Below are 115,343 nucleotides of genomic sequence, written 5' to 3'. Positions count from 1 at the left end.
CGTGCTCGGCTCGGTGAGCGGCTTCCAGGCCAAGCTGCAGAACGCCATCAGCGAGGTCACCCGCTCCCTCATCTACGCCCAGCGCGCCGAGGAGATCTACGACCTGGTCGGCGAGAGCACCATGGGCATGCTGGACAACCTCAACCAGCAGTTCCTGCCCGCCGTACGGCTCACCGACGTCAACATCACGCACGCGGAGCCGTCCAGCCAGGAGTACCGGATGGACCTGGCCGCCCCCGAGATGATCAGGGTCGCCAAGGAGGCGTACACCTACGAGTACGAGCTCCAGCTGCGCAAGGAGCAGAACGAGGGTGACCTGATCAAGGAGCTGGCCGGGCTGCAGGAGCAGCTGTCGGCCATCCACGCCGAGATCGCCGGGCACCAGGCCAGGATCGACACCGCGCTGGAGCGCGCCTCCCACCAGGCCAAGGCCGCCGGCGGCCAGCGGCTGGTGGAGGCGGAGTCCACCGCGAAGGCCAACGCGGCGCTGCTGGAGGCCCAGGCCCTGGACATCCGCTCGCTGAGCGCCGCCGAGGCGCCGGAGATCCTCGACTACCGCTTCCAGCAGGACCTGCTCGACAAGCTGGAGTCCGTCGCCTCGCACCTGCCCCGGCTGGTGCAGGTCGGCGACGCCGTCGACATCGACCTGCTCGCCCTGGCCAGGCAGCTGGTCGGCAACCCCGAGGCCCAGCTGTTCTCCCAGACGGACATGGCCGCGATCAGGGCGCGGATGAGCGAGATCGGCGGCCGCGTCGAGGAGCGCGGGGCGGAGATCAGCGCCCTGCTCAACGCCCCCGCCGACACCGTCGTCCCCGTGTCCGTCGCGGGGCAGGAAGTCCAGGAAGAGGTCCGATGAGCGGCAGAGAGTTCTCCAAGATCAAGGAATCCCTGGCCTCCTGGTCGGAGATCCGCCAGCTGCTGCGCGGCGGCGAGTCGGGCCAGCTGGTCCCGGTGGTGATTCCCAAGGACCGCCGCGGCTTCGCCTGGGTGGCACTGCTCCTCTTCTCCCTCTACCTGGCCGGCACCGCGGTGTTCGCCGGCGGGGCGCTCTCCTTCCTGGCCGCGGTCGGAGCGGTGTTCTCCCTGATCGCGGCGCTGGTGTGGCTGTGGCGCCGGGCGATCATCGAGATCGAGGAGGGCACCACGGGCGTGCGCAGCCGGTGGGGCGCCATCGTCGGCACGCTGCCCCCGGGACGCCACTACCTGTGGCTGCCGTGGGACCGGGTGGACGCGGTCGTCGACACCTCCACCGAGATCCCCTACTCCGCACCGATCGTGGCCTGCCCGACGGCGGAGAACGTCCCGCTCAAGTCGATCGAGTTCTTCCTGAAGTTCCGCATCGTCGACCCGGTGGCCTTCGTCCGTACGATCGGCGCCGGTAACTTCGACCTGGTGCTCAGCAGTGCCGTACAGGACGCCATCCGCCAGCGCAGCCGCCTGGTGCACACCGAGCGCGCCTACGACCTGCGCGGATCCGACGTCGGCGACATGCAGGAGCTCCTCACCCGCCAGCTCGGCCGGTACGGCGTGCGCATCACCGGCGCCAACATCCCCGACGTGCAGCTGCCCGACCAGTACCAGCAGCACCTGGCCACCCGCGAGAAGGTCGCCAAGGAGCTGTCGGCCTTCGAGCGCGAGTGGGAGCTCACCCGCAAGCGCAGGATCGACACTCTGCTGATGGAGATCGAACGTTCCAAAAAGACACGTGACGCGCGTATCGTCGAGGTGAGAGCCGCCGCCAACACCGCCCGTAAGGACGTCGCCCGCATGCTGGAGGAGCACGAGACCGAGGCGCAGCGGGTGCGCTGGGAGATCGAGGCGAAGGGTCGCGCCGAGCTCACCTCCGCGGAGAACGAGGCGAAGGGGCTGCGCAGGCTCGCCGACTCCTACCGCGACAACCGCGCCGTGCTCCAGTACGAGCTGGCCCGCCGCAGGCTCGACGTGGGCGCCAGGCTCGCCGAGAGCGCCCCGCGTCCCGTCGTCGTCCGCACCTCCGGCGCCTCCGGCGACACCTCCGCCCTGTCCACCCTGCTGATGGCCCAGATCCTGCCCCAGCTGAACGGCGGCGGCAACGGCCAGGCCAAGCCACACGACCAAGTCCCCTGATGAGAACAATCTCCAACCCCTGGGAGTCCTAGATGGTGTTCCGTAAGTTGATGGCCGCGTTCGGCGCCGGTGTCGAGGTCGACACCGTGCTGCAGAACTCGCAGGTGCGGCCCGGCGAGGTCCTGCGCGGGCAGGTCAACTTCCGCGGCGGCGGCTCCGACTACAAGGTGGAGGGCATCTTCATCGACTTCACCGCCGTCGTCGAGGTCGAGAGCGGCGACAACGAGTACAAGTCGACGTACAGCTTCCTGCGCCAGCAGATCACCGGCCCCTTCCACCTCGCCGCGGGCGCCCCGCAGTCGGCCCCCTTCGAGATCCAGGTCCCCTGGGAGACCCCGATCAGCGCCATCGGCGGCCACCCGCTGCGCGGCATGCAGCTCGGCGTCTCCACCGAGCTCGCCCTCGCGGGCGCGCTCGACAAGGGCGACCTCGACCCGCTGTTCGTCAACCCGCTGCCCGCCCAGGACCACGTGCTCGGCGCGCTGGACAACCTGGGTTTCCGCTTCAAGAAGGCCGACCTGGAGCGGGGCACCCTGCACGGCTCGCGGATGCCGTTCTTCCAGGAGATCGAGTACTACGCGGGCAACGACTACCGCCGCCACTTCAACGAGCTGGAGCTCACCTTCATCGCCGGCCCCCAGGCGATGGACATCATCCTGGAGGCCGACAAGCGCGGCAGCTTCGGCTCCAGCCACGACACCTACAGCCGCTTCACCGTCCACTACAACGACCACCCTGGCCAGGTGGAGCAGTCGCTGCGCGGCGGCCTGCAGTCGATGGCCCAGAAGCGCGGCTGGTTCTAGCCTTCCTCGCTTCCTTGTGAGAAACGGGTGTGCCCTGGTCGCCGGGGCACACCCGTTTCGCCGTTCACGTGGCTTTCGCTGCCCGTACGGTGCGTGAGGAGCGCTGATCCGCGCCTCCGTCGCACCTGTCGTAGGGTTCCCGGCAAAGAGCGGCCGATGGCCGCGGTACGGGCGGGGGCTGTGAGTGGGCGCGGACGACGTCGACGGGGTGGTGGACGCCGCGCGGGCGGGCGACGAGCCCGCGTTCGCGGCGCTCGTCGAGCGCTATCGGGGTGAGCTGCGGGTGCACTGCTACCGGATGCTGGGCTCGTTCGACGAGGCCGAGGACCTGGTGCAGGAGACGTTCCTGCGCGCCTGGAAGGGCATCGGCGGTTTCGAGGGGCGCTCGACGTTCCGGGCCTGGCTGTACCGGATCGCGACGAACGCCTGCCTCGACGCCCTCGACGGCCGGGCGCACCGGCTGCTCCCCCACCAGCTGTCAGGGCCGTGGGATCCGAGTGCCGCGCTGCCACCTCCTAGCGACATCGCCTGGTTGCAGCCGTTCCCCGACCGGCTGTGGGAGCCGGCCGCGCCGAGCGAGACCGAGCCGGACTCCGTGGCCGTCACCAGGGAGACGATCGAGCTGGCGTTCCTGGCCGCGCTCCAGTACCTGCCGCCCCGGCAGCGGGCGGCGCTGATCCTGAGTGACGTGCTCGGCTGGCCCGCCAAGCAGACCGCGACGCTGCTGGAGGGCAGCGTGGCGTCGGTGAACAGCGCGCTGCAGCGGGCCCGGGCGACGCTGAGGGAGCACCTGCCCGAACGCCGCCTCGACTGGGCACCGTCGGCGGAGCCCACCGAGCGGGAGCGTGCGGTGCTGCGGCGCTACATGGAGGCGATGGAACGCGCCGACTTCGCCGCCGTCGCCGACCTGCTGGCCGAGGACGTACGGGCGGAGATGCCGCCGTGGCCCATGTGGTTCCGGGGCCGCGACGCGGTCGTGGCGGCGCTGGCGGAGAGCTGGGACACCGGATCGCCCGGCTACGTGGGCCGGTTCCGGATGCTGCCCGTCCGGGCCAACCGGCAACCGGCCGTGGCGGCCTACGTACGGCGCCTCGGCGAGCCCGCCCACCACGCCTTCGCGATCTCCGTGCTGCGGATCGAGGGCGACCTGATCGTGGAGGCCACCGCCTTCCACGACCTCGGCCTGTTCCCGGCGTTCGCCCTGCCCATGAGGTTGTCTCCCGAAGACCGATGAGTTCTCACGCGATCCGCCGTCTCAGAACAGGTCAGCCAAAACTGATCCTGACGGAGGTAGCTCATGGGCAAGACGCTGTATTCGGTCACCATGTCACTGGACGGCTTCATCGCCGGTCCCGGCGGTGACATGTCCTGGCTGGCCGAGCACCTCGGCCCCAACCCGACGGTCGACAAGCTCATCGGCGAGATCGGCGCGCTGCTCGTCGGCAACCGCACCTTCCGCGGCGACGACCCTCACCGGGACACGGACGGCGAGGGCAAGGCGTTCGGCGGAGGGTGGAGCGGGCCGCAGTTCGTGCTCACCCACCACATCCCGGACACACCGGTGCCGGGTGTCACCTTCGTCGACGATCTCGGCAGCGGCGTCGCTGCGGCCAAGGCCGCCGCGGGCGAGAAGTACGTCAACATCCTCGGCGCCGACACCGCCCGGCAGTGCCTTGAGGCGGGTGTCCTCGACGAGATCCTCGTGTTCATCGCGCCCGTCATGCTCGGCGACGGCGTCCGGCTGTTCGACCACCCGGGCGGGACCAACGTCAAGCTGGAACGCGTCGGCCTCACCCACGTGCCGCACGCGACGAGCATCTGGTTCCGCGTCGTCGGCTGAGCCGTCCCCGGTGGCGGTTGAGCGTTCCGCCGCCACCACCGGGAATCTCACAGGTCCAATTGGTACTGGAAGGTCCTGTGGGTGGGCCGGTAACCGAGCGAGTCGTTGACGGCCCGCATGTGGGTGTTGCTGTCGGCCGTGTCGGCCAGCAGCCCGCCCAGGTCCGGGTAGCGCTCGCGGGCCTGCCGGATCGCCTCGGCCTTCATCCACCTCGCCAGGCCGTGGCCGCGGTGTTCCGGCAGGACTCCCGTGCCGTAGTGCTGGCCGTCGCCCCTGCCGTCACCGGGGACGACCAGCTCGGTGAACCCGGCGATCGAGCCGTCGGACTCGTCGACGGCGACGACCGTGTGGAGCGACTCGCCCCGGTCCTCGATGGCCTTGGCGGCGGCCCTGACCCGCTCGACGTCCCAGACGACGACCCCGTAGTCGGTGTCGTCCATCGGCATGTCGTCCATCGCCCGGCGGGAGGCCGCGAAGGTGTCGGCCAGCTCGTCCGGCACCGTCCCGTCCCACGAACGCAGCCGGTACCCGGCGGGCGGGCTGCCTGTGATCGTGTCCGCGGTGGCGTGGGCCGACGCGGCGATGTCCGCACTGGCATGGGCCGACGTGGCGTTATTCACGGTGGCGTGGGCCAGCGCGAGCCTGGCGTACGTCAGGGTGAGCACCTTCCTGAACCCCCTCGCCGCCAGGAACAGGTCGCCCGGCGTACCGGCGTCGGCCTGGGCGAGCACGCAGCGCCGCCCCTCCCCCTCGGCGCCCGCCACCGCCCGCGCCAGCAGCTCGGAGCCGACGCCCGCGCGCCGCTCCGCCGGGTGCACGTTCAGCTCCAGCTCAGCCAGGTGGTCCTGGCCCTCACGGTCGAACAGGCGCAGGAACGCCGACCCCACCGGAGCCCCATCGCTACCGGAGGCCAGCCACACCAGCCGGTGACTGGACGCGCTCGGGTGAGGATCGGCCAGCGGGACAATATGAATCGACAAGTCGTCTCCATCGGGGCGACGGTGTCGTCGCGAGTAGAACAGTGATCGTCAACCGGGATCAGGATGCCTTACGGGCGAGGGTGAGCATGTGGCCGCTCACGCCCAGCAGGGAGGGGACCGACTCCAGGCGACGCTGGGCGTCGAGCATGAGAGCGCGGCGTTCGGGGTCGTCGAGCCAGTCGTCGACGTCGCCGTACAGCCAGAAGGCTCCCTCCAGACCGTAGCGGGTGACCTCCGGGAGCCCCGCGTCGGCGAACTCGGCCGGGACGTCGTCGGGGTCGTGCAGGTAGGCGGTGAATCCATCGCCCGGACCGAAAAGGACCCCGTCCGTCAGGGCCGCCTGTGCCGCCTCCCGCGGGCCTTCCCGCAGGTACGACCCCTGGTAGACCATGTCGTGCACGGCCGCGTAGCGGTTGATGGTCGCGGCGGCGACCAGGCCGCCGGGCCGTACCACCCGTACCGCCTCGGCGACCGCGCGGACCCGGTCGGCGCGGTCGGCGAGGTGGTAGAGAGGGCCGAGGAGCAGCACAGCGTCCACGCTCTCGTCGGGCAGCGGCAGCTGCCTGGCGTCACCCTGTCGCGCGGTGACCCCGGCCAGCCGCGCCGCCCGCTCCACGTGCAGCGGCATGGGATCGATCAGCTCGACCCGATGCCCGTCCGCTGCCAGCCACTCCGCGTGCACCCCGGTGCCGCCGCCGACGTCCAGCACCCTGGCCGGAGCCGGAGGCAGCGCCCTGCGCAGCACGTCCTGCGTCCGCCAGAACTCCAGCCGCCCACGCCCCGCGCGGAGCCTGCCGTCTTCCCTGTCCTGCTCGTAGTAGGCGAGCAGTTCCGGTGTCATCGCCATGCTCGATCATGTCTTCGCCCCCGGTCCGCGGGCAAACGAATTAGACGACCGGACGAACAGCAGACATATGCCCTAATGTCCATGACCATGAAAACCCGCGTGATCATGGCGACGGCCGCCGCCTCCGTCCTGCTCTTCCCCGGTACGGCCACCGCCCTCGCGTATCCGGTCGAGGACGCCCCGCTCCTGACCGGCAACGCCCTCTACGCCGCCGGCAAGCTCCCCGCCGCGGGGTGCGCCGACAAACCCGCCAAGGGCAAGACCCTCGCCTCGGTCAAGAAGCACATCAACGCGCTCATCACCTGCATGAACGACACCTGGGGTCCCTACTTGAAGCAGGCCGACCTGTCGTTCGTGGCGCCCAAGGTGGAGATGTACGGGACCACCCTGGAGAAGAAGTACGAGCGCTACTGCTTCGGGGCCAAGAGGAATCCCGCCAAGTCGGAGGTGGTCCACTGCTTCGGGACCTTCCTCTCCGTGCACATCCGTCCCGACTGGATCAAATCTTCCGACGACGTCCCGATCTTCGCGGAGCTGAGTTCCGCCTACGCCGAGCACGTGCTGAGCCTGGTCGACATCACCGAGGGCTACAACGCCCTGCACGCCGACGACGGCGACGAGATCCTGGAGCAGCTCCGCCGCTTCAACCTGCAGGCGAAGTGCCTGGGTGGGATGACCGCGAAGAGCCTGTGGGCCGCCCTCGGCTACCCCGCCAAGGACACCGGGCGCCTGCTGGACCTGGCCAAGGCAGAGGCCGACTCCAAGGGCGAGTTCCGTTACTTCGGCAAGGGCGCCAACCTCGTCTACTGGACCAAGCGGGGTTACTCCACCTCCGATCCTCGCTCCTGCAAGACCTGGAACGCTCCCTCCGCCAAGGTCTCGTAACCCGCTCCGTCCACCGGCTTGGTTCCCGCTCACCGGGACCCGGGCCGGTCTTTTGTTTTTCCGGCGAACGGATTGAATCCGTCGGACGCAACCGGCGCATTCGGAAATTTCATCGGGCATTCGAACGGTCGAGGACCACAATTCGGCTCGCCTGCCGCGCCATCCGTACGCGAAGAACCGCGACCGAACTCGAAAAGAGCTTTTCTGCCCCCTCCCCGATCACCGTCCCTCACGCTCATTCTCGGCCGCCAGGCGGCGCGCCATTTCCCCGAGGGTGACGGCGCACATCACATTGGACAGGTTCCTCCTGTCGAGAACCTCCTCGGACAGGCTTTGCCGGCGTACGGCGTAGTAGCCGCCCCCGACCGCCTCGGAGATGAGCCAGTGCCTGCCGTACCGGGCGACGAGGATGGCTATCGTCCCGGGTCTCGCGTCATCCGGTGTGCCGGTCATCGCCGGGCCAGCTGGAACCAGACGACACGCTTGCGCCCTGCCGCGCCCTCGTACCAGCCCCATGACAGGGCCACCTCGCTGACCAGCCAGAGCCCACGACCGCCCTCGGACTCTTCGTCAGGTTCGGACGGAATCACAGGCACGCAGGTGGATGCCCCCTCGTCGATCACCGCCACCCGGATGACGTCGCCGAGGTTCGCCACCACGACCGTCACCCGGCCTCCGGCGCGTCCCGACTCCGAGTGCCTGACCGCGTTCGAGACCAGCTCACTGACCAGAAGCTCGGCGTCGTACGTATCCGGCTGCCCCGAGTCCTCCAACACTCTTCGCACGTATCGCCGGGCCGTGGAAACCGACCCGGCCACCCCGGGCAGATCCACCCGGCCCAGCAGACCGAGCGCGGGAACCGTTTCGGCACCCATCGGATCACCGCCATTCCTGTGAGAGCGCAGGCGGCGAGAATTCACCTGCCCCAATGACTCCATTAACCAGGCGAATTGTCCATTTAGTTCCTCTGCATCGCCCGGATAAAGTCTTGGCCTATAGAGTGCACACAGTTATGCTGCCGATGCAGAACAGATCGGCCGACGAATTGACGACGAAAAGCCACACGAGCTGTAGGCGTTTGTCGTTCATTTGACGGCCGACGTCATCGCGACGATTGGGAGGCGAACATGGGAAACGATCTCGACCCACGCCTGACACCGGCTCAACGCTTCGGCCGAGAGCTGGGGCGGGCCCGCAGGGAGGCGGGTCTGTCACAGGCCCGGCTGGGGAGTCACCTGGGCGTCTCGTCGTCGTTCATCGGGCACATCGAGACCGGCAACCGGAGGCCCGGCACCAAGCTGGCGACCGACTGCGACAGGTTCTTCAAGACGGACGACCTCTTCACTCACCTCTGCCGCAACATCACCGCCCCCACCGGGCCGGCCTGGTTCCTCAGATGGTCCGACGAGATCGAGCCCCGGGCCCGCGTGCTGCGAAGCTGGGACCCGCTCCTGGTCTCCGGCCTGCTCCAGACGGAGAACTACGCGCGAGCCGTTGTCCGTGGCGGCCTGGCGAGCTCGGAGGAAGAGGTCGAAGACCAGGTCGGCGCCCGCATGCGACGACAGCTGATCCTCAAGAAGGACAGCCCGCCCGTCCTGTGGGCGCTTCTCGACGAATGGGTGCTCCGCCGCCTCGTCGGGGGTCCGGAGGTCATGTGCGAGCAGCTCGACCACCTCATGACCATCGCCGGTCGCCAGAACGTGACGGTGCAGATCGTCCCGCACGACACCTCCTGCACGAGCGGCCTGATGTCCGGATTCGTGCTCGCCCAGCTGGCAGACGCGCCGACCGCCGTCTCCGTGGAGTCCGCGGGTGAAGGCGAAGTCTCGGCGGAACACAAACTGGTAGGCGTCGTCTGGGATCGATATGACAAGATCCGAGCAGAGGCGCATCGTCCCGGCCAGTCGCTAGAGATGATCAAAGAAGCGAGGGACCAATGGAAGCAGCAGACCTGACCGGCCCTGACCTCTCCGGGGCCATCTGGAAGAAGAGCTCCCTCAGCGGCGAGAGCGGCGGAAACTGCGTCGAGGTCGCCGGAAACCTCCCGGGGGCCGTCGCCGTCCGCGACAGCAAGAACCCCACCGGCCCGGCCCTCGTCTTCACGCCGGGCGAGTGGAGTGCTTTCCTCACCGTGGTGAAGTCAGGCCACTTCGACTAACGGCGAAAGGGCGGCTTGTCACGCTCGGCTCATGGGTCATGGGGATTCCACGAATGCGAAGAGAAAAAGCTTGGCGTCCATCGTGAGACTGGCCGGTCGATTGCGGCTTGATCATCGTCGCGTCGGTTACCGGTTCGGTGTGCACCCAATCGGCGGCAGCCTCGGTCTCCCTCACTGAACTGGGCGTTTTAAACGCACTCATCACTCAAGATGCGTGCCGCCACTCAAAAGCGGCGGTGAGTTCCATCCGTGGTCACCGTTATGCCATTCTAGTCTTATGAACGAGCCCCATGCCTCACCCAACGAGCAAAGCCCCGAACTCAGCGGCACCGAATCAATCGTTCGGGCACTGGGAGCCATCGCCCCGCCCAGCAAGACTCGCAATAACGCCTACGTGGTTCGTGGATTCAGTAGCGCACTGATCATCCTCGCCGGAGTTATCGGTTTTCTCTCCGCACTGAACGGAAACGAGAGCTTTGCACCCCTGGCCGTCGTGTTTGCGATCATCGGAATCGGCGGCCGGATCGAAGCAGCGATACGGCTACGGCCCTGAAACAGAGGCCCTAACTTCCCTGCTTTCAGACAGGGGGATCCCGACAACCAGCCCCTGACGGCAGGGTACAGGATAGAGCCATCGCTTCAAATTCGAAAAGCCAGGAAGCCTGCAGGCGCGAGAAGACATGCACAAATGACAGATGCCCCACTTTCCTCCCGCGAGGCGAGGGATCCAGTGGGACATCCGTCATTTAACGAGATGACAGATTGCTAAATCATGATTCCTCTGCCATCCATAACACTTATACCTGATGGGGCCCCCAAGGATCTCCAGGCAGCTGCCATCCACTGTCACACTTAATCCCTATTCGACGATTCTTCCTATTGGGATCCTTGTACGGCAGGAGCAGTTCCGCCTCGAACCCGAACTTGAATGTCCCGATGTGACAAAAGCCGAGTCCTCCACTGCACTCGAACCGGGCGGAGTCGTCCGCCTCATCGGGGTAGTTCAGCAATCGCTTTTTTGGTTCTTCCTGGACTTGCTTGTTGTAACACTCCTTGCCGGCCGTGGCCCCGAATCCCGGAGGGTGGGAGAGTGACAGTGAGCCCACGGTGATGCGAGCGCACAGGTCGAGCGACAGGGACAACTGCATCTTCTCGACCGGCGTGTACTTTCCGTATTTCTTAAGGAATGCCGGTGTCATATATACGCGAGACCATACTCGATGTTTCGCGATATTGAACTTGCTCACCGTGATCGCATTATTTGGCTTCCAGGCCACGACCCCCGAGGCCTCATAAATCATGCCCTTATAAGGGTAAGCCGGACGTGCCGCGAAATTCATGCATGCATTTCCGGATTTTTTGATTGACGTACAGACATGCTCGTTCATGTACTTGGGCCAGCAGGATTCATCCGCTGCGGCGGACGAATACTCCGCGCTGACAGAAGCCGCCGAAACAGTTCGCCCTCCACTCCCGTCGACCTGCCCGTCACCTCCACAATCAGATTCGCCGGAAAGGTCGGTCGGGTCCCTCTCGACCTCCAACGGAACGTCGATAATGGAAAGCCCACCGCAGCGATCGAATACGAAAACTGAGATCGTTGGATCGCTTGGCTCGACGCGCCTGGACGTATTGTTGGCATCCGCCATGGTGACGCTCTGCTCGTCTGCGACCGTTTCATCCCAGGCGCGTTTGACTGCTGCAGTCACATGAACTCTTCCATCACCTGATTCGCGAGGAACAGCGTATTCGATGGTGACGGTGGAGTTGGTACGCGTGACACCCGCCTTACCCATTCCCTCCTTCACGCTCAAGAGCGAGGAATTAAGAAGGGAAAGCTTGGCGGCGGTCGGCTCCTCGGGAGTCACGCCAGGCGCCTGCCACACTGTCTCCGCGCGTCCCTCGAGGACCGCGTCCTGCGCTTCGTAGTAGTCCTTGATGCGATCTGCGTAATCCTGGACGGACGACGTTGCCCGCGTGACAGTGGCCTGCATCGGTACGTCGAGATTTGGGTTACACGTCTGCGATGACCAGCTTGAGGGCGGAGGCGGCGGGGGTGCTTCCTTCGGAGTGACAGTCGCAGATTCCCATTCGCTGGCCCCGAAGTGGGTTCTGGCTCGGACCCTGACGGTATAGGTGACACCGTTGACCAAGCCAGAGATGGCCGCACTTGGATCGACTACCGCGACTGCACGGGCATCACTGCCGTCACGGGATATCTCCACATCGTAGCCCTCCAGGGCCGCCACACTGCCATTTCTTTCTGGCACCCCCCAACTGACGACCGCGCCGCTGTCACCAGGCGAGGCGATCAGGTTGATGACCTGACTGGGAGGCCCCGCGGGGAGGTAGGTCAAGTCAACCGCCAACTGTTCCGCCGCTCCGGACTTTCCAAAAGTGACGCTTTCCTCCTTGTTGGAAGTCAGCATCAGCCACTGATACTCGCTACCGGCGATATCAGCTTGCGGTGTGGCGATGGGGAAGGTGTGGGTGGCATCGGAGTCGATGTCCGCCGCCAAGTCGGACCCCTTGGTCTCGGCCGTCACCTCACTCTTCAGCGGTACCGCGGTGACCACGGTATCGGCCGGGCACGATCCGGCGGGACAGGCCGGTGTTCCAAGTCTGAGGATCGCCTCGGAAACCCCCGCACCATTGGGTAATTCGTTGAGATTGACACCGACGACGCTTGCGACCTTGTCCACCCCAGCCCCACCCAGCTGGATGGTGGAGGAATCCGTGAGCGTACAGGGCGAACCCCCACAGGCCGTCGGGTCGACCTTGGCGGTCTTGATGACGAAGTTGTCCTTGAGCAGGGTCAGATGGTTGACGGTCTCGGTAGGCGGCTCCGGCGGGGTGCCAGGAATGGTGAAACCGACCGGGGCCGTCTTGGCCGTGCAGACTTCCAGCGCACACGCCTGCATCTGCCAGGTGTAGGTCCCGCCGAGTTGGACGGTTTTCTCAGGAACCTGGAAAGACACACGCTCCCCGCCGTTGACCGCGCGTACGCCGAGCGGTGCCGTGCCGACCGGCGCGCCAGTGCTGTCGTACAGGTAGTACTTGGCGGTGACCGGTCCGCCCGAGGGGCGGTTGACCATGCCTGACAGGATCGGCCTGGTGGGGTCGGCCATGCCGGTCTCGGCGTCCGTGGGGACGTACGGCGCGTCGGTGGTGATGCGGTAGTACGGGCTCTCGCTGCAGGTGATGGGGGTTGCCCCGTTGATGCAGGCCCTGACAGAGATCTTGAAGCTGTCGACGTTGCTGACGTCGTAGGTGATGGACGCGGCCTGGCCGGAGGGCAGGTTGGCGTTGGTGGGCGGGGTGAGGTTGAGCATCCACTGGATCTCGGTGGGGCTCAGGGCGCGGTCGTAGGCGCGGATCTCGTCGTAGCCGGCCTTGACCCAGGGGTAGCTGTAGCCGCCGCGGCTGCCGGCGCCGAGCCAGAAAAGCCGGTCGGCCTGCCAGGGGGTGACGGTGTGGTCGGCCTCCGCGGACTGGACGCCGTTGACGTACAGGCGGATCTTCTTGGCGGCGGCGTCGTAGACACCGGTGAGGTGGGTCCAGACACCGATCTGCGCCGCGGCGGAGGACTTGATCTCCGTCGCCGCGCTGGTGGCGGTGTCGGTGTGGTGCATCAGCATGTTCCACTTACGGCTGGCGGAGTCGTACCCCACGACGAAGGCGCTGTTGACCGAGCCGCCCTGGCTGATCAGCGCGGCGGATTCGGTCCCGGAGTCCAGGCGGACCCAACCGGCCACCGAGAAGCTCCTGTCGGTGCGCAGCACCGGCCTTTGAGTGGCGGCGAAGGAGGGGGTGGCGGTGACTCCGTTGAGGAAGAGCGCCTTGCCGTCCTTTCCGTCGATCATCGAGTAGCGACCGCTGACGAAGCTCAGCGGATTGTTCTTGCCGCTGGAGTCCGTGCCCTCCGTGCCCTCGGTGAAGCTCCACTTGCCGACCTCGCCACCACCGGTCGTCCAGGAGGGAAGCGGCGCGGTGGACTCGACCACGGAGACGTAGTAGTCGATGTTCCTTCCATCGACCGAGGTGGACTTGTAGCCGACCTTGGCCGAGCTCTTACGCACGATGGCGTGGTCGCCGTCCATCGAGTCGACCGACTCGGCGGTGACCGTGGGGATCTCGGGCGGCAGGAGGTACTGGGTGATCAGCTTGGGCGGGGTGGCGCCGGTGCCGGTCGTCTCCGCCGAGTGGAAGACCGCGGAGTAGGCGTTGTAGCGGTCGACGCTCTCGGTGGGCCCGCTGAGCTCGACACCGTAGTTGGGCTGGCCTCCGGCCCAGGCCTTGACCCAGTTGGTGATGGGCCAGGTCATCACGCCGGGGGTGAGAACACCCGTGGTCGGGCAGGGGGTGCTCACGAAGTCGGTGGTACCCGAGGGCTTGTTGGACCAGGTCATCCAGCCCGGGGTCCAGTCGGCGCCGAGGCGGGTGGCGTAGATCTTGCCGTTGCCGCGCAGGTGACAGGAGGGCGACTCGGTGCGCCACAGCTGCATGGTGGAGGAGACGATGGGTTTGCCCGCCAGACCGGCGACGTCGAACTTCAGGTATGAACGCCAGTAGTTCATCGCGTCCACCCCCCTGCAGCTGTAGTACGCCGCGCCGATCTTCAGCAGCGTCGCCCCCGGCTGGTCGTAGGTATTGCAGTCGGCGCCGCTGGAGAGCAGCGTGTCGGTCTTGACGGTGAGGGTGGAGGTGGGGTCGACGACGACGGGGAAGGTGGTGGCGGGGTCGGCCAGCCACCCGGCGTCCGGCTTGAGGACCAGCGTCCGTTCGCCTCCGTCCTCGACGACGGAGGTGGCGATCGGCGCGCTGCGCGGTGCGGCGGTGGTCTTGGGGTCTCGCGCGTCGGCGCCGGTGCTGTCCCACATCACCGGCTTCGGCGCCCGGGCGACGACCTTGTCCTTGGCGTCGGTGAGCTCCAGGCCACCCCGCTTGGACACGGCGAGGGTCAGTTCGTGGGAATCCACCGGGATGCGGATCTCCAGCGGCCCCGTGGGGCGCTCCCGCAGCACCACGTCGTGCCGGAAACCGGTGGGCAGGGCCGTGACGACCAGGTCGGCCGCGGGCCCGGCGGCATCCGGGTAGGTGGCGACGTTGCCCTTCACCACCGGACGCGGCAGCCTCCCGTCCCACGACAGGCTGAGACTCTGCTCCGCCTCCCGCTTCATCACGGCGAACGGAGCGTCGTCCCCGCCGAGGGAGAAGGCGAGGTCGGCCTTGGCCACCTTGGGCCTGAGGACGCCGTCCTTCTCCACCAGCGTGGTGTCGATCCACGCCCACGAACCGTCCTGCCGCTTGACCTGGGCGGGGCCCGAGTACGACTCCGTCTTCAGGCTGCCGTCCGGAAAGGCCCAGGTGCGCGAGGTCTCGGTGAAGGCTCCGATGGCCTCGACCGGTTTGTTCTGCTTCCTGGCCTCCGCGACCGCCGCGCGCAGCGCAGCGTCAGGGTCCTCCGGACGGGGGAACGGCGTCTGGACGGGTGCCGTGGGGGCGGCCGTGGGAGTGGGGGCCACCTGTGCTTCGGCGCCGCCCGACACCAGGAGCGACGCAGCCAGGGCCAGGACGGTCACGACCGTGGTCGCGCCCCGTCTGTTCGGTCCGCGCCGTGAAGGCGGCGCGAAAGGACGGTTCGGTAAGGGAATCCCCACCGGTTCCTCCATTAGGAAAGGGAGACTGACGGCCGGGCATGGGAATGGGAGGGCCCGGCCGGAGATGATCACGTCAAGCATCCAGGACAATGCTGTTGATCTTGTCGTATGGAGTGTCCTAACCTTGTCCTCTGTCCGCACTTCGCGTATTCACGGGAACGAGGGGCGTATGAGGCAGTCCGGGACAGGAAATACGCACCGGCCGAACGCGCACCGCCTCGCCCGGCGATGAACGAGAAGAAATCCGGAACACGGCTTCGTGTCCTCGGCCCGGTCGACATATGGCGTGACGAGCACTCGGTCAGCGTCCTGGGCCCCAAGCAGCGGACACTCCTCGCCCTTCTCGTCGTACGGGCGAATCGGGTGGTCCCCCACGACCGGCTGCTGACGGCCCTGTGGGCGGGGAAGCCTCCGGCGACCAGCAGGCGGCTGCTCCACAACTACCTGTGGTCCGTACGGCGGCTGCTCGGCGACGCGAACGCGCTGGTGGGAACGCCTACCGGCTACACCCTGCGGTTGCGCCCCGGTGACTCCGACCTCGACGTCTTCCTCTCCGAGACGGCGGCGGGCCGCTCCGCCATGGCCGCGGGAGATCCAGCGAAAGCCTCCGAGCGGCTCGGCTCGGCGCTGGCGCTGTGGCGCGGTCCCGCGCTCGACGGCACACAACCCGATTTCCAGGCCGTCGAAGGGGCCGCGCTCGAGGAATTACGTGTCACCGCGCTTCTCGATCGCATTGACGCGGACCTCGTTCTGGGCCGCCACGCGGAATTGATCGGGGAATTGCGGCTGCTGGTGGCGGAACATCCCCTGAACGAGGGTTTTCGCGGCCAGCTGATGCGCGCGTTTCACCGAATCGGCCGTACGGCGGAGGCGCTGGAGGAATTCAGGGCCGCCCGGCGGCACTTCCGCGAGGAGCTCGGGCTGGATCCGGGAGAGGAACTCGTCCGGCTGCACCAGTCGATTCTCGCGGGAGAACCCGTCACCGGGAGCATCCCGGCGGAACGTGCCCGCATTTCGTCGACCGCGGTCGTACCCCGGCAACTGCCGGCCGACATCGCCCGCTTCACCGGCCGTGAGGAGAGCCTGCGCCGCCTGGACCTCCTGCTGTCCGGGGAGCCGGGCGGCGCGTCGGCCGTGGTGATCACCGCCATCACCGGCACCCCGGGCATCGGCAAGACCGCGCTCGCCACGCGGTGGGGACACCGCGTGACGGACCGGTTTCCCGACGGGCAGCTGTACGTGAACCTCCACGGCTACTCACGGGGACAGCCGGTCACCGGCGCGCAGGCGCTCTACCAGCTCCTGAGAGGGCTCGGGGTCGCCACCGACGAGATTCCCCACGAGGTCGACGAGCGGGCGTCGATGTACCGGTCACTCCTGGCCGGCAGGCGGATGCTCGTGGTGCTCGACAACGCGGCGAAAGCGGAGCAGGTACGTCCCCTGCTGCCCGGCTCGTCGCTGTGCAAGGTGGTCATCACCAGCCGGGACTCCCTGCGAGGACTCTCGGTGACGCACGACGTCCACTCCCTCACCCTCGACCTGCTCTCACCCGGCGAGGCGAGGACGCTGCTCGGCGCCGTCCTGGGTGAGGATCGGATCCGCGACGAGCCCGGGGCCGTGCTCGAACTCGCCCGCCTCTGCGGTCACCTCCCGCTCGCGCTGCGGCTGGCGGCCGCGCACCTGAGCAGCCGGCCCACGCTGTCCGTCGCCGACTTCGTGACCAGGCTTCTCCGGGAGAACCGGCTGACGGCGCTGGACATCGAGGAGGACCCGCACATAGGCGTACGGGCCGCCTTCGAGACGTCCTACCGGAGTCTTCCCGAGCCCGCTCGGCGAACCTTCAGGTTGCTGGGCCTTCATCCCGGCCCGGACATCGGCGTCGACGAGGTCGTCGCCCTGGCTCACTCGTCCGTCGACGACGTCCGCGCGGCCCTCGACACGCTCATCGGCGCCCACCTCGTCCAGCACGGCATCGCTGGGCGTTTCGTCGTGCACGACCTGGTGAGCCTGTTCGCCCGCGAACGCGCCGAGGCCGACGACAGCGAACCGGTTCGCCGTGGCGCGCTGACCCAGCTGTTCGACTGGTATCTGCACACGACCAAGGCGGCCATGGAACACGTGAACACCGACTACAGCGGGATCACGCTCGTCTCCGAGCCTCCGTCGCACGGGATCCCGGTCTTCGACGATCATGATTCCGCCACGAGATGGCTCGACGCGGAGTATCCGGCACTCATATCGGCCGTCAACCACGCCGCCGAACACGAATGGTTCGGCTACGCGTGGCAGATCGCGTACACGCTGGACTACTTCTTCTATCTCAGGGACCGCATCGACGACTGGGTGACGGTCCACCAGACCGCCCTCTCCGCTGTGCGCCAGGCCGGTGACCGGCATGGGGAGGGGCGGGTGCTGAACGCGCTGGGCACGGCGAACATGTTCTCCGGGAAAATCGAGAGGTGTCTTGACTACCAGCGGCAGGCCCTGGACCTCAGCCGGACGGCCGGGGACCGGAAGGAGGAGGCCTACGCCCTGGGCCGGCTCGGATACAGCCTGCTGTGGGCCGGGGACTTCCGGCAGGCGATACAGAACTGCGTGCGGGCGATCGAACTGTTCAGCCGGCTCGGCGACGAACACGGCGAGGCGACGGTGACCTTCACCCTGGGAATCGCCCATCTCAGGCTGGGGCATTCGCTGGACGCGCTCCGCTGCGTCGAACGCTGCCTGGCCTTCGAGCGCAAGGCGGGCAACCGCAACGACGAGGCGTACACACTCAAAGTCCTGGGCGACGTCCACGAGAGCCTGGGGGATCTGACGACCGCCCTGGACCTGTATCAGCAGTCCATCCAGCTGAACAGGGAGGTGGGCAACCGCCGATTCGAGGCGAACTCCGTCAACGGCATCGGAAGGATACGCCGACGGCAGGGACGTCACGCCGAAGCCCTCGAACACCACCGGAACGCCCTCGCCTGGGCGAGGGAGGGAGGAGACCAGTACACCGAATGCGAGATCCTGCTGGACCTGGGAACGACCCTGCTGGAAACCGGAGACGGACGGGCCGCGCTGGAGAACCAGCAGGCCGCCCTGGACGCGGCTCTCACCGTCAAGGATCCGTACCTGCTGGGGCTCGCCCACGACCACCTCGCCCACGCGCTGCACGCGCTCGGCAGGACCGACGAGGCCAGGTCCCGTTGGAAGTCGGCTCTCGACATCCTCTCCCCCATGGGTGTCCCAGAGGCCGGGAAGATCGCCGAGCGGATGCGCGAGACGACGGCCCGCGCGATGTGATCACCACGACGGAACCCGCCGCCTCCAGAAGCGTGACCACGACGCCCGTGACCCCGCGCGTCAGGACACCGTACGCCTGCCTCCGGCCGCAGCTCAGGCCGTGAGCAGCAGCGCCGCCACCGTGGCGGTGACCCCCACCACGACCAGCACGGTCCCCGTCAGGACGAACGTGAGCATCGGCACCCGCACTCCCCTGCGGCGGCACCACTCGAACCACAGCAAGGTGGCGAGGGAGGCCCACGGGGTGATCACCGGGCCGACGTTGGTGCCGATGAGCAGGGCGAGCAGCAGGTCCCGGCTCCCCGGCGGGATGGCGTGCTCCACCACCGTGTAGGCGGGCAGGTTGTTGATCAGGTTGGCCAGCACCGCGCCGACGGCCGCCACACGGTAGGCCCCGTCGCCCCCCGGGCCCCCGGAGGTCCCGACGAGAGAGCTCATCACCGAGGCCAGGCCGTACCGGCTCAGGGTGGGCACCACCAGGAACAGGCCGACGACGAAGACGAGCAACTGCCAGGGAAACAACGCGAAGGTGAGCTTCGAGCGGTCACGCCAGGCGAAGGCGGCGACCATCAGCGCCGCCCCGCCCAGGGCCGCGAACTGGATCGGCAACTCCAGCAGGATCGCCGCGACGAACAACACGCACGCCGAGACCGCGATCCCGAACAGCACCGGATCGGCGACCGGGCCAGGGATCGGCGGTTCGTAGCGGGCGGTCCCGCGCCGGCCACGGCGCCAGAAGAACAGCCACAGGAAGACCATGGTGACCGCGATGGAGACGAGCTGGGGCAACCAGAGCCGTCCGGCGAACTCGCGGGCGGACATGCCGAGCCGTTCCACGGCCAGCAGGTTCGTCAGGTTCGACACCGGCAGGAGCAGGGCGGCGGTGTTGGCCAGCCAGAGGGTCGTCATGGCCAGCGGCAGCGCGGCGATTCCCGTCCTGGCCGCGAGGGCGAGCATGACGGGCGTCAGCAGCACCACCGTGGTGTCCAGGTTCAGGAAGATGGTGACCAGCGAGGCGAAGGCCGTGCACAGCAGGAACAGCGCGACGTGGTTCCCCCGCCCCACCACCGCCAGCCGGGTCGCGATCACGTCGAAGAGCTGGGCCTCCTTGACGAGGTCCGCCAGGATGATCACGGCTGCGAGGAACAGCAGGATGGGCGCGATCCGCTCCATCTCGCTCCAGGCCTCCTTGAGGGGGAGCAGGCCGGTCGCGACGAACAGGAGGCCGAGGCCGAGCAGTCCGAAGCGGATCCGATCCAGAACGCTCAATCGCCGCAGCACGTCGGACATGCTCGCATGCCTCAACTGCGCTAACAGGGCCGGGGGTACCTCGCTCAAGCGCCGGCTCGGGCCGCCGGGATGATCCCATGGGGACGTGGCTCAAACGAACGCCGAGATCCCCGGACGAGCCCTCCCGCTCAGGTGGTGGCGCGGGAGGTGAGATCGGCCCAGATGTCGTCCATCCGGGCCTCCAGCTCCTCCAGGGTCCCCTCGTTCGGGACGACGATGTCGGCGATCTCCAGCCGCTCCTCGCGGGTCGCCTGGGCGGCGAGCCTGGCCCTGGCGTCCTTCTCGCTCATGCCGCGCAGCTCGATCAGCCGGGCGACGCGCACCTCGTCGGCGGCGTCGACGACGATCACCACCTCGTACATGGGGGCGAGCTTGTTCTCGGCCAGCAGCGGCACGTCGTAGATCACGATGCTGCCGGGAGCCGCCTGTTCCTGCAGCTCGGCGACCCTCGCGCCGACGAGGGGGTGGACGATCGCGTTGAGGGAGGCGAGTTTCTCGGAGTCGGCGAAGACGATCGAGCCGAGCTTCTCCCGGTCGAGCGAACCGTCCTCGCGCAGGACACCCGTGCCGAAGACGCCGGTCACGCGTGCCAGCCCGGGGGTTCCCGGCTCGACCACCTCTCTGGCGATCTTGTCGGCGTCGATGACCACCGCGCCACGGGCGCCCAGCCGCTGGGAGACCTCGCTCTTGCCGGACCCGATGCCGCCGGTAAGCCCCACCTTCAACATGATCCGCAGCATACGCCGTACGGACCGCGCTCCGGCTCGGTCGGCGACGGGGTCTTCACCTCGGGTCGCCGGGCCGGGAGCGCCCGAGGTCGCCGTTCACCCCGTCGTACGAGGTGGCCGCCCCTTCGGCAGGGGGCGCAAGCACCGCTCCGGCGGGGGCCGGAAGCACCCCTCAGGACCCACCGGTTGGCGGCCTCGGGGCCGACGCCCTGCGGCGCACCCCGGCGAGCAGGCAGGAACCGCCCATCTCGGCGCCGGAGGTCGCGCCTGCCGCCCTTCGGGCCGCGACGCTCACCGGACACCGACCGGGGTACGGGAACGCCTCTGGAGCGCTCACGGCTCCCTGCGCATGTGCACCAGCGTCAGGTGGTCGCTCATCGGCTCCCTGCGGGTCTCGCGGTAGCCGTGGCGGCGGTAGAGGCGCAGGTTGCCCTCCGACAGGTGGCCGGTGAACAGGTCGAAGGCGAGGGCAGTGGCGGCCTCGTCGTGCAGGGCCGTCAGCAGGGATCCGCCGATGCCCGCGCCCTGCCGGTCGGGGGCGACCACCAGGCGGCCGACCAGGCAGGTCGTGCCGGACATCCGGCCGCGGACCGCCCCCACGATCCTCGCCCCGTCGCGGGCGACGAGCACGGTGGCCGTCTCGACGGCCTTGCGGACCTGGGCGGCCGACTCCACGAGCGGCGGGATGAACGGGTCGCCGTAGAGCTGGGCCTCACCCACGTAGGCGGCGCGCTGCACGGTCAGGATCTCGCCCGCGTCCTCGGGCTCCGCCACCTCGATCACGATCACGGCGTCACCCTAGCGGCCGGGCGGGAGACCGGGCGAGGCCGGACGGCCGTCGCCGGGGGCCATCTCGAAAACACCTCGACAACGCGGAAAGGGCCCCGCCGGAGCGGGGCCCTTCCTTCGATCTTCTACCGCGTTGTCAGCTCGGCGCCGTGGGCACCGTCAGTTCTGGCCGCCCGCGAGCTTCTCGCGCAGAGCCGCGAGAGCCTCGTCGGAGGCCAGGGCGCCCGCCGCCGGAGCGGAGGAGCCACTGCTGCTGGAGGCGCCGGTGGAACCCGAGGACGGGGTCTCGCCGGAGTAGGACGTGGGGGCCGCCTCGCCCGCCTCGGCCTCGGCCTTGCGGGCCTCCTCGACCTGCTTCTTGTGAGCCTCGAAGCGGGTCTGAGCCTCGGCGTACTGCCGCTCCCACTCCTCGCGCTGCTTGTCGAAGCCTTCGAGCCACTCGCCGGTCTCGGAGTCGAAACCCTCGGGGTAGATGTAGTTGCCCGAGTCGTCGTAGGTCGCCGCCATGCCGTACAGCGTGGGGTCGAACTCGACGTCGGCGCCGATCGCGCCCTCGTTCGCCTGCTTGAGCGACAGCGAGATCCGGCGGCGCTCCAGGTCGATGTCGATGATCTTCACGAAGATCTCGTCGCCGACCTGGACGACCTGCTCGGGGATCTCGACGTGGCGCTCGGCCAGCTCGGAGATGTGGACCAGGCCCTCGATGCCCTCCTCGACGCGGACGAACGCACCGAACGGCACCAGCTTGGTGACGCGGCCCGGGACGACCTGACCGATCTGGTGGGTGCGGGCGAACTGCTGCCAGGGGTCTTCCTGCGTCGCCTTGAGCGACAGGGAGACGCGCTCGCGCTCCATGTCGACGTCGAGCACCTCGACGGTGACCTCCTGGCCGACCTCGACGACCTCGGAGGGGTGGTCGATGTGCTTCCAGGAGAGCTCGGAGACGTGGACCAGACCGTCGACGCCGCCGAGGTCGACGAACGCACCGAAGTTGACGATCGAGGAGACGACGCCCTTGCGGACCTGACCCTTCTGCAGGGTGTTGAGGAACGTCTGGCGAACCTCGGACTGGGTCTGCTCGAGCCAGGCGCGGCGGGACAGAACCACGTTGTTGCGGTTCTTGTCGAGCTCGATGATCTTCGCTTCGAGCTCGCGGCCCACGTACGGCTGGAGGTCGCGGACGCGCCGCATCTCGACCAGGGACGCCGGCAGGAAGCCGCGCAGGCCGATGTCGAGGATGAGTCCACCCTTGACGACCTCGATGACCGTGCCGGTGACGATGCCGTCCTCGTCCTTGATCTTCTCGATCGTGCCCCAGGCCCGCTCGTACTGAGCGCGCTTCTTGGACAGGATCAGGCGGCCTTCCTTGTCCTCCTTCTGGAGGACGAGGGCCTCGACGTGCTCGCCAACCTCGACGACATCCGCCGGGTCGACATCGTGCTTGATCGAGAGCTCGCGCGAGGGGATGACACCCTCGGTCTTGTAGCCGATGTCGAGCAAAACTTCGTCTCGATCGACCTTGACGACGGTGCCCTCGACGATGTCGCCGTCGTTGAAGTACTTGATGGTCAGGTCGATCGCTGCGAGGAACTCTTCCTCGGAGCCGATGTCGTTGACCGCTACCTGCGGGGTGCTCGAGGTGGCCTCAGTGCTGCTCGTCATGTGTGGAGTTGCTCCGAACGCGGACAGATGTCGATGTGGCGAACGCGCGGCAGGCCTCTTACCGTCAACCGAAGAAAACATCGGTGTGATCGAGCGCGAGCCCACTCCGTCCGAGACACGCGCGAGCCCACAACGCAGCGATCAGCATATGAGACCAGACGGGTATGGTCAATCCGACGACTCTACGCGCCCGCGTGCCGAAAGGATAACGATCTCGCCTAATAGGCGTTGATCTTCTGCCTCCGGTCCGCCCTGATATTACCGCGAAGCCCGCGTGGGATGGAGATCCGGTCGGGGTCGCCGTCGGCCGTATAGCGCTCGCGAGGATGCTTGTCCAGCCACCCGAGCCAGTACTCCGAACACCACTTGCGGCACTCCCCCTTCCTGCCGTTGCTCTGGATCCGCTGGATCGCGCGCCAGTCGTAGTTCTCGACGAACGGCGAGACCGACGGTTCGGCGCCGGCGAGGAAGACGCCCTTGAACTGATAGGAAACGCCGTCCCATTTTCCCTTCTGCACGGTAGATCTTTTGCGGGGCATCGCGCCGAACGGCAGCGCCAGCGTCTCGGAGGGGGGAACGCCGAGCCTCTTCAGCAGCCTCTCGACCTTGGCCACCTGCTCGGTGACCTTCTTCTTGGGCAGGCGCGGCAGGTGGGGGTGGCTCCAGGTGTGGTTGGCCACCTCGAAGCCCCGCGAGGCCAGCCAGCGCACCGCCCGCTCCTGGTCCTCGCGCTCGCGCAGCCCGAACGGGTACCGGTTGACCCAGAAGGTGGCCACCGGCCGGAACCCGGGGTACTTCACGGCGACCTGGTAGATGATGCCGACCGCGGTGTCCTTGGCCGGGGTGCCGTCCGCGTCGAGGGCGAAGTGGCTGGGGTGGCCGTCGTCGAAGGTGAGCACGACCGGGTGCTTGCCCGCCGGGATGTCCATCCTCCCGGTGGCGAACTCCCGCGCGGTGACCGGCACGTAGCCGCCCCTGGCGAGCTTCTCCAGCTCCTTGCGCACCTGGGCGGGGGTGCGGTCGATGGAGGCCAGCCTCTTGCGGGTGATCCGGTGGTACATCAGGATCGGGACCACCCCGGCCTCGTTCGCCTTCACCTGCCGGGCGAACTCCTCCGAGGCGGTGATCGGCGGCGGCAGCTCGGCCGAGGGCAGGTCGGGCGCCGGCGAGGGGGGCGCGGACGGCGGCGGTGACGGCGAGCCACTGCCGGTCGTGCCCGGCCGGGTCGCGCCGGGTGGCGCGGAGGCCGGCGGGAGCACCAGGAGCACCACCACCGCCACCACGACGACCAGCACGTTGGCCAGTAGGATGATCTTCGTCAGGGGGATTGGACTCCGCACAGAACTCCCGTGCCCGTCGAGCTTCTCGGCTTGGATCACCAGCCTAGAACAGACTCGGACAGGCCCGGCCAATCAGCGAAGTCCGGCATCCGGCGATCGGTCTCCTCCCCCGGGAGACGCCCGGGGAGACGCTTCGGGGAGCGTTTCGCGGGGAGCTACCGCCGGTTCACCCTGGGACCGCCGATCCCCCGGAGGCGCTCCGGGGAGCACCTCCCGCGGGCGGCCGTCAGTGCCCGGCGTCCTCCCAGGTGCGGCCGACGCCCACCGAGACGGCGAGCGGGACGCGCAGGGAGTACGCGGCGTTCATCCGGTCGGTGACCAGCTCCCGCAGGGTCTCCAGCTCGCCGGGGGCCACCTCGAACACGAGCTCGTCGTGGACCTGCAGCAGCATCCGGGAGCCGAGGGCCGCCTCCTTCAGCGCGCCCTGCACGTTGAGCATGGCGACCTTGATGATGTCGGCCGCCGATCCCTGGATGGGCGCGTTGAGCGCCATCCGCTCGGCGATCTCGCGGCGCTGGCGGTTGTCGCTGTTGAGGTCGGGCAGGTAGCGGCGGCGGCCGAGGATGGTCTCGGTGTATCCGTCGTTCCTCGCCTGGGCGACGATCGCGTTGAGGAAGTCGCGGACGCCGCCGAACTCCTCGAAGTATTCCTCCTTGAGCGCCCGCGCCTCGGAGACCGGGATGTTGAGCTGCTCCGACAGCCCGAAGTCGGACAGGCCGTAGGCGAGGCCGTAGTTCATCGCCTTGATCTTGGCCCGCATCTCCCCGGTGACCTTCCCCGGCTCGACGTCGAAGACCCGGGCCGCGGTGGCCATGTGGAAGTCGTGCCCGGACTCGAACGACGCGATGAGCGCCTCGTCCCCGGACAGGTGGGCCATGACGCGCAGCTCGATCTGGCTGTAGTCGGCGGTGAGCAGGGTCTCGAAGCCCTTGCCGACCACGAAGCCCTGCCGGATGCGGCGGCCCTCGGCGGTGCGGATCGGGATGTTCTGCAGGTTGGGCTTCTCCGAGCTGAGCCGCCCGGTGACCGCGATGATCTGGTTGAACGTGGTGTGGATGCGGCCGTCGTCGGCGATCTCCTTGATCAGGCCCTCGACCGTGACCTTCAGCTTGGCCTGGTCGCGGTGGCGCAGCATGATCGTCGGCAGCTCGTGCTCGGTCTGCGCGGCGAGCCAGGCCAGCGCGGAGGCGTCGGTGGTGTAGCCCGTCTTGGTCTTCTTCGTCTTGGGCAGGTTGAGCTTGACGAACAGGATCTCCTGGAGCTGCTTGGGCGAGCCCAGGTTGAACTGCTCGCCGCCCACGGAGGCGTGGGCGGCCTCGACGGCCTGCTTCACCGCGGCGCCGAACTCGGCCTCCAGACCGCTGAGATACTCCCGGTCGGCGGCGATGCCGGCCCGCTCCAGCTCGGCCAGCACGGTGACGAGCGGCAGCTCCACGTCGCGCATGAGGTGGGTGCCCCCCAGCGGCTCCAGGAACGCCTCCAGCGCGTCGGCGAGCTCGCCGACCGCCAGCGCCCGCAGGGCGAGGTCGCGGGCGCCGTCGTCGTCCTCGGCGTCGAAGAGACTGGCCTGGCCGCCGTTGTCGGCCTCGCTGCGCAGCTCGCGCCGCAGGTAGACCCGCACGAGGTCCTCCAGCGGGAACGAGCGCTGCCCCGGCATCGCCAGGTAGGCGGCGAGCGCCGTGTCGCAGGTGAGGCCGCGCAGCTCCATGCCCTGCGCCCACAGCGCGAGCATCGGGCCCTTGGCGTCGTGCACGGCCTTGGGCTTCGAGGCGTCGGCCAGCCACTCGCGCAGGGCCGCCTCGTCGGCCTCGGTGAGCCTGGTCGGGTCGATGAACGCCGCGCCGGACCCGCCCTTCGCCGCCCGCCCCGCCTCCGCGCCCGCCCCGGCCGCCGCGATGGCGATGCTGTCGACGCGGCCGGTGCCGCTGCCGTACGTGCCCTTGAAGGCGAGGCCCGCGCGGCCCTCGGGGAGCGCGCGCAGCCACGGGCCCACCTCGTCGGGGCCCAGGGTGACGACCTCGACCTCGAAGCCCTCCTCGGCCTCGGTCTCGGCCGAGCCGATCGTCTTGAACAGCCGGTCGCGGATCTCGCCGCGGAACTCCAGCGTGTCGAGGATCTTGTTGATCTCCTCGCGGTCGGGCGCGCCGATCTCCAGGGCGGTGACCTCGTGCTCCAGCGGCACGTCGCGGATGAGCTGGGTGAGCCGCCGGTTCATCAGCACCTGGTCTAGGTGGTCGCGGAGCTTGTCGCCGACCTTGCCCTTGACCTCGTCGACGCGGTTGACCAGCTCCTCCAGCGAGCCGAACTCGCGGATCCACTTGGCCGCGGTCTTCTCGCCCACGCCGGGGATGTTCTTCAGGTTGTCGCTGGAGTCGCCGCGGATGGCCGCGAAGTCCGGATACTGGGCCGGGGTGAGCTCGTACTTCTCCAGCACGGCCTCGGGGGTGAACCGGGTCATGTTGCTGATGCCGATGCGGGTCATCAGCACGGTGATCCGCTCGTCGACGAGCTGCAGCGCGTCACGGTCGCCGGTGACGACCAGCACGTTCATGTCCTGCTCGGCGGCGCGGGTGGCGAGGGTGGCTATCAGGTCGTCGGCCTCGTATCCGGCCAGCGACAGGTGCGGCACGCGCAACGCGTCGAGCACCTCGTGGATCAGGCTCATCTGGCTGCGGAAACTGTCGGGGCTCGCGCTCCGGTTCGCCTTGTAGTCGGCGTACTCCTCGTGGCGGAACGTGGGCTCGGAGCGGTCGAAGCAGACCGCCACGTGGGTCGGCCGCTCGTCGCGGAGCACGTTGACCAGCATCGAGGTGAAACCGTAGACCGCGTTGGTCGTCTGGCCCGTGGTGGTGGAGAAATTCTCCTCCGGCAGGGCATAGAACGCCCGATAGGCCAGTGAATGCCCATCCAGCAGCAGGAGACACGGACGAGTGGGGGTCGCTTCGCTCTTCGGCACACCGAAAGCCTAGTCTCCTGGTGCGACAGAAAACCTGGCCTCGTACGACAGGAGACGCCCCCTTGACCGTGACAGACCACGACGAAGCCGCCCGGCGCGTCGAAGAGGCGCTCGGCGCATCGTACAAGAACACGCTGGTGGATCGGATGGACATCCAGATCACCGAGGCCACCGCGGAACGCGTGGTCGGCACGATGCCGGTCGAGGGCAACATCCAACCCTACGGCCTGCTGCACGGCGGTGCCTCGTGCGTGCTGGCGGAGACCCTGGGCTCGACGGGCGCGGCGATCCACGCGGGCCCCGGGCGGATCGCCATGGGCGTCGAGATCAACGCCACCCACCACCGCGCGGCCACGTCCGGGCTGGTCACCGGGGTGGCCACCCGGATCCACGGCGGCCGTACGCTCGCGACCTACGACATCGAGATCGTCGACGAGCAGGGCCGCCGGGTGTGCACCTCGCGTCTCACCTGCATGCTGCGGGACGCCTGACCACCCCGGGCGCCCCCGATCACGTTCGCCGATCGTCCGATCACATCTCGTCCTCGATCATATTCGGACCGCCTTTTTGCCCTCCCGGTGCGACGAGTCCGCTACCGTGGGTGACGGCGATGCCTGTGGGGAGGCCGAGTAGAAAACGTACGGGGTCGGGGAAGCTCCGTACGGCACCAAAGGCCTCCCCCGGGCTCGCCGCGTTCGACACCGCATTCGGCACCGGGTCCGACGCCGGGCCCCGCGGGCGTTGCCGTGTCCGGTGCCGGGCCCTACGCCGGGTCCGGCAACGCCCGCGGGACCCGCGGGCCGGCCGGGATCCGTTCCCGCTTCCCGCCCCTCACCACCCTTCACCGCCCTTTCCGCCTTCCGGGCTCCGGCTCCGGCTCCGGCTCCGCGAAACGCATACGGCCCGCGCCGGGCGGGCGCGGGCCGTACGTGGCGAAACTCAGAAGCTCGAAAACTCGGAAGCTCAGATGTCGGTGTGCGTCGGGTCGAGCACGCGGCGCAGGAAGGTCTTGGTCCGCTCGTGCTGCGGAGCGCTGATCACCTGCTCCGGGGCGCCGTCCTCCACGATCACGCCGCCGTCCATGAACACGACCCGGTCGGCCACGTCGCGGGCGAACGCCATCTCGTGGGTGACCACGAGCATGGTCATCCCCTCCTCGGCGAGCTTGCGCATGACCGTGAGCACGTCGCCGACGAGTTCGGGGTCGAGCGCCGAGGTGGGCTCGTCGAAGAGCATCAGCGCCGGGCTCATCGCCAGTGCCCTGGCGATGGCCACGCGCTGCTGCTGGCCGCCGGAGAGCTGGGCGGGGAAGGCGTCGCACTTCTCGCCGATGCCGACCTTGTCCAGGTTCTCCCTCGCGATCCGCTCGGCCTCCGCCTTGCTCCGCTTCAGCACCCGGCGCTGCGAGATCATCACGTTCTGCAGGACGGTCATGTGCGGGAAGAGGTTGAACTGCTGGAAGACCATGCCGACGCCGCGGCGGGCGGCGTCGATGTCGACGTCGCGGTGGGTCAGCTCCACGCCGTTGACGACGACCTTGCCCGACGTGGGCTGCTCCAGCAGGTTCACGCAGCGCAGCAGCGTGGACTTGCCCGACCCCGAGGGGCCGATGACGCAGACCACCTGGCCGGGGTCGACGGCGAAGTCGATGCCCCGGAGGACCTCGTTCTTCCCGAAGTACTTGTGCAGGTCACGGATCTCGACCGCGTGGTTCGCGGGGGCCGCCGGAGCGTCCGGGGACGCCGGGTCCGCTGGGTTCGCCGGGTTCGCCGGATTCACTGTCACCGTCCCCTCACCTGTCGCCGCTCCAGCCGGGACGCGAGGTAACCCAGCGGGATGGTGACCAGTAGGTATGTCACGCCCACGACCAGGATGGGAGTGGCGTTGGCAAAGGTCGAGGCCGTGTCGTTGCCGAACTTCGTGAGCTCGACGTAGTCACCGGAGACGCCGAGGAACAGCACCAGCGAGGAGTCCTTGAGCAGGGACACGAACTGGTTGGTCGTCGGCGGGATGACGATGCGCAGGGCCTGCGGGATGACGATGGTGACCATGGCCCGCGTGTACGACATGCCCAGCGAGCGCGCCGCCTCCATCTGTCCCTTGGGCACCGCCTGGAGCCCGGCGCGGAGCGTCTCGGCCATGTAGGCCGAGCCGACGATCGCCAGGCCCAGGATGCCCTGCCCGTACGTGCCGCCCGGCACCTCGAAGCCCGAAAGGGCCAGGGGCAGGAACAGGATGAGCAGGAAGATCAGCAGCGCGGGCAGGCCGCGGAAGATCTCGATGTAGGCGACCGCGATCCACCGGTAGGGCCGCACGGACGACATCCGCATCAGCGCGAAGAGCAGACCGAACAGGAAGGCGAAGACGAAGCCGCCGACCGAGTAGATGATCGTGTTCTTCAGCGCGACCGTGAACAGCTCGGGAAGCATCTGCTCGGCGATGTCGACCCTGGTGAAGTTCTTCCCGAGATCGACCCAGTTGATGTTCAGGGCCAGGAAGACGACCACGGCGACCAGGACGACGTACTGGATGCCGCGACTGATCTGCTGTTTCTTGCGGGGACTGAGTCCACTCCCGGCGGGGATGCCCCCGCCGGGAGTGGACTCGGCCGTCGTTGGCTGGTCGGTCATCGATTAGCCGAGCTCGCCGGGCTTCTTACCGAACCACTTGACGAAGATCTGCTCGTAGGTGCCGTCCGACTTGGCGGTGGAGATCGCCTCGTTGATCGCCTTGAGCAGGATCGGGTCGGCGCCCTTCTTGAGGCCGATGCCGTACTGCTCGCCGGTGTCGAGGCTGGCGACCAGCTCGAACTTTTCGGCGATCTCGGGCTTCTTCAGCCAGGTCAGGACGACCGGGAGGTCCTGGACGATCACGTCGACCTGGCCGGACTGCAGGCCCAGCAGCTCCTTGGGAGAGTCGGCGAACTCCTTGGGGTCGAGCCCCTTCCCCTTGACGTAGTCGAGGCCCGTGGTGGAGGCCTGGGCGCCGAGCTTGAGGCCCTTCGCCTTCACCTCGTCGAGGGTCTTGACGCCGATCCCCTTCTTGGCCAGCAGAGCCTGCGTGGCGTCGAAGTAGGGCTCGGAGAAGTCGATGTTGGCCTTGCGCTCCTCGGTGATCGTCATACCGGCGGCGGCGACGTCACACTTGTTGGTGGCCATCGCGGCGCCGCTCTTGATGATGGCGAAGTCGATGTCGACGATCTCCTGCGTCAGGCCGAGCTTCTTGGCGGCCAGGTCGACGATGTCCACGTCGAAGCCGACGACCTTGTCGCCCTCCTTGAACTGGAAGGGCTCGTACGGGAGGTTGGTGCAGGTGGTCAGCTTGCCGGGAGTGACGAGCTTGGGGCCACCCGCGGCCGCGGGGGCGCTTGCCGAGGCACCATCGCTCGGGCTGGCGGAGGTGGACTGGCCACCACCGCAGGCCGAAAGGCCGAGCGCACCGGCGACGACCATGGCGCCCACCGCCATCGCACGACGGGAAACAAAACTCAGGCCCACGAAGGCCTCCTTACGGTCAATGTCGCTTCTTGTATGGATACCTCAGTGCAGGTCATGCTTCATCACCTGCATAATCATGCAGATCACCAGTACGACACAATTCGGACAACAACCGCGTCCGGAGTTTTCTGTTCAATACCCTGCCGCCACGCGGATCCGGGCGCCGGAACTTGCCGGATCGGCGACCGCCTTCGGGGACAGCCGTTGAACTTCAGGATCTACCTCGGTTACGTTGCTGGGTGTGCGTGATCCCCTGATCCTGCTCACCGGTGCCGCCCTCACCGTCACCGTCCTGTCCGGCTGCTCCGGAGCGGCCCCGGCGGGTTCCGCCTCTCCCCCGGTCACGCCCACCCCGACCTACGAGCTCCCGCCGCGCCCGGTACGGCCGGGCGAGGGCCCCGTCAAGGCCGCGCCGGTCACCGACGGCGACACCCGGTTCCAGGTGATCGGCCTGCAGAAGGGCCTGAGCGGCTTCTTCGGCAGCCACGCCGAGTGGCAGGCCAAGGGGCAGTACGTGGTCGTGCGGATCCTCGTGGAGAACCCCGGCCGCACCAACGCCCGCTTCGACGCCAAACGGCAGAGGCTCATCACCTCCGACGGCACCACGTACGCGATCGACAGGTTCGCGCAGGCGACCAAGCGGCAGCCCGACGAGCTCCCGCTCGGCGCCGGGGTCAGGATCGAGCTGGACCTCTGGTACGACATCCCCAAGGAGGCGAAGGTCTCGGCGATCCGGCTGTTCGGCGACCCGCCCCTCGGCGTGACCGGCAGCACCGAGGGTGTGCAGGTGCCGCTGCCCTGAGCCGTTCCCGGCACCGCCTGTCCCTGCGCTGTCTGTCCCGGGCGGCCCGCCCGGTGCCGTGCCCGTGCCGTGCGGAGCGGGCTCGGGGCTCGCGAAGGCTTCCGGCGTACGTCGTCCCGGCGGGAGACTCCCGCACCGGGCACCCTCCCGTACCTCGCGCCCCTGCCGCACCGGCACGGACCGGGCCCGCCGCGCGGGTGCGCGACGGGCCCGTCACCTGCCGTCGGGCCCGTCACCTGCCGTCGGGCCCGTGCGGGCCGTGGGACTCACGGGATCAGGAAAGCTCTTCCTTCTCCGTGGGGTCTCGCTTCTCCGGCGGAGCCGGGGCCGCCGGAGCGGGTCCGGCCTGCGCCGCCTCCGCCTCCAGGTCGAGCTCCGCGCCGCCGCCCAGGTAGGCGGCCTGCACGGCGGGGTCGTTGAGCAGCTCGTCCGCGGGCGCGCTCTTGACCACCTTCCCGGTCTCCAGGACGTAGGCGCGGTGGGCCAGCTTCAGCGCCTGCTGGGCGTTCTGCTCCACCAGCAGCACCGTGGTGCCGCGGCGGTTGATCTCCTCGATGATCTCGAAGATCTGCTGCACCAGCAGCGGCGCCAGGCCCATCGACGGCTCGTCCAGCAGCAGCACCTTGGGCTTGGCCATCAGCGCGCGGCCGATGGCGAGCATCTGCTGCTCGCCGCCGGACATCGTGCCGCCCATCTGGGTCCTGCGCTCCGCCAGGCGGGGGAACAGCTCGTAGACCTCGGCCAGGTCCGCGCTGAAGTCACCCGAGCGGGTGTACGCGCCCATGAGCAGGTTGTCGTGCACCGTCATGCCGGGGAACACGCCCCGGCCCTCGGGCGCCTGCCCCAGGCCCGCGAGGACCCGCTTGTGGCCGGGCATCTTGCTGATGTCCTGACCGTCGAAGGTGATGCTCCCCGACGACAGGCCGCGCAGGCCCGAGATCGTCTTCAGGGTCGTGGTCTTGCCCGCCCCGTTCGCCCCGATGAGCGTGACGATCTCGCCCTCGTTCACCTCGACCGAGATGCCCTTGAGAGCCTCGATCTTGCCGTAGTGGACACGGATGTCCTTGACCTCAAGAAGCATCGGCGGGAGCTCCCAAATACGCCTCGACGACCCGGGGGTCGGTCCGCACCTCGTCCGGCAGGCCATCGGCGATCTTCTGGCCGAAGTCCAGCACCGCGATGCGGTCACTGATGCCCATGATGAGGCTCATGTCGTGCTCGATGATCAGAATCGTCCGGCCCGCGTCGCGGATGTCCCGGATCAGCTGCTGCAGCGCCACCTTCTCCGCCGGGTTCATACCGGCGGCGGGCTCGTCCAGCAGCAGCAGCTTCGGGTTGGTCGCCAGCGCGCGGGCGATCTCCAGACGGCGCTGGTCACCGTAGGGCAGGTTCTTGGCGTGCTCGTTGGCGCGGTGCGAGATGCCGACGAAGTCGAGCAGCTCCATCGCGAGCTTACGCCCGTCCTTCTCGGCCCGGCGGTGCCAGGGAAGCCCCAGCGCCACGCTGACCATGCCCGCCCTGTGGTGCGCGTCCGCGCCCACCATGACGTTCTCGATGGCCGTCATGTTGTGGAACAGCCGGATGTTCTGGAAGGTGCGGGCGATGCCACGCTTGGTGATCTTGAAGCGCTTGACGCCGCTGATCTTCTCGTCCAGGAAGCGGACCTCGCCCTCGGTCGGCTGGTAGACGCCGGTCACCACGTTGAAGACCGTGGTCTTTCCGGCGCCGTTCGGGCCGATGAGAGCGAAGATCTCTCCCTCGTTGATGGTCAGGTTGACGTCACGCAGTGCCGTGACGCCACCGAACCGCATGACGAGGCTCTTCAGCTCCAGCATGGCGCGACCTGCGCGGTCGGCCCGCACGGCCTTCGGGCTCGTCTCCGCCGGACTCGCTTCGGCCGGGTTCACTTCGGCGCTCACTTGGAGGCCACCTCCTCACCGTGCGACTCGGGCCCGGGGACCTCGGCTCCGAGCGTACCCATCCCGCCTGACCCCTCTTTCAGCTCCGCCTTGCGTTGACGCGATGGCAGCAGACCCTCCGGACGGAAGATCATCAGTGCCACGAGCACCGCGCCGAAGATCAGCATGCGGTACTCCTGCAGGCCGCGGAACCGCTCGGGCAGCCAGGCCACCACGAAGGCGCCCAGCATGACGCCCGGCAGGTTGCCCGCGCCGCCCATGACCACCGCGGCCAGGATCGTCGCCGACAGCAGGAACTGGAAGTCGTTCGGGTTGATCGAGATGGCCTTCGCCGCCCACAGCACGCCCATCGCGCCACCGATGGAGGCACCGATGGCGAAGGCGAGCATCTTGAAGCGGAACGTCGGCACGCCCATGACCTCGGCCGCGTCCTCGTCCTCGCGGATCGCCGCCCAGGCACGCCCGACCCGGCTCTTCTCCCAGCGCTTCACCAGGATGATCACGATGACGGCCAGCGCGACCAGCAGGTAGTAGTAGGGCCGCGGGTCCAGCACGCCGTACTTGAACGGATCGACCCCGAACACGTCGGGGATGCTGATGCCGAACAGGTGCAGGTCCTCGTAGCTCGGCGGGTGCGGGATGCCGCGGATGCCGTTCGGGCCGCCGATCTCGTCGGTGTTGCGGGCGGTGATGCGGATGATCTCACCGAAGCCCAGGGTGACGATCGCCAGATAGTCACCGCGCAACCGCAGCGTCGGAGCGCCCAGCGTGATGCCCGACAGGGCGCAGATCCCGATGCCGACCAGCAGGATGAGCCAGAAGTTCCAGCCCAGCCGGGTGCCGATCAGCGCCATCGCGTAGCCGCCGACCGCGTAGAACGCGACGAAGCCCAGGTCGAGCAGGCCGGCCTGGCCGACCACCACGTTCAGGCCGATCGCCAGGACGACGTACGTCCCGATCGGGAAGAACAGGATGCTCGCCCAGTCGGTGTAGGGCGACATGAAGGGGGCGAGGCTCTCCGACGGCAGCAGCAGCGCCGCGACGATCAGGACCACATAGAGGATCCAGCGCTGCCAGCCGGGAGTGTCCTGCCAGCGGTCGTGCATGACGTCACCGAAGCGGCCGAGGCCGTTGCGGAAGCCTGCCAGGGGATTCTTCTGGTTCATGCGCGCGCCTGCTGGAGTGATTCACCGAGGATGCCGGTGGGGCGGAACATCAGGACCAAGACGAGGATGGTGAAGGAGATCACGTGCTTCCAGTCGGAGCCGAAGAAGATGGCTCCGTAGTTCTCCACCAGCCCGAGCGTGATTCCGCCGACCAGGGCGCCGCGCAGGTTACCGATGCCACCCAGGACCGCCGCGGTGAACGCCTTGATACCGAAGAGGAATCCGATGTAGTAGTTCGTGTTCTCGTACGAGATCAGGTAGAGGGCCCCCGCCACGCCGGCCATGCTGCCGCCGATGAGGAAGGTCATCCGGACGATCCTGTTGATGTCGACGCCCATCAGGACGGCCGCCTCGGGGTTCTGCGCGGTGGCGCGAATACCCCGGCCGATCTTCGTCCGGTTCACCAGGGCGTCAAGCGCGATCATCATCCCGATCGCGGCGACGATGACGAAGATCTGGTCGACCCGGACCGAGTGGCCGAAGATCGAGAAAAGCTCGGTCCGCTCCATGATGCGGGGCAGACCCATCTGGATCCTGCCCTGCTCGGGACGGTTGAAGACGTTCGGGATCACCAGGAGCGCGAACAGCTCCTGCAGGAAGATCGAGGCACCGATCGCCGAGATCAGCGCCGCCAGCCGGGACGCGCCGCGCTTGCGCAGCGGCCGGTAGGCGATTCGCTCCAGCGCCACCGCGGTGCCCGCCGAGGCGAGCATGCCGGCCAGGATCATCGCCAGGATGAGGCCGACGAGCGCGATGCCCGTGAGGGGCGAGTTGATGCCGAACACGAACGGTACGAACATCGCACCGAAGGTGCCGATCATGAAAACTTCGGAATGCGCGAAGTTGATCAGCCGCAGCACGCCGTACACCATCGTGTAACCGAGCGCGATCAGGGCGTAGATCGAGCCGAAGGCCAGGCCGTCGATCGTCGCCGGCCAGAACTGATTGATGAAGTCATTGAGCACTAGGGATTACCACTTCTAGCGGGGGTCGCCTGCACGTCCGGGTAGCACACCGCCTCCAGCAGAACCTCGTGGACTCTCTGGAAGTACGCGAGGAGCGGGAACGCATTCGCGGCGTTCCCGCTCCCCGCGCGTCGACTACCTAATCTCCTTCAGCGCCGGACTAACCCAGCTTGGCCTCGGTGGCCTTGCCCAGCAGGCCGATCGCGCCATCCTTGACCTGGTAGATGTAGATGTCCTTCGCCGAGACCTCACCGTTGGCCTCGAACTTGACCTGCTTCGAGACACCCGCGAGGTCCACCGTGGCGATGAACTCGTTGATCTTGTCAGGGGTGGTGTTGCCCGCCTTGATGGCGTCGACGAAGACCGTCGCGGCGTCGTAGCCCTCGGCCGCGTAGATGGCCGGGTCGGCGCTGTAGGCGGCCTTGTAGGCGTCGGCGAAGGCCTTCACCTTGGCGTCGGTGACGTCCGGGGTGGCGATGTAGCAGGGGCAGCCGACCAGGGCGCCCTCGGCGTTGTCGGCACCGGCGCCGTCGATCAGGCCCTTGTCCAGCGAACCGTCGCCGGACAGGAACTTCGCGGTCACGCCCTTGTCGCGGAGCTGCTTGAGCAGGTTGCCGCCGGCGGCGTAGTAACCACCGAAGAAGATCGCGTCGGGCTTGGCCGCCGCGACCTTGTTCACCACGGAGGAGAAGTCGCTCTCGGCCGGGTCGAGCGAGTCGGTCGTCGGCTTGACGCCCTTGGTCTCGAGCTGGGCCTTGACGGCGTCGGCCAGCGGCTTGCCGTACTCGGACTTGTCGTCGATGACGAAGACGTTCTTCGCGCCGACACCGGTCGCGATGAAGTCACCGATGCCGGGGCCCTGGATGCTGTCGCTGGGCAGCACGCGGTGCCAATACTTCCAGCCGTTCGTCGCCAGTGCGGCGTTGGTGGCGGACGCCGAGATGCTCGGCAGCTTCGCCTCCTCCAGCACCGGCGCCACCTGGGCGGACTCACCGGAGAACGCGGGGCCGATCAGGCCGACGATCTTGTCGGTCTTGATGGCCTGCTGAGCCAGGGCGACCGCCTTTGACGGGTCCGCCTGGCTGTCGTACTCGACAAGCTCGATCTTCACGGCCGGGTTGGTCTTGTTGTACTCGTCGACGACGAGCTTCGCACCGTTCCGGGGGGGAATGACGATGCCGGCGTTGGCGCCGGTCAGGTCTCCCATGAAGCCAAGCTTGACGGTGCTGGGGGCGGCAGCACTTGAGCCACCCTCAGCCGGCGTGGCCTCCGTACCACCGCTGCTGCAGGCAGCGAGACCGAGGGTGAGCGCCACACCGGCGGCAAGCACTCCACCGAGGCGTGCAGTCTTAGGCCGCAAGGTTGCCTTCCTTTCGCCCGGTCCCTCGTCAGGACCGAGTTCACAGATGCCCTTCCCTGGCGGGTGGCCAGGGGTTGTGTCGGTTAGTACAACTAGCGGATGTCACGGGTCGATACAGGACGGCCCACCGTTGCCGCTTCGTTATAACACCGATCCTTTTCGGCTATCAGATGCAAAAGCCGTGGTCACTGGCAACCTTACGGTCTCCACGGTGATCGCTCCGACCGCCCGGAGGCCCGCGTCACGCCCCTGGAACGCGCTCTGCGGGCGCCTGGCGGGCACAGCCCCCGAAAGGGACGAAAGCCCCGGTCAGCCCTCCGGGGCCTCCACATCGGGCTCCGCCCCGTCCGCCACCACGATCTGCGCCACCTGCCGCATGCTCAGCCGGCGGTCCATCGAGGCCTTCTGGATCCACCGGAACGCCTGCGGCTCGCTCCACCCGTGCCGCTCCATCAGCAGGCCCTTGGCCCGCTCCACCAGCTTGCGCGTCTCCAGCCGCTCCGAGAGCGTGCCGACCTCCCGCTCCAGCGCGGCGATCTCCTGGTGCCTGCTGACCGCCATCTCGATCGCCGGGACCAGGTCCGACTTCGTGAACGGCTTCACCAGGTACGCCATCGCGCCGGCGTCCCTCGCCCGCTCGACCAGGTCGCGCTGCGAGAAGGCCGTGAGGATGAGACACGGCGCGATCCGCTGCGACACGATCTGCTCGGCCGCCGAGATCCCGTCCAGGATGGGCATCTTCACATCCAGGATCACCAGATCCGGTCGCTGCTCCATCGCCAGCTTGACCGCGGACTCACCGTCCCCGGCCTCCGCGACGACCGCATACCCCTCCTCCTCCAGCATCTCCTTGAGGTCGAGGCGGATCAGCGCCTCGTCTTCCGCGATCACCACTCGCCGCTGCGTACTCACGAGCAAGAGAGTACCGACGTCCGCTAGATTGGGACCACGCCGGTGCCCGAGAGTGATCTACTTCTAGGTAAGCTCTTACCTGGCGCGCAAGATGCCGAACAAATGACGAAAAATGCCCCGATAGACCAACGGCAGAGTCGATGGATTCAAAATCCATTCAGTGTGGGTTCGAATCCCACTCGGGGCACCATCCTTCGAGCCGATCGCCCGGAGATCGTCTGATTCAGACATCCCCCGCCCGGTCCGTACACGACCGGTGGCGTTCGGCGCGTCGGCTCCGCGACTCCCGCGCCTCTTCGCGCGTTCCCGCGAGACCTTCGGCGTGCTCTCCCCGTCTCCCCTGCCCGGCCTCGTGGGCCGGTCGGCGGCCGAACCCTGTGGCGACTTCGGATGCCAAGGGACGAATGGTCGCCCCACGGGCGGAGTAGGTTGCTCGCAAGTGGCGTGAAGTGGCGTAACGGGAGGTGGCGGCGTGGGAGCTGCGGGCGACGGCCGGACGGAGCGGGGCGATCTCGGTGTCGGGCGGGTGTGCCTTCCCGAGCGGGTGCGGCTGAGCGGGCACGGGGTGGTGCTGCGCGAATGGGAGGACGACGACCTGGCGGCCATGGTGGAGCTGTTCGACGACCCCGAGGTCGCGTACTGGACGCCGCTGGCCTCGCCGTTCGACCCGGAGGCGGCGCGGGTCTACCTGGAGCGGGCCCGGCGGCGGCGGGCGGCCGGGGAGCGGGTGCAGCTCGCGATCACCGTGGACGGGGGCGAGCCAGCGGGTGAGGTGCTGCTGATGCTGAGCGGGCTGGGCCTGGACGTCGCGGAGATCGGTTACGGGCTGGGAGCCGCCTACCGGGGGCGGGGGCTGGCCTCGGGGGCGGTGCGGGTGATGACGGAGTTCGCCAGGAAGACGGTGGGGGTGTCCCGGCTGCTGCTGGAGATCGAGGCCGGCAACGCGGCGAGCGTGGCGGTGGCCCGCGCCGCGGGATACCGCCTGACGGACGCGCCGCCCGTCCCCTCGGAGGAGAAGGGGCGGTCGCTGGTGTTGCGGACATGGGAGTACGAGGAGGCCGATCCTCGCGGGTGATCGAGAGTACGTTGTTGATCTCGACTCAGTCAGACATATATGTATGAATGTCATTAATCATAAGGAAAGGTAAGCGGTCCAGGAGAGACCTGGCGCGCTCCCCGGCCGCGGAGCGCGTCTCAGCCCCCCTGCCGAAAGTGAGACACGTGTGACGTCCTCGCCTGGCCAGTCCCTAAGCAGCACACAGCTTTCCGACGCCAAGCGAGCACTGCTGGAGAAACGGTTACGCCGTCGCGTGCCGGACCCGGTGTTCACGATCCCCCGGCGACCGCCGGGACAGGACGCGCCGCTGTCGTTCGGGCAGGAGCGGCTGTGGTTCATGGACCAGTTCGCTCCCGGCACCGCCGCCTACACGATCCCGATGACGTTGCGGCTGACGGGGCCGCTGGACGTCGCGGCGCTGGAGCGGGCGATCGGGACGGTGGTGGCCAGGCACGAGAGCCTGCGGACCCGTTTCCCCGCCGACGAGGACGGGCGCCCGACGGCGGTGGTGGAGGAGCGGGTCGAGGTTCCGCTGGAGCGGGCGGAGGCGGACGGCGAGCGGTCGGCGGTACGGCTGGTGAGCGACGCGGCGGCGCTGCCGTTCGACCTGGCGCGGGGACCGCTGCTGCGGACGCTGCTGGTACGGGTGGGCGGCGGGAACACCCAGGACGCCGGGGACGTCAAGGACACCGGGAACGCCGGGGACGCCGACGTTCGGGGCACCGGGGACACCGGGGACACCGGGAGCGCCGAGGATCACGTGCTGCTGGTGGCGCTGCACCACATCTGCGGTGACGGCTGGTCCACCGACATCCTCGCCGAGGAGCTGGGGGCCTGTTACGCGGGGACGGAGCTTCCCGAGCCGCCGGTGCAGTACGGCGACTACGCGCTGTGGCAGCGGGATCGGCCCGTCTCCGAGGCCGGCCTGTCGTACTGGCGGTCGCGGCTGGCCGGGGTGGTTCCGCTGGAGCTCCCCCTGGACGGGCGGCGGCGGGGCGAGCAGACGTTCGCGGGGGCCTCGCACGGTTTCGAGATGGGACGGGATCTGCTGGAGGGGCTGACGCGGCTGGCGCGTGAGTCCGGCACGACCCTGTACATGGTGCTGCTGGCGGCGTACCAGGTGCTGCTGGGCCGGTACGCGCGCCAGGACGACTTCGCGGTCGGCTCCCCGGTGGGCGGTCGTCCCCGGCGGGAGCTGGAGAGCGCGATCGGCATGTTCGTGAACGTGCTGGCGATGCGCGCGGACCTGTCGGGCGACCCGGGGTTCCTTGAGCTGCTGGAGCGGGTCAGGCGGACCACGACGGAGGCGTACGAGCACCAGGAGTTGCCGTTCGAGCAGCTGGTCGGCGAGCTGGGCATCGAGCGGGACGTGAGCAGGTCGCCGGTGTTCCAGGCGGTGTTCGCGCTGCAGAGTTACGGGCGCAGGGAGGGGACGCGCTGGCCCGGACTGTCGGTGGAGCCGTTCGATTTCGAGGCCAGGGCGACGCGTTTCGACCTGGAGCTGTTCCTGACCGAGCAGCCGGACGGGATGGGCGGGCTGTTCGTCTACAACCGCGACCTGTTCGACGCGGCCACGGTCGAGGGGATGGCCGCGCAGCTGGAGACGCTGCTGAGGGCGGTGGTCGCGGCTCCGGCCGCGCGGATCTCGGAGCTGGAGGTCCTTCCCGCCGAGGAGCGGGAGCGGGTGCTGGCGTGCGCGGCGGGTCCCGGCGAGCCGTACGCGGACGGGGCGACGCTGGGCGGGATGTTCGAGGCGCAGGTGGCCAGGACGCCCGGGGCCGTGGCGGTGGAGTTCGAGGACGAGCGCCTGACGTACGCGGAGCTGGAGGCGCGGGCCAACCGGCTGGCGCACCGGTTGCGGGAGCTGGGGGTGGGACCGGGCGCCCTGGTGGCGGTGTGCGCGGAGCGGTCGGTCGAGCTGGTGGTGGCGTTGCTGGGGGTGGTGAAGGCCGGGGGGGCGTACGTGCCGCTGGACCCGGAGTACCCGGCGGAGCGGCTCGCGTTCATGCTGGCCGACGCGGCGGTGCCGGTGCTGCTGGCGCAGCGGGCGGTGCTCGGCGTGCTCCCCGAGGACCTGCGGGGCACGGTTCCGGGCGTGGTTCCGGGCAGGGTTCCGGGTGCGGCCTCCGGTGTGCCGGACACGGTTCCCGGCGGCGCGGTGGACGCGCTCGCGGGCGCGTCGGGGGAGGCGCCCCGGGGTGGCGGGGTGGTGACGGTCGTCCTGGACGATCCGCCGGACGGGCCGGACACGCCGGTGGAGCCGTCGGCGACGTCGGCGGACGCGGCGTACATGATCTACACCTCGGGGTCGACGGGACGGCCCAAGGGGGTGCCCAACACGCACGGGGGCATCCGCAACCGGCTGGGCTGGATGCAGGACGTCTACGGGCTGACCGGCGACGACGTGGTGGTGCAGAAGACCCCGGCCGGTTTCGACGTGTCGGTGTGGGAGTTCTTCTGGCCGCTGGTGACGGGCGCGCGGCTGGTGCTGGCCCGCCCCGGCGGGCACCGGGACGCGGCGTACCTGCGGGACCTGATCGTGGACCGGGGGGTGACGACCGCGCACTTCGTCCCGTCGATGCTGGCGGCGTTCCTGGAGGAGGAGGGCGTCGAGGCGTGCGGGTCGCTGCGCCGGGTGGTGTGCAGCGGCGAGGAGCTGACCGCGCACGTGGCCGAGCGGTTCTTCGGGCGGCTGCCGGGGACGGGGCTGTACAACCTCTACGGGCCGACGGAGGCGGCGATCGACGTGAGCCTGTGGCGGTGCCGCCCGGGTGACGTGAGGGTGCCGATCGGGCACCCGGTGCGGAACACCTCGCTGTACGTGCTGGACCGGCACCTGCGGCCGGTGCCCTTCGGGGTCCCCGGTGAGCTGCACATCGGCGGGGCGCAGGTGGCGACGGGCTACCACGCCCGGCCGGGCCTGACGGCGGAGCGGTTCGTGCCCGACCCGTTCGGGACGGCCGGGGCGCGCCTGTACCGCACGGGTGACCTGGTACGGCTCCGCCGCGACGGCGCGATCGAGTTCCTGGGACGGATCGACCACCAGGTGAAGATCCGGGGACAGCGGATCGAGCTGGGCGAGATCGAGGCGGTGCTGCGCGGGCTCGCGGGGGTGCGCGAGGCGGTGGTGACGGTGCGGGAGGACGGCGCGCCGGGCGACAGGCGGCTGGTCGCGTACGTGGTGCCCACGGACACGAGCACGGACGCGGACACAGGCACGGACGCGGGCACGGACGCGGGCACGGACGCGGGCACGGACGCGAGCGGGAACGGGGCCGAGCTCGACGGGGCGGAGCTGCGGCGGGCGTCGAAGGTGACGCTGCCCGACCACATGGTGCCGTCGGCGTTCGTGGTGCTGGACGCGCTGCCGCTGAGCCCGAACGGCAAGCTGGACCGCGCGGCGCTGCCCGCGCCGGAGCGGCGGGGCGCCGAGGCGGCCGGGCCTGGGGCCGAGCCGCGGACGCCGGTGGAGCGGGCGATCGCCGACATCTGGCGGGAGCTGCTGGAGGTGGAGTCGGTCGGCGCCGACGGTGACTTCTTCGAGCTGGGCGGTCACTCGCTGGTCGCGATCCAGGCGGTGGCGCGGATGCGCAAGGCGCTGCCGGTGGTCGGGGGGCGCGCGGTCGGGGTGATGGACCTGTTCAAGCACCCCACGGTGCGCGAGCTGGCGGCCCTGGTGGAGCGGCCCGCGGGTCCCGCGGGGCCGCGGAGCCTGCTGTACGAGCTGACCAGGCCGGGACCCGCGCTGATGACGTACGTGTGCGTCCCGTACGGCGGGGGCAGCCCGCTCATCTTCCAGCCTCTGGCCGACGCGCTCCCCGACGGGTGCTCGCTGCACGCTCTCGCCTTCCCCGGGCACGACCCCGGGTTGCCGGACGAGGAGACCAGGCCGATCGACGAGGTCGCGGACCTGTGCGTGACCGAGATCCTGGAGAACGTCGAGGGTCCCCTCGCCCTGTACGGGCACTGCGGCATCGGCGGCGCGCTGGTGGTGGAGGTGGCGCGGCGGCTGGAGGAGCGGGGCCGCGCGCTGGAGGCGGTGTACATCGGGGCGATCTTCCCGTTCGCCAGGCCCCGGGGCCGGATCGCCGGGCCGCTGGCGCGGCTGACGCGCTACGACCGGCTGCGCGGCGACCGGGTGTACGAGAACCGGATGAAGTCGATGGGCACCGACATCTCGGGGCTGGACGACGAGCAGGTCCGGTTCATGGTGCGCAACCAGCGGCGCGACACCCTGATCGCGGAGGAGATCTTCACGCGGGTGCTGGCCGAGCGCGTGGAGCGGCTGCGGGCGCCGGTCATCTCGGTGGTGGGCGAGCAGGACCCGACGACCGACTACTACCAGGAGCGCTACCGGGAGTGGCACTTCCTGAGTGACACGACGGCGCTGGTGATCCTGGACGAAGCGGGCCACTATTTCCTGAAATATCGGGCGGCTGAGCTGTCGGAGATCCTCACCAACACGCACATCGCGATGGGGTACGGCGCGGCGGGCACGCTCGACCGGTCCTCGCGGGGCCCCGGCGCGGGCTGGTGGGTCGAGGAGGTCTCCGTCGTCTCCCCCGCCCCGGACCTCGCGGAGGAAGCCCCCTCCCCCGCCCCGGACCTCCCGGAGGAGGCCCCCGCTCCCGGGCGGCCCGCCGTACGGAACAGGCCGGTCGGGACCGGGGCGGAGGGCAGGGCGAGAGGCAGGGTTAGGGGCAGGGCCGGGGTCAAGGCGCCGCCGCCCAGCCTGCGGCGGTTCCTGGTGGTGGCGGCGTTCCAGCTGGTGTCGATGGTGGGCACCGCGATCACGGACTTCGCGATCCCGGTGTGGATCTACCTGACCACCGGGTCGCTGGTGGACTTCGCCCTGTTCGTGGCGTTGTCGATCATGCCGGGGGTGGTGATCGCGCCGCTGGCCGGGGCGATCGTGGACCGGTCGAGCCGCCGTTCGATGATGATCCTCGGCAACTGCATGGCCGGTGGCACGCAGCTCGTCCTGGGAGTCCTGTTCTGGACGGACACCCTGCAGATCTGGCACATCTACCCGCTGACCGCGTGCCTGTCGATCGCGCTGATCTTCCAGCGGCTGGGCTTCACCACCGCGCTCCCCCAGCTCGTCCCGAAGGAGTACATGGGACACGCGGCCGGGGTGGTGCAGATGGTGATCGGCACCGCGCAGTTCGCGGCGCCCCTGGTGGCCGTCGCGCTGCTCTCCACGATCGGCCTGGGCGGCATCCTCGTGGTCGACGTGGCGAGCTTCGCGCTGGTGCTGGGCGCGCTGCTGCTGATCCGCTTCCCGGACACGATGGCGCACTCGCCCAGGGAGCCCCTGGCGAAGGAGATCAGGCAGGGGCTGCGGATGTCGATCGGCAACCGGCACCTGCGGGCGGCGATGATCTACTTCGCGACGCTCAACGTGATGCTCGCGGCGCTGCTGCTCTCGATAACCCCGCTGGTGCTGTCGTTCTCCACGCTGACCGTCGCCGGGCAGATCTCCTTCGTCGGCGGCCTGGGCGGGGCGCTGGGCGGCATGGTGATCGCGCTGTGGGGCGGGCCGAGGCGGCGGCGGATGCGCGGGGTGATGCTGGCGACGCTGGGACTGGCGGTGTTCGCGGTGATCACCGGGTTGCGGCCCACGGCGTGGGTGGTGGGGATCGGGGCCTTCGGCCTGTGGGGCTGCCTGTCGATCGTGAACGGCACCTTCCTGACGATCATCCACACGAAGGTGCCGCAGCGCTTCCACGGCCGCGTGCAGTCGCTCAACCAGATGGTGTCGTGGTCGACGCTGCCGATCGGCATGGCGGTGGTGGCGCCGCTCGGCGAGCGGCTGCTCAACCCGCTGCTGGTGCCCGGCGGCGCGCTGGCGCCGACGGTGGGCTCGGTGATCGGTGTCGGCGAGGGCCGGGGCGTGGCGTTCATGTACGTCGTGCTGGGCCTGGGCATCGCGGTGCACGTGCTGATCTCGATGCGCACGCGGGTGCTGTCGCGGTTCGACGACGAGATGCCGGACGCCCCCGCGGACGACCTGGTCGGGGCGCAGATCCTGCGGGAGCGGGCGGGCAACCGGGTGAGCGTGTCCTGGACCGCCCCGGCGTTCGCCAAGGCGATCACGATGCCGCTGCCGCCGGAGCGCGCGAAGGCGGTGCTGCGCACCCCGTACCCGGACGCGGAGGTGCGGGAGGTGGTGCTGCGGACCGGCGGGGAGATCAGCGCGGTGTACGAGGTGAGGTGCGCCGACCGCGAGCTCATCGTGAAGATCTACCCGGACGTGCTGGCGGCGCGGCTGCACAAGGAGGCGCGCGTCTACGAGCTGCTGCGCGGCAGCGGCGCCTCCTGTCCCGAGATGGTGCACTGGGACGTCTCGCGGCGCGACCTGCCGCACGCGTACGCGGTGATGACGAAGGTGCCCGGCCGCCCGCTGTCGGAGGTCTCCGGCGGCCTCTCGGCCGAGGAGGTCGCGAGCCTGTACCGGGAGATGGGCCGGACGCTGCGGGCGGTGCACGGGGTGCGGGTGGAGGGGTTCGGGCCGATCGACGGGCCGCGGGAGAGCTCCAACGAGGCGTACGTGTGCGGGCAGCTGGACCTGAGGCTGGCGCAGTTCACCGAGTTCGGCGGGGACGCGGAGCTGCACGCGGAGCTGTCCGCGTACGTCGCGCGCCACCGCCACCTGCCGGCGCGCTGCGACTCCCCCGTGCTGTGCCACAACGACTTCCACGAGCGCAACGTCATGGTCGCCGGGGAGGGCGGGCCTGGCAGCCCGCTGCGGATGACGGGGGTCATCGACATGGAGAACGCGCTGGGCGGCGACCCGCTGATGGACCTGGCGCGGACCGACTACTTCGCGGTCAGGGGTGACGCGGAGCGGCGGCGGTACCTGCTGGAGGGCTACGGCGACCTGCCGGACGACTGGCGGGAGCGCCTGGCCTTCTACCGGCTCTGCCACGCCCTGGAGCAGTGGCACTGGCTGGCCACCCTGGGCGAGACGGCCGCCCTGCCCGTGATCGCGGAACAGCTTCGCGAGTGCCTGAAGGAGAAAGTCTGATGGACGTCTTTCCCGCCTCGTTCGCCCAGGAGCGGATCTGGTTCCTGCACGAGCTCCTGCCCGACCTGGCCGTCTACAACATCCCCGTCCGCTCGGAGGCGACCGGTCTGCGGCCGGTGGACCCCGAGCTGCTGGAGCGGGCGATGGGGGTGCTCGCGGGCAGGCACGAGTCGATGCGGACGGCGTTCGAGCTGCGCGACGAGCGGGTGGTGCAGACGATCGCGGACCGGGTGCCGGTCTCGGTGGCCAGGACCGACCTCTCCGGGCTGCCTCCCGAGGCGGCGGAGAAGGAGTTCGAGCGGGTCGCGGCCGAGGAGGCGCGCGCGCCGTTCCGGCTGGAGCGCGCCCCGCTCTGGCGGGTGCGGCTGGTGACGCTGGGCGGCGGGGAGGAGCGGCTGCTGCTCGTCCTGCACCACACGGTCTTCGACGCCTGGTCGGCCGGCATCCTGTGGCGGGAGCTGACCGAGGTCTACCGGGCGCTGCGCGAGGGCCGCGAGCCCGCGCTGCCCGAGCTCGCGATCCAGTACGCCGACTACGCGGTCTGGCAGCGCGACCGGCTGGGCGGCGGCGAGCTGGACGGCGACCTGGCCTACTGGCGGGAGCGGCTGCGCGGGAGCGTCCCGCTGGAGCTGCCGTCCGACCGGCCGCGCCCGGCGGAGATGAGCTACCTGGGCTCGGTGCTGGACTTCGCGGTGCCCGAGGAGCTGACCGAGCGGGTGGGCGCGCTGGCGAGGCGGCGGGGCACCACGCCGTTCACGGTGCTGCTCACGGCGTTCTCGGTGCTGCTGGCGCGCTGGAGCGGGCGGACCGACGTCGTGGTGGGCTCCCCCGTCGCCGGGCGGGAGCTGCCGGAGCTGGACGCGCTGATCGGCATGTTCGTCAACACCCTGCCGCTCCGTACCGACCTGGGCGGCGACCCCGCGTTCGGCGAGGCGCTGGACCGGGTCCGCACGACCGTGCTGGAGGCGTTCGACCACCAGAACGTGCCGTTCGCGAAGCTGGTGGAGGTGCTGAGCCCGCCCCGCGACCCCGGCAGGACGCCGCTGTTCCAGGTGGGGTTCAACCAGATCACGGTGGACGGGCGCGGCCGGTACGGCAACGGCACCTCCAAGGCCGATCTCACCATGGAGCTGCACAACCCGGACGGCAGGATGGAGGGCTGGGTCGAGTACAGCACGGACCTGTTCGACGAGGACACGATCCGCCGCCTGGTGTCGGCGTTCCTGACGCTGCTCGGCGCGGCCGTCGACGACCCGGAGACGCCGATCTCCCGGCTGCCGCTGATGGACGGGCGGGAGCGGGCCCGGCTGCTCGCCTCCTGGCACGGCCCCGAGGCCTCCTACCCCGAACGCTGCCTGCACGAGCTGATCGCCGAGCGGGCGGAACGGGCGCCGGACGCCCCGGCGGTCGTCTCCGCCGAGGGGACGCTCACCTACGGGCGGCTGGAGGAGCGGGCGGGCGCGCTGGCCCGGCGGCTGCGCGAGCGCGGGGTGGGGGCGGAGACGCCGGTGGCGGTGTGCCTGCCCAGGAGCGCCGAGCTGATCGTCGCGCTGCTGGCGGTGCTGAAGACGGGCGGCTGCTACGTGCCGCTGGATCCGGAGTACCCGGCGGAGCGGCTGGGGTTCATGCTGGCCGACTCGGGCAGCCCGCTGCTGCTGACCCGCTCGACGCTGGTGGAGCGGCTGCCGTCGAACCACCCCCCGGCGATCCTGCTGGACGCGCTGCCGATGAACGCGGCGTCCGATTTCGTCCCCGGCCCGGTCTCTCCCGACGCCCCGGCGTACGTGATCTACACCTCCGGGTCGACCGGAGTGCCCAAGGGCGTGGTGGTACCGCACCGCGGGGTGGTGAACCTCGTCACCGGGCTCGGGTTCACCGAGCGGGAGCGGATGCTGCTGCTCACCTCGCTGTCGTTCGACATCGCGGCGCTGGAGATCTTCGGCCCGCTCACGGCGGGCGGCGCGGTGGTGCTGGCTCCCCCGTACGGCAACGGCGGGCTGGGCGAGCTGGTGGCGTCGGCGGGGGTGACGACGGTGCAGGCGCCGCCGTCGGTGCTGGAGGAGATCCTGGAGCGGCTGCCCGCGGGGCTGCCGCGCGTGTTCAGCGGCGGGGAGCCGCTACCGGTCTCGCTGGCCGGGCGGATCCAGCGGGTCGCCGGTGAGCTGTGGAACCTCTACGGGCCGACGGAGACGACGATCTGGTCGCTCGCGCACCGGGTCCCTGAGGGCGCGGAGTCGATGTCGATCGGCATGCCGGTCGCGGGCACCACCGCGTACGTGCTGGACGAGGCGATGGAGCCGGTGCCGGTCGGTGTCGCCGGGGAGCTGTTCCTGGGCGGTGACGGGGTCGCCCGCGGCTACCGGGGACGGCCGGGGCTGACCGCCGAGCGGTTCGTCCCCGACCCGTTCGGCCGGGGCGGTCGCCTCTACCGGACGGGCGACCTGGTCCGGCGGCTGCCGGACGGGACCCTGGAGTTCCTCGGGCGCGCGGACGACCAGGTGAAGGTGCGGGGGGTGCGGATCGAGCTGGGCGAGGTGGAGGCGGCGCTGGCGGCGCACCCGGGCGTGCGGCGGGCGGTCGCCGCGGTCAGGGAGGACGCCCCCGGCGGCCGGGCACTGGTCGCGTACGTGGACACGGGTGCGGGCGCGGGCGTGGAAACCGGCGCGAGCGTGGGTGCGGGCGCGGGCGCCGGCGCGAACCTGGGCGCCGGAACGGGCTCGGGCTCGGTGGCCGGGGAGGAAGGGGAGGTGACGGCCGGGGAGCTCCGGGCGTTCCTGGCGTCGCGGCTGCCCGCCACGATGGTGCCGAGCCTCTTCGTGCCGGTACGGGACTTCCCCCGGCTGCCCAACGGCAAGCTCGACCGCGCCTCGCTGCCCTCCCCCGCCGCGGAGGAGGCGCAGGGGGCGCCCGCCGGGCCGGTCACGGCGAGTGAGGAGCTGGTGCACGAGATCTGGTGCGAGGTGCTGGGCAGGAGCGGCATCGGGATCGACGACGACTTCTTCGACGTCGGCGGGCACTCGCTGCTCGGCACCAAGGTCGTCGCCAGGATCTGCTCGGCGGTGGGGATCGACCTGCCGCTCAACGCCCTGTTCACCACGCGTTCGGTCCGCGGGCTGGCGCTTGTGGTGGAGGAGTGCCTGGCCGCGGAGATCGACCGGCTCACGGACGAGGAGGCCGAGCGGATCGCCGAGGAGTACGACCGAAATGACAGCTCGGTGAACTAAGGCCGAAATTGGCATTTTGGACACTTGCTCTTGGTAGCCTCCGGCCACATTCAGTGTCCACAGAGTGAGACGGCTCGCGACGCAGGGAAGCGGCAGGTCACCTTCCGCTCACGATATCGCCGTGAACTGCGGCGATGTCGGAGCGTGAGAACGACCAACGATCTTCGTGTGCGGCCGAAACCGGCATTCCGACACATGTTTAACTTTCAACCCTTGACTGCCCGATGACGCAAATAATAGGAATGATCTGGCTTATTGCTTGTGAATACTTGACAGGGCATAAACCCTGTTTAGGGCTATGGGGGGTGAATGCTCGAAGCGATGCGGGGGGACTCGTCGTCCGCCTCGTTGCACGGTCCGTCGTCCACTCCACCGGTGCCGCCGACGGCTCCCGCTCCCGCCGCCTGGACGGCCGGACCGTCCCACATCGCCCCGGCCGCGCGGCTGTGCGACCTCGTCGCCGCCCAGGCGGCGCGGACGCCCTCAGCACCGGCGATCCGCCAGTGGGAGACCAGCCTCACCTACCGCGAGCTGATCGGCGCCGCCACCGCCCTTGCGCTGCGGCTACGTGCTCTCGGGGTGGGTCCGGAGGACCGGGTCGGGCTCTGTGCCAGGCGCACCCCGCTGATGACCGTCGCCGTCCTCGGCATCATGATGGCGGGCGGCGCGTACGTCCCCCTCGACCCCGCGCACCCGCGCAGGCGGCTCGACGAGGTGCTCGACGACGCGAGCGTCGCGGTCGTCGTGGCCGACGGCCACGGCCGCATGCTGCTGGACGGGTGCGGGCGTCCCCTGGTCGAGCCGGAAACGAGCGCCGCGACCGGAACCGTGTCCGAAACCTACGCCGGAACCGTCGCCGGGATCTCGGCCGCGAGCCTGACCGAAATCACGGCGGAGCGCGCCGGCGGGCTCGCCGCCGAGATCACCGACATCACCGACATCACCGGCGCCGGCCCGGCGCTGCCCGGGAACGCCGCCTACGTTCTGTACACGTCCGGATCGACCGGGCGGCCCAAGGGCGTGGTCGTGAGCCACGCGTCCGCGGTCGCGTTCGCCTCGGCCGCGACGGCCCATTTCGGTCTGGACGGCACCTGCCGGTCGATCGCGTTCTCCGCGCTCGGGTTCGACGTCTCGGTGCTCGACATGCTCGCCCCGCTCACCGTGGGCGGTTGCGTGCAGCTGGTGCCGGACGAGGACAGGACCGACCCGGCCCGGCTGCAGCGCTTCCTGGAGGCGCACGACGTCACCTGGGGGTTCGTCCCGCCCGCCCTGCTGCCGCTGGTCGACCCGGCCGGGCTGCCGCACCTGCGCGACCTGATCACGGCCGGTGAGCCGCCGGGTCCCGAGCAGGTGGCCCGCTGGTCGGCGCACACCCGCTTCCACAACTGGTACGGCCCCACCGAGACCACCGTCTGCGTGGTCGGCACCGAGCTGTCGGGGACCTGGGAGCGGTCGCTGCCGATCGGGTACCCCCTGCGCGGCTGCCACGCGCACGTCCTGGACGAGGACATGCGCGAGTGTCCCGTCGGCGTCCCCGGCGAGCTGTACATCGGCGGGCCCCAGGTGAGCCGCGGCTACCTGGGCCTGCCCGGCATGACGGCCGAGAGGTTCGTGCCCGACCCGTTCGGCGACGTGCCCGGGGCGCGCCTCTACCGCACCGGCGACCACGTCGCCTGGCAGGAGGACGGCCGGATCGCCTTCATGGGACGGCTGGACCGGCAGGTGAAGATCCAGGGACAGCGGGTCGAGATCGGCGAGGTCGAGTCGGTGGTGCGGGCTCACCCCGAGGTGGCGCAGGCGGTGGTCGACGCCCCCGGCGAGCTGGTCGCCTACGTCGCGCCGCTGGACGCGCCGGGGCTGGCGGCCCTGCGGGTGCACTGCGCCGGGCGGCTGCCGGTCTACATGCTGCCCACCCGCGTGGTGCGCGTCCCCTTCCTGCCGCTGAACGCCTCCGGCAAGGTGGACCTCGCCGCCCTGCGCGCCCTCCCCAGGGACGCCTCCGGGACTCCCGGGGACACGAACGGGGACACGAACGGGACCGCGAACGGTGGCGCCGCCGGAAACGGGGGCACGGCCGGGACCCCGGGACTGGCGGGGATCTGGGCGCGGGTGCTCGACGCCCCCGTCCCCGGCCCCGACGACGACTTCTTCGAGCGCGGCGGGCACTCGCTGCGGGCGATGCGCCTGGTGTCGGCCATCAGGGCGGAGCTCGGCCGGGACATCTCGGTCGAGGACGTCTACGCGGCCCGCACCTACGGCGCCCTCTCCTCCGGTGTCGAGAACGCCCCCCCGCGGGACGCCGAGGGGTCCGCCCCCTCGTCGGGCGAACCCCCGTCGCTGTCGCCCGCGCAGCGGCGCATGTGGTTCGTGGAGCGGCTCGCCCCCGACACCCCCGCGCACAACATCGCGATGGCCGAACGCGTGCGCGGCCCGCTGGACCACGGCGCGCTGCGCGGCGCCCTGGAGTCCGTGGTGGCCCGGCACGAGACGCTGCGCTGGCGGATCGCCTCCCGCGACGGCGTGCCCCACGTCACGGTCGTCCCGCCCGGCGAGGTGCCGCTCCCGCTCGACGACCTCTCGGCGCTCCCCCACTCCGAGACCGCGCTGGAAAAGGCGCTGGAGACGGTGCTGGAGACGGAGGCGCGGACGCGGTTCGACCTGGCGCGCGACCCGCTGCTGCGGGCCAGGCTGATCCGGCTGGCCGAGGACGACCACGTGCTCGCGGTGACCGCGCACCACATCGTCTTCGACGGCTGGTCCCAGGACGTCTTCTACCGGGACCTGAGCGCCGCCTACCGTGGCGACCTGCGGGGCCCGGCGGGCGCGTCGTTCGCCGACTACGCGCGCTGGTCGAGGGAGCGCACGGACGGCGACGGGGTCGACTGGTGGCGCGAGCACCTGAGGGACGCCCCCATGGTGCTCGACCTGCCCAGGGACACCCCCCGCCCACCTGTGCAAACTTTTTTTGGAGCGCTCCGAACAGCGGAGATTGACGGCGAGACCGGAGAGCGTGTCAGGAGACTCGCGGTCCGGCTGGGGGTCACCCCGTACCCGGTGCTGCTGGCCGCGTTCGCTCAGCTGCTCGCCAGGCTGTCCGGGCAGCGGGACCTGCTCGTCGGCACCCCGTACGCCGACCGGGGGCACGTCGCGTTCGAGTCGCTGATCGGCATGTGCGTGCGGATGCTGCCGCTGCGGCTGCGCCAGGACCCCGAGGTCTCGTTCGAGGAGCACGTGATTCGCTGCCGCGACGAGCTCGCCGAGGTCGTCTCGCACGGCGACGTGCCGCTGGAGCGCGTCGTGGAGGCGCTGCGCGTCCCGCGCGACCTGGGGCGCAACCCGGTGACGCAGGTGCTGTTCAACATGTACAACTTCGCCGAGGCCAAGCTGGACCTGCCGGGCTGCGTGACCGAGCCGCTGCCCGCCGGGCTGCCGGGCGCGCTGTTCGACCTGACGATGTACGTCAGCGAGCGCGGCGACGGCGACGACGGATACGCCCTGCAGCTCGTCTACAACCCCGACCTGTTCTCCGCCGCCAGGATGGACGCCCTGCTGGCCGGCTACACGCACCTGCTGGGCGACCTGCTCGCCGACCCGGCGGGGGCGGCGCGCGAGGCCCGGCTGGCCCCGCGGGAACCGCCCGCCGCGCTGCCGGTCTGGGACGGTCCCGGGCCGCTGGACACCCTGCACGGCGACGTCGTGGTGGAGGGCGCGGGGCGGGTCCTCGGGCACGCGGAGCTCGTCGCGCTGCGCCACCGCACGGCCTCGGCGCTGCGCGCGGCCGGGGTGGAGCCCGGCCAGGCGGTCGCGGTGCTCGCCGCGCGGGTCCCCGAGCTTCCCGGGCTGCTGCTGGGGGTGCTCGCCACCGGGGCCCGCTGGGTGATCCTCGACCCGGCGCACCCGGCGCCGGTGCTGGCCCGTCAGGCCGCCGCCGCCGGAGCCGTGGCGGCGCTGCGCTGTCCGGGCGCGCCGCCACCGGCGGGCCTCCCGGAGATCACGCTCCCGGAGACCGGGCCGCCGGAGACCGTTCCTTCCGGGAGCGGGCCGTCCGGGAGCGGGCCGTCCGGGAGCGGGCCGTCCGGGAGCGGGCCGTCCCCGGCCGGCGGGTCCCCGCGGGAGCCGCACCCGGTGCGGGGCTACCTGTCGCTCACCTCGGGGACAACCGGCGACCCCAAGCCGGTGGTGACCGGTGAGGGACCGCTCGCGCACTTCGTCGCCTGGTACGCGGCGACCTTCGCGGTGACCCCGGCCGACCGCTTCGCCCTGCTGTCGGGCCTGGCGCACGACCCCGCGCTGCGCGACGTGTTCGTGCCGCTCGCCACCGGCGCCCGGCTGTGCGTGCCGGAACGGGAACTGCTCCGCGACCCCGTCCGGCTCGTCGCGTGGCTGCGCGAGCACCGCGTCTCCGTGCTGCACCTGACCCCGCAGCTGGCCAGGATGCTCTGCGGGACCGGCGCGGTGCTGCCCGGGGTCCGGCTGGTCGCGACCGGCGGCGACCGGCTCACCCACGCCGACGCCGCGCGGCTGCGCCGCCTGGTCCCGGCCGCCCGCCTGGTGGCCTTCTACGGCACCACCGAGACGCCGCAGGCCCACGCCTGGCACGAGATCCCCGCCGGGCTGCGCGAGAGCGCGGAACCCGTCCCCGCCGGGCGTGGCATCGAGGGCAGCGAGCTGGTCGTGGTCGGCGAGCACGGCGACCGGGCCGGGGTGGGCGAGCTGGGCGAGGTGGTCGTGCGCAGCGCCAACCTGGCGACCGGCTATCTCGACGACGGGCTCACCCGGCTCCGCTTCACCGGGGACGCCTTCGCCACCGGCGACCTCGGCCGCCTCAACCCCGACGGGACGGTGACGATCGCCGGGCGGCGCGACGACCAGGTGAAGATCCGCGGCTTCCGGGTGGAGCTCGGGGAGGTGGAGGCGGCGCTGTCCGCCCACCCCGAGGTCCGCGCCGCCGCCGCGGTGGCCCACCGGGACGAGCGGCGCGAGACGGTGCTGCACGCCTACGCGGTACCCCGCAGACCCGGGCTGGCCGCGCCGCGGCTGCTCGACCACCTGCGCGCGGTGCTGCCCGAGCACGCGGTGCCCGCCGAGGTGGTCGTGGTCCCCGCGCTGCCGCTCACCCCCAACGGCAAGGTCGACCGCGCCGCGCTGCGCCCGCCCGTGTCCCGGCCGGGAGGCGAGACGGGCGGCGAGGTGTCCGGCCCGACCGAGCGGGCCGTGGCCGAGGTGTGGCGGGCCGTGCTCGGCGTGCCGCGAGTGGGCGCGGCCGACAACTTCTTCGAGATCGGCGGCCACTCGCTGGCGATCGCCGCCGTCCAGGCCCGCCTGGGCTCGGCCCTCGGCCGGGAGATCCCGATCGTGGACCTGTTCCGCCATCCGACCATCCGCGCGCTGGCCGCGCACCTCGACGGTGGAGGCCCGACTCCCGGCCTCGACCGCGCCGCACGGCGGCTCGCCGTGCGGCGAGACCGCCTCAAGGACCGCTCAAGGAAGCCGAGCTGACGACCGCACGATCACCCGCACCCGAATCCGAGCCCAGGCTCGGCCCCACCCCCGAACCCGTATCCGAACCAGCGTCCGAACCCGCGTCCGAACCCGCGCCCGAGACCGGACCCGGCCCCGCAGCCGAATCCGAGCCGGACCCCGCACCCGGACCCGAGACCGAACCCGGACCCGAGACCGGACCCGGCTCCGCGGCCGAATCCGAGCCGGGTCCCGCACCCGAACCCGTACCCGAACCGACATCCGAACCGACGTCCGTCCCCCCTCCGGCCCCCGCGGCCGGACCGGCCCCCGCCCACCCCCTCGCGTCCGAGACCGAACCGGCGACCGCACGACCTTCCGGAGCGCGAACCCGGCCGGTGACCCACCCGACAGCCGAGCCGGCGATCGAGTCGCCACCCACACGACCATCCGCACCGGAAACCGAGCCGACCTCCGTACACCCCCCCGCACCGGCGCCGACCGCGCCCCGCATGGAAGAAAGGGACCCCCGCATGGCCGAGGAGCCCACCGTCGAACCGATCGCGATCATCGGCCTCTCCTGCCGGGTGCCCGGTGCCGGGGACGCCAGACAGTTCTGGCGCAACCTCGCCGACGGAGTCGAGTCGCTGACGCACTTCACCCGCGAGGAACAGCGGGCGCTCGGCGTGCCCGACCACATCCTCGACGACCCGGACTTCGTCCCGGCCGCGATGATGCTCGACGACCACCAGGGGTTCGACGCCGCGTTCTTCGGCATGTCGATCAGGGAGGCGGAGATCCGGGACCCGCAGCACCGGCTCTTCCTCGAACTGTCGCACACGGCCCTGGAGGACGCGGGCTACGACCCGTTCAGGTATCCGGGCGAGATCGGTGTCTACGCCGGTTCCGGCTCGGACTTCTACCAGTGGATCAACATCAGGAGCAACGCGCAGGCCCACGCGAACGCGGGCTGGCTCGCCGTCATGGTCGGCAACCACGTCGACTACTGCGCCACGCTGTCGTCGTACAAGCTGGACCTGCGCGGCCCGAGCTACACCCTGCACACCGCGTGCTCGACCTCGCTGGTCGCGATCCACGTCGCCGCCGAGGCCCTGCGCAACGGCGAGTGCGACATGGCCCTGGCGGGCAGCGCGATGCTCGACCTGCCCCAGGGGCAGGGCTACGTGTACGACGAGGACGGCATCGTCTCCCCCGACGGCCACTGCCGGGCCTTCGACGCCAAGGCGGCCGGGACGATCTGGGGCAGCGGCGGCGGCGTGATCGTGCTGAAGCGGCTCTCGGAGGCGATCGAGGACGGCGACAACGTCCGGGCGGTCATCCTGGGCAACGCGATCAACAACGACGGCGCGAGCAAGGTCGGGTTCTCCGCGCCGAGCATGGACGGCCAGGCCGCGGTGATCGCCCAGGCGCTCGGGGTGGGCGGGATCGACCCGCGCACGATCACCTACGTCGAGGCGCACGGCACGGGCACCGCGCTGGGCGACCCGATCGAGGTCGCGGCGCTGAGCAACGTGTTCCTCCAGGACACCGACGACACCCAGTGGTGCGGCATCGGCTCGGTCAAGAGCAACATCGGCCACCTGGGCCAGTCGGCGGGCATCGCGAGCATCATCAAGGCGGTGCTGGCCCTGGAGAACGGGCTCATCCCGCCCACGCTGCACTACGAGAGCCCCAACCCGAAGATCGACTTCGCCCGGAGCCCGTTCTACGTGACGGGGACGCCCACCAAGTGGGAGCGCAACGGCTTCCCCCGGCGGGCGGGCGTCAGCTCGTTCGGCATCGGCGGCACCAACGCGCACATCGTGCTGGAGGAGGCTCCGGTGCCGTCCCGCCAGGAACGCGAGGGGCGCGAGCCCCGCCCGGCGCACCTGCTGCGGCTGTCGGGCAGGACCGACACCGCGCTGGCCGCCGCCGCCGAGCGCCTGGCCGCGCACCTGGAGGCCCACCCCGACGCCGACCTGGCCGACGTCGCCCACACGCTGCGCGTGGGGCGCAGGGAGCTGTCGCGCAGGAGCGCGGTGGTGGCCTCCGGCGTCGCCGACGCGATCGCCGCGCTCCGCGACCCCAAGCGGACGATCTCCGGTGCCGCCTCCCGACGCACCCCGCGGACGGCCTTCCTGTTCTCCGGGCAGGGCTCGCAGTACGCGGGCATGGGTGCCGAGCTGTACCGCGCCGAGGCGGTCTTCAGGGACGCGGTCGACGAGTGCGCCGAGATCCTGCGGCCGGTGCTGGGCGAGGACCTGCGCGAGCTGATCTTCGCCACCGGCGAGGAGGCCGGCGAGCGGCTGCGGCAGACGGCGCTGACCCAGCCCGCCCTGTTCACCGTGGAGTACGCCCTGGCCGCGCTCTGGCGCTCGCTGGGCGTCGAGCCCGCCGGGATGATCGGCCACAGCATCGGCGAGTACGTCGCGGCGACCGTGGCCGGGGTCTTCACCCTGCCGGACGCGCTGCGGCTGGTGGCCGCGAGGGGCCGCCTGATCCAGGGCATGCCCGCCGGGGCGATGCTCGCCGTGCAGCTCGCGCCGGACGAGGTCGGGCCGCTGCTGCCCGACGGCGTGTCGGTGGCGACCGTCAACGGACCCGGCACGTGCGTGGTGGCCGGTCCCCCGGCCTCGATCGCCGAGCTGTCGGCCCTGCTGGAGGAGGAGGGCGTCGGCAGGATGGAGCTGCGCACCTCGCACGCCTTCCACTCCTCGATGCTCGACCCGATCCTGGGCGAGTTCCACGCGCTGGTCGCCGGTGTCGAGCGGTCGGCGCCGAGCCTGCCGTTCCTGTCGAACGTGACCGGCACCTGGATCACCGCGGACGAGGCGACGGACCCGTCGTACTGGGCCCGGCACATGCGTGAGCCGGTGCTGTTCGGCGACTGCGTGGCGACCCTGCTCGCCGACGGCGACTGGATCATGATCGAGTGCGGTCCCGGCAAGCAGCTCGCCGGGCTGGCCAGGGCGCAGACCCCGCCGGGCGCGGTCGCGCCGCTGCCCTCCCTGCCCGGCCCCAAGGACGCCGGTGGCGACACCGGAGACACTGCCGTGTTCTCCGCGGCGTACGGCACCCTGTGGGTGAACGGCGTCGCGCTGGAGGCGTTCGGCGAGGAGGGGCACCGGGTCTCGCTGCCGACCTACCCGTGGGAGCGCCAGCGCGCCTGGATCGACCCCGACCCGCGGGGCGCGTTCGTCGGCGGCGTGGCCAACCCCGCGCCGGTCGAGGACGACCTGCCGCTGGACCGCTGGTTCAGCGTGCCGGTGTGGCGGCAGGTCCCGCCGGGGCCGGCGCCGCTGGCTCCGGTCACCCGGGCCCTGGTGTTCGCCGACGACGGCTCGGCCGGGCTGGTGGACGCGCTGCGCGCGACGGGGGCCGAGGTGATCGAGGTGCGGCCCGGCGACGGGTTCTCCTCGGGGAGCCCCGACGGCGTCCACACCGTCCGTCCCGCCGAGCGCGCCGACTACGACGCGCTGCTGGCGGCCGTGGGCGAGGTGCCGGGGCGGGTGGTCCACGCGTGGACCGTCGGCGGTGAGCCCGCCGCCGGGACCGAGGGGACCTGGAAGGCCCAGGACCGCGGCTTCTTCAGCGTGCTGGCCCTGGTGCAGGCGCTGAGCGCGGCGCAGCCCGCCGACGCCGCCGACGGGGTGGAGCTGACGCTGCTCACCTCGGGGGCCCAGGACGTCACCGGCGGCGACCTGCTCCGCCCGGAGCACGCGACCCTCGCCGGGTTCCCCCGGGTGGTGCCGCTGGAGACACCGTGGCTGCGGGTGCGCCACGTCGACGTCGAGGGACGCGACTGGATCAGGCACGCCGCCGCGGAACTGGGCCGCAGGCCCGAGCCGGACGAGGCGGGACTGCTGCCCACCGTGAGCATCAGGGGCGGCCGCCGCTGGCTGCAGCACTACGAGCAGCTGGAGGTGCCCGCCGCCGGGACGGCTTCCGCGGAGACGGCCGAGACCGTCGGCGGGCAGGCCGGTCCCCGGGACGGGCAGGTCTACCTGATCACCGGCGGCCTGGGCGGCATCGGCGTCTCCCTTGCCGCGGACCTGGCCGCGCGGGCCAGGGTGCGGCTCGTCCTGCTGTCCAGGACCGGGCTGCCCGACCGGGCGGAGTGGGACGCGCACGAGGCCGGCCGCGCGGGCCGGGCGATCGCCGCGATCCGCAGGATGGAGGAGGCCGGGGCCGAGGTCCTGGTGCTCGCCGCCGACGTCACCTCCCCCGCCGACATGCGCCGGGTACGGGAGGAGACGATCGCCGGGTTCGGCCGGGTGGACGTGATCGTGCACGCCGCGGGACTGCCCGGCGGCGGCATGGCCGAGATCAAGGAGCGAGCCGCCGCCGAGGAGGTGCTGGCGCCCAAGGTGGTCGGCACGCTCGCGCTGCGCGAGGCCTTCGGCGACCTCGACCTGGAGGCCGTGGTGCTCTGCTCGTCGATCACCGCGGTCGCGGGCGGCTTCGGCCAGGTCGACTACTGCGCGGCCAACAACTTCCTCGACGCGCACGCCAGGGGCGAGCACGGCTGGGGCGCGGCCACGGTCGTCTCCGCCAACTGGGGCAAGTGGCTGGAGGTCGGCATGGCGGCCGAGGTCGCCGCGCCCGCCGGGTTCGTGGCGCTGCAGCGCGGCGACCGGATCAGGGCCGTCGACCACCCGGTGCTGTCGGCCTGGCACGAGGCCGACGGTGAGGGACTCGGCTGGGCCGGGGGCGGTCTCTCCCCCGACACCCACTGGGCGCTCGACGGGCACCGCATCTCCGGGGTGCCGGTGCTGCCTGGCACCGGCCACCTGGAGCTGGCCCGCTGCGCCACCGAGGTGGTCCTGCCCGGCCCCGGCGCCGTCGAGCTGCGCGACGTGGTGTTCGTCGAGCCGCTGTCGGTGGCCGACGGCGCCTCCGCGGAGGTGCGGGTGACGTTCAGCACCGAGGCGGACGGCGCGGACTTCCAGGTGCGCAGCGTCATCGGCGGCGAGCAGCGCACCCACGCGCGCGGCACCGCGGCCAAGGTCGACGCCGGACCCGCCGGGCGGGCCGACGTGGCGGCGATCATCGAGCGCTGCACCCCGGCGTCCGACGAGCAGGGCGGCGTGCCGCTGTCCGGGCTGCTCACGCTCGGCCCCCACTGGGGCCACATGAGCAAGTGGTACATCGGCCAGAACGAGGCCCTGGGCCTGTTCGAGCTGCCCGAGGAGCTGTCGCAGGACCTGGACGGCTGGGGCCTGCACCCGGCGCTGCTGGACAGCGCCACCTCCTTCACCTGGATCGACGTCGTCGGCCACTACCTGCCGCTCGGCTACGGCCGCATCACCGTCAGGGACCGGCTGCCCGGCAGGTTCTGGAGCCACATGCGCTTCCGCGACAGCGGCACCGACGAGGTGCTGGCGGTCGACGTGACGCTCATCGACTCCGACGGCGTGATCGTCACCGAGATCTCCGACTACGTGCTGCGCCGCATCAACACCGACGCCGTGGTGGCCGGGGTGACGGCCGACGCCGGGGCCCAGCGGGCGGGCACGGTCACCGTCCCCGACCAGGGCGGCCAGGTCGCGACGACCGCCGGAGGCCCCGACGCGGTCGGCATCCGCCCCGCCGAGGGCGCCGAGGCGTTCCACCGGCTGCTGGCCACCCCGCTCGGCGCGCAGGTGGTGATCGCCGCGACCCCGGTCGCCGCCTACCTGGCCGGTGTCGGGTCGGTCACCCAGGAGACGGTCGAGACGGAGCTGGACCCGGCCGCCGTGTCGGACCGTCCCCGTCCCGGCGGCGCGGTGGCCGACGACTACGTGGCGCCGCGCGGCGACGTCGAGACCGCCATCGCCCGGCTGTGGAGCGAGGTGCTCGGCGGCGAGCGCATCGGCGTCGACGACGACTTCTTCGAGCTCGGCGGCAACTCGCTGATCGCCGTGCAGCTCATCGCCCTGATCCGCAAGGAGCTGGGCGTGCGGCTGCCGATGCGCAGCCTCTTCGAGGAGCCCACGGTGGCCGGGGTCACCGCGCTGATCGAGCAGGCGCGCGCCGCCACGCCGGCGGCGGCGGAGACCGCCCCGGCCGCGAGCCAGACCATGATCCCCCGTCTCCCCCGCAGGAGTGAGCAGCAGTGACCGAACCCGTTCCCGACACCAAGGTCGTCCTCAACGACGAGGAGCAGTACTCCATCTGGCCCTCGGGCCGCGACAACCCGGACGGCTGGCACGACGCGGGCTTCACCGGCACCAAGGACGAGTGCCTGGCCCACATCGAGCAGGTCTGGACCGACATGCGTCCGCGCAGCCTGCGCGAGGCGATGAAAGCGGGAGACGCGGGATGACCGACCAGGTGGTGGACGTCTTCCCGTCCTCCTCCGGGCAGGAGCGGATGTGGTTCCTCGCCCGCTTCGAGCCCGAGCTCGCCGTCTACAACATCGGCATGCTCATGCCGATGAGCGCCCGCCAGCCGGTCGACCCTCGCCGGCTGGAGGCCGCCGTCTCCCAGGTGGTACGCCGCCACGAGGTGCTGCGCACCGTCTTCGAGTTCAGGGACGGCCAGGTGATGCAGATCGTCAGCGGCGCCGTCCCCCCGGTGCGGCTCACCGAGACCGACCTCACCCACCTGCCCGCCGGCGAGCGCGAGACCGAGCTCGCCCGGCTGGCCAAGTCGGACGCGGTCACGCCGTTCGTGCTGGACCAGGCGCCGCTGTGGCGGCTGCGGCAGGTGCGGATGGCCGACGACGACCTGCGGCTGATCTGCGTGTTCGACCACACCGTGTTCGACGGGGTCTCCAGCCACGTCTTCGTCAACGAGCTGGAGGAGTGCTACGACGCCATCGGCGAGGGACGCGAGCCCAAGCTGGCGGAGCTGCCCATCCAGTTCGCCGACTTCGCCGTCTGGCAGCGGGGCAGGCTGACCGGCCCGTTCGTCGAGGACGAGCTGGCGCACTGGCGGGAGCGGCTGGCCGGGATCCCGGCCGACCTCGCCCTGCCCGCCGACCGGCCGCGCCCGCGCAGCCGCTCCTACCGGGGCGAGATGCGGCTGGGCGCGTTCTCCCCGGAGGCGTCGTCCGGGATCCAGCGCCTGGCCAGGGACCTGAACTCGACGCTGTTCACGGTCATGCTCACCGCGTTCGCGACCGTGCTGGCCCGCTGGTCGGGCCAGTACGACGTCGTGGTGGGCACCCCCATCGCGGGGCGGCTGCTGCCGGAGACCGAACCCGTCATCGGCATGTTCGTCAACGCCGTGGCGCTCCGCGCCGACCTGACCGGCGACCCGACGTTCGCCGAGGCGGCCGGGCGGGTGCGGACCACGGTCGCCGAGGCCCTGGACCACCAGGAGCTGCCGTTCGAGCGGCTGGTGGAGGCGTTGCAGCCGACCAGGGACCTGAGCGTGCCGCCGATCTACCAGGTGATGTTCAACCTGGCCGCCGACACCAACGAGGGCCAGATCGCCAACGGCACCGCCAAGGTGGACCTGCAGCTGGACCTCAACATGCGTGAGGGGCGGCTGCACACCCGCCTGGAGTACAGCACCGACCTGTTCGACCGGTCCACGATCGAGCGGTTCGCCGCCTGCCTGGAGACGCTGGTCGAGGCCGCGGTCGCCGCCCCGGGGACGCCGATCTCCCGGCTGCCGCTGCTCACCCCCGCGCAGCGGGACCACGTCCTCGCGCTCGGCACCGGCGAGGACCCCGGTCGTGTCGTGAACGTCCTGACGGGCACGGCGGGCACGGCGGGCACGGCGGGCGTGACGGGCGTGGCGGGGGCGACCGGTCCGGCCGGCGCGCTGGACACCGGCGGCGCCGACGGCGCCGCCGAGGCCGGTACGGCGCCGGCCTCTTCGACCTGGCCGACCTCGCCGGCCTCGCTGACCGCGCTCGTCGAGGCCCAGGTGGCGAGGACGCCGGACGCCCCGGCCGTGGTCACCGGCGACACCACGCTGACGTACGCGGAGCTGGACGAGCGCGCCACCGCGCTGGCCCGCTGGCTGCGCGGGATCGGGGTGAGGCGGGGCAGCCCGGTGGCGGTGTGCGCCGAGCGGTCGGCGGAGCTGGTCGTCGGCCTGCTCGCGGTGCTCAAGGCGGGCGGGGCGTACGTCCCCCTCGACCCGGAGTACCCGCCGTCGCGGCTCGCGTTCATGCTGGCCGACAGCGGGGCCCGGGTGATGCTGACCCAGCGTCACCTGCGCGACCTGCTCCCCGAGGGCGCCGTCAAACCGGTGCTGCTGGACGCGCCCGACACCTGGGGACCGCAGCCCCCGGGAACCGCGCTTCCGGTGACGGGTCCCGGCGACGCCGCGTACGTGATCTACACCTCGGGTTCGACCGGACGGCCCAAGGGCGTCGTCAACACCCACGGGGCCATCGTCAACCGGCTCGCCTGGATGCAGGACCGGTTCGGCCTCACCCCGGACGAGGCGGTCCTACAGAAGACCCCGACGAGCTTCGACGTGTCGGTCTGGGAGTTCTTCTGGCCGCTGGTCACCGGGGCCTCCCTGGTGCCGGTCCGGCCGGGCGGGCACCGCGACCCCAACCACCAGCGCGACCTGATCAAGGCGCACTCGGTGAGCACCGCGCACTTCGTCCCCTCGATGCTGGCCCTGTTCCTGGAGGAGACCGGCATCGAGTCGTGCCGCTCACTGCGGCGGGTGATCTGCAGCGGTGAGGAGCTGCCGCCGCGCCTGGCCGCCCGCTTCTTCGAGCGGCTGCCCGGGGTGGAGCTGCACAACCTGTACGGGCCGACGGAGGCGGCGGTCGACGTGACCGCCTGGCGGGTGGAGCCCGAGGGGGTGGACGCGCGGCACACGCTGCCCATCGGCCCGCCGATGCCGGGCAACCGCCTGCACGTCCTGGACGACCTGCTCCGGCCGCTGCCGGTCGGCGTACCCGGGCACCTGCACATCGGCGGGGTACAGGTGGCGCGCGGCTACGCGGGCCGTCCCGGCCTGACGGCCGAGCGGTTCGTGCCCGACCCGTACGGGCCGCCCGGCTCGCGGCTGTACGCGACCGGCGACCTGGCCAGGGTCCGCGCCGACGGGGACATCGAGTTCCTGGGGCGGCTGGACGACCAGGTGAAGGTGCACGGCTGGCGGGTCGAGCTCGGCGAGATCGAGGCCGTGATCGCCGAGCACCCCCGGGTGCGCCAGGCGGTCGTGGCACTGCGCGACGACGCCCCGGGCGGGCGCGGCCTGGTCGGCTACGTCGACTGGTCGGGAGAGCCCTCGGCGCTCACCGGGGAGCTGCGCAGGGCGCTCGCCAAGAAACTGCCCGCCGCGCTCATCCCGCAGGCGTTCGTCGGGATCGACACCGTCCCGCTCGGCCCGAGCGGCAAGCTCGACCGGGGGGCGCTGCCCGCGCCGACCGGTTCCGGCCGGGGCGACCTCGGCACGCCGTACACGGAGCCGCGCACCCCGCTGGAGACCGAGCTGTGCGCCCTGTGGAGCGAACTGCTCGGCCGGGAGCGCATCGGCGTCGAGGACGACTTCTTCCAGCTCGGCGGCCACTCGCTGCTGGCGGTGCTGCTCGTCACCCGCTACCGGGAGACGTACGGCGTGGAGATGCCGCTGCGGCGGTGCTTCGAGATCACCACGGTGACCGAGCACGCCCTCGCCGTGCTGGAGCTACAGCTCGGGGACGACGACGAGGAGCTGGCGGCGCTGCTCGCCACGCTGGAGGACCCCGCGGATGAGTGATCTGAGGGCGAAAGAGGCACTGGCGGCTCTGCTCACGGCGCTGGAGGACCCCGCGGATGAGTGATCTGAGGGCGAAGCTGGCGCGGCTCAGCCCGGAACAGCGGGCCGCGCTGGAGGAGAGGCTGCGGCGGCAACCGCCGCCGCGGCGGCCGTCGGGCATCCCCCGGCGCGCGGACGGCGGGCCGCCTCCCCTGTCGTTCGGCCAGGAGCGCCTGTGGTTCCTGCAGCAGCTGGACCCGTCCGACGCCTCGTACAACATGTTCATGGTGCAGCGGCTGCGCGGGCGCGTCTCGATCGGGGCGCTCACGTACGCGCTCGGCCGGCTGGTGGAGCGGCACGCGACCCTGCGCGCCCGGTTCACCTCGCACGAGGGCAGCCCGGTGCAGGAGATCGGGCCGCCCCTGCCGGTCGAGCCCGACCTGATCGACCTCACCGGACTGCCCGCCTCCGAACGGGAGGACCGCGCGACCGAGCTGGTCGCCGACCTCACCAACCGCCCGTTCGACCTGGCGGCCGGGCCGCTGCTGCGGGTCCACCTGATCACCATGTCGCAGACCGACCACGTGCTGTGCGTGGTGCTGCACCACATCGTGGCCGACGGCTGGTCGCTGAAGGTCCTGCTGGGCGAGCTCGCCGCCTGCTACGGCGCGCACCTGGAGGGACGCGAGGCGGACCTGCCGGAGCCGGTGCTGGAGTACGCCGACTACGCGGCCTGGCAGCGCGCCCTGCTGGACGAGGAGGGGGTGCGCCGCCAGCTCGGCTACTGGAGCGGGCAACTGGCCGGGGTGCCCGCGCTGGACGTCCCCGCCGACCGGCCCAGGCCGCCGGTGAGGTCGTCCAACGGCGACTACGCGGCGCGGCGGTTCGGGCGGGAGCTCACCGCCCGGCTGGACCGGCTGGCCAGGGACGAGCGGTGCACCCAGTTCATGGTGCTGCTCGCCGCCTTCCAGGCGCTGCTCGGCGCCCACTCCGGGCAGGACGACGTGTGCGTGGGGTCGGTGATCGCCGGGCGGGAACGCCCCGAGCTGGAGCAGGTCGTCGGGTTCTTCCCCAACACGCTCGCGCTGCGCGGCGACCTGTCGGGCGATCCCGGCTTCAGGGAGCTGCTGGGCCGTGTCCGGGCGACGGTGCTCGACGCCTTCGCCCACCAGGACATCCCGTTCGAGCGGCTGCTCAACGAGCTGCGCGTCGAGCGCGACCTGAGCACCACGCCGCTGTTCCAGGCGATGTTCGTGATGCAGGACAAGGAGGCGTCCGAGCTGGTCATGCCCGGCATCGAGACCGACGTGTTCGATCCGGGGGCGCGGCAGGCCAAGTTCGACCTGATGCTCGACGTCACGCCTCGCTCGGACTCGCTGTACGCGCTGCTGTCCTACAACGCCGACCTGTTCGAGCCGGACACGGTGGCCAGGATGCTGCGCAGGTACGAGCGCGTCCTGGAGGCCGTGGCCGGCGACCCCGACATCCCGCTGTCGCGGCTGCGGGCCGCGATGCTGCTCCCCGAGGACCGCCTGCCCGCCGTCACCGCGTCCCTGTCCACCGCCCTCCCCGCGTCCGCCGGGGTCGCGGGGGCGGCAGGACTCATGGACGGTGCGTCCCCCGGGCTCGCCGGTTCCACCGGTCCTTCCGGTCCTTCCGGTCCGGCCGGGGTGGTCGAGCTGTTCGAGGAGCGGGCGCGGCTCGCGCCGGACGCGGTCGCCGTCAGCCACGGCGACCGGCGGCTCGGCTACGCCGAGCTGCGTGAGCGCGCCGCGAGCCTGGCGGAGCGGCTCACCTCGGCGGGGGCCGGCCCCGAGACCGTGGTCGCGGTGTGCGCCCGGCGCGGTCCCGAGCTGGTCGTGGCGCTGCTGGCCACGGCGATGGCGGGAGGCGCCTACCTCCCGCTCGACCCCGCCTACCCGGCCGAGCGCCTGCGCTGGATGCTGCGCGACAGCGGGGCCGCGCTGCTGCTGTCCCAGGACGGCCTGCTGGAGTGCGACCTGCCGACGATCCCGCTCGACGGCGTCGCGGACGGCTCCGTCACCGTCACCGTCACCGGAGGGGATTCACCCACCGGGGACGGCCGGGTGACGACGCGGCCCGGCGGGCCGGGGAACCTGGCGTACGTGATCTACACCTCCGGTTCGACCGGCACCCCCAAGGGCGTGCAGGTCGAGCGGCGGGCGCTGGACGCGCGGGTGGCGTGGATGCGCGCCGAGTACGGCATCCGGCCGGACGACCGGGTGCTGCAGTTCGCCTCCGTGGGCTTCGACACCCACGCCGAGGAGATCTACCCGGCGCTCACCTCGGGGGCCGAGCTGGTGCTCGCCCCCGACGAGCCGCTTCCCGACTTCCTGCGGACCCCCCGGGGCGCGTCGCTGACGGTGATGGACCTGCCCACCTCCTACTGGCAGGAGCTGGTCGCCGCCCGCACCTCCTGGCCGCCCGCGCTGCGCCTGCTGATCCTGGGCGCCGACCCGCTGCCGGGACCGGCGCTCGCCGCCTGGTACGAGGCCCACGGCGAGCGCGTCACCCTGGTCAACAGCTACGGGCCGACCGAGACGACGATCATCGCCACCGCCGGGGAACTCGACCCGGCCGAGGCGTCCAGGCGGCCCACCGTGGGGCACCCGCTGTCGGCCACCCGCGTCCACGTGCTGGACGAGCACGGCGCGTGGGTGCCCGTCGGCGTGCCCGGCGAGCTGTGCGTGGGCGGCGACGGGCTCTCCCGCGGTTACCTGGGGGCGCCCGCCCTGACGGCGGAGCGCTTCGTGCCCGACCCGTACGGCCCGGCCGGTTCACGCCTGTACCGCACCGGCGACCGGGCCAGGTTCCGGCCCGACGGGCGCCTGGAGATCCTCGGCCGCCTCGACCGCCAGGTGAAGATCCGGGGCTACCGGGTGGAGCCCGGCGAGATCGAGTCCCGCCTGCTGTCCCACCCGTGGGTGGGACAGGCGACCGTGACGGTCAGGGAGGACACCCCCGGCGACCGCCGCCTGGTCGCCTACGTCGTACGCCACGACCGGACGGCCGCCGGGCAGGCCGCCGACGCCGGGGAACTGCGGGAGTACCTCGCGGCCGAGCTGCCGCCGCACCTGGTGCCGAGTGCCGTGGTGGAGGTCGGGCACATCCCGCTCACCCCGAGCGGGAAGGTCGACCAGGGCGCGCTGCCCGCCCCCGAGCACCGCTCGGGCGAGGGGTACCTGCCCCCGGAGAACGCCACGCAGGAGCTGGTGTGCTCGGTGTGGGCCGAGGTGCTGGGAGTGGAACGGGTGGGGGCACTCGACGACTTCTTCCAGCTCGGCGGCCACTCGCTGCTCGCGACCAGGACGATCGCCAGGCTCTCCGCGGCGACCGGGCTGGACGTGCCGCTGAAGCTCGCCTTCGGCCACCCGTCCGTACGGAGTCTGGCGCGGGCGCTGGACGCGCTCGCGGAGGCCGGGTCCGGCGCGGGTCCCGAGACGGGACCGGGACCGGTACGGCGCCCGGAGGGCACGGCGCCGCCGCTGTCGTTCGCGCAGGAACGGCTCTGGTTCATGGAGCAGTTCAGCCCGGGGACCGGCGCGTACGTACTGCCCGCCGCGGCACGGCTGCGCGGGCCGCTGGACCTCGCGGCGCTGGACGCGCGGCTGGACGCCGCCGTGACGCGGCACGAGAGCCTGCGGATGCGCTTCCCCGCCTCCTCCGACGGGAGGCCCGAGGTCCGGGTCGTCCCAGCCGGGGACCCGGAGGCACGGATCGCGGTCCGCGTCGTCGAGACGCACACGAAGGCAACGGATGAGGCGGAGGCGGAGGCGGAGGCGCGGCGGATCGTCAGCGCCGACGCGGCGCGTCCCTTCGACCTCGACGGCGGCCCGCTGCTCCGGGTGACCCTGGTCAGGCTCGCCCCCGAGGACCACGTGGTGCTGGTCGCCGTCCACCACATCGTGGCCGACGGCTGGTCCGCGGAGCTCCTGCTGGACGAGCTGCTCCCCGAACGCGACGACCGCGACGGCCACGACGACCGTGACGACCGCACCGGACACTCTGGGCATCCCGGACGTGCGGAGCGCGCGGGACGGCCGGAACCGCGTATCGGGTACGGCGACTACGCGCTCTGGCAGCGCGAGCGCCTGACCGGGCCGCGCCTGGAACGGCACCTGGAGTTCTGGCGGGAGGAGCTGGCCGCGCTGCCCCCGCTCGACCTCCCCCTCGACCGGCCCAGGCCGGCCCGGCAGGGGCACCGGGGCGCCTGGCACGACCTGCGACTGGACGCCGGGCTCACAGGGGTGCTCGGCGAACTGGCGCGGGACCGCGGCGCGACCCTCTACATGGCGCTGCTGTCCGGGTTCCAGGCCGTGCTCTCCCGCTGGTCGGGACAGCACGACTTCGCGGTGGGCTCACCGGTCGCCGGCCGGGACCGGGCGGAGTTCGAGGACGTGGTCGGGTTGTTCGTGAACCTGCTGCCGCTCCGGGCCCGCCTGGAGGGCGATCCCACGTTCACCGAGCTGCTCGGCCGCACCCGCGACGCGGCTCTGGAGGTCTACGGCCACCAGGAGCTGCCGTTCGAGAAGCTGGTCGCCGAACTGGACCTGGCCAGGGACGCCACCCGCCCGCCCGTGGTGCAGGTGCTCTTCGCCCTGCAGAGCTACCTGGGCGGCACGGTCCCGGCGGGGCGTTCCGCACCGTTGGCCGAGCCGTTCGCGCCGGACACCACCTCGACCCGGTTCGACCTGGAGCTGTACGTCTCGGAGACCGGTGACGGCCTCGCGGCGAGGTTCGTCTACAACCGCGACCTGTTCCTTCCGGAGACCGTCGAGCGTCTCGCCGCGTCCTTCGCGACGTTCCTGCGCGCGGCCGTCGCCGCCCCGTGGACCCGCGTGGGCGACCTGGAACTGCTCTCCCCCGGGGAGCGGGACCTGGTGCTGACCGGCTGGAACGCCACCGAGACCGCGTACCCGCCGGAGGAGACGCTGCACGGGCTCGTCGAGGCCCAGGCCGCGCGGACCCCCGGCGCTCCGGCCGTGGTCTTCGAGGGCGAGACGCTGACCTACGCCGAACTGAACGACCGCGCCGACCTGCTGGCCGCGCGGCTGCGCGCCTCCACCGCCGGGAAGGTCTCCGCTGAGGACGACGACGCCGGGAACGACGGCGGTGCGGGCGTCGGCACGGGTGCGGAGCGGGTGTTCGCCGTGCGGGCGGAACGCTCGCTCGACCTGCCCGTACGGCTGCTCGCCGTGCTCAAGGCCGGGGGCGCCTACCTCCCCCTCGATCCGGGGCTGCCCGAACGCCGAATCGAGGCCATGCTCGCCGACGCCGGGGCCGTGGAACTCACCGCCGCCCTGGACGCCTCGGCGGGGTCCGGGAACGTGCGTCCCCCCGGGAAAGACCTGCCGGACTCCCTCGCGTACGTGATCTTCACCTCGGGGTCCACGGGAAGGCCCAAGGGCGTCGGGGTGCCGCACCGGGCGATCGTGAACCGGCTGCGCTGGATGCAGGAGACGTACGGCCTGGACACGGGCGACGCCGTGCTCCAGAAGACCCCCGCCGGGTTCGACGTGTCGGTGTGGGAGTTCTTCTGGCCGCTGATCAGCGGGGCCCGCCTGGTGCTCGCCCGGCCCGACGGCCACCGGGACACCGCCTACCTGCGCGACCTCGTCACCGAGCGGGGAATCACCACCGTCCACTTCGTCCCCTCGATGCTCGCCGCCTTCACCACGGAGGAGCGGATCGAGGAGTGCCGCTCGCTGCGCCGGGTGATCTGCAGTGGCGAGGAGCTGACGGCGGGGGCGGCGGAGCGGCTGACCGAACGGCTCCCCGGGGTGGAGCTGCACAACCTCTACGGCCCGACCGAGGCCGCGGTGGACGTCTCCTGGCACCGGTACACACCGGGCGAGAAGGTCGTGCCGATCGGCCGTCCGGTGGCCAACACCCGCCTGTACGTGCTGGACGGGGCGTTGCGCCCGGTACCGGCCGGGACGCCGGGCGAGCTGTTCATCGGCGGGGTCCAGCTGGCCAGGGGCTATCTCGGCCGGCCGGCCCTCACCGCCGAACGCTTCGTCCCCGACCCCCACGGCCCGCCCGGCTCCCGCCTGTACGCCACCGGAGACCGCGCCCGATGGCGACCCGACGGCGAGCTCGAATACCTCGGCCGCCTCGACACCCAGGTCAAGATCCGCGGCATGCGCGTCGAACCCGGCGAGATCGAGGCCGTACTCGGCGGGCATCCGGACCTGAGCGCGGTCGCGGTCGGCGTGTGGCACGACGGCGCCGGAGCCCGGCTGGTCGGGTACGGGGTGCGGCGCGAAGGGGCGCGGGGCACCGCGGACACCGCGGACACCGCGGACACCGCGGACACCGCGGACACTGCGGACACTGCGGACACCGTAGGCGCTGTGGACGCCGATCCTCGCGAGTGGCTCAGGGGCGAGCTGCCCGACCACATGATCCCCACCGCCTGGGTGACGCTGGACTCCCTCCCGCTCACCCCCAACGGCAAGCTCGACCGGGCCGCCCTGCCACCACCGCCCGGCCGGGGCGATCTTCCCTGGGAGCCGCCGCGCACCGACGCGGAACGCGCCGTCGCCCAGGTGTGGCAGGACGTGCTCGGCCTGGACAAGGTCGGCCGCCACGACGGGTTCTTCGGCGTCGGGGGCGACTCGATCCGCAGCCTCTCGGTGGTGGCCCGGCTGCGCGACCTGGGTTACGGGCTCGACCTGCAGCGGCTGTTCACCCACCAGACCGTGGCCGAACTGGCCTCCGTACTGGACACACCGGACACCGGGCCCGCCGCCGCGGCGACCCCGGAGCCGGAGGCCGCGGCCGGGGCGACCGAGGCGTTCGGCATGCTCGGCGCCGCGGATCTGGCCAAGCTCAGGAAGGGCGAGCGATGATCGAGGACGCGTACCCGCTGGCCGCGCTGCAGGCGGGGATGCTCTACCACAGCGAGCTCGAACCGGGCAGTCCCACCTACCACGACCTGATGACCATCACCCTGCGCGGCACCCTGGACGTCCCGGCGCTGACCGGGGCGCTGGCCGGGGTCGCGGCCGGGCACCCGGTGCTGCGCACCTCGTTCGACCTGACCGGGTTCAGCGAGCCGCTGCAGCTCGTCCACGACACCGCGACCATCCCGCTGGAGGTCGCCGACCTGCGCGGGAGCGGTTCGGACGGGGACGGTCCCCGGGAGCGGCTCGCCGCGTGGCGGGAGGCCGAGAAGCACACCGGGTTCGACTGGTCGTCGCCGCCCCTGCTGCGGGCGTACGCGCACGTGCTGGACGACGACGAGTTCGCGCTGAGCCTCAGTTTCCACCACGCCGTCCTCGACGGCTGGAGCGTCGCGGCGCTGGTCACCGAGCTGCTGGGCCGCTACGCGGCGCACGGCTCGCCCGGCTCTCCCGGCTCGCGTGAACCCGCCCCGCCCCGGGCCCTGTTCAGGGATCTCGTGGCGGCCGAGCGGGCCGCGGTGGGCTCGGCGGCGGCGCGGGAGTTCTGGCGGGAGCGGGTCGAGGACGCCCCGGAGAGCCGCCTGCCCCGGCTGCCCGGGTTCCCGTCCGGCGGGCCGCGCGCCGCCGAGGTGGTCGCCGTACCCGTGCCGCACGAGACGGTGGCGGCGCTGGAGCGGCGGAGCCGCGAGCTGCGGGTGCCGCTGCGCACGACCCTGCTGGCCGCGTACGTGACGGCGCTGGGCCTGGTCACCGGCGAACGGGAGGTCATGACCGGCGTGCTCAGCCACGGCAGGCCGGAGAGCGAGGGGGGCGGCGAGGTGCTGGGGCTGTTCCTCAACACGCTGCCGCTGCGGGTCCGCCTCGACGCCGACGACCGGGCCGACCGGGCCGAACTGGTCGGGCGCGTCTTCGAGGCCGAGGTGGCCGCGGTGCCGTACCGGCGCTACCCGCTGTTCGAGATCCAGCGGATCGCGGGCCGCTCGCCGCTGCTGGACACGCTGTTCGACTTCCGGGACTTCCACGTGTACGGAGGTCTGTCCGGTGACGGCGTGGCGATCACCGGGCAGGAGTTCTTCGAGCAGACCGACATGCCGTGCACGGTGGCCTTCGTCCGGGTGCCCGGTGGCGGCCTCACCCTCACGGTCTCCTACGACGCCTCCCAGTTCCCGAGGGAGCAGATGGAGTCCCTGGCCGGGAGGGTGATCGACGCCCTGACCGGCGAGCCGGGCGTGGGCAAGGCGGAGAACGACGCGATCGACCGCTGGAACGCCACCGGGCGCGAGCACCCGGGCGGCACGCTGCACGGCCTGGTGTTCGCCCAGGCGAGGCGGACGCCCGACGCCCCCGCCGTGGGCTTCGAGGGCTCGTGGACCACCTACCGCGAGCTGGCCGGGCGCGCCCTGGCGATCGCCGGGGAACTGCGCCGCGCCGAGGTGTCACCCGATCAGCCGGTGGGGGTGCTGCTCGAACGGAGCGCGGACCTGCCCGCCGCGCTGCTGGGCGTCCTCGCCGCCGGGGGCGCCTACCTGCCTCTGGAGCCCGGCCACCCGGCCGGGCGGGTGCGGGGCATGCTCGACGACGCGGGCGCCTCGGTACTGCTGACCTCCGCCGACCTGGCGGCCGAGGCTCCCGGGGGTACGCGGGTCGTCCTGCTGCCCACCGTCTCGGAAGCCGTCTCGGAGGTCACCTCGGAGGCCGCCTCCGAGGTCTCCTTCCGGGAGGGTCCGCCGGACTCGCTCGCGTACGTGATCTTCACGTCGGGGTCGACGGGGAGGCCCAAGGGCGTCGGGGTGTCGCACCGGTCGATCGTGAACCGGCTGCGCTGGATGCAGGCGACGTACGGGCTCACCCCGGCCGACCGGGTCCTGCACAAGACGCCGGTCTCGTTCGACGTGTCGGTGTGGGAGCTGTTCTGGCCGCTGCTCACCGGCGCGGGGCTGGTGGTGGCGAGGCCGGGCGGGCACTACGAGCCCGGCTACCTCACCGAGCTGATCGCCCGCGAGGGCGTCACCACGGCGCACTTCGTGCCGTCCATGCTGGACCCGTTCCTGGACACGCCCGGCCTGGAGGCCCTCGGCGTCCCGGACGCGGACACTCCGGTCGCGGAAAGGCCGGACACGAGCGGACCGGACGCGGGCGGATCGGCTGTGAACGGGCCGGACGCGGGCTGGCAGGCCGTGAACGGACCGGAGGCGAGCAGGTCGGCTGTGAGCAGGTCGGCTGTGAGCCGGCCGGAGGCGAGCAGGTCGGCTGTGAGCCGGCCGGGCGCGGGTGGGCTGCGCAGGGTGGTGTGCTCGGGTGAGGCGCTCCCCGCCGACCTGGTGCGGCGCTTCGCCGAACGGCTTCCCGGGGTGGAGCTGCACAACCTCTACGGCCCGACCGAGGCCGCGGTGGACGTCTCCTGGCACCGGTGCCACCCCGCCGAGCAGGCGGTGCCGATCGGCCGCCCGGTCGACAACACCCGCCTGGAGGTGCTCGACGAGCGGTTCGGCCGGGCGCCCGTGGGCACCCCGGGGCAGCTGTTCATCGGCGGGGTCCAGCTGGCCAGGGGCTATCTCGGCCGGCCGGCCCTCACCGCCGAACGCTTCGTCCCCGACCCCCACGGCCCGCCCGGCTCCCGCCTGTACGCCACCGGAGACCGCGCCCGATGGCGACCCGACGGCGAGCTCGAATACCTCGGCCGCCTCGACACCCAGGTCAAGATCCGCGGCATGCGCGTCGAACCCGGCGAGATCGAGGCCGCGCTGCTCTCCGAGCCCGAGATCCGCGCGGCGGCCGTCGTCGTCGACGGCGACCGCCTGGTCGGCTACGTGGTGACCACCGAGGCGGAGCCGGCGGTCGACTGGCGGGCCAGGCTGCGGGCCACGCTGCCCGACCACATGATCCCGTCGGCCTGGGTGACGCTGGAGGAGCTCCCCCTCACCTCCAACGGCAAGCTGGACAGGAAGGCCCTGCCCGCGCCGGACCCGGCGGCGGGCGCGGACGGGTTCCGGGTGCCACCGAGGGACCCGGTCGAGGGGCGGGTCGCGGCGATCTGGGAGGAGCTGTTCGACGTCCCCATGGTCGGGGTGTTCGACGACTTCTTCGACCTGGGCGGGCACTCGCTGCTGGCGCTCCGGCTGGCCGTGCGGATCAGGCAGGAGTTCGGCAGGGAGCTGCCGGTGGCGACCGTGCTCGCCTCGCCGACCGTGGCGGGCCTGGCGGACGTGCTGCGCCGCCCGGAGGACCTGGGCGAGCAGCGGGTGGTGACGCTCAACGCGGACGGCGACCGTATCCCGATCGTCCTGGTGCACGCCCTGGGCGGGCAGGTCTTCCGCTACCACCCGATGGCCCGCAGGCTCGGCCCCGACCAGCCCGTCTACGCGATCGCCGCCAGCGGCCTGGCGCCCGGCGAGGACCCGCACACCACCATGGCCGACATGGTCGAGGACTACGTCGACCGGTTGCGCGCCGTCCGTCCCAGCGGGCCGTACGTGCTGGGCGGGTTCTGCATCGGCGGGAACATCGCGATGGAGATGGCCAGGCGGCTGCGCGCCCTCGGCGAGGACGTCCCGCTGCTGGTGCTGTTCTACTCCGACGCCGACGAGCCCGTGATCACCAGCTCGCTGGAGGACGACGCCTCGCTCATGACCCACGCGCTGGCGGGAGGACCGCTGGAGACGGACGGCGCGGAGTTCGCCGGGCTCGGCCCCGAGGAGATGCTGGTGGCGGTCATCGCCGCCGCCGGGCGGGAGCGGCGCCTGGCGCCCGACACCGCCGACGTCGAGCAGGCCCGGCGCTTCCTGCGGGTGTTCCGGGCCAACGCCCACGCGGTCGGCCGCTACCGGCACGAGCCGTACGACGGTGACGTGGCGCTGTTCGCCCCCGCCGGTGACCGGCCCGATCTGGGCTGGAACGGCGTGGTCAAGGGGAACCTCGCGATCGAGGCGATTCCCGGCGAGCGCGTGGTCATCCTGTTCGAACCCCTGGTCGCCGAGGCGGCCGCCAAGCTGAGGAGTTGGATCGACCATGGCGTCACCGGACACTGAGAGTCCCAAGAGCGTGGGAAGCGCCGGGCCACCGCAAGGCACCGCGACGGCCGGGGCGTCCGGAACGGCCGGAGGTGCCCGGAGCACCGGAAACGGCGATCCCGCCGCGGGGCCCGAGGTCCTCGACGTCCCCCAGGACGCCCCGGTCGCCGGAGCCCCGGAAATCCCCGATACCTCCGGCGGTCCCAGGACCTCCGAGGGCCCGGGAGGACCCGGGGACTCCGGGGACCCCGGCGCGCCCGGAGGCGGGAAGCGGCCCGAGGGGGGCGGTGACGACGGCGGCCTGTGGCGCAACCAGGACTTCCTGCGGCTGTGGACCGGACAGACCCTCTCCCAGTTCGGTTCCCAGATCTCGTACGTGGCGATCCCGCTGATCGCCGTCGTCACCCTGGGCGCGAGCGCGACCGAGATGGGCGTACTGGGAGCGCTGGTCCGGCTGCCGATGCTCGGATTCCTGCTGTTCGGCGTCTACATCGACCGGATGCGCAAGCGGCCCGTGCTGATCTGGTCGGACCTGGGCCGCGCCGCGGTGCTCGCCCTGGTGCCGCTGCTGTACGTGATGGACAGCCTCACGCTCGGGGTGCTGTACGCGGTCGTGTTCGTCCTGAGCCTGCTGTCGGTGCTGTTCCAGGTCGCGTACCGCTCCTACTTCCCGTCACTGGTCCCGCTGCGGCACCTGGGCGACGGCAACGGCAAGCTGCAGCTGAGCGAGTCGCTGGCGCAGACCGCCGGTCCCGGTGCGGCGGCGGCGCTGATCAAGGTGGTCGCCGCACCACTGCTGATCATGATCGACGTGCTCTCCTACCTGTTCTCCGCGATCGCCATCCTCCTCATCCGCAAGCGCGAGGAGCCGCCCGCCCCGGACGACGAGACGGCCGGGAGCGTGCACCGGGCGATCTGGGCGGGCTTCCGGTGGGTGATGGACCAGCCGATGATCCGGCCGCTGGCCATCGCGAGCGGGCTGTACTCGTTCTTCGTCATGGGCGCGATGCAGTCGATCTACGTGCTGTTCCTGCTGCGCGGCGGCCCCGACCTGCCCGTGGAGTGGGTGGGGATCGTCATGGCGACCGGCGGCGTCGGCGCCATCCTCGGCGCGACCCTGTCGGTGCGGACCATGCGCCGCATGGGGATCGGCCCGACACTGCTGTGGAGCACGGTCGTCGGCAACTGCGCGCTGCTGCTGGTGCCGTTCGCGTCGGGACCGGTCTGGGTCGCCGCCGGGATGCTCGGCCTCTCCCAGTTCGTCGTCTGGGCGAGCAACCAGGTCTTCTTCGTCAGCAACATGACCCTGGTGCAGTCGATCACCCCGCCGCACCTGCAGGCCAGGGTGATCGGCACGATCTACTCCCTCGGGCTGATCCCGGCCCCGCTCGGCGCCCTGGGCGCGGGCCTGCTCGGCGAGACCCTGGGCCTGCGCCCGGCCATCCTGCTCGCGGTGATCGCCGGGGCCATCCTGCCGATCCTGCTGCTGGTCTTCTCCCCGATCCCGAAGGTGAAGGAGATCCCCGGCACCTGACCGGCCGCGCGACCGGTGCCCGTCCCCGGCCCCACCGGGGACGGGCACCGGTGCGGGAGAGGAAGATGGTAGGTCAGGCGGCAGCGGGCACGATCGAGGGAGGCCCCGCGTGGCCGTCCGGCTCGATCGCGACGGCTCAGGTCGTCCCCGTCCCGTTCTCATCCCGTTCCCATCCCGTAGGAGAACCATGACCACACTCGCCGACAGGACCATCGCGGCCCTGCGTACCACCCACGACGAGCTGGCGGCCTTCGTCCGGGGCCTGGACACCGCCGACCTGACCCGTCCCTCCGCCTGTTCGGAGTGGACCGTCGCCCAGGTGCTCAGCCACCTCGGCAGCGGCGCCGAGATCGGCCTGGCGACGCTGCGCGCGGCCCAGGACGGCCGGGAAACGCCCGACCAGGACTTCAACCACTCGGTGTGGGACCGCTGGAACGCGAAGGAGCCCAAGGAGCAGGCCGAGGACTTCCTCGCCGCCGACGCCGACATCGTCGCGGCGTTCGAGAGCCTCGACGCCGACGCCCGCGAGCGGCTGCGGGTCAAGCTGGGATTCCTCCCCCGGCCCGGCGGCGTCGCGCTGGTGGGCGGGATGCGCCTGAACGAGGCCGCCCTGCACTCCTGGGACGTCAGGGTCGCCTTCGACCCCAAGGCCACCGTCGGGCGTGACGCCGCCGAGGTGCTGACCGACCTGTACGCCGGGCCGCTCGATTTCCTGATCGGTTTCCTCGGCAGGCCGGACGAGCTGGACCCGCGCCTGGCCACGACCCTCCGGGTCGAGACGACCGACCCCGAGCGCGTCCTGGGGCTCACCCTCGGGGAGACCGTCGGCTTCAGCGAGGTGCCGGACCCGGCCGACGTCACCCTGTCACTTCCCGGCGAGGCCTGGTCGCGCCTCCTCAGCGGCAGGCTGGCCCCCGAGCACACCCCGCCGTCGGTGACCGTCACCGGCGACGGCGTCACCCTGGACGACCTCCGCCGGGTCTTCCCCGGTCTCTGACGGCCACCCCGCACGGCCCGGCCGCGCGAACGACGACGATCAGTACACGTCGCGGACGTAGCGCCTGCTGGTGGCCAGGTGCTTGACGTACACGGTGGCCTCGTCGTCGCCGAGACCACCGTGGGTGGTGGCGATCTCGCGCAGGGTCCGGTCGACGTCCTTGGCCATCCGGCTGGCGTCGCCGCAGACGTACAGGTGGGCGCCGTCCTGGAGCCAGGACCAGAGCCTGCCGCCGTGCTCGCGCATGCGGTCCTGGACGTAGACCTTGGCGCGCTGGTCGCGGGAGAAGGCGAGGTCCAGCCGGGTCAGCAGCCCGTCGCGGTACGACGCGTCGAGCTCGTCGCGGTAGTAGAAGTCGGTGGAGCGGCGTTGCTCGCCGAAGAAGAGCCAGTTGCGGCCGGAGTGGCCGAGTGCCCGGCGCTCGTCCAGGAAGCCGAGGAAGGGCGCGACGCCCGTACCCGGGCCGATCATTATCATCGGGACGGCCGGATCCGCCGGAGGGCGGAAGTGCCTGTTGCGCTGGACGAAGACGGGTACCGGCGCGTTCCCTGGACTGTCCGCCAGGAAGGACGAGCACACCCCGTTGCGCGCCGTACCACGCGGGTTGTCGAAGCGGACGACCGAGACCGTGAGGCGCACCCGGTGGGGATCGACCAGCGGGCTGGAGGAGATGGAGTACAGGCGCGGCCGCAGGCGTTTGAGGACGTCCGCCCACTCCTGGGCCGTGGCCCGGACGGGGAGCTCTCCGGCCACGTCGACGGCCTGGCGGCCCCAGGTCCACTTGGCCAGCTCTCCCCCGTTGCCCGAACGCAGGAACCGGGTGAGGTCGCGGTCGCGGGTCCGTTCGGCGACGAACCTGAGCAGGCCGGGAGTGATCCTGGTGATCTCCAGGTGGCTTCGCAGGGCCTCGCCGAACGGGACGGGGCCGAGGCCGGGGATCTCGACGCCCTCGGCGGGGTCGAGGCCGGTCACGGCGAGCCATTCGGCGACCAGGCCGGGGTTGTTGACCGGCAGCACCCCGAGCGCGTCACCGGCCTGGTAGGTCAGCTCGCCTCCGGTGTCGAAGGTGAACTGCCGCACCTCCTTCGCCGATCCGGGCAGGCTGAGCAGCCGGTTACCGGTCAGGGGGGCGCTGAACGGCGCGGCCCTGCCGGGCCCCGCCGCGGGCTCGGGATCCGAGGACTTCGCCCCGGAAGCCGAGGATGTCGCCCCGGAAGCCGAGGATGTCGCCCCGGGTCCGGAGGACGTCGAGCGGGGGCCGGGGGGAACCGGACCGGGGCCCGAGGAAGCCGGACCGGGACGCGAGGGAGCCCGATCGGGGTCCGAGGGAGCTGGATCGGGGTCCGAGGGGACCGTTTCGGGAGCCGAGAAGGTGGAACCGGGGCCCGAGAGGGCCGGACCGGGAGCCGGGAGCGTCGGCCCGGCTTCCGCGCTCGTCGGCTCGGCCCCCGTCCGCGTCGGGTCCGGCGGGGAGGGCATGAGGTCCGAACGCGCCGGGTCCGGCGGAGAAGGCGTGAGGTCCGAACGCGCCGGGTCCGGTGAGGAAGGCTCGGCGAGGGTGGTGAGCAGCTGCTCAAGCCAGCCCAGGGCCCGGGAGTGGTCGTCGGGCTCGCAGTCCACGCGGGGTGCCAGGCGCAGGGCGCCCAGCTCCTCGAGGCGCTGGTCGAGCCGTCGCCCGTGGCCGCAGAAGTCGTCGTAGCTGGAGTCGCCGAAGGCGAGGACGGCGTAGCGCACGCCGTCGAGCCGGGGCGCGCCGGACCCGATCAGAGCCTCCCAGAACCCGACGCCGTTGTCGGGGGCCTCGCCGTCGCCGAAGGTGCTGGAGATGACGAGCAGGTCCGCGCCACGGGGAATGCTGTCCGGAGCGCAGTCGGCCATGCTGAGCAGCCGGGGGGCCCGCCCCGCACCGGTCAGCCGGTGGGCGCTGGTGACGGCGAACTCCTCGGCGTTCCCGGTCTGGGAGGCCCACAGGACGACGAGGTCGCGCGTCGGCGACACCGGATCGTCGGCCGCGCGCCGAGGTGGCGGCGCGAGGGTGCGGGAGAACATCCCGGCCAGCACCCCGTTGATCCACAGGGCGTGGGCGGGATCGACGGGCGCGTGCTCCGGCAGGACCGGCACGACCGTGCCGTCGAGCGCCGTACCGCTGGGAGCGGACGCCCTGCCGTCCGGGGCGGACGCCGGGCCGTCGAGAACGGCCCCCGAGCCGCTGAGCGCCGACAGGAAACCGGCCATGTAGCGGCGCTCGTGGTCGGCGAGCACCGGCGGCGTCAGGTCGGCCACCCCGAGCAGGCCGGCCAGCGCGGCGATCCGGGCGGGCCGGGCGTCCTCCGAGGCCTCTCCCGCGTGCTCCGGAAGGAGGCCCTCCACCGCCGTGGGGAACGCGGTCGTCCCGGCGTCCTCCGAGGCCACCGGAGAGGCGGAGGACGCGGGTGACGCCGGAGACGCCTCGGAGGCGACCCTGGTGAGGGAGACCGCGCACACCTTGAACTCGGGCTGGAAGGAGATGGGGTCGACGGCGTCGCTGGTGACCGCGTTGACGCTGAGATACTCGCCGAACAGGTCGTTCCAGTGGAACGGCGCGAAGCAGCCGCCCGGCATGACCCGGTCGCTCAGGCGGGCGGGCAGCACGGCCCTGCCGCGCCGGGAGGCGATCTCCACCAGGTCGCCCTCGCCGATCCCGCGCTCGGCCGCGTCGCCCGGGTGGATCTCGACGAAGGGCCCGGGGTTGAGTTTGTTGAGCTTGGCGACCCTTCCCGTCTTGGTCAGGGTGTGCCACTGGTGCTGCAGCCTGCCGGTGTTGAGGACGAAAGGGTAGGCGTCGTCGGGCAGCTCGGCGGGAGGCAGGTGCGGGCGGGGGAAGAAGGCGGCCCGGCCGCTCGCGGTGGCGAAGGCGAGGCGCGGCCGGCTGCCGTCGGGCAGGGTGAGCGTCGCCTGGCTGGTGCCGTCGTTGAGGTAGCGGACGGGGTTGCGCTCACCGCCGCCCGGCGCGCTCGGCCACTGGACGGGGGTCTCGCGCAACCTCTCGTAGGTGACGCCCCGCAGGTCGTAGCCGGTCTTGGGATTCCACGCCCGCTTGATCTCCTCGAACACCTCCTCCGCGCTGTCGTACGAGAAGGCGTCCTCGAAGCCCATCTCGCAGGCGACGCGGGCGATGATCCGCCAGTCGGGCAGCGCCTGTCCCGGCGGCTCCACGGCCTGCCGCAGCAGGGTGAGGTTCCGCTCGGAGTTGACCATCACGCCCTCGGTCTCGGCCCACATGGCCGCGGGCAGGACCACGTCCGCGTAGGCGTTGGTCTCGGTGGCGGCGAAGACGTCCTGGGTGACGACGAACTCGGCGGCCTCCAGGCCCGCGATGACCGTCCTGCGGTTGGCGACGCTGGCGACCGGGTTGGTGCAGATGATCCAGCACGCCTTGATCTCGCCCTCGGCCATGCGCGAGAACATCTCGACGGTCCCCTGGCCGACGTCGGTGCGCAGGGTGCCGGGCGGCAGGTTCCACAACTCCTCGGTGAAGAGGCGGTCCTCCTCCACCAGCACCGACCGCTGGCCGGGCAGGCCGGGCCCCATGTAGCCCATCTCGCGCCCGCCCATGGCGTTGGGCTGGCCGGTCAGGGAGAACGGGCCGCTGCCGGGGCGGCAGATCGCGCCGGTGGCCAGGTGCAGGTTGCACAACGCGTTGGTGTTCCAGGTGCCGTGCGTGCTCTGGTTGAGCCCCATCGTCCAGCAGCTCATCCACTCCCCCGCCGCGCCGATCCACTCGGCCGCCCGGCGCAGGTCGTCCTCGGGGACGCCGGTGATCTCGGAGACCGTCCCGGGCGGGTAGTCGCGCAGGAAGTCCGGCATCGCCTCCCAGCCGTCGGTGTGCCGCTCGACGAACTCGTGGTCGACGTGGCCGCCCTCGACCAGCAGGTGCAGCAGCCCGTTGAGCAGGGCGAGGTCGGTGCCCGGCCTGACCCGAAGGAACAGGTCGGCCTTGTCGGCGGTGGCGGTACGGCGGGGATCGACCACGATGAGCTTCGCTCCGGCCTTGACCCGCTCCATCATCCGCAGGAACAGGATCGGATGGCAGTCGGCCATGTTCGCGCCGATCACGAGGAACAGGTCGGCGTGGTCGAAGTCCTCGTAGGAGCCGGGCGGGCCGTCCGACCCCAGCGACAGCTTGTAGCCGCTGCCCGCGCTGGCCATGCACAGCCGGGAGTTCGACTCGATCTGGTTGGTGCCGACGAAGCCCTTGGCGAGCTTGTTGACCAGGTACTGCGCCTCCAGCGTCATCTGGCCGGACACGTAGAACGACAGTGCGTCCGGCCCGTGCTCGTCCAGGATCCGCCGCAGCCGCCGGGCGGTCTCGCTGATCGCCGCGTCCACGCTCGCCGGTGCGGGCTCGGCGCCCCGGTCCGGCCTGACCAGCCCGCTCTCGAGGCGGCCGGGGGCGGCGAGCATGTCCGCGGTGGTGGCTCCCTTGGTGCACAGCCGACCGGCGTTGGCCGGGTGACTTCTGTCGCCGAAGGCCTTGACGACCCGGCGCCGCCCGTCCACCTCCAGCACGATCCCGCAGCCGACACCGCAGTACGAGCAGACCGTCTTCACTTTCTCTGACGCCGCCATAGGTCCCTTTTCTCTCTGAGCAGGGGCCCGTGACACCCTCCGCCGAACAGCCGGGCGGCGGGGACACCGAAGCCGCATCGGGCGGATCCAACGACGGAAACATAAGAAACACGCGTTACGTGGACGTCACAGATGCCCGCGCCCGGCTGTTACATCCGCATCACCGCCGATCTCCCCCGGCCACGCGTGGCTCTTCTCGATGTGAATCCGAGCGTCGGAGAGCCCGTCGACCGGCAGGGAAACCGGGCGGGGCATCCACGGTTCGGCATCACCTCTGCGCGAATGTGGGCCGGACCGAGAGATCCGGTAACCGTCGGCGCGGAGTCGACGGTTACCGATCACCGTCAGGTGCGGCCCCATGTTTTGAATGTCGCCCGTTCTACCGGGATCCCCTCCGTCATCCGGACCTCGACGACTGCGCCGATTCGAAGAGCGGGAAGCCTCCGGTCAAGCGGCGACCTGCGAAGTGATCGGCGCGCGGGCCGCGAAGTCCGCAGCCTGGGCGCGGAGTTCAATGATCTCGGCCGTGTGGTGCCTGTCCGCAGCGGACAACAGGGTGTTGAGCCTGGCCGCTACGAGGGCCGACTGCAGGCCAGCGCTCTCCAGAGCCTGGCGGCCGGCGGCGGCGGCCCGGTCAAGGTCACCCTCGTCGAGGAGCGCGGCGGCCAAGCCGATCAGGTCCATCGTCTGTACCCGGTCGAATCCTGGCTTGCGCAGCCGCAACGCGGCTTCGAAGTGAGGGCTGGCGGGGTGCCCATGGTGGCCGAGGTGGGTGAGATCGCGGGCGCTGACAGCCCGGGCACCTGCGTGCTCGGCGACATCGAAGTAGGCGACCCACTCGGGGCTGTCCGTGACCTGAGCGAGGAGTTCGTCAGCGTGACCTAGATGACGGGCGGCTTCGCCGGCCCGACCAAGGCCCGCATGGACGCGACCGGTCTGAGATTGCACAAGCGCCTGCACCGCCACCTGGCCGTCGCGTTGCGCGCGGGCCGCTGCGAGGTCAAGCAGCGCGAGCGCGTCATGCAACCGCCCCAGATAGATCATTTGATGTGACATGCGGGTGACGATCTCCGCTCCGCGACCGGGCACGCCCGCCTCTCCAGCGGCGTAGAGGGCGTATGACCAGTACCGCTGCGCGGCGCCATAGCGGCCGGCGTCGTGGCTGGTCCATCCGGCAAGCGCGGCCAGGTCAGCTGTGGTGGCGAAGACACGGACGCGCAGACTGTCCGGGACGCCGTCTTGGATACGGCGCATGACCTCCGCGAGCTGGCCGACGATCGCAGAGCGACACAGCGCGCCGCCGTGCGCCGATTCCAGCCGCGCGAAGGCAGCGGTGACTTCTTCCAGGGCGGCGACGGTGTCGGTACCGAAACCAGCCTGGCGGCGGCTAAGCGGACGGCCGGCCGTCTCAAGCAGGTGCGCGGTGCTGGCGACCAGCGGTGTACCGACGATGAGGTTGAGGACTTCACGGCGATCGGGCATCAGCAGGTCCATCCGAGTCCATCCGACCAAGGTCTCCGCAGCGGATTCTCGTAGCAGCGGCAATTCGATGGTATCCAGCGGCAAAGCGGTGGTCGTAAGACCAAGGTCACTGGGTGTTAAGGACCTGCGCAGTTCCTCGGAGAGCACCTGGGCCAGTAACTCGGGCACAGGCGGGCGGGGCTGCTCCCCATTCAGCCACCGCCGCACCCGCGTGGTGTCCGGGGCGACCTGGCGGTATCCGCGGCCCCTGGCCAGGGCACCAACCCTGCGGCTGATCTCTCCGAGGGACAGGCCGCTGGCGTCGACCCACGCCTGCAGTTGAGAGTTCACGGTGTTTCCGGCCATCACTTCCCCACAGTCTTCGTGACTCAGGATGAGGTTTTCGCCACCTTCCGCGACCCTCAAAGTACTGGCCCGGGAGCTGGTCCGCAGCGGATTCTTTAGCCGCACCGAAGTTGTGGAACGCCCGGAACGAACCGTCGTCCTCCATCTGTGCGGTGCTCAGTCCCCCGTCCGAAGGGTTCCATGACGTGGATACTCCCCTGCCTGATCGAGACCTGTTCGCTGACCTTCGTCCTTACCTGGACTACCTCAACGGTGCCCGTGTGCTCGTCACCGGCGGCGCGGGGCTCGTCGGCAGCCGCATCGTGCGGCTGCTCTCCGCCATCGGCGCCGACCCGGTGGTGTTGGACAACATGGACGCCTACCCCCATCCGGTCCGTGGCCTTTTCGGCCTGAACGAGAGGACGAAAATCGTCCTGGGTGACGTCCGCGAAGCCGCCACCGTCCGCACGCTGGTCAGCAGCGCTGACTACGTCATCCACGCCGCCGCCTACGCCGATGTGGCCGCCTGCACGAGAGAGCCGGCCACCGCGTTCGCCGCGAACGTCCACGGCACGCAGACCGTCCTGCAAGAGATCCTGAACGCCCCCTCCGTGAGGAGGCTGGTGTTCATCTCCTCGGCGTCGGTTTACGGCGACGGATCCGCCGGCACCGGAGGCGCCGCCGAGTTCACCGAGGAGCAGCCCGCACGGCCGATCTCGGTGTACGCCAACTCCAAACTGTGGGCCGAGCATCAGGTTCAGCTGATGCTCGGCGGCAGCTACACCGAGTACACCGTGCTGCGCTACTTCAGCGTCTATGGCGACCCGCAGGTGCCCAAGCCCGGCTCGCACTCCTGGATGGTCGCCTGGCTGGCCATGTCCGCCCATCTGGGCCTGCCGCTGAAGTTGAACGGCGGTGGACGCCAGGTGCGGGACATGGTGCATGTGGAAGACATCGCCCGCGCCACCGTGCTGGCGCTGCTCACCGACGGGGCCTCCGGCCAAACCATCAACATCGGCACTGGCGTCGCGACGTCGGTACGTCAGATCGCCGAACGCATCGCCGCCCACTACCCGTCGGCGCATTTGGTCGACGCGCCCCGCCCCCTGGGCGACCCGCTGGGCGCCTACGCCTCGACCACCCGCAGCCGGACCCTCCTGGGCTGGCAGCCGCGCATCACCGTCAATGACGGCATCGATCGGTACGTGCAGTGGCTGCGGGCCACCCCGGAAGCGATCCCGCCGTGGCTGAAGACCAGCGCGGCCGTCGCCTGACGGCACTTCACCACCATCGGGCCCCGCCGAGCAGCAGACCGCACGGGGCCCGCCGACCTCGACCACGCATCAGGTCTGAGCGTCCTCGGCCACCACGGCGACGCCGAACACCACCGGCTGCAGCGTCTCCTGCTCGACCATCACCGACTTTCGGGAGAGGACCATGACCTCGCAGGCGCCGAACAGCGCATCGCTCAGGGAACTCGCCGAACAGCGTCTCCTGCCGGCCCACCAGATCATGGACCAGGACACCCTCACCTGGATCATCCAGCGCCGACCCACCCTGGGAGCCGCCCCTGCCCTACCGCACCAGCCGCTTCTGCTGATGCCGGAGGTCGCCTGGTTCGCGGACCCGCTGCTCACCGACTCCATCCACGGCATCCGCCACGGCGCCCGCGTCTGCGTCCTAGCGTCGATACTCGCCCAGGAGCATGGCCTGAGCCGCGACGACACCGCGGCCTTGTGCACGGCCGCCGCGGTGCACGACTGCCGACGCCACGACGACCGCGACGACCGCGAGCACGGCAAGCGGGCCGCCGACTGGTTCACCCGCAACAGCAGCACCGTAACGGCTGCGTTCGGCCACCCTGTGCCCGACCGCTCCGCGGCGTGGGCGGCGACAGCCATCGGCCTGCACAACATTCCCTACAGCGCCTTCACGCTGGCCGAGGCCCGCGCCTACCAGCAGGACCCGTTGCTCGTCGACCTGCTGAAGGCCGCCGACTGCCTGGACCGCTACCGGCTGCCGCTCCAACGCTGGTGGCCCGACCCCTCACACCTGCGGATCGCCATCCCAGGCTGGCTGCCGCCGATCGCCTTCGACCTGATGGCCGGGAGTGAACAGGCCCGGCTCGACGGCGCCACCCACCACGAAGCACTCACCCACGCCCTGCACACCCTCAGCAACGGACGGTAGAACCGCCATGCACGACGCTGAATGGGATTACGCCCACACCGACTACACCAACTACACCGGCCCGGCCGCGCGGCCCGGCCCGGCTGGACTCGCCGACAGCGAAGCCGACTGGCGTCGTCTCCACCTCGACACCCCCAACGGCTGGCTGCTGCGCAGGAACGCGATGCTGCAGACACTGACCAGCGGGCAGCCGATCCACCTGATGCACATCACCACGGCGCTGGACGCGATCCGCTCCAGCGGGCAGTTGCACGCGTCGGCCGGCTGCCTGGTGGGGGCGCTGTACTGCGCCCCGCTCACCCAGGAACCCGGCGGTTTACGCCCGCACAATCTGGGCGCCTACCTGCTGGAGACCAAACACGACACCCGGACCATGGTCATCGAGATCACCCCTGATGGGCCGGTGCCCGCCAAGGGGCTCGACTATCTGCGGCTGGGCGGCATCCACCTGCGCACCTATCTCGACCACCGCGCCTTCCTCACCGGCGCCGAAGACGCCCAGCTGCGCCGGACAGCGGTGAAACGGGTCCGTGCGGCGGCCGGGTTCCTCGACGTGGTGCTGGCCAACGCCTGCGGCAGCCGCACCCCGGACGGTGAGTTCATCGACCGTCTCGCCGCCGCCGTGCAGGACCTGCCGTTCTTGGGCTACCTGTACTTCGAGGTGCTGTCGGAGTATCTGATGCTCCACTCGACGGCCCCCCAGACCAAGGCGTACGCCGAGGCGTCCGGGGAGATGAACAACCGCCTGTACAAGCAGCTGGCGTTCTCCGCTGTGGCCAGCATGGGCCGCCTGTTCGATCTGGCGCTCTTCGGCCCGGACCACGACCAGCTGGTGCATCTCGTCGGGCAGGTCGAATCCGGTTTGGCGCCGGGCGCGGCCGGTTACGTCCGGCGTCGCCTGCCGCACCTGTTCGCCTGCCTGGCCCTTACCCCGTCCCAGGACGCGGCCTCCGTCACCTTCCAAGGCTGCGACTTCGACAAGCTCGCGGCGGCCGCACCTGGCCTGCTCGGCCAGCTCGTCTTCCGGGAGATGCGACGCCTCCAGCGCTACCCGCAGCTGTTTCCCCTGTTCGAGCAGGCCAAAGCCCTGGAGGTGTACGACTACTGGAACACCCACAACATCCCCACCCCGTTCAACGGCACGCTGCCCAAAGGGGAGATCGGCGTCAATCCGGCGTCGCCGGCGGTGGCCGACTGCACCGTGTGGGAAGCCGAGACCTGTGAGCGGGGTCTGCTCCACCCGGTGCAGCAACTCGATGTGATCTTCGTGCCTCGTCTCACCGACCTGCGCAGCACCGCCCTCGGCAGGGCTGCGTTCCCCCGCGGCCACTAACCACCGTCGCCACCCCTGCACGCCGGGCCGCCGCCCCACCGGCGGCCGCCCCCACCTGCACGACTTCACCCACCCCCATCGGGAAGGATCTCCGTTGCGTATCGTCCTGCTCGGCGGCGCCGGCTACCTCGGCACCGTCGCCACCGCCTACCTGACGGGTCTAGGCCACCATGTCACCGTGGTCGACGGCCTGATCTACCACCGCGACGACCACCCGCACCGCCTGATGCCCACCGTCTCGGCCTTCGTCCACGCCGACCTGCGTGACCCTTCGGCGATGCGCCACGCGATGACCGACGCCGACGCGGTCGTGCATCTCGGCGGCCTGGTCGGCGAACCGGCCTGCGCCGTCGATGAGCAGCTCGCCGTCGAACTCAACTACGCCTCCCCCCTCATCGCCGCGAAGATCGCAGCCGCTGTCGGTGTCCCTCACTACGTGTTCTTCTCCTCCTGCAGCGTCTACGGCAGCCGTGAAGGCATCGTCGACGAAGACACCGTCCCGAACCCGCTGGGGATTTACGCCCGCACCAAGGTCCTGGCCGAGCAGCGGCTGGCCTCCCTGCTGGAAGGCCGCGCCGACCTGACGGTGCTGCGGCTGGCGACCGCGTACGGGCGCTCTACGCGTCAGCGCCTGGACTCGGTCGTCAACCGCATGACCGCCCAAGCCGTCACGACCGGCCACATCCCGCTCAACGGCGGCTCACAACGCCGCCCCCTGGTGCATGTCGCCGACGTCGCCCAGGTGCTCGCCGCCACGCTGAACACCCCCGCCGGGCAGCGAACCTTCAACGTCGGCTCCGACCACGAGAACTTCACCATCGCCGAGATCGCCGAAATCGTCGAAGCGGCGGTGCCCGGCTCACGCATCGACCGCGGCCCCGAACGCGACGAGGCAGACGCCCGCGATTACCGGACGTCCTTCGCCCGGCTCGCGGCCGCGTTTCCCGGCGTGTGCGGTACCCGGCTGCGTGAGGGCGTGAACGAAGTCGCCGAAGCGGTGGCCACCAAGGAGGTGAGCGACCCCGACCTGCCCGAGTACGACAACTTCAAGGGCCTGGTGGCCTCCCGCGAAGCCGGGCACATCAGCGTGCTGCGGTCGGCCGAATGTGAACGCCTGTACGGCGACTACGCAACCGCCGATTGGAGCGCCCGGTGATCCAGCCCGTTGAAGCGCCGCTGCTGCCGTGGAACCGCCCCTCGATCGGCGACGAGGAGATCGCCGAAGTCATCGACACCCTCCGTTCGGGGTGGCTGACCCACGGCCCGAAAGCGGCCAGGTTCGAGCGGGAGGTGCGGGACGCGCTCGGCGTTGAGGACGCCTTCGCGGTGTCGTCGTGCACCGCCGCTCTCCACCTGGCCTTCCTCGCCGCCGGTATCGGCGACGGCGACGAGGTGATCACCCCGAGTCTCACCTTCTGCGCCGCTCTGAACGCGCTGCGGCAAGTCGGGGCCCGGCCGGTGTTCGTCGACGTGGAACGGGCCACGTTCAACATCGACCCGCGGGCGGCCGAAGCCGCCATCACCGACCGTACGAAAGCGATCGTGGTCATGCACTACGGCGGGCACCCCTGCGACCTGCGCGCGTTCCGCAAGCTGGCCGACGATCACGGACTCCTGCTGATCGAGGACGCCGCCCACGCCCTGCACGCCAGCCGCGACGGACAACGCGCCGGCAGTGTCGGCGACCTGGCGGTCTTCAGCTTCTACGCGAACAAGGTGATGACCACCGGGGAAGGCGGCATGCTGGTCGGCCTGGGCGAGCTCGTCCAGAAGGCCCGCCTGCTGGGACGGCACGGCATCGACTCGTCGGTGTGGCAGCGGCACGGCACCCGCAGCACCGCCGACTACGAGGTGGTCGCCCCCGGCCTGAAGTACGTGATGTCCGACGTCACCGCAGCCATCGGCCTCCAGCAGTTCCGTAAGCTGCCCGCCTTCACCGCTCGCCGCGCCGACATCGCCAACACCTACACCCGGGCCCTGACCGGCCTGCCGGGTCTGGCGACGCCGACCGTCCTGCCCGGCGTACAGCCCGGCTGGTTCCTCTACTCGATCTTCATCGACGCGGACAGCGCGCCGCTCACCCGCGACGAAGTCGCCCACCACCTGCTGGCCGACTACGGCATCGCGACCAGCAAGCACTTCAGGCCCGTCCACACCTTGGAGCTCTACCGCGGTACCGCCACCCACCCGCTGATCGTTACCGAAACCGTCGCGGCGCGGCAGCTCTCCCTGCCCTGCTACCCCAGCATGACGTCCCAGGACGTGAACCGGGTCACCGCCGCCCTCCACGCTCTCTGGCAGCGCTGACCCGGCAGGCGCCCGCCCACGCAGCTCGCAGGCGGGCACCACACCCGATGCGCATGTGGCTGACGTTAAAACACGGCGACGCTAGGGTGAACCGGAGGAGAACCACTGCCTCGCCCATCCCTCAACAGGTCGCGCAGAGCGCTCACCGTCCGGGAGACGTGATGACCAGCCCGCAGACCACCGTCGTTGATGTGGTGGTCCTCACGATGAACGACCGCCCCGCCGAGTGCCAGCGGGCGCTGGCATCCCTCCTCGCCCAGCAGGACGTCGAACTGCGGGTGGTCATCGTGGGCAACGGCGTCGAACCCGACCACGTGCCCGCCAACGCTCACGCCGTCGCCCTGCCCGTCAACGTGGGCATCCCCGAGGGCCGCAACGTCGGCGCCGACGCCCTGGGCGACCCGGGCGGCGAGTTCGTGTTCTTCCTCGACAACGACGCCGTCCTGCCCACCCCCGACATCCTGGCCCGGCTCGTCGCCGAAGCCCGATCCCACCCCGACGCCGCCTACATCCAGCCGCGCATCGCCGACCCCGACACCGGTGTCACCCTGCGCCGCTGGGTGCCACGGCTACGCGCCGGCGACGCCACCCGGCCCGGCATCATCACCGTCATGGCCGAAGGGGTCGTCCTCGTACGCCGCGCCGACTACGAGCAGGCCGGCGGCTGGCCCGGCCACTTCTTCCTCTTCCACGAAGGCATCGACCTGTCGTGGCGGCTGTGGGACCTGGGCCGCACCGGCTGGTACGCGCCCGGCATCGTCATCCACCACCCCGCCACCGACCCCGCCCGGCACGCCGGCTACTACCGTCTCGTCGCCCGCAACCGTGTCTGGCTCGCCTACCGGCGCCTCCCCGTCCTCCTCATCCCCATCTACCTGACGGTCTGGACGCTGCTCAGCCTCGCCCGGATCCGGTCGCGGACGAACCTCGCCGTCTGGGGCGTCGGCCTGTGGGAAGGACTCCAGGGCGGGCACGGGCAGCGCCGGCCGATGTCCTGGACCACCGTGCTGCGCCTGGCCCGCGCCGGCCGCCCACCGATCGTTTGAGCGTCACGCGGCGCAGCGTTCCCTGGCCGCGATGAGTCGCCTGAGACCCGCGGCGGGTACCACCACCGTCAGGGCCTGAATCAGACCGCCAAGACGCCAGGAGACCCATGAGCAGCACATCCGACTTCGCACACCTGTACACGGCCCGGGACGAGGACCTGATCGCGATCCTGGCGGCGGCCGACGCAGCCGACATCGCCCTGCACCACCCCGCGCGCGTCAAACCACGGCCTCCGGCCCGGTCGACGGCGCCCGGCACCTGCGAGGTGCTGCTGCTGGGAGCGCTGGGGTGCCGGTACGGGATGCTCGCCGGCGGCGCCGGCGGGCACCTGATCCGTACCGCGACCACCACCGTGCTCGTCGACCCCGGCCCGGCCGCGCTGAGCATGCTGCTGCAGCTGATCGAGCAGGGCCTGTTTTCCTGGTCGGAGCTGGACGCCATCGCCGTCACCCACCTGCATCCCGACCATTACGCCGACGTGATCCCCTGTTTGGAAGGGATGGTCAGCTACTCCACCGGCGGCCGCAAACTGCTGCTGGCCAACCCGACGGCCGCGGCGAGGTTCGCCGCGTTCTCCCCGTATCACGTGGGCGAGGGCGGGCTGGCCGAGCTGGTCACGCTCGCGCACCCCGAGACGGACGGCCTCGGCAGGGCGTCGGTCACGGTCGGCGATGTGATCCTCCACGCGGTGCCGGCGGTGCACACCGAGGAGGCCGGGCGCAGCCGCAACGCGATCGGCCTGATCTACGAGAGCACCGCCGGGCACATCTGGTACACCTCCGACACCAACCTCACCGAAGCGTTGCTGGGGCACGTGGCGGCGATCTGCCCGACACCGACCATGGTGATCGCCCACGCGGACGCCTCCAACATCGACCAGGTGCCGGGCCGGGCTGAGGCATGCCATCTGGAAACGCGGGATGTGCCCGTCATCGCCGCGACCCTGCACCCTCGTCACGTGCTCATTCAGCACTACGACATCGCCTACTCCGCCACCGACTACCGCATCGCCCAAGCGGTGTGGCTGCAACGGCAACTCGACCGAAGTAACCTCCCCACGCGAGTGCTGCCCTCAGCCAGCGGCCTGCGCCTGGTCCTGACCGACACGAAGGTCATCGACTACGGAGTCGTTCTGGGCAGCGACGCGGCATTCGGCGTCGCCGGCTACCTCCGGAACCAGGCGTGCCTCTGAGCGGGCCTTTCTCTCCCCCTGCCGACCCCCACATACTCCGGACACGACGCTCTCCCACGACCGGCGGACCTTCCTTGGGGGAAGATTCGGGAAAAGGATCTAAAAGGTCGCCGATCCATCGTGTGGGAGCCGGAACCAGACCGTTCTCCCCACCTCGCCGTGACCGGTGCCCCAGGTGACGGCCAGCCGGTCCACCCAGCTCAGGCCGCGTCCGCTGAGACTGTCGTCGTCGGCGATCCGGATGGCGGGGACGTTGGTGGCCGAGCCGCCGTCGATCACCTCGATGTGGACGAGGCCGCCGCCGAGCCCCACCCGGACCGTGGCGAGCCCGTCGGGTCCGGCCGAGTCGCTGTGCAGGATCGCGTTGGTGACCACCTCACTGACGAGCAGTTCGGCCTGTACCTGGAGGACGCAGCGGACGTCCGCCGGTACGTCTCGGTGTTCGACTACCTCAGGGCAGCGGCCCTCAGCCCCGCCGACACCGCGACTATGCTGATGGACACGCAGAACAACCTGGCGTGAGTGTCCAGCCGAAGGGGCGCGCGATGTCCGACCCGGTAGACCTGACCAAGGCCACATGGCGCAAGAGCTCGCTCAGCGGAGGCAACGGCGACTGCGTGGAGGTCGCGGACCTGGGCGACGTCGTGGCCGTCCGCGACTCCAAGGACCCCGGCGGCCCCCAGCTCGTCTTCACCCGCGGCACCTGGTCGGCCTTCGTCACTCGGTTGAAGAACGACGCGTAACTCCCCGGGATGAGCCGCTGGGATCGTACGGACCACAGGCCGCACGATCCCGGCGGAGAGCGACACGTCAGGTGACCAGGTCAGCCACCAGTTCCAGTTGTTCCATCCTGAGCCGGAGCGTCGGGGTGACCAGGCCGACGACGAGGGAGGTCGCGCCCGCCTCGCGGTAGGCGGCGACGCGTTCGCGGAGCTTGCCGGGCGGTCCGCACATCGTCATCGCGTCGACCAGGCCGTCGGGCAGCAGCGACATCGCCTCGCCCTGGCGCCCGCCCAGGAACGCCTCCTGGATCGCCTCCGCCTCCTTCTCGAAGCCCAGGGAGCGGGCCAGGCGGTTGTAGAAGTTGGTGCGGCGCGAGCCCATGCCCCCCAGATAGAGGGCGAGCATGGGCCGCATCATGTCGTAGGCCAGTTCCTCGTCGTCGTCGACGAGGGTGAGGATCATCGGCGCGACGTCGAAGCCGTCGAGGCTGCGACCGGCCCGCGCCGCGCCGGCGCGCAGCTGGGCCGTGCGCTCGGCCAGGTGCTCGGGCGGGAAGTGGATCGCGAGCCAGCCGTCGGCCAGCTCCCCGGCGAGCGCGGTCGTCTCCGGGCCCATCGCGCCGAGATAGACGGGAAGGTGCTTCTGGACCGGGGAGACGCCCAGGGACAGTTCCTTGCCCTGCCCGCCGGGGAGCGGCAGTGTCATGGTCGGGCCCGAGTAGCTCACCGGGCGCCCGGCCAGGGCGAGCCGCAGCACCGACAGGTAGTCGCGGGCGCGGGCCACCGGCCGGTCGAAGCGTTCCCCGTGCCAGCCCTCCACGACCTGCGGCCCCGACACGCCCACGCCCAGCCGGGCCCGGCCGCCGGAGATCTGGTCGAGGGTGGCGGCCGTCATCGCCGCCACCGTGGGTTTGCGGCCGGACATCTGCAGCACGCCGGTGCCCAGCGCGATCCGCTCGGTCTGGCCAGCGATCCACGCCATCAGGCTCGCCGGGTCGGTGCCGTACGTCTCGGCGGCCCACACCGACTCGTAGCCCAGCCGCTCGGCCTCGCGGACCAGGGCGAGGTGGTCGGCGGGACCGAGCCCGGCGCCACCCCAGTAGCTCATGCTGTAACCGAGACGCATCCGATCTCCTCTGCGATGACGGTGGCGAGCAGGTCGGGGGTCTCCTCGGCCAGCCAGTGCGAGGCGTCGAGCTCGCGCATCGACGGCCGAAAGGCGCTCTGCCTGCGCCAGCCGAGCAGCCCGCCGCGCGACATGGAGCCGTCGCGGCTGCCGTACAGGACGGTGAGGGGAACGGGCAGCGGCGGTCCCTGCCGGTGCCGGTACCGGGCGAGCATCCCGAAGTCGGCGCGCAGCGCGGGTTCGAGGATCGGCCTGAGCACCTCGCGCTCGGCCACCTCCGCCGGTACGCCGCCCAGCTCGATCAGCTGGTCCCAGAACAGCCACGACGGCAGCGACGGCAGCCTGCGCAGCAGGAGCGTGACGTCCGGCGCGGCGAAGGACCCCACGAGCAGCCGTTCCGGCCACCGCCCCCCGGACTCGGGATCCGGTCCAGAGGGCTCCGGCGAGGGACCCGCTCCGGGTGGCGCCGGAAGTCCGGGGCCGCGCGGGGCGAGTTCGGTCAGGCGGCGGCAGACCAGGTAGGCGAGCAGCGCGCCGCTGCAGTAGCCGAACAGCGCGTACGGCTCGCGGGCGTTCGCCAGCAGGTCGCGGGCCAGGTCGTCGACGAGGGCGTCGAGGTCCTCGACCGGCGGCTCGGCCAGCCTGGCCTGGCGGCCGGGCAGGTTCACCGACCACACGTCGACCTCGTCGGGGAACCGCTCGGCCAGGCCGGTGAGCGAGGCGGGGCCGCTGCCCGCGTTGGGGAAGGTGTACAGGCGGATCCGGCCCCCCTGCCGCTCCCCCACCGGTACGAACCACGGCGCGGTCATCTGGGTCCTTCCAGCGTGGGGACGTCGGAGATGAATGCGGCCAGTTCGGCCGGGGTGGGATGGTCGAAGACCGCGCGGACGTTGATCGCCCGGCCCGCGAGCTCCTCCAGCGGGGCGATCAGCCGTACGGCGAGCACCGAGTGCCCCCCGTTGAGGAAGAAGTTGTCGTGCTCGCCGAGCCCTGGACGGCGCAACGCCTCCCGCCAGAGCCGCAGCACCCCCTCGGCGAGTTCCGAGCTCGCCGGGGCACGGGAGGCGGGCGAGGAGTCGTCCTCGGGTACGGTGAGCCCCCGATAGTCGATCTTGCCGTTGGCGGTCGTCGGGAACTCGTCGGCCAGGACGATCCCCGAGGGGACCGCGTAGTCCGGCAGCCGCGTCCCCGCGTACCGCCACAGCTCCTCGCGCAGCGCGGCCCCCGTCTCCCCGTCGGGCAGGTCCGTGGGCTGCACGAACGCCACCAGCCGGTCGTCGTGGACGATGACGGCCGCGACCTTGACGGCGTCGTGGTGGTGCAGCACCGCCTCGATCTCGCCCAGCTCGATGCGGTGCCCGCGCAGCTTGATCTGGCGGTCGTCGCGGCCCAGCAGTTCCAGGGTCGCGTCGTGCCTGAGCCTGGCCATGTCCCCGGTCCGGTAGAAGCGCCCGTGGCGGGGGTGCTCGCCGAACCGCTCGGCGGTCAGCTCCGGCCGGTTGACGTACCCGGCGCTCACCCCGTCGCCCGCCACGCACAGCTCGCCGGGTACGCCCGGCGGGGCCTCGCGCCCGTCGGTGTCCCTGACGAAGATCCGGGTGTTGGCGAGCGGCACCCCGATCGGCACCGGGTCGGCCGGAGGGCCGAGGATCTCGGCGGCGGTGGACCAGATGGTCGTCTCGGTCGGCCCGTAGACGTTGAACAACCGGCAGCCCAGGCCCAGCAGGTCCGTGGCGAGCGCGGCCGGCATGGGCTCCCCGCCGCAGAGCACGACGCGCCCGGCCAGCTCGTCGCGCGCCTCGGGGGCGATGAGCCGCCAGGCCGTCGGGGTGGCCTGCACGACGCGTACGTCCCGCGCCGCGATGAGCTCCAGGAACCTGCGCGGCTGGAGCTGGTCGTCGTCGGAGGCGACGACCAGGGTGCCGCCGACGGTGAGCGGGAGCATCAGCTCCAGCGCCGAGATGTCGAAGGAGGTCGTGGTGGACCACAGCACCGCGTCGCCCGCACCCGCGCCGAGCCGGTCGGCGAAGTCGAGGACGAGGTTGGACAGGTTGCCGTGGGTGACGGCCACCCCCTTGGGCCTGCCGGTGGACCCCGAGGTGTAGATCACGTAGGCGATCGACTCCCCGGAGACCGCCGCGGCTGCCTCGGCCGGATCCAGCCGGTGCGCGGGCGCACCGTCGCGGTCCCGCGTACCGGCTCCGGGCGCTTGTGGCATGGGGAGTACGGGGACCTCCCCCGCCCAGGGAACCTCGGAGAGGGCCTCGGAGTCGGCGATGACGAGGCGGGCCCCGCAGTCCTCCACCTGGTAGGCGAGGCGCAGCTCGGGCTGGCGCGGGTCCAGCGGCAGGTAGGCGGCCCCGGCCGCCCAGACGCCGAGCACGGCGGCGACCATCTCCGCCGAACGGCTCAGGCCGAGCGCCACGATGTCGCCGGGACCCGCGCCGTGCGTGACGAGGGTGTCCCTGACGGTGGCCGCCCAGGTGAGCAGCTCGTCGTAGGTGACCTCCCGGTCGCCGTCCCGGATCGCCGTGCCGCTACCCGGCGGGTGGACGCCCCCGGTACGGGCGGTGATCCGCTCCAGCAGCGTGGCCGGTCCCTCCCAGGTCCGCGCGGTGTCGTTGAGCCGGTCGAGCAGCTCCCGGTCGGCCGTGGAGAGGGAGTCCAGCTCCCGCTGCGGCCGGTGCGCGTCCTCGGCGGCCCGGCGCAGCAGCGCGGTCATCCGCGCGACGAACGCGGCGATCTCGGCCTCGTCGTGGACCTCCGTACTGTGCCAGACCCTGAGCGTGAGCCTGCCGGGCTCCTGCACCGCGATGCACTGCAGGTCCAGGCGGCTGCGGTCGAACAGGTCCTCGACGTACTCGGGTACGGAGCCCAGGATGCTGACCTGGTCGTCGGTCCACGGCCGGTAGTTGAACATGTGCCGGAACAGCGGCACCCTCCAGTCCCCGGTGCCGTGCCCGCGCTCGACCAGCACCGCCTCCACCGAGGCGTCCGCGTGCTCGACCCCCTCGAAGAAGACGTCCTCGACCCGCCTGACCAGGGCGGCGAACCCCTCGTCCGGGTCGGCGCGCACCCGCATCGGCAGGGTGCTGACGCCGTAGCCGACGTGACCGCGCATCGCGGCCGTCCTGGTGGTGACCGGCATCGCGGCCACCAGCTCGGGACCGGCGCCGTGGGCGCGCAGGGTGAGCATGAACGCGGCGGCCAGCACGATGTTGTCGGTGGTGCGCAGCCCGGTCCGCAGCGTGTCGAGCGCCCGGCGCGTGTCCGCGTCCACCTCCCAGGAGCAGGTGTGCCCGGCGAAGGTGGGCCGGGCGGGCGACGGCCTGCTGCCGGGGAGCACCATCGCGGCCGGATCGACGTCCCCGAGCCGGTCGAGCCAGTAGTCCAGCGACTCCCGCGACGCCTCCCCCGGCTCCAGCATGGGCGCGACGCCGGAGAGCGCGGCGGGGAGCGGCTCCTGGCTCGTCTGCGCGTCGTAGAAGCCGCCCAGCTCCTCGACGAGGAACTGCATCGAGGTGGCGTCGATGACGATGTGGTGGGCCACCAGGCAGACCACGCTCCCGCCGCCGTCGGGCAGCGCGAAGTGCCCGGCCCGGAAGAGCAGGTCGCGGCCCAGGTCGAAGGGCACGTCCAGGAACCTCTGCAGGTCGGGGACGAGCGTCTCCTCGGTGGTCTCCCCGTTCACCAGCTTGATCTGCGCGTCCTGCGGGGCGGTGAGGTGCCGCACGGGCGCGCCGTCCACCACGGGGAACCGCAGGCGCAGTGCCGGATGCCGCTTGAGCAGCCGGTTCACCGCGATCTGCAGCGGGAACCTGCGCAGCGGCTCGCGGGTCCTGAACGCCACCGCCAGATTGGACACCCCGCTCGACCCGGCGAGCTGCTCCAGCACCCAGAACGAGTACGGGACCGCCCCCGGTTCGCGGAGCGGCTCGGCGGGCTCGGGCAGGCCCTCCGGGAGCCGCGACGCGCCCTCGCTCTCCCGCGGTACGGGAACCGGCGCGGGGACACTCACCGCGGGGACACTCGGCGAGGGAACGGGAACGATCGACGCCGGGGCGTGGCGGTGCCCTCCCGGGACGGGCAGGCGCTGCAGGGGGTGGTCGGGATCGAGGGCGGCCCAGTCGACCGGGCAGCCGAGTGTCCACAGCCGGGCGAGCGCCGCGAGCAGGCCCCGGCGGTCGTCCCCGCAGTCGATCGTCCCCTCGCCCGAGGGCGCCGTCGCCGTCCCGACCAGGAGGGACAGCGGGTTTCCCGCGCCGGTGGCCTCCGGTCCGGTTCCTCCCTGGACCGTCTCGCGACGGGCCTCGGGTCCGTGGAACGTTTCATGCCCCGGCACCGGCTCGGGCGCCACGATGTCGGCCGGCACCGATTCGGGAACCGTCAGGTCGTCCGGCACCGGCTCGGACACCGTCATCACGTCGTCCGCCACCGGTTCGGGCACCTGTCCCGGCGCCTGCTCCGGCTCCGGCTCCGGGGCGGAGGCGGCGGCGGAGGCCGCGACGCGGGCGATCGCCTCGTCCAGTTCCAGCGTTCCCGAGAAGGCGGCGGCGGTGAGCTCGCCGACGCCGTCTCCCGCGCAGCTCAGGGGTGTGACCCCCCAGCCGGTCAGGGTCGTCGCCAGGGAGTAGGTCACCGCGAACGTCACCGGGTCGTCGTCACGCTCCCCGGCGAGCCAGGCGGCGCAGAGATCGACGCCGTGCCGTTCGAAACCTTCCAGGCAGACGTCCATCGCCTCGCTGAACAGCCGCTCGGCCCCGTACAGCGAGGCCCCCAGCCGCCCGGTGCCTCCGGCCGGGAAGACGAACCTCACACCCGTCCCGGCCGCGACGCCGAAACCCGGCTCGTGCCCGAGCGCCGTCCCCTCGGGTGAGGCCGCCGGAGTCACGGCGACGGCCTGCGGAGCCACGGCGAGGGCCGCGGACGCCTCGGCGGGGGTGGCGGCCACGACCGCGCCCCGTACGGGATGCTGGGCGCGGCCCAGCTGGAGGACGGCCACGGCGTCGGCGAACCTGTCGGCGCCGAGGGTGGCGAAGAACCCCCTCAGGCTTTTCCGTACGGCGTCGGCCTCCTCCGGCGTACGTCCGGACCAGGCGACGACGCGAGGCCGGGAGTCCCCCGGGAGGTGGACCGGCGGGAACCCCTTCCGCACCCTCAGCGGTTCCCGCAGGCGCGCGACCGAGCCGCCCCCGGGCGGACCGCCGCGCCCGCCACCGTGCCCGCTGCGGGCGGGAACGGTACGGGCGGGAACGGTCCTGGTGGAGACGACGGGGGCGGGAGGGGCGCCGGGCGGGGATTCGAGCACTGCCTCGATCACGGCGCTCACGAGGTCGCCGTCGAGGAGGGCGTCGTCCAGGCGTTTGAGCACGATCGTGGTGCCCTGTTCCGCGAGAGCGTCGAGGCTCGGTCCCGAGACCGTGACCACGAGGTCGCAGTCACCGGCCGCGAGGGCCAGGCAGGCGTCCTCGGCCGGCTCGTGGACGGCGAACACGCCCGGGAGACGCGCTGGGTCGTATCCGGCGTTCTCCAGGGCGCCCTCCTCGGTCTCCGTCAGGACGACACCGGGAGGGGGGAGCGGGGCGCTCGGGCCCATGCCGATCACGGCGATCGACGCGGTGTTCGTCACCGAGGTGCTCCGCCGTCACGGCGGATACGGGCGCGCACGTCCCTGCGGCTGCCCCCGACGGGACGCAGGCGCGCGGGTTCGGTCCTGACGGGTTCCCGCGCGCCCTCGACGAGGCGGCTGAGCGCCCGCACGTTCGGCCGGGTGAACATCGAGGTGACCGGGATGTCGATGCCGAGCACCCCCGTGATGTCCGCGTGCAGCTCGACCAGTGCCATCGAGTTGAGCCCGGCCTCGAAGAAGTTCTCGTCGGGGTCGACCGCCCGGCCCAGGCGGGCCTCGATCATCTCCGCGACCGTGTCGGCGGCCGATACGCGCTGCCCCGGCGGGCCCGGAGGCCGCCCCTCGACCTCCTCGCGTTGCCGTTCCGCTCCCACCGGCCGACTGCCCTGGATCATCCGGCGCCTTTCGTTGATTTTGTCCGGTTAGCGAGACGTGCCCCGTCCGGGCATGCCATGCACCGATCCTCTGACACCTATTCGGACACGACAAGAGCGTATTTTTCGGCTTTTTGAATCCGCGGCCGGGCGGGAGGCCCCGGAAACGCGAACGGCCACCGCCGAAGCGGTGGCCGTACGCGATGGCGCAGATCAGCCGGGGTTGGAGACCGCCGCGCCGATGGTGTGCACGCGCAGGGCGTTGGTGGAACCCGCGGTGCCGGGAGGCGAACCGGCGACGATGACGACCTTGTCGCCCTTCTCCAGGCGGGAGTTGGCGAGCAGCGAGGCCTCCACCTGACGGACCATGTCGTCGGTGTGGTGGACGAACGGCACCTCGAAGGTCTCCACACCCCAGGTCAGCGCGAGCTGGTTGCGGACGTGGCTGGCGGAGGTGAACGCCAGCAGCGGGATCGGCGAGCGGTAGCGGGCCAGGCGGCGGGCCGTCTCACCGGACATGGTGAACGCCACCAGCGCCTTGGCGCCGACGATGGCGCCCACCTCGGCCGCGGCGCGGGCGATGGCGCCACCGGTGGTCTCCGGCAGCCGGTCGAGGCTGTGCGTGGCCTGCAGGGAGCTCTTCTCGGCGGTCGTGGCGATGCGGCTCATCGTCTCGACGACCTCGACGGGGTAGTTGCCGACCGAGGTCTCGCCGGAGAGCATGACCGCGTCGGCGCCGTCCATGACGGCGTAGGCGACGTCGGAGGCCTCGGCACGGGTGGGACGCGGGGCGGTGATCATCGACTCCAGCATCTGGGTGGCGACGATGACCGGGCGGGCCTTCTCGCGGCAGAGCTCGATGGCGCGCTTCTGCACGATGGGCACCTCCTCCAGGGGCAGCTCGACCCCGAGGTCACCGCGGGCGACCATGATGCCGTCGAAGGCTTCGATGATCTCCGGGAGCCGCTCCACGGCCTGCGGCTTCTCGATCTTGGCGAGCAGCGGGAGGCGGATGCCCTCCTGCTCCATGATGTTGCGCACCACGTCGGCGTCGGAGGGACGCCTGACGAAGGAGAGGGCGACGAGGTCGAAGCCGGTGCGCAGGGCCCAGCGGAGGTCGGTCTCGTCCTTGTCGGTCAGGACGGGGGCGCTGACGTTGACGCCGGGCAGGTTGAGGCCCTTGTTGTCGGAGATCATGCCACCGATGATCACGCGGGTGGTGACGCGCTGGCCGTCGACCCGGGTCACCTCCAGCCGGACGCGGCCGTCGTCGACCAGGATGTTGTCCCCGGGGCTGACGTCCTTGGGAAGCCCCAGGTAGGACGTGGAGACCTGGTCACGGTCGCCGGGAACCTCCTCAGTGGTGATCGTGAAGACATCACCGAAGCCGAGGCGGACGGGGCCCTCACCGAATTTGCCGACCCGGATCTTGGGACCCTGGAGGTCGGCCAGCAGACCCACGCCACGCCCGAGCTCGGCGGCGGCCTCCCTCACCCTGTCGTAAACCTCCTTGTGCAGCTCATGGCTGCCATGGCTGAGGTTGAAACGGGCCACGTCCATCCCGGCCGCGATCAGCTCGCGGAGGCGTTCGGGAGAGGAGGTGGCAGGGCCGAGAGTGCAGACGATTTTCGCGCGACGAGTCACGGATCCCACCCTAATTGGTACAGACCACTTGGTCGTGACGTTGGTCAGAGCGCCGATGAAAAAATCGGTGACACAAAGCTACCCTGGATGAACGGGAGGTTGCGAATCGCCCCTTATCTCAAACTTTGAGACCAGATGTCATAAAACGTCGCGACACTCGTGCTCGCGAACCTCGCGAGGCCCGTGTCCCCGAAAATCCGTGGAGTCCGCGTCCTCGAAGGCTCACGGAGCCGGCGTCCTCGAAGGCTCACGGAACCGGGCCCCCAAAGGCTCACAGCGCCCGCGTCCTCGAAGGCTCACGAAACCGAGCTCCCAGAAGCTCACAGAGCCCGCGTCCTCCAAGGAGAGGGAAACCCCCCGCGCCCCTGGCGATCCCCTCCTCGGAGGACCCTCAGGGGCGCCGGAATCCCACCGCCCCGCATCTCGTCGGCCCGCCCCCCCACCGGCCGGGATCCCATCGGACGTGTCAGGGAGTGGAGGCCGCGGCCTTGGCCGCGTTGGCGGCGCTGATGACACCGCGGCCGTAGAAGCCGTTGCGCGCCTTGGGACCCTCGCACTTGTGGACCTCGTCCACCACGAGGTCGATCTTGTAGGCGTACTCGCGCGGCGAGGGGCAGGCCTTCTCGGTGGCGGTGGAGTACAGCAGGCGCTGGACGTCCGCGGCGGGTAGCGCGAGACCGCCCTTGCCCGGCTTGCCGAAGCGGCTGATCAGGATGGCGGCGACGCCGGTGGCGTGCGGGGCGGCCATGGAGGTGCCGACGAGGTACTGGTAGTAGGCGCAGGTGCCGCCCTCGCAGTCCCGGATGACCGAGTCGGACTTCGGCGTGCCGTCGGCGGAGATCTGCCCCTTGGCCTTGAGCGCGTTCTCCGGCGCGGCGGCGAGGATGCCCCTGGTGGTGTCGTACGCGCCGCCGCCGTCGAACTCGTCCCCGCCGGGGGCCGCCAGGTCGGCCTGCTCGACGCCGTAGTCGGAGTAGTAGGCCTTGCGCCCGCTCTGGCCCACCGAGGTGACCGAGATGACGCCCGTGGACTCGGCCGGGACGTTGAGGCAGGAGTTGTCGACCTTGCGGTTGCGCTCGGCGTCCTTGGGGTAGTCGGGGCTGGTCGCGTCCTTGGTGGGCCTGCCGAGGTCGGTGGCGCCGTTGCCGATGGCGCTGATGAGGGTGACGCCGCGCTTGCGGGCGTAGTCGAGGGCGCGCTGCATGCCGGTGATGATGCCGCGCTGCTCCAGCTGCTCGGCCTTGGAGTCGGCGGGGTTGGCCTTGCAGTTGAACAGCCAGGGGTCGACGTAGAAGCTCATGTTGACCACGTCGATCCCGGTGTCGGCGGCGTAGGTGAGCGCCTCGATGCTGGGCTTGAGGAAGAACAGGCCGGAGTCCTGGCCCGCCCGCAGGTTCACCAGGGACACCTGGGGGGCGACCCCGGCGATGCCCACGCCGTTGAGCGGTGAGGCGATGGTGCTGGCCACGTGGGTGCCGTGGCCGTCGTCGTCCCAGTCGACCGGGTCCTTGCAGCTCTTGAACTCGCAGGGCCCGTCGAGGGTCTTGCCGTTGGGGTCCTTGGGCCGGTCGGTCACGAAGTTGCGGCTCAGGGCACGGTTGAAGTTGGGGGCGATGTCGGGGTGCTTGCCGTCGATGCCGGTGTCGATGACGCCGACCAGCACGCGCTTGTCACCGGGCTCGGCGGCGTAGGAGCCGTCCACGGTGGCGCCGATCATCTTCATGTCCCACTGCCGTCCGGCCAGCGGCTCGGGCGTACCGGCGGGCGCGCCGGCGGAGGAGGCGGGGGCGCCGGGGGTGCCCGCCCGCCCGAGGGCGTCGGCGGAGGGGAAGACGAGCGGGGTCCTGACCTGGGAGGCGGCCCCGGAAACGGTCTCGGCGCCGGGCGTCCTGGCCGCGGGAGCGGCGGCGGTCGCGGGAGGAATCGCGGCGGCGGAGCCGATCCTGCGGTCGGAGGAGACCCCCTCGACGGCGTCGCTGCCGGCCAGGCTCTCCACGAAGCGGGAGCCGGGAGCCTCGGCGAGGACGTAACCGATCCTGGTGTCGGTCGACAGGGCGCTACCGCCGCTCGCGGTGATCGCGTCGACCGCACGGTCGCGGGCTCCGTCCGCGTAGAAGACCAGGTACTCGCGGGTCTGGCCCGCGCCTGTCGTGGCCCCGCCGCCCAGGGCTCCCGCCGTGAGGGTCGCCGCCAGGGCGAGCACCGTCGCCGTGCCCGTCAGGCTTCTGATCCCGCGATTCATCGATCCTCCGCACCTGGCCTGACCATGAAGAATTATCTTTCAGGCATATGTGTGACAAAGCAATCCGAACACCTGCTCTGCGCATTTTTACCTGAAGCAGCCGGTAAGACACCCGGCACGCCGCACGAATGCCGGGCGCGATGGGCGACATCGCACCCGGAAGGTCATGACGTGCTCGGACCCGCCGCTTTCCCGCCGGACCGCCCCGGACCGGCCGGGTCGGCCATGACACCCGCGAGCCGGCCCTGAACTACAGGAACCGGTCCGGGTGCGCACGAATCAACCATGACACACCCGAACCGGCCATGAGATACCGGCCGACGGCCGCCCGGGGCCGGCGACCCGCTCGGGGCGCCGGCCGTCCGGAGGCCGCGAACGCTCAGACCAGGGGCCGCGCCGTCGGCGGGATCGCCACCGGCAGGGCCGTCTGGCCCGTGAGGTAGCGGTCGGCGGCCGAGGCGGCCGAGCGGCCCTCGGCGATCGCCCACACGATCAGCGACTGGCCCCGGCCCATGTCCCCGGCGACGAAGACGCCGTCGACCGAGGACATGTAGCCCTTGTTCCTGGCGACGTTGCCCCTGGGGTCGAAGAACTCGCCCCCGGCGACCTCGGCGAGCTCCTCCAGCAGGCCCTTCTTCTCCGGGCCGACGAAGCCCATCGACAGCGTGACCAGCTCGGCCGGGATCTCCCGCTCGGAGCCGGGCACCGGCTTGAACCCGGCCGCGGGACCCTCCACCTCGACCAGGCGCAGCGCCCGGACGTTGCCGTCGGCGTCGCCGACGAACTCGGTGGTGGAGACCGCGTAGACCCGGTCGCCGCCGCCGTCGGCCAGCTCCTCGTGGGCGCTCTCCATCTTGAACAGGATGGGGAACGTGGGCCACGGCTGGCTGCCGGGGCGGGCCTCCGGGGGCTGGGGCATGATCTCCAGCTGGGTGACCGAGACGGCCCCCTGCCGGATCGCGGTGCCGATGCAGTCGGCGCCGGTGTCGCCGCCGCCGATCACGACGACGTGCTTGCCCTCGGCGCTGATCGGCGAGACCGGGAAGTCGCCCTCCTGGACCTTGTTGGAGGGCGGCAGGTACTCCATCGCCTGGTAGACGCCCTTGAGGTCGCGCCCGGCGACGGGCAGGTCCCGCCACTGGGTCGCGCCGCCGGCCAGGACGATCGCGTCGAACTCCTCGCGCAACCGCGCCGCCGTGATGTCCACGCCGACGTTGACGCCGGTACGGAACTCGGTGCCCTCGGCCCGCATCTGGTCGAGACGGCGGTCGATGTGCCGCTTCTCCATCTTGAACTCGGGGATGCCGTAGCGGAGCAGGCCGCCGATCCGGTCGGCCCGCTCGAACACGACCACGTCGTGCCCGGCCCTGGTGAGCTGCTGCGCGGCGGCCAGGCCCGCGGGCCCGGAGCCGACGACCGCGACCCTCTTACCGGTCTTCGAGGCGGGGATCTGGGGGGTGACCCAGCCCTCGTCGAAGGCGCGGTCGATGATCTCGACCTCGACCCGCTTGATCGCGACCGGGTCGGAGTTGATGCCGAGCACGCACGCCGCCTCGCACGGAGCCGGGCACAGGCGGCCGGTGAACTCCGGGAAGTTGTTGGTGGCGTGCAGGCGCTCGATCGCCTCCCGCCAGTCGTCCCGGTAGACCAGGTCGTTCCACTCGGGGATCAGGTTGCCCAGCGGGCAGCCGTTGTGGCAGAACGGGATGCCGCAGTCCATGCACCGCGCGGCCTGCTTGGTCAGCGCGGGCTTGGGGAAGTCCTCGTAGACCTCCCGCCAGTCGCGGATGCGCACGTCCACCGGGCGGCGCGCCGGCAGCTCGCGTCCGTGAGCGAGGAAACCCTTGGGGTCAGCCATCGGTCGTACCTCCCTTATCCGTGAAATCCGTGAGAAGCGTGGAGAGCCCGGAAACCCCGGAACCCCTGGAACGGCGGAGAAACATGGGCGACACGAACGGCCGCCGGCATGGGAACGGACATCGGCCTCACCCCTGGACCGCGGCGGTCATGACGGCCTCGTCGATGTCGCGGCCCTCCAGCCGGGCGGACTCGGCGGCCCGCAGGACCCGCTTGTAGTCCGTCGGCATGATCTTGCTGAACCGGGACGGGTCCCAGTCGGTGAGGACCGCCTTGGCGACCGTGGAGCCGGTCTCGGTCAGGTGGGCCTCGACGATCTCGCGCAGCGCCTCGGACTCGGCCTCGTCGAGCTCCTCGATCTCGACCATCTCCCGGTTGACCCGCTCGGTGTCGAGGTCGAGCAGGTAGGCGACGCCGCCCGACATGCCGGCCGCGAAGTTGCGGCCGGTCGGGCCGAGGACGACCACCTTGCCGCCGGTCATGTACTCGCAGCCGTGGTCGCCGACGCCCTCGACCACCGCGGTGGCCCCGGAGTTGCGGACGCAGAACCGCTCCCCCACGACGCCGCGGATGAAGGCCTCACCGGAGGTCGCGCCGTACAGGCCGACGTTCCCGGCGATGATGTGCCCGTCCAGCGGGGCCGCGTCGTGCGGCTGGACCGAGATCCGGCCGCCGGACAGGCCCTTGCCCACGTAGTCGTTGGCGTCGCCGGTGAGCCGAAGGGTGATCCCCCTGGGCAGGAAGGCCCCGAAGGAGTTGCCCGCGGAACCGGTGAAGCGCACGTCGATGGTGTTGTCGGGCAGGCCGGCGCCGCCGTACCGCTTGGTCACCTCGTGGCCGAGCATGGTGCCGACCGTGCGGTTGACGTTGCGGATGGGCAGGTCGAGCGTGACCCGGGAACCGCCCTTGAGCGCGCCCTCGGCGAGCTGGATCAGCGTGTTGTCCAGCGCCTTGGCCAGCCCGTGGTCCTGCTCCACCGTACGGCGCAGCGAGGCGCCCGCGGGCAGCTCGGGCTGGTGCAGGATCGGCGCCAGGTCCAGGCCCGAGGCCTTCCAGTGGTTCTCGGCCGGGGTGGTGTCCAGCAGCTCGGCGTGGCCGACGGCCTCCTCGATGCTGCGGAAGCCCAGCGCGGCGAGATACTCGCGGATCTCCTCGGCGACGAACTCGAAGAAGTTGACCACGAACTCGGGCTTGCCGGTGAACCGCTTGCGCAGCTCCGGGTTCTGGGTGGCGACGCCGACCGGGCAGGTGTCCAGGTGGCAGACGCGCATCATCACGCAGCCGGAGACGACCAGCGGGGCCGTGGCGAAGCCGAACTCCTCGGCGCCGAGCAGCGCGGCGATGACCACGTCGCGGCCGGTCTTGAGCTGGCCGTCCACCTGCACGACGATCCGGTCGCGCAGGCCGTTGAGCAGCAGCGTCTGCTGGGTCTCGGCCAGGCCGAGCTCCCAGGGGGCGCCCGCGTGCTTGAGCGAGGTGAGCGGGGACGCGCCGGTGCCGCCGTCGTGGCCGGAGATGAGCACGACGTCCGCGTGGGCCTTGGACACACCCGCCGCGACCGTGCCGACCCCGACCTCGGCCACGAGCTTGACGTGCACCCGGGCGGCCGGGTTCGCGTTCTTCAGGTCGTGGATGAGCTGGGCGAGGTCCTCGATCGAGTAGATGTCGTGGTGCGGCGGCGGCGAGATGAGGCCGACGCCCGGGGTGGAGTGCCGGGTCTTCGCGATCCACGGGTAGACCTTGTGGCCGGGCAGCTGGCCGCCCTCGCCGGGCTTGGCGCCCTGGGCCATCTTGATCTGCACGTCGTCGGCGTTGACCAGGTACTCCGAGGTCACGCCGAACCGGCCGGAGGCCACCTGCTTGATCGCCGAGCGGCGAGCCGGGTCGTGCAGCCGCTCGGGGTCCTCGCCGCCCTCACCGGTGTTGGACTTGCCGCCCAGCCGGTTCATCGCGATGGCGAGCGTCTCGTGCGCCTCCATCGAGATGGAGCCGTACGACATCGCGCCGGTGGAGAAGCGCTTGACGATCTCGCTCACCGGCTCGACCTCGTCGATCGGCACCGGCTCGCGGACACCCTCCCGCAGCTTGAACATGCCGCGCAGCGTCATCAGCTTCTCCGCCTGGGAGTCCACCAGGCCGGTGTACTCCTTGAAGATCTCGTAGCGGCGCGAGCGGGTGGCGTGCTGCAGCTTGAAGACGGTCTCGGGGTTGAACAGGTGCGGCTCGCCCTCGCGGCGCCACTGGTACTCGCCGCCGACCTCCAGGCGGCGGTGGGCGTTCTCGGCCCGGGGGTAGGCGCGCAGGTGACGCTGCGCCGCCTCCTCGGCCAGGACGTCGAAGCCGACGCCGCCCAGGCGGGACGTGGTCCCGGTGAAGCAGGCGTCCACGACCTCCTGGCTCAGGCCGAGCGCCTCGAAGATCTGCGCCCCGGTGTAGGAGGCGACCGTGGACACCCCCATCTTGGACATGACCTTCAGCACGCCCTTGCCGTACGCCTTGATGAGGTTGCGCACGGCCTTGTGCCGGTCGACCTTCAGGGCGCCGGAGTCGACCATGTCCTCGACGGTCTCGATGGCGAGGTACGGGTTCACCGCGCCCGCCCCGTAGCCGACGAGGAGCGCCATGTGGTGCGCCTCGCGCGCCTCGCCGGTCTCGACGACCAGACCGATCTTGGTACGGGTCTTCTCGGCGATCAGGTGGTGGTGGACGGCACCGGTGAGCAGCAGCGAGGGGATCGGCGCCAGGGTCGCGGAGGAGCCGCGGTCGGACAGCACGATGATCCGCGCCCCGCCCTCGATCACCGAGGAGACCTCGGCGCGGATCTCCTGGATGCGGCGCAGCAGCGCCTCGCCGCCGCCCGCGACCTCGTACAGGCCGGAGACCACGTGCGGGTGGAAGCCCGGCAGCGCGCCCTCGTCGTTGATGTGGATGATCTTCGCGAGCTCGTCGTTGTCGAGCACCGGGTAGGGCAGCACCAGCTGGCGGCAGGAGGCCGGGCCCGGGTCGAGCAGGTTGCCCTCGGGGCCGATCGTGCTGGCCAGGGAGGTGACGAGCTCCTCGCGGATCGCGTCCAGCGGCGGGTTGGTGACCTGCGCGAACAGCTGGCTGAAGTAGTCGAACAACAGCCGGGGCTTCTCGCTGAGCACCGCGACCGGGGTGTCGGTGCCCATCGAGCCGATCGGCTCGATGCCCGCCCTCGCCATCGGCGCCAGGATGATCCGCAGCTCCTCCTCGGTGTAGCCGAAGGTCTGCTGCCGCTTGATCAGCGCCTCGTGCGACGGCGCCTCGTGCGAGCGGGCGGGCAGCTCCTCGAAGCGGACCAGCCCGGCGTGCAGCCAGTCCGCGTACGGCAGCTCGGCCGCCAGCTCGGCCTTGATCTCGTCGTCCTCGATGATCTTGCCGAGCTCGGTGTCGATCAGGAACATCTTGCCGGGCTGCAGGCGGCCCTTGCGGACCACGTCCTCGGGGGCGATGTCCAGCACGCCCGCCTCGGAGGCCAGCACGACCAGGCCGTCCGCGGTCACCCAGAACCGGCCAGGGCGCAGGCCGTTGCGGTCGAGCACCGCGCCGACGAGGGTGCCGTCGGAGAAGGTGATCGAGGCCGGGCCGTCCCAGGCCTCCATCATCGTGGAGTGGAACTCGTAGAACGCCCGCCGCGCGGGGTCCATCTCGGTGTGGTTCTCCCACGCCTCGGGGATCATCATCAGCACCGCGTGCGGCAGGCTGCGTCCCGCGAGGTGGATGAGCTCCAGCGTCTCGTCGAAGGAGGCGGTGTCGGAGCCGGCCGGGTCGCAGATCGGGAAGAGCCGCGACAGGTCGCCCGGCAGGTTCGCCGTCTTCAGCATGGCCTCGCGGGCGCGCATCCAGTTGCGGTTGCCCTTGACCGTGTTGATCTCACCGTTGTGGGCGACGTAGCGGTACGGGTGCGCCAGCGGCCACGAGGGGAAGGTGTTGGTGGAGAAACGCGAGTGGACCAGCGCGATCGCGGTCTCGTAGCGCTCGTCGCTCAGGTCGGGGAAGAACTGCTCGACCTGCAGCGGGGTGAGCATGCCCTTGTAGACGATGGTCCGGGAGCTCAGCGAGGGGAAGTAGACGTTCGCCTCGTGCTCGGCCCGCTTGCGCAGGCAGAAGGCCAGCCGGTCCAGCTCCAGGCCGCTCTCGCCGTCCGGGGAGGCCACGAACAGCTGGCCGAAGAACGGCATCACCGCGCGGGCGCTCGGCCCGGGAAGCTCGGGGGTGGTCGGGACGTCGCGCCAGCCGAGGACCGTGAGGCCCTCCTCCGCGGCGATCTCCTCGATCAGCCGCACCGCGGCCTCGCGGGCCCCCGCCTCGGCGGGCAGGAAGGCCATGCCGGCGGCGTAGGAACCGGCCAGGGGCAGGGGGAAGTCAGCCACCACGCGGAAGAAGGTGTCGGGGATCTGCGTCAGGATCCCGGCCCCGTCGCCGGTGTCCGGTTCGCTACCCTGGGCTCCCCGGTGGTCGAGATTGCACAGCGCGGTCAATGCCTTCGCGACGATGTCGTGGCTACGGCGACCGGCAACGTCCGCGACCATGGCGACACCGCAGGCGTCGTGCTCATGTGAGGGGTGGTACAGGCCCTGGGGCTCGGGAAAGCCGAGGTGGGCAGCAGGCATTGAATCCCTCCCGTCGTCTTGCTTCTTTCGAACAAGCAAGGGACGACGTTGGCCCTGCTGCGTGGTGGGTAGAGATTACCGTACCCTGCCGGATACCTACCTACCCGGTGAGATCGCGCCGAATTAGTGCCGGTTCGCCCGGTTCGTTTAACACCCAACGGTGGCACAACATTCCAGGTCCGGGCCCTATGGTGGCCCAATGGAACCGAACGACCCCACCGGCCCGGACGGCCCCACCGGTCTGACAAACACCAGCACTCCGGACATCCCGGGCGTGTCGGGGCGATCGGGCGTGCCGGAGACCCCCGGGAAGACCGGGGCCGAGGCGCTCGTCGCGCGGGCGGGCGTCGACGGCAGGCGGCTGCGAAACGCGCTGGTCATCCTGGGTGACGGCCGCTGGTGGACGCTCGCCGACCTGGTCAGGGAGACCGCGATCTCGCGGCGGACCATCGAGGCGCTGCTGCGTGAGGTGGACGCGGAGCTGGAGCGCTCCGGCGACCGGTTCAGGCTCCCGGCCCCTCCCGCCTGGCTGGCGCCTGCCTGGCAGCATCCTGCCAGGCAGGACCCTGCGGAACGGGCCTCGGCCCGGCAAGATCCTGCCAGGCAGGATGCTGCCGGACAGGCGGAGAGCGCCTCGACACCGGCCGGACCGCGAGTGAGCGACCCCACACCGCCCGGACCGGGAACCACCGGCCCCGCACCGGACCGTCCGGAGACGACCGGCCCCACACCGCCCGGACCGGGAATCACCGGCCCCGCACCGGTCCGGACCGGGGCGAGGACCCTCGCCCCCGCGGACCCGGTGGCCCACCTGCTCCCCGGCCACGCGGACCTGGTCGCGCGGATGGACGAGCTGATCGCCAAGGCGCCCCGGGGCCGCCACACGCTGGACCACGTCGCCGCGACCGGCGAGACCGTGGTCAGGCGGGCGCTGCTGCTGGACGCCCGGTTCTGGCTGGACGGGGCCAGGCTGCTGTGCGTGGGCGACCACGACCTGACCTCGCTCGCCACCGCGATGCTGCACCCGGGCGTCGAGGTGACCGTCGTCGACGTCGACGAGCGCATCCTCGCCTACATCGCCGGGCAGGCCGACCGGCTCGGCCTGGCCGTACGGACCCGCTGGGCCGACCTGCGCCTGGGGCTGCCCGCCTCCGCGCGGTCCTGGGCCGACCTGGCGATCACCGACCCTCCCTACACCCCCGAGGGCGTCGGGCTGTTCGTCGCCCGCTGCGCGGAGGGGCTGCGCGACCGCGAGCAGGGCCGGATCATGCTGGCGTACGGCGCCAGCGAGCGCACCCCCGCGCTCGCCCTCAAGGTGCAGCAGACCCTGTCGCAGCTCAACCTCGTCAACGAGGCGATCTATCCCGACTTCAACCGCTATTTCGGCGCCGAGGCCATCGGTTCGGCCGCCGATCTGTACGTCCTGCGTCCCACGACGAGGACCTGGCCCGCCGCGGCCGCCCGCGTCGAGGCGTCCGGCACCGCCATCTACACGCAGGGCCCGCAGTCCGTGGAGTCGGCGCCCCCCACCGCCGCCGCCCCGGCCGCGGACTCCGGCGACGGGTTCGTCCCGGAGGTGCTGGTGGGCGAATGGCCCCGTGACGTGCTGCCCAAGGCCCCCAGAGCGCGCCTGGCGACCTGGCTGGCCAAGCCCTACGCCAGCGACCCGGCCAGGGTGGCGATCTCCGTACCCGCCGGTCTGGAGGCCGCGCTGCCCCGGCTGCTGCTCGCCACCCGCGCCTCAGAGGTCCGGGTCACGCTGGCCGCGCCCCCGAAGGATCTCCCCACCGACCTGCTCGCCCCCGTCTACGAGCTCACCGCCGAGGGCGCGTCCGTGCGCGCCGTACGGGTGGCACCGCCCGCCGGGAACACCGGGAACACCGAGGACGTACGGCACGCCGGAAACGCCGAGGACACCGGGAACACCGGGAACGCCGGCGAGACGGGCGACGCGGCGAGGATCCTGCGCCGCGTCCTGGACAACGCGCACGGCAAGCTCGCCAACACCTGGCGCGAGGCCCTGATCAGGGTGAGGGGCGACCTGACGAAGAAACAGGCCAGGGCGGTCGTCGCCGCCGTGGCCCCGTGGGCGGGCGACGTCACCGTCCTGGAACTGCCCGCCCACCGGCTGCTGGAGCTGCGGGCCGCGGTGGAGAGCTCCCTCAGCGCACCAGCCGACGCTGGATGACCAGGCCGAGACCGTCCACCGCGACCTGCGGGTAGGTGAGATCCACCTTGCTCCCCGGCACGACGGGGGCGACCCAGCTCACCGTGACGTAGTGCCCGAGGCCGCGGACCTGGGCCCAGCTGCGTGAGCCGTCGAAGCCGTCGGGCGTGCCGGGGGCGGGCCGGACGAAGCCGCCGTTCCTGAGCGCCGCCACGAGTTTGTCGGCGGCGGCGGAGTCGGCGAGGTTGAAGATCAGGAACTGGCCGGAGACCGCTCCGTCCTCGGTCTCGTAACGGGCCCGCAGCACCTGCGTGCACCCGCCGAGCGCGTCCTCCGCGCTCCCCCAGGCCGCTTCGGCGCAGTCGGCGAGAGCCTCGGTGTTCTTGAGCGCGAGCCTGGTCGTGCCCGCCGACACCGACGGGCCGGGGAACATCTCGGCGACGGTGAGCGGCTGGGGATCGAGGGCCCGGGTCGCGATGGGCGCGTAGTGGGCCGTACTGGGCTCCGCACGCAGGACGGCGGCACGCGGGGCGGGCGCGTCGCCCAGCCACAGGAAGGCTCCCAGGCCGGCGACCCCGGCCAGCACGACGATGATGATCCACTTGCGCATGAGGAAAAAGCTTACTTCGACATCTCACCGGCCCTCGAAGAACCAGGATTCCTGCCCGAAATCAGAGGCTCACGCTTCGTGACCCGGGATGACCGGACACCGTCGGTTCGGACGACTCAGCCGACTCAGCCGGTTCGGCCGACTCTGCTGACTCGACCCGCTCAGCCGGTTCGGCGGAAACCGGCCGGAAAGATCCGGGAAGCGGGGAAGCGACCCGGCGTACGGGAACTACTGGGCCGGGGCGGGTGCCGGGGAGGCGGCGACGATACGACGGAAGATCGCCTTTTCCGTGGCGCGGAGTGTCAGGGAGAGCGAGACGAAGTCGTCCCTCGGTCCCGGCTCCGCCCCGTCGGCCCTGCCGATCCAGACCAGGCCCGCGTAGTGCCCCATGGCGTGACCGCTCGCCTCGGTGTGCCCACCGGCGGGGAAGGCCGCCCTGGGCGTCTCCAGCGGCCGGACCCAGCCGCCCCGGTGCAGGGTGGTCAGCATGTTCGCCAGCGTGTCGGCGGAGGCGGTGTCGCGGAGGTTGAACATGGTGTACTGGGCGATGTAACGGCCGTCGGCGCTGGTGTACAGGCCCCTGGCCACCTGGGTGCACCCTCCCTGGGTGAGCAGGTCGGCGAGCCCCTGACCCCAGATCGCCGCCAAGCAGTCGGTCTCCAGCCGGGGGGTGCCCGCCAGCCTCAGCGTGATCCTGCCCTCCTTGAGGGTCTTGGCGAAGAGGTCCTTGACCGTCAGCGGCTTGGGGTCGGCCTTGCTCTCCGCGATCGGCGCGAACACCTTGGAGGAGGGCCATCCCTTGTAGACGTCCGGCCGGGGTTCGGTGCCGATGACCGAGGCGGTGGCCCGCTCGGGCACGAAGTCGTTGCCGATCGCGGAGATCGCCAGGGTGAGGGCGAGCGCGGCGACCAGCACTCCCGCCAGCGAGCCGAACACCAGCACCAGCCGCTGCTGGGTCAGGGTCAGCCCCCACTCCTCCAGCTGGGGGACGCTCCAGGTCCGCGCCTTGCCGGAGGTACGGCGACGCTTGCGCCCGGGGGCCGGCGAGGGCGGGGCCGGGGTCGGGGGTGGCGGGGTCACAGTGCGGTTCCTCCCAGGAAGGTGCCCAGGGCGAAGGTGAGGCCGGCGGCGACCGCGCCGACGACGAGCTGGCGCAGCCCGCTGTACCACCAGCTGCGCGCGGTGACCCGGGAGACCAGCGCGCCCGCGCCGAACAGCGCCAGGCAGGAGATCACCGCCGAGGCCGTCAGGCTGGTGACACCGAGCAGGTACGGCAGCAGGGGCAGGAGCGCGCCCACGGCGAACGACAGGAACGAGGAGACCGCGGCGATCCTGGGCGAGGGCAGGTCGCGGAAGGTGACGCCGAGCTCGGCCTCGGTGTGCACCTCCAGGGCCCTCTCGGGGTCCAGCGAGATCTGCCTGGCCACCTCGGCCGCCACAGCGGGGTCGACGCCCCGCTCCTCGTAGAGCTTGGCGAGCTCCTCCAGCTCCGCCTCGGGATGGCGTTCGAGCTCGCGCCGCTCGACGTCGATCTCGGCCAGGGCGAGCTCCCGCTGGCTGGCCACCGAGACGTACTCGCCACCGGCCATGGAGAACGCGCCCGCCGCCAGCCCGGCGATACCGGCCAGCAGGATGACCCCGGTGCTCGCGGCGCCGCCGGCGACCCCGGCGATCAGGGCGAAGTTGGAGACGAGACCGTCCATCGCGCCGAACACCGACGGCCGCAGCCAGCCGCCGTTGACGTCGCGATGCCGGTGGTGCATCTCGGCACTCCCCCTGGGAGCGCCCGAGCTCACTTCGGTCCTTCGGCGCGATGAGACCCCGGGGAATCAGCGCCCGGGGGAGGCGGCGAGCCGCCGGTCTCGGCCCCGGAGAGGGGACGCGCCGATGTGCCGGACGATCCGGCCGCGTGTCCGGGGCCCCGGGGCCTCGACCGTGGGAAGAACGTCAACGTCGTTCTTTCTCGCCTTCGGGAACGCCCTTCGGCGCCTTCGGCGCGGCCTCCTCGCGGAGATCGTCTCTCTCCGCGCC

Annotated in this window: 68 protein-coding genes, 1 tRNA gene and 2 pseudogenes (2 of these 71 cut by a window edge); 36 read left to right on the top strand and 35 right to left on the bottom strand. The window is 71.2% G+C overall.

Annotation, left to right across the window (positions count from 1 at the left end; all coding sequences use genetic code 11):
• The 5 genes from ACFFRH_RS03100 to ACFFRH_RS03080 form a co-directional block, all read left to right on the top strand.
• Positions 1-856, top strand: partial view of an SPFH domain-containing protein gene (locus ACFFRH_RS03100; protein ID WP_344750217.1) — the 3' portion only. 791 nt of this gene lie to the left of the window's left edge; only the last 856 of its 1,647 coding nucleotides appear in the window; the start codon falls outside the window, past its left edge; the stop codon is at positions 854-856.
• Positions 853-2,106 carry an SPFH domain-containing protein gene (locus tag ACFFRH_RS03095; protein WP_344750216.1) on the top strand — a complete coding sequence of 418 codons (1,254 nt, stop codon included), beginning with the start codon at positions 853-855 and terminating at the stop codon, positions 2,104-2,106. Before ACFFRH_RS03100 ends, ACFFRH_RS03095 begins: the two co-directional genes overlap by 4 nt.
• Before the next feature lie 32 nt (positions 2,107-2,138).
• A complete protein-coding gene (locus tag ACFFRH_RS03090; RefSeq protein WP_344750215.1) occupies positions 2,139-2,909 on the top strand; it encodes a sporulation protein in 771 nt (256 codons plus the stop codon).
• 184 nt (positions 2,910-3,093) lie between these two features.
• Positions 3,094-4,143: a sigma-70 family RNA polymerase sigma factor gene (locus ACFFRH_RS03085; RefSeq protein ID WP_344750214.1), complete on the top strand. Its 1,050-nt coding sequence runs from the start codon at positions 3,094-3,096 to the stop codon at positions 4,141-4,143.
• Positions 4,144-4,206: 63 nt separating this feature from the next.
• Positions 4,207-4,749, top strand: coding sequence for a dihydrofolate reductase family protein (locus ACFFRH_RS03080; protein WP_344750212.1), 543 nt, complete (start codon positions 4,207-4,209; stop codon positions 4,747-4,749).
• Positions 4,750-4,796: 47 nt separating this feature from the next.
• Here the strand turns inward: ACFFRH_RS03080 and ACFFRH_RS03075 are convergent, their stop codons facing one another.
• Together ACFFRH_RS03075 and ACFFRH_RS03070 are read right to left on the bottom strand one after the other, a co-directional pair.
• Positions 4,797-5,729, bottom strand: a complete 933-nt coding sequence (locus tag ACFFRH_RS03075) for a GNAT family N-acetyltransferase (RefSeq protein ID WP_344750211.1) — start codon at positions 5,727-5,729, stop codon at positions 4,797-4,799.
• A gap of 58 nt (positions 5,730-5,787) precedes the next feature.
• The gene (locus ACFFRH_RS03070; RefSeq protein ID WP_344750210.1) at positions 5,788-6,576 is read right to left on the bottom strand and encodes a class I SAM-dependent methyltransferase; all 789 of its coding nucleotides are present in this window, start codon (positions 6,574-6,576) and stop codon (positions 5,788-5,790) included.
• An 81-nt stretch (positions 6,577-6,657) separates the two neighbouring features.
• On the opposite strand from ACFFRH_RS03070, the gene ACFFRH_RS03065 reads away from it, so the two are divergent.
• Entirely contained in the window at positions 6,658-7,461 is an 804-nt protein-coding gene (locus tag ACFFRH_RS03065) for a hypothetical protein (protein ID WP_386153910.1), read from the top strand.
• Between the two features lie 219 nt (positions 7,462-7,680).
• Here the strand turns inward: ACFFRH_RS03065 and ACFFRH_RS03060 are convergent, their stop codons facing one another.
• Together ACFFRH_RS03060 and ACFFRH_RS03055 are read right to left on the bottom strand one after the other, a co-directional pair.
• On the bottom strand, positions 7,681-7,914 hold the full coding sequence (locus tag ACFFRH_RS03060) for a hypothetical protein (RefSeq protein ID WP_344750208.1): 234 nt from the start codon (positions 7,912-7,914) through the stop codon (positions 7,681-7,683).
• Positions 7,911-8,336 carry an ATP-binding protein gene (locus ACFFRH_RS03055; protein WP_344750207.1) on the bottom strand — a complete coding sequence of 142 codons (426 nt, stop codon included), beginning with the start codon at positions 8,334-8,336 and terminating at the stop codon, positions 7,911-7,913. Before ACFFRH_RS03055 ends, ACFFRH_RS03060 begins: the two co-directional genes overlap by 4 nt.
• 252 nt (positions 8,337-8,588) lie before the next feature.
• Between ACFFRH_RS03055 and ACFFRH_RS03050 the strand changes: the two genes are divergently transcribed.
• From ACFFRH_RS03050 to ACFFRH_RS03040, 3 genes are all read left to right on the top strand, one after another.
• A complete protein-coding gene (locus tag ACFFRH_RS03050; protein ID WP_344750206.1) occupies positions 8,589-9,416 on the top strand; it encodes a helix-turn-helix domain-containing protein in 828 nt (275 codons plus the stop codon).
• Entirely contained in the window at positions 9,398-9,619 is a 222-nt protein-coding gene (locus ACFFRH_RS03045; RefSeq protein ID WP_344750205.1) for a DUF397 domain-containing protein, read from the top strand. The genes ACFFRH_RS03050 and ACFFRH_RS03045 overlap by 19 nt, the downstream gene beginning before the upstream one ends.
• A gap of 277 nt (positions 9,620-9,896) precedes the next feature.
• On the top strand, positions 9,897-10,172 hold the full coding sequence (locus ACFFRH_RS03040; protein ID WP_344750204.1) for a hypothetical protein: 276 nt from the start codon (positions 9,897-9,899) through the stop codon (positions 10,170-10,172).
• Between the two features lie 244 nt (positions 10,173-10,416).
• On the opposite strand, the gene ACFFRH_RS03035 is transcribed toward ACFFRH_RS03040, so the two are convergent.
• Positions 10,417-15,201 carry a LamG-like jellyroll fold domain-containing protein gene (locus ACFFRH_RS03035; RefSeq protein ID WP_344750203.1) on the bottom strand — a complete coding sequence of 1,595 codons (4,785 nt, stop codon included), beginning with the start codon at positions 15,199-15,201 and terminating at the stop codon, positions 10,417-10,419.
• A gap of 306 nt (positions 15,202-15,507) precedes the next feature.
• Here ACFFRH_RS03035 and ACFFRH_RS03030 point away from each other — a divergent pair, with 306 nt between their 5' ends.
• A complete protein-coding gene (locus ACFFRH_RS03030) occupies positions 15,508-18,567 on the top strand; it encodes a BTAD domain-containing putative transcriptional regulator (protein ID WP_344750202.1) in 3,060 nt (1,019 codons plus the stop codon).
• 93 nt (positions 18,568-18,660) lie between these two features.
• On the opposite strand, the gene ACFFRH_RS03025 is transcribed toward ACFFRH_RS03030, so the two are convergent.
• The 6 genes from ACFFRH_RS03025 to polA all read right to left on the bottom strand — a co-directional run bounded on the left by ACFFRH_RS03025 (position 18,661) and on the right by polA (position 27,332).
• Positions 18,661-19,857: an SLC13 family permease gene (locus ACFFRH_RS03025; protein ID WP_386153904.1), complete on the bottom strand. Its 1,197-nt coding sequence runs from the start codon at positions 19,855-19,857 to the stop codon at positions 18,661-18,663.
• 128 nt (positions 19,858-19,985) lie between these two features.
• Positions 19,986-20,585 (bottom strand): dephospho-CoA kinase, encoded by a 600-nt coding sequence (gene coaE / locus ACFFRH_RS03020; RefSeq protein ID WP_344750200.1) that lies wholly within the window; start codon positions 20,583-20,585, stop codon positions 19,986-19,988.
• A gap of 333 nt (positions 20,586-20,918) precedes the next feature.
• Positions 20,919-21,374, bottom strand: a complete 456-nt coding sequence (locus ACFFRH_RS03015) for a GNAT family N-acetyltransferase (protein ID WP_344750199.1) — start codon at positions 21,372-21,374, stop codon at positions 20,919-20,921.
• Between the two features lie 159 nt (positions 21,375-21,533).
• Positions 21,534-23,036: a 30S ribosomal protein S1 gene (gene rpsA / locus ACFFRH_RS03010; protein WP_344750198.1), complete on the bottom strand. Its 1,503-nt coding sequence runs from the start codon at positions 23,034-23,036 to the stop codon at positions 21,534-21,536.
• Positions 23,037-23,254: 218 nt separating this feature from the next.
• The gene (locus ACFFRH_RS03005; RefSeq protein ID WP_344750197.1) at positions 23,255-24,376 is read right to left on the bottom strand and encodes a polysaccharide deacetylase family protein; all 1,122 of its coding nucleotides are present in this window, start codon (positions 24,374-24,376) and stop codon (positions 23,255-23,257) included.
• Between the two features lie 226 nt (positions 24,377-24,602).
• Entirely contained in the window at positions 24,603-27,332 is a 2,730-nt protein-coding gene (gene polA, locus ACFFRH_RS03000; RefSeq protein WP_344750196.1) for a DNA polymerase I, read from the bottom strand.
• A 146-nt stretch (positions 27,333-27,478) separates the two neighbouring features.
• Here polA and ACFFRH_RS02995 point away from each other — a divergent pair, with 146 nt between their 5' ends.
• The gene (locus ACFFRH_RS02995; RefSeq protein WP_386154264.1) at positions 27,479-27,823 is read left to right on the top strand and encodes a PaaI family thioesterase; all 345 of its coding nucleotides are present in this window, start codon (positions 27,479-27,481) and stop codon (positions 27,821-27,823) included.
• A gap of 472 nt (positions 27,824-28,295) precedes the next feature.
• On the opposite strand, the gene ACFFRH_RS02990 is transcribed toward ACFFRH_RS02995, so the two are convergent.
• The 3 genes from ACFFRH_RS02990 to ACFFRH_RS02980 are packed head-to-tail and all read right to left on the bottom strand — an operon-like array spanning position 28,296 to position 30,829.
• The gene (locus ACFFRH_RS02990; protein ID WP_425581898.1) at positions 28,296-29,111 is read right to left on the bottom strand and encodes an amino acid ABC transporter ATP-binding protein; all 816 of its coding nucleotides are present in this window, start codon (positions 29,109-29,111) and stop codon (positions 28,296-28,298) included.
• Between the two features lie 2 nt (positions 29,112-29,113).
• Positions 29,114-29,962 carry an amino acid ABC transporter permease gene (locus ACFFRH_RS02985; RefSeq protein WP_344750195.1) on the bottom strand — a complete coding sequence of 283 codons (849 nt, stop codon included), beginning with the start codon at positions 29,960-29,962 and terminating at the stop codon, positions 29,114-29,116.
• 3 nt (positions 29,963-29,965) lie between these two features.
• The gene (locus tag ACFFRH_RS02980; protein WP_344750194.1) at positions 29,966-30,829 is read right to left on the bottom strand and encodes an ABC transporter substrate-binding protein; all 864 of its coding nucleotides are present in this window, start codon (positions 30,827-30,829) and stop codon (positions 29,966-29,968) included.
• Positions 30,830-31,070: 241 nt separating this feature from the next.
• Between ACFFRH_RS02980 and ACFFRH_RS02975 the strand changes: the two genes are divergently transcribed.
• Positions 31,071-31,631, top strand: coding sequence for a DUF4352 domain-containing protein (locus tag ACFFRH_RS02975; protein ID WP_344750193.1), 561 nt, complete (start codon positions 31,071-31,073; stop codon positions 31,629-31,631).
• Between the two features lie 274 nt (positions 31,632-31,905).
• Here the strand turns inward: ACFFRH_RS02975 and ACFFRH_RS02970 are convergent, their stop codons facing one another.
• The 6 genes from ACFFRH_RS02970 to ACFFRH_RS02945 all read right to left on the bottom strand — a co-directional run bounded on the left by ACFFRH_RS02970 (position 31,906) and on the right by ACFFRH_RS02945 (position 37,953).
• Positions 31,906-32,712 (bottom strand): ABC transporter ATP-binding protein, encoded by an 807-nt coding sequence (locus ACFFRH_RS02970; RefSeq protein WP_344750192.1) that lies wholly within the window; start codon positions 32,710-32,712, stop codon positions 31,906-31,908.
• Positions 32,702-33,550: an ABC transporter ATP-binding protein gene (locus tag ACFFRH_RS02965; protein ID WP_446697417.1), complete on the bottom strand. Its 849-nt coding sequence runs from the start codon at positions 33,548-33,550 to the stop codon at positions 32,702-32,704. The genes ACFFRH_RS02970 and ACFFRH_RS02965 overlap by 11 nt, the downstream gene beginning before the upstream one ends.
• Positions 33,547-34,716, bottom strand: a complete 1,170-nt coding sequence (locus ACFFRH_RS02960; RefSeq protein WP_386153896.1) for a branched-chain amino acid ABC transporter permease — start codon at positions 34,714-34,716, stop codon at positions 33,547-33,549. The genes ACFFRH_RS02965 and ACFFRH_RS02960 overlap by 4 nt, the downstream gene beginning before the upstream one ends.
• Positions 34,713-35,681 carry a branched-chain amino acid ABC transporter permease gene (locus ACFFRH_RS02955; protein WP_386153893.1) on the bottom strand — a complete coding sequence of 323 codons (969 nt, stop codon included), beginning with the start codon at positions 35,679-35,681 and terminating at the stop codon, positions 34,713-34,715. Before ACFFRH_RS02955 ends, ACFFRH_RS02960 begins: the two co-directional genes overlap by 4 nt.
• 160 nt (positions 35,682-35,841) lie before the next feature.
• Entirely contained in the window at positions 35,842-36,996 is a 1,155-nt protein-coding gene (locus tag ACFFRH_RS02950) for a branched-chain amino acid ABC transporter substrate-binding protein (RefSeq protein ID WP_386154259.1), read from the bottom strand.
• A 354-nt stretch (positions 36,997-37,350) separates the two neighbouring features.
• Entirely contained in the window at positions 37,351-37,953 is a 603-nt protein-coding gene (locus ACFFRH_RS02945; protein ID WP_386153890.1) for an ANTAR domain-containing response regulator, read from the bottom strand.
• Between the two features lie 114 nt (positions 37,954-38,067).
• Here ACFFRH_RS02945 and ACFFRH_RS02940 point away from each other — a divergent pair.
• From ACFFRH_RS02940 to ACFFRH_RS02875, 14 genes and pseudogenes are all read left to right on the top strand, one after another.
• Positions 38,068-38,143 (top strand) — tRNA-Leu (locus ACFFRH_RS02940).
• A gap of 282 nt (positions 38,144-38,425) precedes the next feature.
• The gene (locus ACFFRH_RS02935) at positions 38,426-39,028 is read left to right on the top strand and encodes a GNAT family N-acetyltransferase (RefSeq protein WP_386153887.1); all 603 of its coding nucleotides are present in this window, start codon (positions 38,426-38,428) and stop codon (positions 39,026-39,028) included.
• A 148-nt stretch (positions 39,029-39,176) separates the two neighbouring features.
• Complete coding sequence (locus ACFFRH_RS02930; protein WP_386153884.1) at positions 39,177-46,037, top strand: non-ribosomal peptide synthetase; 6,861 nt, start codon at positions 39,177-39,179, stop codon at positions 46,035-46,037.
• The gene (locus ACFFRH_RS02925; RefSeq protein WP_386153881.1) at positions 46,037-49,261 is read left to right on the top strand and encodes a non-ribosomal peptide synthetase; all 3,225 of its coding nucleotides are present in this window, start codon (positions 46,037-46,039) and stop codon (positions 49,259-49,261) included. The genes ACFFRH_RS02930 and ACFFRH_RS02925 overlap by 1 nt, the downstream gene beginning before the upstream one ends.
• A gap of 375 nt (positions 49,262-49,636) precedes the next feature.
• A complete protein-coding gene (locus ACFFRH_RS02920) occupies positions 49,637-54,760 on the top strand; it encodes a non-ribosomal peptide synthetase (protein WP_386153878.1) in 5,124 nt (1,707 codons plus the stop codon).
• Between the two features lie 494 nt (positions 54,761-55,254).
• Positions 55,255-60,819 carry a type I polyketide synthase gene (locus tag ACFFRH_RS02915; protein ID WP_386153876.1) on the top strand — a complete coding sequence of 1,855 codons (5,565 nt, stop codon included), beginning with the start codon at positions 55,255-55,257 and terminating at the stop codon, positions 60,817-60,819.
• Entirely contained in the window at positions 60,816-61,025 is a 210-nt protein-coding gene (locus ACFFRH_RS02910) for an MbtH family protein (protein WP_344748423.1), read from the top strand. The genes ACFFRH_RS02915 and ACFFRH_RS02910 overlap by 4 nt, the downstream gene beginning before the upstream one ends.
• The gene (locus tag ACFFRH_RS02905) at positions 61,022-64,378 is read left to right on the top strand and encodes a non-ribosomal peptide synthetase (protein ID WP_344748425.1); all 3,357 of its coding nucleotides are present in this window, start codon (positions 61,022-61,024) and stop codon (positions 64,376-64,378) included. The genes ACFFRH_RS02910 and ACFFRH_RS02905 overlap by 4 nt, the downstream gene beginning before the upstream one ends.
• A 56-nt stretch (positions 64,379-64,434) precedes the next feature.
• Positions 64,435-71,229 (top strand): non-ribosomal peptide synthetase, encoded by a 6,795-nt coding sequence (locus tag ACFFRH_RS02900; protein ID WP_386153871.1) that lies wholly within the window; start codon positions 64,435-64,437, stop codon positions 71,227-71,229.
• Positions 71,226-72,485: pseudogene (locus ACFFRH_RS02895) on the top strand (condensation domain-containing protein); the annotation flags it as partial. The gene ACFFRH_RS02900 and the pseudogene ACFFRH_RS02895, both read left to right, overlap by 4 nt.
• Positions 72,462-73,829 (top strand): annotated as a pseudogene (locus ACFFRH_RS02890) (AMP-binding protein); the annotation flags it as partial. The pseudogenes ACFFRH_RS02895 and ACFFRH_RS02890, both read left to right, overlap by 24 nt.
• A gap of 165 nt (positions 73,830-73,994) precedes the next feature.
• On the top strand, positions 73,995-75,311 hold the full coding sequence (locus ACFFRH_RS02885) for an alpha/beta fold hydrolase (protein ID WP_386154257.1): 1,317 nt from the start codon (positions 73,995-73,997) through the stop codon (positions 75,309-75,311).
• Positions 75,292-76,827 (top strand): MFS transporter, encoded by a 1,536-nt coding sequence (locus ACFFRH_RS02880; protein WP_386153868.1) that lies wholly within the window; start codon positions 75,292-75,294, stop codon positions 76,825-76,827. The genes ACFFRH_RS02885 and ACFFRH_RS02880 overlap by 20 nt, the downstream gene beginning before the upstream one ends.
• 187 nt (positions 76,828-77,014) lie before the next feature.
• Complete coding sequence (locus ACFFRH_RS02875; RefSeq protein WP_386153865.1) at positions 77,015-77,824, top strand: maleylpyruvate isomerase family mycothiol-dependent enzyme; 810 nt, start codon at positions 77,015-77,017, stop codon at positions 77,822-77,824.
• A gap of 39 nt (positions 77,825-77,863) precedes the next feature.
• On the opposite strand, the gene ACFFRH_RS02870 is transcribed toward ACFFRH_RS02875, so the two are convergent.
• Together ACFFRH_RS02870 and ACFFRH_RS02865 are read right to left on the bottom strand one after the other, a co-directional pair.
• Positions 77,864-82,432 carry a bifunctional nitrate reductase/sulfite reductase flavoprotein subunit alpha gene (locus tag ACFFRH_RS02870; protein ID WP_386153862.1) on the bottom strand — a complete coding sequence of 1,523 codons (4,569 nt, stop codon included), beginning with the start codon at positions 82,430-82,432 and terminating at the stop codon, positions 77,864-77,866.
• Positions 82,433-82,879: 447 nt separating this feature from the next.
• Positions 82,880-84,259, bottom strand: a complete 1,380-nt coding sequence (locus ACFFRH_RS02865; protein ID WP_386153859.1) for an NsdA family TPR-like regulatory protein — start codon at positions 84,257-84,259, stop codon at positions 82,880-82,882.
• Positions 84,260-84,444: 185 nt separating this feature from the next.
• Here ACFFRH_RS02865 and ACFFRH_RS02860 point away from each other — a divergent pair, with 185 nt between their 5' ends.
• The 7 genes from ACFFRH_RS02860 to ACFFRH_RS02830 all read left to right on the top strand — a co-directional run bounded on the left by ACFFRH_RS02860 (position 84,445) and on the right by ACFFRH_RS02830 (position 92,307).
• Complete coding sequence (locus ACFFRH_RS02860; protein ID WP_386153856.1) at positions 84,445-85,512, top strand: NAD-dependent epimerase/dehydratase family protein; 1,068 nt, start codon at positions 84,445-84,447, stop codon at positions 85,510-85,512.
• Between the two features lie 163 nt (positions 85,513-85,675).
• Positions 85,676-86,428 (top strand): hypothetical protein, encoded by a 753-nt coding sequence (locus ACFFRH_RS02855; protein WP_386153853.1) that lies wholly within the window; start codon positions 85,676-85,678, stop codon positions 86,426-86,428.
• Between the two features lie 7 nt (positions 86,429-86,435).
• Positions 86,436-87,761 carry a hypothetical protein gene (locus ACFFRH_RS02850; RefSeq protein WP_386153850.1) on the top strand — a complete coding sequence of 442 codons (1,326 nt, stop codon included), beginning with the start codon at positions 86,436-86,438 and terminating at the stop codon, positions 87,759-87,761.
• A gap of 94 nt (positions 87,762-87,855) precedes the next feature.
• On the top strand, positions 87,856-88,917 hold the full coding sequence (locus ACFFRH_RS02845) for an NAD-dependent epimerase/dehydratase family protein (RefSeq protein ID WP_344747785.1): 1,062 nt from the start codon (positions 87,856-87,858) through the stop codon (positions 88,915-88,917).
• Positions 88,914-90,068 (top strand): DegT/DnrJ/EryC1/StrS family aminotransferase, encoded by a 1,155-nt coding sequence (locus ACFFRH_RS02840; RefSeq protein WP_344747783.1) that lies wholly within the window; start codon positions 88,914-88,916, stop codon positions 90,066-90,068. The genes ACFFRH_RS02845 and ACFFRH_RS02840 overlap by 4 nt, the downstream gene beginning before the upstream one ends.
• A 161-nt stretch (positions 90,069-90,229) precedes the next feature.
• Positions 90,230-91,114, top strand: coding sequence for a glycosyltransferase family 2 protein (locus ACFFRH_RS02835; RefSeq protein WP_344747782.1), 885 nt, complete (start codon positions 90,230-90,232; stop codon positions 91,112-91,114).
• Between the two features lie 107 nt (positions 91,115-91,221).
• The gene (locus tag ACFFRH_RS02830) at positions 91,222-92,307 is read left to right on the top strand and encodes an MBL fold metallo-hydrolase (protein WP_344747781.1); all 1,086 of its coding nucleotides are present in this window, start codon (positions 91,222-91,224) and stop codon (positions 92,305-92,307) included.
• A gap of 99 nt (positions 92,308-92,406) precedes the next feature.
• On the opposite strand, the gene ACFFRH_RS02825 is transcribed toward ACFFRH_RS02830, so the two are convergent.
• Positions 92,407-92,682 (bottom strand): ATP-binding protein, encoded by a 276-nt coding sequence (locus tag ACFFRH_RS02825; RefSeq protein ID WP_344747780.1) that lies wholly within the window; start codon positions 92,680-92,682, stop codon positions 92,407-92,409.
• Here ACFFRH_RS02825 and ACFFRH_RS02820 point away from each other — a divergent pair.
• Together ACFFRH_RS02820 and ACFFRH_RS02815 are read left to right on the top strand one after the other, a co-directional pair.
• The gene (locus ACFFRH_RS02820; protein WP_344747779.1) at positions 92,659-92,829 is read left to right on the top strand and encodes a Scr1 family TA system antitoxin-like transcriptional regulator; all 171 of its coding nucleotides are present in this window, start codon (positions 92,659-92,661) and stop codon (positions 92,827-92,829) included. The genes ACFFRH_RS02825 and ACFFRH_RS02820 overlap by 24 nt on opposite strands.
• Positions 92,830-92,852: 23 nt before the next feature.
• Entirely contained in the window at positions 92,853-93,050 is a 198-nt protein-coding gene (locus ACFFRH_RS02815) for a DUF397 domain-containing protein (protein ID WP_344747778.1), read from the top strand.
• A gap of 67 nt (positions 93,051-93,117) precedes the next feature.
• On the opposite strand, the gene ACFFRH_RS02810 is transcribed toward ACFFRH_RS02815, so the two are convergent.
• From ACFFRH_RS02810 to gltB, 8 genes are all read right to left on the bottom strand, one after another.
• A complete protein-coding gene (locus tag ACFFRH_RS02810; RefSeq protein WP_344747776.1) occupies positions 93,118-94,155 on the bottom strand; it encodes an LLM class F420-dependent oxidoreductase in 1,038 nt (345 codons plus the stop codon).
• Positions 94,134-94,964, bottom strand: a complete 831-nt coding sequence (locus ACFFRH_RS02805) for a thioesterase II family protein (RefSeq protein WP_344747775.1) — start codon at positions 94,962-94,964, stop codon at positions 94,134-94,136. The genes ACFFRH_RS02810 and ACFFRH_RS02805 overlap by 22 nt, the downstream gene beginning before the upstream one ends.
• A complete protein-coding gene (locus ACFFRH_RS02800; RefSeq protein ID WP_344747774.1) occupies positions 94,961-99,784 on the bottom strand; it encodes a non-ribosomal peptide synthetase in 4,824 nt (1,607 codons plus the stop codon). Before ACFFRH_RS02800 ends, ACFFRH_RS02805 begins: the two co-directional genes overlap by 4 nt.
• Complete coding sequence (locus ACFFRH_RS02795) at positions 99,781-100,179, bottom strand: acyl carrier protein (protein WP_344747773.1); 399 nt, start codon at positions 100,177-100,179, stop codon at positions 99,781-99,783. The genes ACFFRH_RS02800 and ACFFRH_RS02795 overlap by 4 nt, the downstream gene beginning before the upstream one ends.
• Positions 100,180-100,371: 192 nt before the next feature.
• Positions 100,372-101,802: a pyruvate kinase gene (gene pyk, locus ACFFRH_RS02790; protein WP_344747772.1), complete on the bottom strand. Its 1,431-nt coding sequence runs from the start codon at positions 101,800-101,802 to the stop codon at positions 100,372-100,374.
• Between the two features lie 466 nt (positions 101,803-102,268).
• The gene (locus ACFFRH_RS02785) at positions 102,269-104,044 is read right to left on the bottom strand and encodes a S8 family peptidase (RefSeq protein ID WP_344747771.1); all 1,776 of its coding nucleotides are present in this window, start codon (positions 104,042-104,044) and stop codon (positions 102,269-102,271) included.
• A gap of 379 nt (positions 104,045-104,423) precedes the next feature.
• The gene (locus ACFFRH_RS02780; RefSeq protein WP_386153841.1) at positions 104,424-105,902 is read right to left on the bottom strand and encodes a glutamate synthase subunit beta; all 1,479 of its coding nucleotides are present in this window, start codon (positions 105,900-105,902) and stop codon (positions 104,424-104,426) included.
• A gap of 127 nt (positions 105,903-106,029) precedes the next feature.
• Positions 106,030-110,535 carry a glutamate synthase large subunit gene (gene gltB / locus ACFFRH_RS02775; RefSeq protein ID WP_386153838.1) on the bottom strand — a complete coding sequence of 1,502 codons (4,506 nt, stop codon included), beginning with the start codon at positions 110,533-110,535 and terminating at the stop codon, positions 106,030-106,032.
• 199 nt (positions 110,536-110,734) lie between these two features.
• Between gltB and ACFFRH_RS02770 the strand changes: the two genes are divergently transcribed.
• On the top strand, positions 110,735-112,723 hold the full coding sequence (locus ACFFRH_RS02770) for a bis-aminopropyl spermidine synthase family protein (protein ID WP_386153835.1): 1,989 nt from the start codon (positions 110,735-110,737) through the stop codon (positions 112,721-112,723).
• Here the strand turns inward: ACFFRH_RS02770 and ACFFRH_RS02765 are convergent.
• The 4 genes from ACFFRH_RS02765 to lgt all read right to left on the bottom strand — a co-directional run.
• A complete protein-coding gene (locus ACFFRH_RS02765) occupies positions 112,698-113,312 on the bottom strand; it encodes a hypothetical protein (RefSeq protein WP_344743809.1) in 615 nt (204 codons plus the stop codon). The two genes, ACFFRH_RS02770 and ACFFRH_RS02765, sit on opposite strands and share 26 nt — an antisense overlap.
• Positions 113,313-113,540: 228 nt before the next feature.
• Positions 113,541-114,392 carry a hypothetical protein gene (locus ACFFRH_RS02760; RefSeq protein WP_344743808.1) on the bottom strand — a complete coding sequence of 284 codons (852 nt, stop codon included), beginning with the start codon at positions 114,390-114,392 and terminating at the stop codon, positions 113,541-113,543.
• A complete protein-coding gene (locus tag ACFFRH_RS02755; protein ID WP_344743806.1) occupies positions 114,389-115,075 on the bottom strand; it encodes a VIT1/CCC1 transporter family protein in 687 nt (228 codons plus the stop codon). Before ACFFRH_RS02755 ends, ACFFRH_RS02760 begins: the two co-directional genes overlap by 4 nt.
• 184 nt (positions 115,076-115,259) lie before the next feature.
• Positions 115,260-115,343, bottom strand: the 3' end of a protein-coding gene (gene lgt, locus ACFFRH_RS02750; RefSeq protein WP_344743805.1) for a prolipoprotein diacylglyceryl transferase. 1,374 nt of this gene lie beyond the right edge of the window; only the last 84 of its 1,458 coding nucleotides appear in the window; its start codon lies off the right edge, out of view; the stop codon is at positions 115,260-115,262.

Origin of the sequence: Streptosporangium vulgare (assembly GCF_042428775.1) — a bacterium.
Taxonomy (GTDB): Bacteria; Actinomycetota; Actinomycetes; order Streptosporangiales; family Streptosporangiaceae; genus Streptosporangium; species Streptosporangium vulgare.
Note: the sequence above shows the minus strand (reverse complement) of the source record. Positions and strands in the feature narration are given on the sequence as shown.

Excerpts from the sequence above, each read along its gene's own strand:
- ACFFRH_RS02770 (WP_386153835.1), top strand. The coding sequence starts at position 110,735 with ATGGAACCGAACGACCCCACCGGCCCGGACGGCCCCACCGGTCTGACA.
- gltB (WP_386153838.1), bottom strand. The coding sequence starts at position 110,535 with ATGCCTGCTGCCCACCTCGGCTTTCCCGAGCCCCAGGGCCTGTACCAC.
- ACFFRH_RS02830 (WP_344747781.1), top strand. The coding sequence starts at position 91,222 with ATGAGCAGCACATCCGACTTCGCACACCTGTACACGGCCCGGGACGAG.
- ACFFRH_RS02780 (WP_386153841.1), bottom strand. The coding sequence starts at position 105,902 with ATGGCTGACCCCAAGGGTTTCCTCGCTCACGGACGCGAGCTGCCGGCG.
- ACFFRH_RS02855 (WP_386153853.1), top strand. The coding sequence starts at position 85,676 with ATGACCTCGCAGGCGCCGAACAGCGCATCGCTCAGGGAACTCGCCGAA.
- ACFFRH_RS02915 (WP_386153876.1), top strand. The coding sequence starts at position 55,255 with ATGGCCGAGGAGCCCACCGTCGAACCGATCGCGATCATCGGCCTCTCC.
- ACFFRH_RS03050 (WP_344750206.1), top strand. The coding sequence starts at position 8,589 with ATGGGAAACGATCTCGACCCACGCCTGACACCGGCTCAACGCTTCGGC.
- ACFFRH_RS02815 (WP_344747778.1), top strand. The coding sequence starts at position 92,853 with ATGTCCGACCCGGTAGACCTGACCAAGGCCACATGGCGCAAGAGCTCG.
- ACFFRH_RS03030 (WP_344750202.1), top strand. The coding sequence starts at position 15,508 with ATGAACGAGAAGAAATCCGGAACACGGCTTCGTGTCCTCGGCCCGGTC.
- rpsA (WP_344750198.1), bottom strand. The coding sequence starts at position 23,036 with ATGACGAGCAGCACTGAGGCCACCTCGAGCACCCCGCAGGTAGCGGTC.
- ACFFRH_RS03095 (WP_344750216.1), top strand. The coding sequence starts at position 853 with ATGAGCGGCAGAGAGTTCTCCAAGATCAAGGAATCCCTGGCCTCCTGG.
- ACFFRH_RS02970 (WP_344750192.1), bottom strand. The coding sequence starts at position 32,712 with ATGCTTCTTGAGGTCAAGGACATCCGTGTCCACTACGGCAAGATCGAG.
- ACFFRH_RS02925 (WP_386153881.1), top strand. The coding sequence starts at position 46,037 with ATGGACGTCTTTCCCGCCTCGTTCGCCCAGGAGCGGATCTGGTTCCTG.
- ACFFRH_RS03080 (WP_344750212.1), top strand. The coding sequence starts at position 4,207 with ATGGGCAAGACGCTGTATTCGGTCACCATGTCACTGGACGGCTTCATC.
- ACFFRH_RS02835 (WP_344747782.1), top strand. The coding sequence starts at position 90,230 with ATGACCAGCCCGCAGACCACCGTCGTTGATGTGGTGGTCCTCACGATG.
- ACFFRH_RS02905 (WP_344748425.1), top strand. The coding sequence starts at position 61,022 with ATGACCGACCAGGTGGTGGACGTCTTCCCGTCCTCCTCCGGGCAGGAG.
- ACFFRH_RS02880 (WP_386153868.1), top strand. The coding sequence starts at position 75,292 with ATGGCGTCACCGGACACTGAGAGTCCCAAGAGCGTGGGAAGCGCCGGG.
- ACFFRH_RS02960 (WP_386153896.1), bottom strand. The coding sequence starts at position 34,716 with ATGAACCAGAAGAATCCCCTGGCAGGCTTCCGCAACGGCCTCGGCCGC.
- ACFFRH_RS02755 (WP_344743806.1), bottom strand. The coding sequence starts at position 115,075 with ATGCACCACCGGCATCGCGACGTCAACGGCGGCTGGCTGCGGCCGTCG.
- ACFFRH_RS02765 (WP_344743809.1), bottom strand. The coding sequence starts at position 113,312 with ATGCGCAAGTGGATCATCATCGTCGTGCTGGCCGGGGTCGCCGGCCTG.
- ACFFRH_RS02785 (WP_344747771.1), bottom strand. The coding sequence starts at position 104,044 with ATGAATCGCGGGATCAGAAGCCTGACGGGCACGGCGACGGTGCTCGCC.
- ACFFRH_RS03045 (WP_344750205.1), top strand. The coding sequence starts at position 9,398 with ATGGAAGCAGCAGACCTGACCGGCCCTGACCTCTCCGGGGCCATCTGG.
- ACFFRH_RS02875 (WP_386153865.1), top strand. The coding sequence starts at position 77,015 with ATGACCACACTCGCCGACAGGACCATCGCGGCCCTGCGTACCACCCAC.
- ACFFRH_RS02810 (WP_344747776.1), bottom strand. The coding sequence starts at position 94,155 with ATGCGTCTCGGTTACAGCATGAGCTACTGGGGTGGCGCCGGGCTCGGT.
- ACFFRH_RS03025 (WP_386153904.1), bottom strand. The coding sequence starts at position 19,857 with ATGTCCGACGTGCTGCGGCGATTGAGCGTTCTGGATCGGATCCGCTTC.
- ACFFRH_RS03070 (WP_344750210.1), bottom strand. The coding sequence starts at position 6,576 with ATGGCGATGACACCGGAACTGCTCGCCTACTACGAGCAGGACAGGGAA.
- ACFFRH_RS02900 (WP_386153871.1), top strand. The coding sequence starts at position 64,435 with ATGAGTGATCTGAGGGCGAAGCTGGCGCGGCTCAGCCCGGAACAGCGG.
- ACFFRH_RS03090 (WP_344750215.1), top strand. The coding sequence starts at position 2,139 with ATGGTGTTCCGTAAGTTGATGGCCGCGTTCGGCGCCGGTGTCGAGGTC.
- ACFFRH_RS02805 (WP_344747775.1), bottom strand. The coding sequence starts at position 94,964 with ATGACCGCGCCGTGGTTCGTACCGGTGGGGGAGCGGCAGGGGGGCCGG.
- ACFFRH_RS03055 (WP_344750207.1), bottom strand. The coding sequence starts at position 8,336 with ATGGGTGCCGAAACGGTTCCCGCGCTCGGTCTGCTGGGCCGGGTGGAT.
- ACFFRH_RS02870 (WP_386153862.1), bottom strand. The coding sequence starts at position 82,432 with ATGGCGGCGTCAGAGAAAGTGAAGACGGTCTGCTCGTACTGCGGTGTC.
- ACFFRH_RS03040 (WP_344750204.1), top strand. The coding sequence starts at position 9,897 with ATGAACGAGCCCCATGCCTCACCCAACGAGCAAAGCCCCGAACTCAGC.
- ACFFRH_RS02795 (WP_344747773.1), bottom strand. The coding sequence starts at position 100,179 with ATGATCCAGGGCAGTCGGCCGGTGGGAGCGGAACGGCAACGCGAGGAG.
- ACFFRH_RS02885 (WP_386154257.1), top strand. The coding sequence starts at position 73,995 with ATGCGCGTCGAACCCGGCGAGATCGAGGCCGCGCTGCTCTCCGAGCCC.
- coaE (WP_344750200.1), bottom strand. The coding sequence starts at position 20,585 with ATGTTGAAGGTGGGGCTTACCGGCGGCATCGGGTCCGGCAAGAGCGAG.
- ACFFRH_RS03065 (WP_386153910.1), top strand. The coding sequence starts at position 6,658 with ATGACCATGAAAACCCGCGTGATCATGGCGACGGCCGCCGCCTCCGTC.
- ACFFRH_RS03060 (WP_344750208.1), bottom strand. The coding sequence starts at position 7,914 with ATGACCGGCACACCGGATGACGCGAGACCCGGGACGATAGCCATCCTC.
- ACFFRH_RS02850 (WP_386153850.1), top strand. The coding sequence starts at position 86,436 with ATGCACGACGCTGAATGGGATTACGCCCACACCGACTACACCAACTAC.
- ACFFRH_RS02995 (WP_386154264.1), top strand. The coding sequence starts at position 27,479 with ATGGACATCCAGATCACCGAGGCCACCGCGGAACGCGTGGTCGGCACG.
- ACFFRH_RS02865 (WP_386153859.1), bottom strand. The coding sequence starts at position 84,259 with ATGGCCGGAAACACCGTGAACTCTCAACTGCAGGCGTGGGTCGACGCC.
- ACFFRH_RS02985 (WP_344750195.1), bottom strand. The coding sequence starts at position 29,962 with ATGACCGACCAGCCAACGACGGCCGAGTCCACTCCCGGCGGGGGCATC.